Source organism: Rhodoplanes sp. SY1 (genome assembly GCF_046000175.1).
Classification (GTDB): Bacteria; Pseudomonadota; Alphaproteobacteria; order Rhizobiales; family Xanthobacteraceae; genus Rhodoplanes.
In genome coordinates this window covers 1-106,937 of the sequence record NZ_JBEOMB010000038.1, presented here as the reverse complement: position 1 = coordinate 106,937, position 106,937 = coordinate 1, and the positions used below count along the sequence as shown (strand labels likewise).

Below are 106,937 nucleotides of genomic sequence, written 5' to 3'. Positions count from 1 at the left end.
GGCTCGGGGTCCATTTCAGCGGCCCCTGGGCCCCGGTTCTGCGGCACAACAGGCCTGCGGCCTGCAGCGCCTTGTCCGGGGCAGGCGGCGGCATACTGGGATCCTATAAAATCCGATCCGATCACCCGACCGCCGCCGGCTCGGCGGCGAAGAACGGGAACGGCCCCGGCGCGCGCTGCACATAGGCCTGGTGGGTGACGAGGCCGGTGCCCTCGATCCATTTGTGCAGCAGGAAGGCCGGCGGCTCGAGCACGAAGTCGGAGGCCGCGTCCGGCGTCAGCGTCAGCGTCACCTGATGGGCGACCGACGGCGCGATCTGGCAGATGGTGCCGGCCCAGCGCACCGCCACGGGCCGGTGATGATGCCCGGTGATCACCCGCTCGACCTGCGGGTTCGCCGCGACGATCGCGGCGAGATGGTCGGCGCCGTCGAGCAGGCGGATGCGGTCCATGTGGCCGATGCCGCAGACGAACGGCGGATGGTGCACGGCGACGATCGTGGGCACCTCGGGCGCGTCGCCGAGCGCGTCGGCCAGGAACGTGAGCGACTCCGGCTCCAGTCGGCCGGCGCCGTGGCCCTCCCACAGGCTGTCGAGCCCGACGAGCCGCACCGGCCGCGTCTCCACCACGAAGTCGAGCCGGCCCTCCGCCGGCAGGTAGCCCTTCGGCCCGAACGCCGCCCGCATCATGGCGCGGCGGTCGTGATTGCCGGCGATGCAGTAGACCGGCATCGGCAGCCGATCGAAGAGAGCCGTGAGAATCCCGTACTCCTCCGGCATCCCGGCGTCGGTGAGATCGCCCGTGACGATCACGAGGTCCGGCGCCGGCTGCAGCCGCGCGAGCGCGTGGACGGCCTGCTCGGCATAGGCGTTGGTCTCGGAGACACCGTAGGCGAGCACGCCGGCGGGCCGGACATGGAGGTCGGAGATTTGGGCGATCAACATGCGTCGGGTCTCGGGCTGGGGCAGGTGGAATCAGCGCCAGCGCGAGGCCCGGGATGGCCGGCGGCAGCGTGACGATCTCCTCGACGATGCGGGCGAGCCTGCCGCCGCGCCGCACAAGCGCATAGGCTTTCACCAGCCCCCTAGCGAGGCTGCATGACAGCGACGCGACAGGCCGGCGGAGAGCGGCGCGCGACGTCGGTGACGACGTCGGTCGCTCCGTGGTCTCGACCAGCGACGCCTGTGCGTTCAGGCCCAGGCGTGCAGCAGATAGGCGCGGACGAAGTCGAGGACGCCGGGGCCGAGATCGGCCGGGCCGTGGACGGCGACGACCCGGGCAAGCTCCGGGTCCGCCTCGGCGGCGATGTGGGCGCGGGCCGTCTCGCACAGCGCGGCGGCCGGAACACGCGCCTCAAGCCGGCGGATGACGGCGAGCAGCCGCCCGGCCGGCACCAGGGCCCACGGGCCGGCCGTGTAGGCCTCGCTGCCGATGCCGGTCTCCTCCTGCATTTCACGCGCGATGCTGCCGGCGAAGTCGACGATGCCGTCGCGCGCGTCGCTCGGGTCCGGCGTGCCGCAGGGAAAGTAGATCTTGCCCTGGTTCGCCGTGCCCGACGCCATCTCGCCGAGCAGGAAGCCGCCGTCGCGGCCGCGCAGCGCCCCCATGGCGAAGGCGTTGGTCACGCCCGTGTCCGGCCAGCCCCAGTCGCGCCACGCCATGAAGCTCGCATAGTCGGTCTCGAACAGGCGCGCCCGCAGCGTGCCGTCGTCGACGGCCCAGTCGCGCACGAGAAGGATACGGCCGTTCCAGACATGCGGCAGGCGGCGCCGGAGCGCGTCGAAATGCGCGTCGATCTCGGCGCGCCGCGCGGCCGCGAACGGCCAGTCGAACGGCTCCAGCCGGAGGTCTAGGGCTTCGATCGGAATCACGTCGAGGTCGTTCACGGCCGTCCGGTCCTGCGACGCCTTCATCATGAGCTGCCCCCGCGCCCCTCGTGATCAGACGAGGAGGCGCCCCTCGCTCATCACCACAGCGTCGCCGCCGATCGCGGCCGTGACGAGCGCGCCGCCTCGCAACACCAGCGACACCATGATCAGGCTCGGGCGGCCCATCTCGAAACCCTGCTCGATCACCAGCGTGTGGGTGCCGTCGGGAAGCCCGTCGTGGCGCGCCACCGCGCCGGCGAAGGCCGCGACCGCGGCGCCGGTCGCCGGGTCCTCGGCGATGCCGAGGCTCGGGGCGAACATGCGGGCATGGAAGGCACGGCCCGGCACGGCCGTCTCGCGGCTGAACACGAAGGCGGCCGGATGCCCCTGCGTGCCGAAGGCCGCCGCCCAGTGGCGCATGTCGGGCGTCGCGCGGGCGACCGCGTCGCGGCTGGCGAGCGGCACCAGCGTGAAGGCGACGCCGGCCGACCAGTCCGCCGGCGCGAAGCCGTCGAAGCCGATTTCGCCCGCGGCGAGGCCGAGCGCCGCCGCGATCGTCGCGGCGTCGCGCGTGCCGGCGACCGCCTCGGGCAGCCGTGGCAGGTCGAAGCGCGCCGTGCCGCGCTCGTCGTCTCGTGGCGTCACCGTGCAGCGCACCGGGCCGACGCCCTCCTCCACCACGATCTCGCGTGGCGCCGTGCCGCCGTCGAGGCGTGCGAGCAGCACCGCGGTGCCGATCGTCGGATGGCCGGCGAAGGGCAGTTCGCGGGCCGGCGTGAAGATGCGCAGCCGCGCGCGATTCACCGGATCGTCCGGCGGCAGCACGAACACGGTCTCGGACAGCGCGAACTCTTTCGCGATGGCTTGCATCGCGGCGGCGTCGAGCCCGTCGGCGTCGAGCACGACGGCGAGCGGATTGCCGGCGAATTTTTTCGCCGTGAACACGTCGAGGGTGACGAAGCGGCGGGCCATGCCGGTCACACCGGCTCGGGCGTGAAGACGCGCGAGGGTGTCACGAACTCGTCCTGGGCCGCGACCGTGAGGATCTCGCGGGAGCCTGCCGCGACCGTGCGCTTCAACAGCCCGAAGATCGACGAGCCGGCACGCGAGAGCGCCTCGGCGGTCGAGCCGGTCGACATGTAATGGAAGAAGAACAGCGCCGCGATGGCGTCGCCGGCGCCGTTGATCGCGATGTCGAGCTTCTCGGTGCGCAGGCGGAAACGGCCGTCCGGACCCGAGGCGAGCAGATCGATGGCGTCGGCCGGCGTCTCGTCGGTGTGCAGCGAGGTGACCAGGATCACCTTCGGCCCGAGCAGATGGACGATGTCGACCGCCTTCACGGCGTCGGCGAGCGTGCCGGTCGTGCGGTCGGCCAGATACTCGAGCTCGAACTGGTTGGGCGTGATGATGTCGGCGGCCGGCACGGCGCGCGCCCGCATGAACTCGGGGATGCCGGGCCGCACGAAGACGCCGCGGCCGACGTCGCCGATCACCGGGTCGCAGCAGTAGCGCGCCTTGGGGTTGGCGGCCCGCACCTTGCCGACCGCCTCGAGGATCGCCTCGCCGATGTCGGCGCCGCCCATGTAGCCGGACAGCACGCCGTCGCAAGCGGTGAGCGCGCCGCGCTCGGCGATGCCCTCCAGCAATTCGCCAATCATGCCACCGTCGAAGACGCGGCCCTTCCAGGCGCCGTAGCCGGTGTGGTTGGAGAACTGCACCGTGTGGATCGGCCACACCTCGCAGCCGAGCCGCTGCAGCGGGAACACGGCGGAGGCGTTGCCGACATGGCCGTAGGCGACGTGCGACTGGATCGACAGGATGTTCATGGGCATGACGTTGGCGGGGGTGCGTCGGAGCGGTCCGGAACCCCTACAGCCTGCGGCGGCGCGGCGCAAATCCCTTCCCGGCGGGCGCGCTCACGCGCGCTTGCGGGTCGGCACCATCAGGATGGCGAGGCCGACGAGCACCAGGGCCATGCCGGCGAGGCGCAGCGGGCCGAAGGTCTCGCCGAACACGAGGCTCGACGAGATCGCACCGATGAACGGCACCAGCAGCGCGAATGGCGCGATGGTGGCGACGCCGTAGCGGCGCAGCAGCGCGCCCCACGCCGCGAAGGCGATCGTCGTGCCGGCAAAGGCGAGATAGAGCACCGCCACCCAGGCGATCCACGGCGCCGCGACCAGGCTCTGCCCGACCGCGGTCGGGCCTTCGAGCGTGAGCGCCAGCGCCAGGCACGGCAGCGGCGGCACGAGACTCAGCCAGGACATCAGAGCCACCATGTCGTTCTGTCCCGCCTTGCGCAGCAGCAGGTTGCCGACCGCGAAGCTGAGCGGCGAGCCGAGCATCAACAGGAGCGCCCACACGTCGAACTCCTGCCCCACCGTGCCACCGATGCAGGCGAGGCCGGCGGCCGCGACGACGAGCGACACGGTCTGTCGGCTGGTCGGATACTGGTGGTAGATCGCGGCGGCGAGCGCCACCGTGAACATCGACTGGGTCTGCAGGATCACGGCGGCGAGACCGGGCGGCACGCCATGCGTGATGCCGAGAAACAGGAACATGAACTGGCCGACGAACAACGTCAGCCCGATCGCGACGGTCGGGCCGAGCGCGATCCTCGGCCGCGGTACCACCAGGAGCGGCAGCGCCGAGGTCGAGAAGCGCAGCGTCGTGAGCACGAGCGGCGAGAAGCTGTCGAGCCCGAGCTTGGTGAAGACGAAGGCGACGCCCCAGATGCCGGCGACGAGGAGCGCCAGCAGCGTGTGCGGGACGGTGAGACGGGGGGCGTACATTCCGGGGCGTGCCGTCCGGGCCTGCGGTCCGGGCGCTGGCGCACGGACGCTCGGGGGGTGCTCCGGCCGCGGGCCGCAGCCCCTCCACCCGGACGCCGCGCGGCTCGCGCGGCCGCCCCGGTCTCCCCCGTGACGGCGGCGAGGTCAAGTGGACGCCGTCCCGATCTCCGCTCATGCCCGCGGAAGCGGGCATCCAGGGGCGGCATACCGTGGCACCCCTGGGTCCCCGCCTTCGCGGGGACGAGCGGACGAAAACGGCTCACATCGTGCCGGCGGCCTTCTTCACGAAGCGATCGTCGAAGGTGCGCTTCAGGTCGATCTTGGCGGTCTTCATGTCCTCGTCGAACTGCACCAGCATGTCGAGGGCGTTCTGCATGCCCTTCTCCGGGATGATGCCGGTCGTCGAGTACATCGGCTTGGACGCCGTGAAGGCCGCCATGTAGAGGCCGCGGTCGCCGAGGTGGTACTCCTCCGGCACCGTCTTCGCGACGTCCTCGGGGGTCGCGGTCTTGAGCCACTGCAGCGTCTTGTAGAAGGCGTTGACGATGCGCTGCGTGGTCTCCGGGTTCTTCTCGATGAAGTCCGCCTTGAGATAGACGACCGCGGCCGGGTTGTTGCCACCGAGCAGCTTCTCGTTGTCGGCCTCGGTGCGACTGTCGGCCATCACGACCACGTCGCCGTCCTGCACCAGCTTGGTGATGACGGGATCGAGATTGGAGATGGCGTCGAGCTCGCCCTTCTTCATCGCGGCGACGGCCGACATGCCGGCGCCGACTCCGATGATCGACACGTCGGTCGCCTTCAGGCCGTCCTTGGCGAGGAGCGCGTTGAGGAAGAAGTTGGTCGACGAGCCCGGCGCCGTGACGCCGATCTTCATGCCCTTCAGGTCCTTGAACGACTTGACCTGGGCGGCCTTGTCCTTGCGGACGGCGAGCACGATGCCGGGGAAGCGGCCGAGCTCGGCGACGGCGCGGATCTCCTGGCCCTTCGCCTGCATCCGGATCGTGTGCTCGTAGGCGCCGGTGACGACGTCGGCCGAGCCGCCGATCAGCGACTGCAGCGACTTCGCGCCGCCGCCGAAATCCGTGATCGTCACGTCGAGCCCCTGCTCCTTGAAGTAGCCGAGCTTCTCGGCGAGCGTGAGGGGCAGGTAGTAGAGGAGGTTCTTGCCGCCGACGCCGAGCACCACCTTCGGCTTTTCGGGCGCCGACGCTGTCTGGGCGACCGCCGGCGACAGCGGCGCGGCGAGCACGGCGAGCGCCGTCGCGGCGGCGACGGCCAGGGTCTTCAGCTTCATTCAGTCCTCCCGTGGACGTTCGGCGGGCACGTGGGTCCCCGGACCCTTGGCGAGCCCTTGTTGGTCTTCGTCGATATCGGGCGGCGGCGCGGGATTCAACCGGAATCAAAGAGGCTGCCATGTCGTTGTCGGGCGGCGGCACGCGCCGGTTCCCTCTCCCCGCCGCGCGGGGAGAGGGTGGCTCGCCTCGCAGAGGCGAGTCGGGTGAGGGGGCGCTTCCGCACACCGAGACCTCGAGACTCGCGGAGACGCCCCCTCACCCGACGTCCGCGCTGATCGCGCGAACGTCGACCTCTCCCCGCGCGCGGGGAGAGGTGAAGCGCGTCGCAGACACGTGGCGTCGCACACGTGGCGTCACACACGAAAAAGGGCCGCCTTGCGGCGACCCTTCGCAAAAAACAGGTCCAGGCGAGCCTGGTCCAGGTTGGCCCGCGGACGGGTCCGCTCAGTTCTTGCTCTTGTCGACCATGGCGCGCTGCTTGATCCACGGCATCATCTCGCGCAGCTTGGCGCCGACCTCCTCGATCGGGTGCTTCGCCATGTTGGCGCGGATCGCCTTGAACGAGGCCTGGTTGACCTTGTTCTCCAGCATCCAGTCCTTCACGAAGGCGCCCGACTGGATGTCGGCCAGCACCTTCTTCATCTCGGCCTTGGTCTCCGCCGTGATCAGGCGCGGGCCGGACTTGTACTCGCCGTACTCGGCCGTGTTGGAGATCGAGTAGTTCATGGTCGCGATGCCGCCCTCGTAGATGAGGTCGACGATCAGCTTGAGCTCGTGCACGCACTCGAAATAGGCCATCTCGGGCGCGTAGCCGGCCTCGACCAGCGTCTCGAAGCCGGCCTTCATCAGCTCCACGGCGCCGCCGCACAGCACCGCCTGCTCGCCGAACAGGTCGGTCTCGCACTCCTCCTGGAAGGTCGTCTCGATGATGCCGGCGCGGCCGCCGCCGATCGCCGAGGCGTAGGAGAGGCCGATGTCGTGGGCGTTGCCCGACGGATCCTGGTGGATGGCGAGGAGGCAGGGCACGCCGGCGCCGCGCTCGTACTCGGCCCGCACCGTGTGGCCGGGGCCCTTCGGCGCGACCATCAGGACGTCGATGTCCTTCTTGGGATCGATCAGGTTGAAGTGGACGTTGAGGCCGTGCGCGAACATCAGCGCGGCGCCCTCGCGGATGTTTCCGGCGATCTCGGCCGCGTAAATGTCGGCCTGCAGCTCGTCCGGCGTGAGCATCATCATCACGTCGGCCCACTTGGCCGCCTCGGCGACCGTCATCACCGGCAGGCCCATGGCCTCGGCCTTCTTGGCGCTGGCGGAGCCCGGACGCAGGGCGACGGCGACGTTCTTCACGCCGGAGTCGCGCAGGTTGAGCGCATGGGCGTGGCCCTGGCTGCCGAAGCCGACGATCGCGACCTTCTTGGTCTTGATCAGATTGAGGTCGGCGTCGCGATCGTAATAGACACGCATGGGAATTCCCCTTCTCGGCGGGCCGGCCGCCCTGGTCGTTGCGGGTCCGGCAGGCCCCGAGAACCGGGCTGCCGTGGGTGGGTTCTTAAGAGGTACGCGGGACCGGGACAAGCCCGCGAATCGTGGATCAGCTCAGTGGTTGCAGTGGGCTGTCGAGGTCTATCCCGAGCAACGCCGCCAATCGTCCGCGAACCTCGGCGAGCACATCTGGCGGCACCTGACCGATGAGCCGAAATCCTCGGGTGGTGCGATCGAGAACACGGATTTGATCGACCAGCACCGCTCCGCTCACGGCGAGCCCTTTCGGTAGAACGACCTTGGTCGGCCATGGGGTGGTGTTGCGGGTGATCGGACAGACGATCGCCGTCTCGCCGCGGCGGTGGAATTCATGATCGGTCAGCACCACGGCCGGACGGACGCCGCTTTGCTCGCGGCCGCGGGTCGGACGCAGGTCGACCCACACCAGATCCCCGGCCTGGAGTTGGGAGGAGGCCTCGGCTGTAGTCGTCATCGATGATTTCCGCCCCGACGTCCGGTCCCCAATCGACGAGCGGCGGCCGATTCTCCGGACCCAGCCGATCCATCTCGGCCATCATGTCTGCGAGACGGTACCGCGGAATACGCGCCGCCGGCTTCAGCCGCAGCTCGCGGCCCTCGACCACCACGTCGACCTCGCTGCCCTCGGTGAGGCCCGCGGCATCGGCCGCCGCCTTGGGCAGCCGCACCCCGAGGCTGTTGCCCCATTTCGAGACCTTGACCTTCATGGCATCCTCTTCGGATACACAATGTATATCCGGGATCGCGGAAGGTCCACCGCCGCCGCCCGTCACCTCTCCCCGCTGGCGGGGAGAGGTCGACATTCGCGCGCTCAGCGCGGATGTCGGGTGAGGGGGCGTCTCGTGGATACGGACCTTCGGTCCGAGCCACCCTCTCCCCGCGTGCGGGGAGAGGGAAGCAGCGAGCCGGCGCGCCGGTGAGCGCGCCGCCGCCTCACATCCCTTCCGGGCCGCGGGCGATGGCGACGACGCCGGTGCGCGAGACCTCGACGAGGCCCAGCGGCAGCATCAGGCTGACGAACTGGTCGATCTTCTCGGCCCCGCCCGTGATCTCGAACACGAAGCTCTCGATCGTCGCGTCGATGACGCGCGCCTTGAAGGCGTCGGCCAGCCGTAGCGCCTCGACCCGATGGTCGCCCTTGCCGCGCACCTTCACCATCGCGAGTTCGCGCTCGATCGACCGCGCCGACACGGTCATGTCGACGACCCGGTGCACCGGCACCATGCGGTCGAGCTGGTTCTTGATCTGCTCGATCACCATCGGCGTGCCGCGCGTCACCACGGTGATGCGCGACAGGTGCTTCTGGTGCTCGGTCTCGGACACCGTCAGGCTCTCGATGTTGTAGCCGCGGCCGGAGAACAGGCCGATGACGCGGGCGAGGACGCCCGGCTCGTTGTCGACGATGACGGCGAGCGTGTGGGTCTCGATCGCCTGCGCCACATGGGCGGACGGATAGTGCGAGGTGCTGCCGGAGGTCGGCGTGATGGCGTTCATGATGAGAAAATTCCCTGCCCCGAATGACATCCACCCCGCTCCGCCGGAGCGGGGTGCGTGATGATCAGGTCTCAGACCAGCATCTTGCCTTCCTCGGTGATCGCCTCGTCGAGCTTCTCGGCGGCGTCACCCAGGAGCATCTCGTTGTGGGCGCGACCCGACGGGATCATCGGGAAGCAGTTCTCCGACGGGTCGACCACGCAGTCGAAGATCACCGGCTTGTCGACCGCGATCATCTCCTTGATGGCGGCGTCGAGATCGCCCGGCTTCTCGCAGCGCATGCCGACGCCGTGATAGGCCTCGGCGAGCTTGACGAAGTCCGGCAGCGCCTCCGAGTAGCTCTGCGAGTAGCGGCCGCCGTGCAGGAGCTCCTGCCACTGCCGCACCATCCCCATGTAGTGGTTGTTGAGGATGAAGATCTTGATCGGCAGCCGGTACTGCACCGCGGTCGACATCTCCTGCATGGTCATCAGCACCGACGCCTCGCCGGCGATGTCGACGACCAGCGCGCCCGGATGGGCGAGCTGCACGCCGACCGCGGCCGGGATGCCGTAGCCCATGGTGCCCAGCCCGCCCGAGGTCATCCAGCGGTTCGGCTCCTCGAAGCCGTAGAACTGCGCGGCCCACATCTGATGCTGGCCGACCTCGGTCGTGATGTAGGTGTCGCGGTCCTTGGTCAGCTCGTAGAGCCGCTGGATCGCGTATTGCGGCTTGATCACGTCGGTCGAGGCCTTGTAGGCGAGGCTCTTGCGGGCCCGCCACTGCTCGATCCGCTTCCACCAGGTCTTGTGCGCGGCGCCGTGGGCGTCGCCCGGCTGCGCCGTCCACAGCCGCAGCATCTCCTCCAGCACCTCGGTGCAGTCGCCGAGGATCGGCACGTCGACCTTGACGTTCTTGTTGATCGACGACGGGTCGATGTCGACGTGGATCTTGCGCGAGCCGGGCGAGAAGGCGTCGAGCCGGCCGGTGATGCGGTCGTCGAAGCGCGCCCCGATGCAGATCATCAGGTCGCATTCGTGCATCGACAGGTTGGCCTCGTAGGTGCCGTGCATGCCGAGCATCCCGAGCCACTGCGGATCGGAGGCCGGATAGGCGCCGAGCCCCATCAGGGTCGAGGTGATCGGGAAGCCGGTGGCGCGGACGAGCTGGCGCAGGAGCTCGGTCGCCTTGCGGCCCGAGTTGATGACGCCGCCGCCCGTGTAGAACACCGGCCGCCGCGCGGTGCGCATCAGCGACACCGCCTCCTCGATGCGGCGCGGATCGGGCTTCGGCTTCGGCGCGTAGCCGCGATGCGCGAACGCCTTCGGCCGCGAGTAGGTGCCGGTGGCGAACTGGATGTCCTTCGGCACGTCGATGACGACCGGGCCGGGCCGGCCGCTCGCGGCGATGTGGAACGCCTCGTGCAGGACGCGCGGCAGCTCCTCGATGCTCTTCACCAGCGTGTTGTACTTGGTGCAGGGCCGGGTGATGCCGACCGTGTCGCACTCCTGGAAGGCGTCGTTGCCGATCAGGTGGGTCGGCACCTGGCCGGTGATGCAGACGATCGGGATCGAGTCGCACAGCGCGTCGGCGAGGCCCGTGACGGCGTTGGTGGCGCCTGGGCCCGAGGTGACCAGCACGCAGCCGACCTTGCCGGTCGAGCGCGCATAGCCCTCGGCCGCGTGCACGGCGCCCTGCTCGTGGCGCACCAGCACGTGGCGCACCTTGTCCTGGTGGAACAGCGCGTCGTAGATCGGCAGCACCGCGCCGCCCGGATAGCCGAAGATGTGCTCGACCCCCTGGTCGATCAGCGCCTGGATGATCATCTCGGCGCCGGTCATCTCCTTCGTCATGGCTTTCTCCGCCTCGTGTCTCGCCTCGGCCGTCGGCCGGTCTCTCGGGACAAACTGTGGTTCGGGTTCGGTAAGGTTCGGCAGGTCGCCAAGTGAGTCGCTGAGTGCCCTGCCGTCAGGCATGAAAAAAGGGCCGCCAGGGCCCTTGTGTGCAGCACGCCATCCCGGCCGGATCGTTCAGGACGATCCCCGGATGGCGCGCCCGCCTACGATGAGCAGCGAAACAATATTGCGCATGATCGATCTCTTCGCGTCTAAAGTTGCCGGCCTTATAGAGGAGCCCCCTTGCGGGGTCAAGGACGTAACACCGCAAATCCGCGCTTCGTATGACGATTTCGAGTGCGCCCCGCGGCGCCGGCGGCGGCCGGCCCCGCTCCGGCGATCGTGACCGGCCGTGTTCGCGTGCGGCGCCGCGTCGGACTTGCCGAAGTGGCCGCCGACCGTCAGGGTCGCCCCCACCCCCGAGGTTCTGCATGCCCTTTCTGCGTGAGCGCAACGGCCGCTGGTCGGCCCCGAAGATCGTCGCCTTCGTCCTCGTCTGCCTGCCGGCCCTGTGGCTCGCCTGGCTGACCGCCACGGGCGGGCTCGGGCCGCGGCCGTTCAACGAGGCGATCCACCAGACCGGCTCGTGGGCGGTGCGCTTCCTCCTGCTGTCGCTCGCCGTCACGCCGGCCCGGCGTATCTTCGGGGCGCCCAAGCTGATCCTGACGCGGCGGACCATCGGGGTGGCGGCCTTCGCCTATGCGGCCCTTCACCTGACGCTCTACGGCTTCGACCAGAAGCTCGACATCGTGAAGATCGCCAGCGAGATCGCGCTGCGCGTCTATCTCACCATCGGCTTCGTGGCTTTCCTCGGCCTGACCGCGCTGGCCATCACGTCCACGGACGGCATGGTGCGCCGCCTCGGCGGCCCGCGCTGGCAGGCGTTGCACCGCCTCGCCTACCCGATCGCCGTGCTGGCGATCCTGCACTTCCTCATGCAGACCAAGCTCGACGTCACCGAGTCGATCATGATGGCGGGCTTTTTGGCGTGGCTGCTGCTCTACCGGGTCGCCTACCGCACTGTCGGCGACCTCGGCCCGCTGCGGCTCGGACTGCTCGCGATCGCCGCCGCGATCATGACCGCGCTCGGCGAGGCGGCCTGGTACGGCGTCACCACGGGGGTCGACCCCACGCTGGTGCTCGCCGCCAATCTCGACGTGTCGTTCGGCCTGCGTCCGGCCGCCTGGGTGCTGGTCGTCGGCCTCGCGGTGGCGATCCTGGCCGCGCTGCGCGCCGTTATTCCGTTCGGCAAGATCCCGTCTGGAAAGCCGCTGCGCGGCGGAGCAGATCGTCGCGCGCCACTTCCGGCGCGAGCCACGGCCAGTCCGGGAGCTGGTGGCGGAACCAGGTGAACTGGCGCTTGGCGTAGTGGCGGGTGTCGGCCTGGCCTTTTTCAACCGCGGCCTCGCGCGAAAAGGTGCCGGAGAGATACGCCAGCAGGCCCGGTACGCCGTGCGCCCGCATGGCCGGCAGGAGCGGGTCGAGGTGTCGCGCCCCGAGCGCCCGGACCTCCTCCAGGGCGCCCTCCTCCATCATGCGGACGAAGCGCGCGTCGATGCGGGCGTAGAGGGTCGCGCGGTCCGGCGCCAGAAAGGCCGTGAGCACCCGGGCCGGATCGAGCAGCGGCGGATCGGTCTCGCCATGCCAGGCCGACAACGGCCGGCCGGTCGCCAGCAGCACCTCGAGGGCGCGGGCGACCCGCAGCCGGTCGCGCGGCTGCAGGCGGGCCGCCTCGCCGGCGTCCTCCGCGGCGAGCGCCGCATGAAGTCCCTCCGGCCCGAGTTTTTCCAACGTGTCACGGACCTGATCACGGATGTCCGACGGCACCGGCGGCACCCGTGACAGGCCTTTCGTCAGCGCCTTGAAGTAGAGCCCGGTGCCGCCGCAGAAGATCGGCAGGCGCCCCGCCGCCCGCACGTCGGCGAGCACGGTCCGCGCATCGCGCAGATAGTGGCCGACGGAGAAATTCACCGCGGCATCGACGTGGCCGTAGAGGCGATGCGGCACGCGCGCCTCCTCGTCCGGCGTCGGGCGTGCCGTGATGATGCGCAGATCGCCGTAGACCTGCATCGAGTCGGCGTTGACCACCACGCCGCCGAGCGTTTCGGCCAGCGCCAGCGCGAGCGCCGACTTGCCGCTCGCGGTCGGTCCGGCGATCAGGATGGCGTCGAGGTCGGACATTCTTTTCGCGCGGGAGATCGGGCCGGGGAACCATCGAGGCGGTGGGCCGCCCCCTTAGCACAGGCCGGCCCGTCACGCTGCCGCCGCAGAAGGCGAAAAGTCTTCGACCGGACCCGACTGCGCGCGCGAACGCCGCACGGTCGGAACGCCCCCTCCAGCCTCGGGTTGAGATCGGATCACCGCGACCACGAACAGGAGCCCCCGATGCGACCGCGATCGACCGCGACCGCCCTTTTCGCGCTCGCCCTGCTGACGGGCGGACTGCTGTCCGGCGGACCGGCAGCGGCCCAATCATCGAGCGCTGCCGAGCGCCGCATCGACAGCCGCTCCGGGCCGCTGCTGGTGCGCACGGTCGCGGGCGGGCTCGACCACCCGTGGGGCCTCGCCGTGCTGCCCGACGGCCGCATGCTGGTCACCGAGCGGGCCGGCCGGCTGCGCATGGTCTCGCGTGACGGCACCGTCTCGCCGCCCCTGAAGGGCGTGCCGGCCGTGTTCGCCCAGAGCCAGGGCGGCCTGCACGACGTCGCTCTCGATCCGGACTTCGCGAACAACCGCACCGTCTACATCACCTATGCGGAGCCGGGCGACGGCGGCGCCGGCGCCGCGGTGGCGCGCGCCCGGCTCGGCGACGGCGCGCTGGAGGACGTGCGGGTGATCTTCCGCCAGCTCCCGAAGGTCTCGGGCGGCAACCATTTCGGCTCGCGCATCGCCTTCCGGCGCGACGGCACGCTGTTCGTGACGCTCGGTGAGCGCTTCAAGTTCGATCCCGCCCAGGATCTCGGCACCCATCTCGGCAAGGTGGTGCGGATCCGCCCCGACGGCTCGGTGCCGGACGACAACCCCTTCGTGAACCAGAAGAACGTCCGCCCGGAGATCTGGTCCTACGGCCACCGCAACCCGCTCGGCGGCGCCATCCACCCCGACACCGGCGTCCTGTGGACGACCGAGATGGGGCCGCGCGGCGGCGACGAGCTGAACATCCCGCAGGCTGGCAAGAACTACGGCTGGCCGCTGGTGAGCTGGGGCACGCATTACGACGGCCGCCCGATCCCGAACCCGCCGACCCGGCCGGAGTTCGCCGACGCGGTCCGCCACTGGACGCCGGTGATCTCGCCCTCGGGCATGACCTTCTACACGGGCGACCGCATCCCCGGCTGGCGCGGCAGCCTCTTGATCAGCGGCCTGACCGCGCGCGGCCTCGTCCGCCTCACGCTCGACGGCGAGGCCGTGGCGGCCGAGGAGCGCATCCCGCTCGGCACCCGCATCCGCAATGTCCGCCAGGGCCTCGACGGCGAGGTTCTGGTCACCACCGACGAAGACGACGGCCGCATCCTGCGGATCACCCCGGCGGAGTGACCCCGGGGGGATGCCCGGACCGCCGGACGACTGCACGGACCACCTCCCTCGACGCCCTCGGCTTGATGAAAACGTTTTCACCACCGTCCGGTGACCGACTGGCGTCCACCTCCGCAGGGCGGGGCGATGTCACTGGACGGTGCCGGGCCTCCCGGCAGCGCTGTCGTGCCGCATCCTCGTTCGGCGTGAATGCTGAGACTTTTCGGCGCCGAGTCGCGTCCAGGACGGGCCGCCGCAAGAAATTGAGAGGTAATACGGAACTGAGTTGCCGCGCTCGGATTGAATCTCCCGACCGCAAAACCGTCACGAGAATCGGGAATTGATGCGAGATAACGAAGTCGGAATGCCGGAAGTCTGACGTCACCCCCGATGGAGACCACGATGGACCAGCATGCACCTCTCGACCAGGCGGTCGAGACCGTCCCACCCCCGATCGTGCTGGCGCCAGGCGAGGCGCCGCCCAGCGTTCCGGACGACGCCGATCCGGCCCCCGGCGTCTTCACCATCGGGCAATGGGTGCCGACCCCGCCGCCGCGCCGCCGGGCGGCGCCGAACGACCCCGGACGCCCGCTCCCGGTCCCCGGCGCGGACGCGACCGCCGCGGCCGCCACGGCGCCGGCCGGTGTCGATGTCTTCCAGCGGAACACCGCGATGGCGCGGAACATGCTGGTCGTCGGCGCCGAGATGACGACGCACATGAACGCCTGCGCCCGCGCCCATCTCGACATGGTCGCGCGCTCAAACGCCGAACTCCTCGGGGCGGCGCTGCGCGCCTCGACCGACTTCTCGGAGTGGACGCGCCGCTATCTCGATGTGCTGTCGGGCGACCGCATGACCGCCTTCATGCGCCATCGCACCCCTCAGCATCTCGCGCTGCTCCAGGCGGAGGCGTTCCACACCGGCCTCGAGACGATGCTGGGCTGGGCCCGGACGGCGGCCGAGCGGGCCACCGCCGAGCGGCAGGCCAGGGCCGAGCGCCTCGCCGCGGAGCGGGACGCCGCCGCGCGAGCGGCCGCCAAGGCCGGCAGCGCCGCCGCCTGACCCGCGCCGCGGCGGCGCGTCGAAATCCTCGCGTCAGGGCGTCTCGCGCGACAGCCGCGCGAGGCCTTCGGGCGTGGTCACGGTCGGCCTCCAGCCGAGCGCGGCCAGCGCCGAGGCGTCGACCACCAGCGGCTCGGCGAGGCGGCGGAACGTTTCGGTCCGCCCGGTGACGGCGCAGCCGACCCGCAGCAGCGACGCCGGCACGGGCAGAAGCCCGGGGGCGCGGCCGAGCCCATGGCGCAGCGCCGCGATCATCTCGGCGACAGTGAGAACCTCACGGTCGGCGACCACGAAGGCGCGGCACAGCGGCTCGGGATGCGCCAGGACCGCAGCGACGGCGGTGGCGAGGTTCTCCACCGCGAGCAGCGAGCGGCCCGCCGTCACGCCGCCTAGCGGCAGCGGCCACGGCGTCCGGGCGAGGCGCAGGAGCCCGGCCATGTTGCCCCGCACGCCCGGGCCGTAGACCAGGACCGGACGCAGCGCCACCCAGTCGATATCGAGCCCGGCCAAGCCCTCCTCGGCGGCGAGCTTGGAGCGGCCGTAGTCGGATTCGGGTGCCGGCGGGCTCTCCTCGGTGACGACACCCGGCGCACTCGGCCCGGTCTGGGCCCGGATCGAGGAGAGAAAGACGAAACGCTTCACCCCGGCGCGCTGCGCGGCGCGGGCGAGCGCGACCGTCGCCTGCGTGTTCATGGTCCGGTAGTCGTCCGCCGGCGTGCCGGTGAGGCCGGTCTGGCCGGAAAGGTCCGGCGAACCGGGTGTCAGCGCCGCCGAGTGGACGATCGCGTCGACGTCGGCGAGCGCCGCCGCCATGTTCTGCGGCCGCGCGATGTCGCCGATCACGGCGCCGGTGGCGCTCGCCGGCAGCTCGGCCGGCCGCCGCAACAGCGCCCGCACCCGGAACCCCTGCGCCGGCAAGGCCGCGAGCAGATGCCGCCCGATGAATCCGGTCGCCCCGGTCAGCGCGATCAGCGGCGCCATGCAGCCCTCCCGATCCGAAAAGTCCGGCGCACCGACGGTACGGAGGCGCGGTGCAGATTATGTGGCGACCACGACCTCCCGCGTCGTCATGGCCGGGCTCGTCCCGGCCATCCACGCCTTCGCTGTCCGGCCCATCCGAAAGACGTGGATGCCCGCGACGAGCGCGGGCATGACGGGTCCGAGACTGCCGATGCGGTATACGATCTCCGAATGCGCCTGCCCTTGCACCCCCACCCCGCCACGCCCTGCCCGGCCGTCGACGCCATCACGGTCGAGGTCGTCCGCCCCGCGCCCGACCGGCTAATGCTGACCTATGGGATCGCCGGCCGCGTCGACGCGCTCCGCTGGCCGGCGCCGACGGCGCCCGCCCGCGCCGACGGCCTGTGGCGGCACACCTGCTGCGAGGCCTTTTTCCGGGACCACGGCGGCGAGGGCTATCTGGAGTTCAACCTGTCGCCCTCGACCGCCTGGGCCGCCTATCGGTTCGATGCGTATCGCAGCGGCATGCGCGAGGCCGACGACGTCGCGGCGCCGGCGATCGAGATTCGTCGCGATGCAGGCCGAGTCACGCTGCGGGCGACGCTGACGCTCGGACACCTGGCGACGACGTCGGCCGATGCGCCCCTGCGGCTCGGCCTCTCGGCCGTCATCGAGGACACGGACGGGCGCCTCGCCTACTGGGCGCTGGCGCACCCGCCCGGACGACCCGACTTCCATCACGCCGACGGCTTTGCGGCTGCGCTGCCGCCCTGTACAGCATGAGCCGTCGAGGTGTGAGCTGATGAGATTCGGAATCGACCGGCTGCTCGCCGATCCGTCGCTGCGGGCGCCGCTCGCCGGGCGCCGCGTGGCGCTGCTCGCCCATCCGGCGTCGGTGACGCGCGACCTGACGCATTCGCTCGATGCGCTCGCCGTCTGTGGCGACGTGCGGCTGACGGCGGCCTTCGGGCCGCAGCACGGGCTGCGCGGCGACAAGCAGGACAACATGGTGGAGTCGGCCGACTTCACCGATCCGGTGCATGGCATCCCGGTGTTCAGCCTCTACGGCGAGGTGCGACGGCCGACCGACGCCATGATGGACACGTTCGACGTGCTCCTCGTCGACCTGCAGGATCTCGGCTGCCGCATCTACACGTTCGTGACCACGCTGCTCTACGTCCTGGAAGCGGCCGCGCGCCGCCGCAAGGCCGTGTGGGTGCTCGACCGCCCCAACCCGGCCGGCCGCCCGATCGAGGGACTGACGCTGCGCCCCGGCCAGGAGAGTTTTGTGGGCGCCGGTCCTATGCCGATGCGGCATGGGCTCACGCTCGGCGAGATGGGCGCCTGGTTCGTCGCGACGAAAAAGCTCGACGTCGAGTACCGCGTCGTCGCGATGGAGGGCTGGGCCCCCGAGGCCGCACCCGGCTTCGGCTGGCCGCTCGGCGAGCGGGTGTGGGTCAACCCCAGTCCCAACGCCCCGAACCTCGCGATGGCGCGCGCCTATGCCGGCACCGTGATGCTCGAAGGCACGACGCTGTCGGAAGGGCGCGGCACGACCCGCCCGCTGGAGCTGTTCGGCGCCCCCGACATCGACGCCCGCGCCGTGCTGGCCGAGATGGCGCGACTGGCACCGGAGTGGCTCGCCGGCTGTGCGCTTCGCGAAATCTGGTTCGAGCCGACCTTCCACAAGCACGTGGGAAAACTCTGCCACGGCGTTCACGTCCACGCCGAGGCGCCGGTCTACGACCACGCCGCGTTCCGGCCCTGGCGGCTGCAGGCGCTCGCCTTCAAGGCGATCCGAACGCTCTACGGCGACTATCCGCTGTGGCGCGTTTTTCCCTACGAGTACGAGCTCACACGCCTCGCCATCGACGTCATCAATGGCGGCCCGGACCTGCGCATTTGGGTGGACGACCCGGCCACGACGCCGGCCGACCTCGACGCCCTGACCCGGCCCGACGAGGACGCCTGGGCCGAGGCGCGGCGGCCGCACCTGCTCTATTGAAAAGACCAAGCCTCCGTCATTCCGGGGCGACGCGCAGCGTCGAACCCGGAATCCAGCCCAGGCCGTGGAGTTCGCCGCTGGATTCCGGGTTCGCGCCTTCGGCGCGCCCCGGAATGACCCGGATCGAGGCCATTTCGGCCGAACGCCGCACCGAACGGCAACTCTCTCCCTTCCCCCGCGCGTCCGAGGTGCTAAACCGGGGCCGAAAAAACGACCCCCCGTCGGAGAGTTCCCGTGCCCCTGGTCCAGCCCTTCCGTGCCCTCCGCCCCGCGCCGGGTCGTGCCGCCGAGGTTCTGGCGCCCCCCTACGACGTGCTGTCGAGCGACGAGGCTCGCACCCGCGCCGCCGGCAAGCCGTGGAGCTTCCTGCACATCTCCAAGCCGGAGATCGACCTCGATCCGGGCATCGACCCCTACGCGCCCGCCGTCTACGCCAAGGCGCGCGAGAATCTCGACCGGATGATCGAAGAGGGCGTGCTGATCCGCGACGACGTGCCGGGCTATTACGTGTACCGGCTGACCTGGCGCGACCGGGTGCAGACCGGCCTCGCGGTGGCCGCCTCGGTCGCCGACTACGACACCAACCGCATCCGCAAGCACGAGCTGACCACGCCGGCCAAGGAGGACGATCGCGTCCGCCAGATCGACGCCGTCGGCGCCCAGACCGGCCCCGTGATGCTCGCCTATCGGGATTGCGACAGCCTCGACGCGCTGCTCGCCCAGGTCACCCAGACCGAGCGCGCCGTCGACGTCACGGCCGACGACGGCGTGCGCCACGAGATGTGGGTGGTGGACGGACCCGAGACCGTAGCCCAGCTCACCCGAACCATCGACGCGCTGCCGAACCTCTACATCGCCGACGGCCACCATCGCTCGGCGGCGGCCTCGCGGGTCGCCGCCGAGCGCGGCGGGCCGGGGTCGCACGGCCAGTTCCTCGCCGTGATGTTTCCCGACCACCAGATGACGATCCTCGACTACAACCGGCTGATGAAGGATCTCAACGGCCGAACGCCGACGGAGCTGCTCGCCGCGCTCGGCGAACGCTTCGACGTGACGCTCGCCGACGGCCCGGTGCGCCCGGCCGCGAGCCACGAAGTCGGTCTGTTCGTCGACGGCGCCTGGTACGCGCTGACCCTGCATCCCGAGCTGGTGCCGGCCGACGACCCGGTCGGGCGGCTGCCGATCACGCTGCTGACGAAGAACGCGATCGAGCCGCTGTTCGGCATCACCGACCAGCGCCGCGACAAGCGCATCGACTTCGTCGGAGGCGGTCGCGGCGTCGAGGAGCTGGCCCGGCGCGTGCAGGCCGGCGACGCGGCGGCGGCCTTCTCGCTCTACCCGACCCAGATGGTCGACCTGATGGCGGTCGCCGACGCCGGCGAGATCATGCCGCCGAAATCCACCTGGTTCGAGCCCAAGCTCGCCGACGGCATGGTCAGCCACGTGCTGGATTGAGGCGGGCCGCTTTCTCCATGACCCACGTCGCCACCCTGATCGTCGATCCCGCTTCGCCCGACCTCGATGGCGGGACGGCGGCGCTGGCGCGCACCGCGCTGCCGTCGCCCGGGCTGCCCGACTGGCTCGCCCCCGGCATCGCGGTCGACCTGCCGTTCACGCCGCGCGGCGCGCTCGACGAGCGGGCGCTCGCGACACGGCTGCGTGAAATCCTCGCGCCGCGGCCCATCGACGTCGTCGTCCAGCCGCTCGCCGACCGGCGCAAGCGGCTGCTTCTCGCCGACATGGACTCGACCATGATCGGTCAGGAATGCATCGACGAGATCGCCGACATGATCGGCCGCAAGGCTCATGTCGCGGCCATCACCGAGCGGGCGATGCGGGGCGAGATCGCCTTCGAGCCGGCCCTGGTCGAGCGCGTCGCGCTGCTCGCCGGCCTGCCGCTCTCCTTCATCGACGAGGTGATCGAGACCCGCATCACCATCACGCCCGGGGCGCGTGCGCTGGTGCGCACCATGGCGGCGAACGGCGCCCACACCTGCCTCGTCTCCGGCGGCTTCACGCTGTTCACGGCACGGGTCGGCGCGACGATCGGGTTCGCCGAGCATGTCGGCAACATGTTGGAGATCGGCCCCGACAAGCGCCTCACCGGGCGCGTGCTGCCGCCGCTGATCGGCCGCGAGGCGAAGCGCACCACCCTGCACGAGCGCCGTGAAAAGCTGCGCCTCGCCCAGCACGACACCATGGTGGTCGGCGACGGGGCGAACGACCTCGCGATGATCGACGAGGCCGGCCTCGGCGTCGCCTATCACGCCAAGCCCGCCGTCGCGGCCGCCGCCGACGCCCGCATCGACCACGCCGACCTCACGGCGCTGCTCTACGCACAAGGATATCGGGCGAGCGAGTTCGTCGAGGCGTGAGGCGGGGGTCGGCGCCTTGCGTCGCTGGTGGGAGCCGAAGCAGCGTCCCGCTCGTCGGCCGCGTGCCCCGGACAAGGCGCATCGGGCCGCAGGCCTGATGCGCCGCCGAGCCGGGGCCCAGGGGCGGCACGACGGGCCGCACGACGGGCGGCACGACGACCATCTTGCCTGATCGCCCCTGGGTCCCGGTTCGCGGCGCGATGCGCCGCGCCCGGGACACGAGGCTCACGGCACGACGGAGCCTCACTGAATCGCCGAGCGCACGTCCGGCGCGGTGCCGCCGCGGTCGCCGCCGGACAGCGTGCTCGGGAACTCGAAGAACTTGCGCAGCACGCCGGGCGCCACGGCCGAGATCGGGTTGACGCGCAGCACCGGCGCGCCGGGCGTGCCGACCACCTCGTAGGTGACGCCGAGCAGGCCTTCCTTGTCGCCGCCGCCGAGGAACAGGCCGACGATCGGGATCTGGCCGAAGGCGTTGTTGAGCCCGTAGAGCGGCACGAAGGTGCCGCGCATGCGCACCTCGTTGGCGGCGAAGTCGAGCGCGCCCTCGAGCGTCGCGCCGACCATCGGGCCGCGCACCACGCCGTCGCGCAGCGTCAGCCGGCCCGGCGACTTGGAGAACTCGACCCGCATGCGGGAGAACTCGACGCCCGGGTTCTGCATGCCGGGCGCCCCGGACGCGGCGACGCGATCGAGCGAGGCCTCGCCGCGCACCCAGAAGTCCCGGACGTTGAGGACGCCCTCCTTCGGCCGCTGGTCGGGGCTCGGCGGGTCCATGGCGACCCACATCTGGCCGCCGAACATGCGCGGATAGACGTCGGTGAACCGGAACAGCGCGCCGGCGTCCTTGCTGTCGACATAGATCACCTGGCCGCCGCCGCCGACGCGGCCGCGCAGGTCGCCGATCAGCGCCGCGTCGGCCCCGATCTTGGCGGAGAGGTTGAAGGCGTCGATCCTGCCGCCGCGGCGCACGAGCTTCAGGTCGACGGCGCGCAGCGCCTCGCCGTTGAAGCCGGCGAGCGCGCCGATCTTGGCGTCGACGTCGAGATCCATGGTCGGGCTCTGGCGCTTGGGATCGTGGCTCGAGCCGCCCATCACCGACTTGACGAGGCCGCGCCCGTCGAACACGTCGCCCCGGATCGTCACCTTGATCAGGCCGTCGGCGCCGCGCTCCGCCTTGAGGGTCGCCTTGTCGCCGTCGGAGAGGCCGAACACCGGGAACGAGGCGGCCAGGAAGTCGCCGTTCGGATCGATCTCGACGCCACCCTTCACGCCGACGCCGGCGCCGTCGACGCTCAGATCCTCGAAGCGCGCCGCCTTGCCGCGGCCCACATAGGTGAACACCGCCTTGGCCGGCTTGCCGGGCGGCTTGGTCCAGCCCGGCAGCAGATTGTCGATGCGAGCCGGGCCGAGATCGGTCTCGACGAGGAGCCGGTTGTCCTGGTCGGGGTTGGACGCGAGCTTGCCCGTGACCTTCAGCGGGATCGGGCCGGCGACGACGTTGCCGACGTCGAAGCCGAGCTTGTTGCGGGCCGCGTCGTCGAGTGTCGCGGTCAGCCGCAGCTCGGCATCCTCCTCGCCTTTCGCCTTCTTGTACTCGATCGCCGCCGGCACGCCGCCGACCTTGACGTCGCCCTTGACCTGGTAGCCCTGTTGGGTGGCGGCGACCCGCAGCGTCTGCGCCTCGAGCTTCTGGGACAGCGCGAACTTGTCGACGCCGAAATTGGTGACGTCGGCCGCCACCGTGTAGTTGAACGTGCCGGGCGGCGGATCGGACTCGATGCGGGTCGAGACCGTCACCTGCGCGCTCACGGTGCCGCGCACCGTGGCGGGGTCGAGCGGCACGCCGGCGCTCTCGCGGATGTGGTCGAGGGCGAGGAACTCGGCCGCCGCCGGCGCCGGCCCGTCGACCCGCGCCCGCACCTTGGCGGGCGGCTTCGGCCCGTGCGAATCCGGCACCTCGATGAGCCCGTTGGTCACCGTCATGCGGCGGCCCGACGGCAGCTCGGCGACGCCGCGGCCGAGCGCGACGGCGATCTGGCGGCCGCGCACCCGCATCACGAGGTCGGACTCGCGGATCGGCGGCAGCGCCTCCATCAGCTTCACCTGGGTGCCGTTGGTGACGATCTCGATCGAGAGACCGTCGTCCGGCACCGGCGGGCCGCCGGCCCGTAGCGTCGAGAGCGGCGCGTTGGTGGCGATCTCGATGCGGTCGAGCGTACCGCCCGCCATGTTGTCCATCACCCATTCGCGCACCGGCGGGTTCACGAAGGGCGGCCAGATGCGCTTGAACGAGGTGGCCGACATGTTGCGGGCCGCCATGCCGACGACGAGGCGCGGATCGCCGGTCGCGAGATCGACGAAGCCCGACATCGCGACGTTGACGTCGCCGCCGCCGGCCTCGCCGTGCTGGATGTCGAGGCGGCGGGCCGCCGGATCGAAGCGGCCGCGGATCAGGACGCGGTTGACCAGCAGCGGGTTCTCGCCGTCGGCGGCCGAGCCGAGCACGACGCTGCCGCCGCGCAACGCGAGCTGCCACGGCTTGCCGGCCGCGGCCGGCGGCTCGGCCTGGCCGATCAGCGTCATGCGGGTGGAGCCGGAGACCAGCTGGAACGGCGTCACGATCATGCCGCGCGCGGCATCCCACTCCAGGCTCGCCTCCATGCGATCGACCGTGACGCGGTTCAGCGCGTCGCCGATCTCGCCGATCATGCCGGGGCCGGCGAGCAGGCGGCCGCTGGCGAAGCTCGGCACGCCGTCGGCGCCGATCTCCGCCTTGAGGCTCGCGGAGATGGGCAGGTCGGACTCGACGCCGCCGTCGAGCCGCAGCGCCATCAGGATGTCGCGTACCGAGACCTTGCGGGCCTCGACCCGCACGGCGCGCGTCCCCTGCGGCGTCGTCTTGACGGCGCCGACCACGACCCAGGGCTTGTCCGGATCCTGCGAGCCGAGCGTGACCGCCAGCTCGCCGGGCTGCGGCCGGGTCATGCTGACGTGGATGTTCTCGAAGCGCGACTGGCGGCCGCTGCGCTGGTCGTCGACGACCAGGTTGCCACTCTTGAGGCCGACCTCGGTGAGGGCACCGCCGTCCAGCCCGAGCTTGCCGAGGCTGTCGATCCAGGCGAGCACGGCCGCGAAGCTCTCGGCGGTGCCGCGCTGCGGCTCAGCCGATCCGTTGACGTCGGCGGCGATGCCGCCGGTCGGCGGCTCGGCCTTCAGCCCGACCGGGGTCGAGCCGGCGGCGGCGAGCACCGGCGAGGTGGCGATCGGCCGCTTGTCGGCGCCGGCGAACACCGTGACCTTGCCGTCGGTCTCGACCCGCAGCGCGATCTCGGCGCCGACCAGGCTGATGCTCTCGGCGCGCGGCCGGCCGGACAGCAGCGTCCCGGCCGTGAAGCCGGCCTCCGCCTTCGGCGCGGTGGCGACCACGGCGCCGTCCTGATCCTTGACGACGATGTCGCGGATGCGGACCGCCATGCGGCGGCCCTCGTCGAGCTCGATGACGGTGCCGCCGACCTCGACCTGGTAATTGTTCCCGAGGTTCTCGGCGATCGCCGCGGTGAGCCACGGGGTGGCGATGTCGAGCGGGATCGGCCCCATCGTCAGCCGCCACCACAGGCCGCCGCAGAGGAGGCCGACGAGCAGCACCGGAACCCCGGTGGCGAACAGGCAGACCCGGGTGGCGCGCCGGCTGCACGTGTAGACGACGGCCCGGCGGGCATGCCAGGCGGCGCCGCGCAGATCGAAGGCGAGAAGGTGGCGCAGCGCCGCTTCGGCGGCGAGCTTGGCCGAGCTCGTCGCGCCCATCCCGAAGGCGGCGCAGCCGGCCACGAAGCGGCGGCCGAGCGGCTGCGGGCCGGGACGATCGCAGCGCGTCGGCGCGCTTCCGGTAGGCGGGCGGACCGTGGACGACGCGGCGCCGCTCGAAGCGGCGTGAATGGAATCGGCAGGAGCAGACCGAGAAGAAGCAGGCTGGGAATAAGCAGACTGAGAAGGTGCAGACTGAGAAGGTGCAGACTGAGCGGGGGACAAATCTGCGGTCCGGTCGGCCCGGTCGCCGCACACGCGGGCCCGGGCGGCCTCCGCACACTTGTGCAGATGCAGGCTCGCCTCCAGGCTGCGCAAGGCAGCGAGTTTCGGACTCAGATCCCTGTCCGCCATGCGTTCTGGACGGCCCCGCTCCCTACCCGCACAATGCCCCTTCGCGGTTCCGGCGAGGCGGACGCGACGCCCGACACATCGGTCGCTCAGTCAGGGACTTATTCCAGATAACCCCAAGCGCCAAAGAGCGCTTCGAAAGCGTCGAAAGGAAGGCATATGCCCGTGAAGCTGCGCGAAGGCGATCCCGCTCCCGACTTCCGGCTGCCGCGCGACGGCGGCGGCGAGGTGTCGCTTTCCGACTTCGCCGGCCGCAAGCTGGTGTTGTACTTCTACCCCAAGGCCGACACCCCCGGCTGTACCCGCGAGGCACAGGCCTTCTCGGCCGCCAAGGCCGCCTTCGCCAAGGCGAAGACCGACATCCTCGGCGTCTCGGCCGACCCGGTTAAGAAGCAGGACGCCTTCGTGAAGAAGCACGCCCTCACGATCCCGCTCGCCTCCGACGAGACTCACGCGATGCTGGAGGCCTACGGGGTGTGGGGCGAGAAGTCCATGTACGGCAAAACCTTCATGGGAATCACCCGGACCACGGTCCTGATCGGCCCGGACGGCCGGATCGCCCGCCTCTGGCCCTCCGTGAAGGTCGACGGCCATGCGGACGAGGTGCTGGCGGCGGCGAAGGCGCTCTAGCCCGACCGGAGCAGACCCGAGCGGTATCGGCGCGATTCGCGGGCATCGAAAATTCCGCGATATCGCCGTGATTCGTTTGGGAATTCTTTACCATGCAGGGGGACATTCGAGGCTCGTCCGGGCCGGCACCAAAGCCGGCCCGCAGGGAGCGTGAATGTCTCATCGGGCCCAACACGATCACGGCCAGCGTGACCGGTCGATTCACGACCGCGCCCCGGCCGAGCGTCCCCGGGAGGCGCACGAGCGCGCCGCGCATCATCCCACGGCACACGCCGCGACGCCGCGCCACACCGAGCAGAATCATCGCCACGCCGAGGTCTATGCCGAGCTGATCGCCGCCCATCGCGGCGCGCACCATGAGCATCCGGCGAGCGCCGGCCACCGCCGCGGGCGGCCCGACTGGTCGCATCCGGCCGAGGAGCCGACCCACCACCACCCGGCGTCGGCCGCGCCGCCGCCCGCGCGGCCGCATCCGCATCAAGCTCCGCAGCAGCATCAGGCTTCGCCTCGGCATCAGGCTCCGCATCCGGCGCCCCGTGCCGCCGCGACCACCCGGTCCGGCCGGCCGGCCCATGCGGCCGCGGCGCCGAAGCGGCAGCCCTTCACGTTCGGCTACGGCCGCCGGCAGGTGAGGCTCGGCCCGGTCGCCTTCTGGACCGTGGTCGGCACGCTGACCATCATGGCCGGCTGGTCGGTGGTGACGGCCACCTACTTCGCCTTCCACGACGACGTCGTCGCCCGCATGGTGGCGCGCCAGGCCGAGATCGAGGCCGCCTACGAGGATCGCATCGCCGAGATGCGCTCGCAGGTCGACCGGGTGACGACCCGCCAGCTCCTCGACCAGGAGCAGTTCGAGCAGAAGCTCGAGCAGGTGATCCGCCGCCAGAGCGTGATCGAGAGCCGTGCCGGCGCCCTGGGCGGCATCGGCAATGCCGGGGCCGCGGCCGGGTCCGACGTGACGGGTTCGATTCGGGCGCCCGGCCGCGGCCTCCCGGCCGAGCCGGCGACGCCCAAGGCTTCGCCGATCAGCGACACCGTGATCTTCAAGACCCCTCCGGACCGTCAGGCGCGGCTCGAATCCCGCCAGCCGCCGATGGCGCTCGCGGCGGCGGCGAGCCGCAACGTCCTGCCCGGCATCGAAGGCAAGATCGCCCGCCTGCACGGCGCGCTCGATCGCCTGGAGGGCAAACAGACCGCCTCGCTCGCCTCGCTGGAGGAGACCTACGAGACGAAGGCGAAGCGCATCCGCGGCGTGCTCGCCGATCTCGGGCTGGAACGCGCGGTGCCCGGCGGACGCGCCGAGCGCGACGTCGGCGGGCCGTTCGTGCCGTACCGGCTCGCCTCGGTGCAGCCGGTGTTCGAGCGCCAGGTGCAGCGCGTCCGCCTCGCCCGCGAGCAGGCCGAGCGGCTGACCCGGACGCTCGCGACGATCCCGATCCGCAAGCCGGTCGCCGGCGACGTCGACTTCTCCTCCACGTTCGGCGTGCGTCTCGACCCGTTCCTCGGCCGCCCCGCCATGCACACCGGCCTCGACTTCCGCGGCGGCGTCGGCGAGCCGATCCGCGCCACCGCCAACGGCACCGTGGTGTCGGCCGCCTGGAACGGCGGCTACGGCAAGATGGTCGAGATCGAGCACGGCAACGGGCTCACGACGCGCTATGCGCACATGTCCGAGATCCTCGTCCGCCAGGGCCAGAGCGTGAAGATCGGCCAGGTCATCGGCCGCCTCGGCTCGACCGGCCGCTCGACCGGCCCGCATCTGCACTACGAGACGCGGGTCTCCGGCGAGGCGGTCGATCCCCAGAAATTCCTGCGCGCCGGCCTGCGCATCGGCGCGCTGTGAGCGGCGCAGCGCCTGTCGCCTGACTCCACCCTCATGGTGAGGAGCGCGACGCAGTCGCGCGTCTCGAACCATGTGGCCGAGGCAGCGGCCGTCCTCGCCCGTCGAGACGCCGCCTTCGGCGGCCCTCAGGGTGAGGACGGAGAGGACGTCACCCCACACTCCGCTCATTTCCGCGGAAGCAGGAATCCAGGGCCACTCGTCGTGCCGCCCCTGGGTCCCCGCCTTCGCGGGGACGAGCCGGCTGCGGAACGCGCGAACTGATCACTTCGCCGGCGGCACCGGCGCCGGCGGCGGCACCGTGCCGGGCGGCAGGATGATCAGCGGCGCGCCTTCGGGCGGCACGATGGCGTATTGCAGGACCACGGGCGCGACCTTGCCGCGGGCCTGGCGCGGCAGCGTCATCCGGCCCCGCACGGTGGCGCCCGGGAAGGTCTTCATCCACTCCGGCACCAGCCCTTCGCCCTGCGGCTCCCACACGATCACGACGCCGCGCCGCTTCACGTCGGCCATGTCGATCCACGGGCTCAGCTCCGGCTTGCCGTGGACGATGACGTGCGGCCGGGTCGGCCCGTAGACCGCGACATTGTTGGCGGCGAACTCGGTGCCGGTGACATAGGCGAGCGGCTGGCCGGTCTTCTCGAAGAAGTCGCGGGTGACGATATCGGCGAGCCGCCGGCCGGGGAACTGCGTCGCCTTCGGCCGGTCGCGCAGCAGCGGCTCGACCTCCTCGGTCAGCACATAGGCGAGCGGCATGATCACCAGCACGGCGACGACGCCGAGCGCGAAGCGGATCAGCCGGACGTCCTCGAACACCACGCCGCGCCAGGCGACCACGGCGAGCGGCAGCACGCTCCACAGCGGATAGCCCCACATGGCGACCGGCAGGCGGCCGAGCAGGATCGCGACCAGCGTCGTGACGGCGAACGGCCCGAGCGCCATCCAGGCGAGGAAACGGCGGTCGAAGGCACCGGGGCTGATCACGTTCGGATCGACGTCGCCCAGCGTGAGCGGCCTCTGGGCGCCGGCGTCGGGGCGCAGTGGATAGAGCAGCGCGAGCAGCGCCAGCGTCGGCAGCAGGAAGCCGAGCTGCCCGAACGTCCATTGCAGCGGATACCAGGCGAACTGCCACCACTGCGCCGCGGTCTTGGCGCGCACGTCGACATAGCGGAACGGCAGGAAGTCGCTCTCCACCAGCGCCCAGGCATTCGGCGCGATGACCAGCGCGAAGGCGAGCGCCATCAGATAAGGACCGGGCGTCTTCCAGGCTTTTCGCGCGTCGCGGTCGACCAGCAGGAACAGGCCGAGCGTCGCGGCGAGCGCGAAGGCGGCGTATTTGGACCAGAAGGACAGAGCGAGAAACACGCCCGCCAGCGCCCAGCTGATCAGCCGCGCGCGCGTCTCGTCGCGCGTGAGGGCGCGGTGGAAGAGCAGCATGGTCAGCGCCCAGAACGGGAGCTGGCACTGGTCGTGCGCGAACTTGATCACCGAAAAATTGAAGAAGTGCAGGCCTTCCAGCGCCAGCACGGCGACGAGCGCCGGAAAGCCGCCGACGATGTCCTTCCCGAGCCGCCACACGGCCCACATCGCCACGGCGGACGCGAGCGGGCCGAGCACGTAGATCATCCGCACGTCGCCGGTGAGCTGATGGAGCCCGGCGGCGATCCACCACGGCAGCGGCGGATGCTTCCAGTAGACGAGCTGCCACTCCTTGCCGAGCGCCAGATCCTCGGCGAGGTCGAGCTGAAGGTTGGCGTTGAGCAACGCCGGCATCAGCGTCCACACCAGCACATGGCCGACCAGGACGACCAGCAGCACCTCGAACGGCTCGCGCCGCGCGTAGTCGACGAGGCCGGCGAGGCCGGTGCGCTTGCTCATGGGGAACTCCAGACACCGACGCCAGTCTTCACCTCTCCCCGCACGCGGGGAGAGGTCGGATTGCGCGCCGCAGGCGCGGAATCCGGGTGAGGGGGCGTGTCGTGGATACGGAGGCGCCCCCTCATCCGACTCGCCGCTTCGCGGCGAGCCACCTTCTCCCCGCGAGCGGGGAAAAGGAAAGACGGCGCCGTTCTGTGGACCACGACGCCCCTCATCCCACCGCCCGAATGATCCGCGCCGTCTTGTCGACGATCTCGCCGATCTCGTCCTCGGTCACGATCAGCGACGGCGACAGGGCGATGGTGTCGCCGGAGACGCGCACGATGGCGTCCTGGCGGAAGAAGCCCTCGTCCATGGCGGCGTAGCCGCGTCGGCCCGGCCCGTCCGGATGCGGGGCGAGGTCGATGCCGGCCGCGAGGCCGACGGTGCGGATGTCGAGCACGTTGGGCAGGCCCTTCAGGCTCATCACGGCGTCGGCGAATTTTCCTTCCAGCGCGGCGCTGCGAGCGAACAGATCCTCGTCGCGGTAGAGATCGAGGGTCGCGAGGCCGGCCGCGCAGGCGAGCGGATGCGCCGAGTAGGTGTAGCCGTGAAACAGCTCCACGGCGTGCTCGGGACCGGTCATGAACGCATCGTAGATCCCCCGGCGCACGATCACGCCGCCCATCGGCACGGTGCCGGACGTGACGCCCTTGGCGAACGTGATCATGTCGGGCACCACGCCGTAACGCTCCGCCGCGAAGCACGGCCCGAGCCGCCCGAAGCCGGTGATCACCTCGTCGAAGATCAACAGGAGGCCGTGCTTGTCGCAGATCTGGCGCAGCCGCTGGAGATAGCCTTTTGGGGCCGGCAGCACGCCGGTCGAGCCCGCCATCGGCTCGACGATCACGGCCGCGATGGTCGAGGCGTCGTGCAGGCCGACGAGGCGTTCAAGCTCGTCGGCGAGATGCGCGCCCCACTCCGGCTCGCCCTTGGTGAAGGCCTGTTTTTCGCGATTGTAGGTCGTCGGCAAATGGTCGACGCCGGCCAGCAGCGTGCCGAACATCCTTCGGTTGGGCACGATGCCGCCGACCGAGATGCCGCCGAAGCCGACGCCGTGATAGCCGCGCTCGCGGCCGATCAGCCGCGTCCGCGCGCCCTGCCCCCGGATGTTGTGATAGGCGAGCGCGATCTTGAGCGCGGTGTCGACCGCCTCCGAGCCCGAGTTGCAGAAGAACACGTGGTCGAGGTCGGCCGGCGCCAGCGCGGCGATGCGCGACGCCAGCTCGAAGGCGCCCGGATGGCCGTGCTGGAACGCCGTGACATAGTCCAGCTCGCCCGCCTGGCGCTGGATCGCCGCGACGATGGGCTCGCGGTTGTGGCCGGCGTTGCAGCACCACATCCCAGCGATGGCGTCGATCAGGGTCCGCCCGTCGACGGTCGTCACCCGCATGCCCTTGGCCCGCACCACCAGCCGCGGCGATTGCTTGAAGGCGCGGTTGGCCGTGAACGGCATCCAGTAGGGCGCAAGATCGTTGGGCACGCCCGCGGCGGCGCTCGCGGGGGTGTTCGGGGCGACCGGCATGGCCAAAAGCTCCTTCGACGGCCCGGGCGGACCCGGTCCGCCCGGCGGCGCGGACCCTAGCCGGATTTGCCGGCCAGCGGAACGGCTTGCCGGGGGCGGCCCCGTGGGCTATCGACGGCCGGCCCGACCTCGCGGGTGCGCTCCGGTCACATTCCCCGGCGGCGTCATGGCCGGGCTTGACCCGGCCATCCATCACCCTGAAAAGAAGCGTCTTTTCGAAGATGGATACGCGGGTCGTGCCCGCGTATGACGGGGGACGTGGCAGCGGATTGCCTCGCCCGATGCGCGATCGATCGCGGGAAGAGTTTGGACATGGCCACCGACAAGAAGAGCAAGCTCAAGGCGCGGCTGCCGCGCGGCCTCGCCGACCGCGGCCCCGGCGACATCGCCGCCACGCAGACGATGATCGACAAGATCCGGGCCGTGTACGAGCTGTACGGCTTCGAGCCGGTCGAGACCCCGGCGATCGAATACACGGACGCGCTCGGCAAATTCCTGCCCGACCAGGACCGGCCGAACGAGGGCGTGTTCTCGTTCCAGGACGACGACGAGCAGTGGCTGAGCCTGCGCTACGACCTCACCGCGCCGCTCGCCCGCCACGTCGCCGAGAATTTTCAGAACATCGCCCTGCCCTACCGCTCCTACCGGTTCGGCTGGGTGTTCCGCAACGAGAAGCCCGGCCCCGGCCGCTTCCGCCAGTTCATGCAGTTCGACGCCGACACGGTGGGCTCCGCCTCGCCGGCCGCCGACGCCGAGATCTGCATGATGGCCGCCGACACGATGGAGGCGCTGGGCATCCCGCGCGGCTCCTATGTGGTGAAGGTGAACAACCGTAAGGTTTTGGATGGCGTGCTGGAGGCGATCGGCCTCGGCGGTGACGAGAACGCCGGACGCCGGCTTACGGTGCTGCGGGCGATCGATAAGCTGGATCGGCTCGGGATCGACGGCGTACGTCAGCTTCTCGGCGAGGGCCGTAAGGACGAGAGCGGCGATTTCACCAAGGGGGCTGGATTAGCGGACGGCGACATCAATCAGGTGCTGAAAACACTCGACACCGTCTTCGCGGGCCGCGCAAGCAGATCACTTACGCCTCCAGAAGATTCTCACCTACTTCACATAGATGTCGCTGAAGAAGGTTCTCATCAGGGCTGGATCGATAACTTAGAGACTGTCGACAAACTCAAATCCGGTTTCGAGCACGCATTGTGCCGCGAAGGCCTTAAGGAATTGGAGTCGATCGCCGAGCTTTGCCAATCTGCCGGGTACGGTTCGAGAAGGATACGAATAGATACATCCGTGGTCCGTGGCCTGGAGTACTACACCGGCCCCGTCTTCGAGGTGGAGCTGCTGCTCGACACCAAGGACGAGAAGGGACGGCCGGTGCGGTTCGGCTCGGTCGGCGGCGGCGGGCGGTATGACGGGCTGGTGTCGCGCTTCCGCGGCGAGCCGGTGCCGGCGACCGGCTTCTCCATCGGCGTGTCGCGCCTGCAGGCCGCGCTGCAGCTCATTGGAAAAATCGATGCGACGCCGGCGCCAGGTCCCGTGGTCGTCACGGTGTTCGACAAGAGTCGCCTCGCCGATTACCAAAAAATGGTCGCGACGCTGCGCGCCGCCGGGATCAGGTCGGAACTCTATCTCGGCAATCCGAAGAACATGGGCAACCAGCTCAAGTACGCGGATCGGCGCAAGAGCCCCTGCGTGGTGATCCAGGGCTCCGACGAGAAGGACAACCCGGCCGGCCCGCACGTGATCATCAAGGATCTGCTGCTCGGCGCCGAGCTGTCGAAGCTCGACAAGGACCGCGAGGACTACCTGCAGCGCCAAGCCGAGGCCCAGGCGCTGGTGCCCCAGGACGATCTCGTCGAAGCGGTGCGCAAGGTGCTCCAGCGCCACGGCGTGACGTGGAAGTAATCTGCGGCGCGGCCGCAATCTCGTGAGCCGTCATGGCCGGCCTTGTGCCGGCCATCCACGCGCTTGCAGCGTCGCCGGCCCCCGAAGACGTGGATGGCCGGGACGAGCCCGGCCATGACGAGGCATGAGTCGCTCGTAGGGTGGGCAAAGCCGCGAAGCGGCGTGCCCACGCGGTCGATGTCGCCGGAGCCGGACGGCGTGGGCACGACGCGCCTGCGGCGCGCCTTTGCCCACCCTACGAAGCGCGCCAGACTCAGCGTCTGAGCTGAAACGCGAACAGCGACGCGATCATGATGGCGGCGCCGAGCGCCTGGACCGGGGAGAAGACCTCGCCCAGAAAGGCGGCGCTGAGCAGCGTCGCGAGCAGCGGCTCCAGGTTCATGGTCAGCGCCGTGCGGAACGGGCCGATGCGCGTCGTCGAGATGAAGATCACGGCGACGCCCGTGGTGGTCGTCACGCCGAGCAGGACGATCCACAGCCAGCCGATCGTCACGACCGGCGGCACGAAGTGGAGCGTCACCAGCGAGCCGCCGCAGAACAGCGCGGCGGTCGCGATGGCCGAGTACCAGGTGGAGAGCCGCGCGTCGGCCTTCATCAGGCGCTGGCGGCTGACGATCAGCACGGCAACCCGGCAGGCCATCGCCACCATGGTGCAGAGAAGCCCGGCGATCGACAGGTCGGACGGCGAGGCGCCGATCATCAGCGCGAGCCCGGCGAACGCCGTCACGGCCGCGAGCCCGCCGCGCCAGCCGAGCTTGTCGAGCCCGAGCGCGGCGCCGACCATGCCGGTGACCAGCGGGTAGCTGAAATAGACCAGGATCGCCATCGGCACGGTCAAGAGCTCGATGGCCTTGAAGATGAAGAAGATGATGCCGGCGTAGAGGACGCCCATGCCGTAGGCGGTGCGGCGCTCGTCGCGGGTCAGCGGCACCGGCGTCGGCCCGAGCGCGATCCACAGCGCGGTGAGGCCGATGCCGAGGATCGAGCGCGTCGTCGCCAGCGTGATCACGTCGGAGCCGGCCATCAGGCCGAGCTTGGTGAGCACGTCGGCGCCGGCGAACGCCACCGCGGCGGTGAGGCCCGGGCCGTACTCGTAGAGTTTTCGGCCGATGGTCGATGAGGGGGAGTTCACGGAACCTCGCGACGTCGCCATCCCCGGAGGGATTTTGCTTGCTCCGTCATTCCGGGGCGCGCCGGAGGCGCGACCCCGGAATCCAGTTCCGGACTCTTCAGTCGTGGCTGGATTCCGGGTTCGGCGCTGCGCGCCGCCCCGGAATGACCGATAGCGCATCGCCCGAAGGGCGGGCGCGGGCTACTTCTGGCACACCGGGCAGAAGAAGGTCGAGCGTCCCGACTGCACGATGCGGCGGATCCGCCCCGCGCAACCTTGCGTCGCGCAGGCCTCGCCCTCGCGGTCGTAGACCCGGAAGCGGTGCTGGAACAGGCCGAGCGTGCCGTCGGTCTGGCGGTGGTCGCGCAGCGACGAGCCGCCGGCCTCGATCGCGTCGGCCAGCACCGCCTTGATCGCCTCGACGAGCGCGACGAGCCGCGGCGTCGGCACGCCGCCGCGGGCGACGAGGGTTCCGGCCTTCCGCCGCGGCGACAGGTGGGCGAGGTGCAGGGCCTCGCAGACGTAAATGTTGCCGAGCCCGGCCACCACGGTCTGGTCGAGCAGCGCCGCCTTGAGGGGCGCCGCCTTGCCGGCGAGCGCCAGGGCCAGCCGGGCGGCGTCGAAGCCGGGGTCGAGCGGCTCCGGCCCGACCTCGCGCATCAGCGGGTGCTCGGCGAGTTCCGCCGCCGGCACGAGCAGCATCAGCCCGAAACGGCGCGGATCGTTGAAGACCAGGCGCGCGCCCGACGACATGGAGAACACCAAGTGGTCGTGCGCGAGGTTTTCGGAGCGCGCGTGGTAGTAGGCGCCGGGCGCGAGCTTGGCGCCCTCCTGGCTCGCGCCCTCCTGGCCGGCGCCGGCCGGCAGCTCCACACGGAACGAGCCCGACATGCCGAGATGCATCAGAAGCACGTCGCCGGTCGACAGGTCCGCGAGCAGGTATTTGGCGCGTCGGCGCAATGCATGGACGGTCGCGCCCTCCAGCCGCCCGCGAAAGTCGTTGGGGAACGGCCGGCGCAGGTCCGGCCGCCGCACCTCGACGGCGACGAACCGCGCCCCCTCCATGGCCGGCGCCAGCCCGCGCCGGACGGTCTCGACCTCGGGCAGCTCAGGCATCGGGCGGCTCGTCGGGCGGGCCGGAGGTCGCGAGCGCGGCGCCGAAACCTCCGCTCATCCCCGCGAAGGCGGGGATTGTGCGGAATGCGACGGTCGTCCCGGGGCGGCGCTTCAGCGCCGAGCCCGGGACCCATAACCCCTGTCTGTCGTGAGCCACCGACGCCGGGCGTATGGATCCCGGGCTCGCGGACCTGCGGTCCGCGCCCCGGGATGACGAGCTATCAAAGGGAACATAACGGGACAGCGGGGACATGACCCGAGAGATAGCGCCCCCGGTCGACGCGCGCCAGAACGCGTTCCGATCGAGTCGGACCGCGTTCCGGTTCTTCCGGTCGCATTTTTCCCCGGCGAACCGGGGTCCACTTCGCCGGAAAATGCTCTATGGTCCGCCGCGAAAACGCCAGAGCCCGTGACCGACATCATGCCGACCGATCATTCGCAAGACAGTCCTTCGCAAGACACCCATTTCGGATTCCGCACCGTTCCGCTGGCCGAGAAGCAGGCCCTGGTGGACGACGTGTTCCACACCGTGGCGCGCCGCTACGACCTGATGAACGACCTGATGTCGGCCGGACTGCATCGCGCCTGGAAGGACGTGCTGGTCACCGGCGTCAACCCGCCGAAGAGCGACCGGCCGTTCCACCTGCTCGACGTTGCCGGCGGCACCGGCGACATCTCGTTCCGCACCGTCGCGGCGGGCGGTGCCGGCACGCGGGCCACCGTCTGCGACATCAACACCGACATGCTGGAGGTCGGCCGCGAGCGGGCGTTCCAGCGCGGCGTCGACGACGTCGTCGAGTTCGTCGAGGGCAACGCGGAAAACCTGCCGTTCCCGGACAAGAGCTTCGACGCCTACACGATCGCCTTCGGCATCCGCAACGTGCCGCGCATCGAATTGGCCCTGAAGGAGGCCTACCGGGTGCTCAAGCCGGGCAGCCGCTTCCAGTGCCTCGAATTCTCGACCGTCGACATCCCCGGCCTCGACCGGCTCTACGACCTCTACTCGTTCAACGTCATCCCGCGCATCGGCAGCATGGTGGCCGGGGACGCCGACGCCTACCAGTATCTGGTCGAATCCATTCGAAAGTTCCCGAAGCCTCAGGCCTTCGCCCGGATGATCGCCGAGGCCGGCTTCCGCCGCGTCGACGTCCGCATGATGTCCGGCGGCATCGTGGCGCTGCATTCCGGCTGGCGGCTGTGAGGCTTCCGGCGCCCGCGATGTGCTCCGCTTCACCTCTCCCCCGCGGGGAGAGGTCGACGCGCGCAGCGCGGCGGGTGAGGGGGTGCCGACCTCACCGACGCGCCGGTCCCCCCTCACCCGGAGCTCGCGCCTTCGGCGCGAACCCCGACCTCTCCCCACAGGGGAGAGGTGACAACCGGCGCCGTGCCTCGAGCATCCGGCCATGACCCCGCGCGGGTCGCGTTCGACGGTTTGTAAATGATCCCTCCCTTCTCCCATCTGATCCGCCTCGCCCGCGCCGGCTTCGTGCTGGCCCGCGAGGGCGTCTTCGCGCTCGTCGATCCCGAGCCCCTGCCCGGCGCGGCGCAGATCGGCATCAAGCTCGCCCGCCTCTTGGAGCGGCCGACCAGCGCGTCCGGCGCGGCGCGGCTCTCCACGGCGCTGGGCAAGCTCGGGCCGAGCTACGTCAAGCTCGGCCAGTTCCTGGCGACCCGGCCGGACGTCGTCGGCCAGGCGATCGCGACCGATCTCGAGAAGCTCCAGGACAAGATGCCGCCGTTCCCGCAGGACCAGGCGGAGGCGGCGATCGAGCGGGCGCTGGGACGGCCCGTGCACACGATGTTCGCGACCTTCGGCCCGCCGCTCGCGGCCGCCTCGGTGGCGCAGGTGCATCGCGCCGAGATCGACACGCCCGACGGCCGGCGCTCGGTCGCCGTAAAAGTGCTGCGGCCCGGCATCGAGAAGGACCTGCGCGCCGACATCCAGGCCTTCTTCTTCGCGGCGCGGCTCGCCGAGAAATTCTCCGCCGAGGCGCGGCGATTGCGGCTCGAGCAGGTGGTGGCCACCCTCGCCCGCTCCGTCACGGTCGAGATGGATCTGCGCCTGGAGGCGGCCGCCGCCTCCGAGATGGCCGACAACATCAAGGACGACGCCGACTTCCGGGTGCCGCAGGTCGAGTGGGACCTGACCGCCCACAACGTGCTGACCACCGAATGGATCGACGGCACGCCGCTGTCCGACCGCGCGGCGCTGGAGCGTCGCGGCCTCGAGCTGCCGAAGCTCGGCCGCACCGTCATCCAGAGCTTCCTGCGCCACGCGGTGCGCGACGGCTTCTTCCACGCCGACATGCATCCGGGGAATCTTTTCGTCGACGAGGCCGGACGGCTCGTCGCGGTCGACTTCGGCATCATGGGCCGGCTCACCGAGAACGAGCGGCGGTTCCTGGCCGAGATCCTCTACGGCTTCATCAGCCGCGACTACCGGCGCGCCGCCGAGGTGCATTTCGAGGCCGGCTACGTGCCGGCGAGCCAGTCGATCGACGAGTTCACCCAGGCGATCCGGGCGATCGGCGAGCCGATCCACAACCGCAGCGCCGAAGACATCTCGATGGCGAAGCTGCTCACCTTGCTGTTCGAGGTGACGGCGCTGTTCGACATGAAGACGCGGCCCGAGCTGCTGCTCCTGCAGAAGACCATGGTGGTGGTCGAGGGCGTCGGCCGCATGCTCGACCCCAAGCTCGACATGTGGCGGACCGCCGAGCCGGTGGTGCGGGCCTGGCTGGAGCGTCACCTCGGGCCGGCCGGCCGGGTCGAGGGCGCGGTCGAGGGCGTCGGCGAGGTCGGCCGCTTCCTCGGCGCGATGCCGACGCTGTTGTCGCGCGCCGCGCGCCTCTCGGCCCAGATCGACGTCGCCACCCGCGATGGGCTGCTGCTCGCCCCCGAGACGGTCGCCGGCATCGGGGAGGCCGAGGCCCGCCGCAACCGCGGCACCACGGTCGCCCTGTGGGTCATCGCCGTTCTGCTGCTGTTGAACCTGATGCGGTGACGGCGGCGATTTTGATCGGCGTGCGGCGAGTGCTACGGTCGCGCCGCACACCGACGTCCGTCATGCCCGGCCTCGTGCCGGGCATCCACGATGCGGCGCAGGCCGCAAACGACGTGGATGACCGGGACGAGCCCGGCCATGACGATGGAGAGCTTCTCACAATCGGCGACTCCCGATCCTCATGACCCTCGCCTCCAAAAGAATCCTCCTCGTCATCAGCGGCGGCATCGCCGCCTACAAGGCGCTCGACCTGATCCGCCGGTTTCGCGAGCGCGGCGCTTCGGTGCGGGTGGTGATGACCCGCTCGGCGACCGAGTTCGTCACGCCGCTGTCGGCCGGGGCGCTCGCCGGCGAGCCGGCCTACACGGATCTGTTCGACGCCAAGACCGAGTTCGACGTCGGCCACATCCGGCTCGCGCGCGAATGCGACCTCGTGGTCGTCGCGCCGGCGACCGCCAACTTTTTGGCCAAGATGGCCGGCGGCCATGCCGACGACCTCGCCTCCACGGTGCTGCTCGCCACCGACAGGCCGATTCTGGTCGCCCCCGCCATGAACCCGGTGATGTGGGCCGCGAAGGCGACCCGGCGCAACGTCGCCCAGCTCGTCGCCGACGGGGTCGCGATGGTCGGCCCCAATGCCGGCGAGATGGCGGAGAAGAACGAGGCCGGCGTCGGCCGCATGGCGGAACCGCTGGAGATCGTCGCCGCTGCCGAGCGGCTGCTCGCCGCGGGCGATCCCACGAGCCGGCCGCTCGCGGGCAAGAGGCTGCTCGTCACCTCCGGGCCGACCCACGAGCCGATCGACCCGGTGCGCTACATCGCCAACCGCTCGTCCGGCAAGCAGGGCCACGCCATCGCGGCCGCGGCCGCGGCGGCCGGCGCCGCCGTGACACTGATCTCCGGCCCGGTGACGCTCGCCGATCCGCCCGGCGTGACCGTGGTGCATGTCGAGAGCGCGCGAGACATGCTGGCCGCCGTCGAGGCGGCTCTTCCGGTCGATGCCGCCGTGTTCGCGGCCGCCGTCGCCGACTGGCGCGTGGCGAGCGCCGGCACCCAGAAGATCAAGAAGGGCGCGGCCGGCACGCCGCAGCTCGCGCTGGTCGAGAACCCCGACATCCTCAAGACAATCGCGACCCGCACGAGCGGTCGCCCGCCCCTCGTCGTCGGCTTCGCGGCCGAGACCGAGAATGTCCTCGTGAACGCACGTGACAAGCTCGCCCGTAAGGGCTGCGACTGGATCGTCGCCAACGACGTCTCGGCCGACAGCGGCATCGCCGGCGGCGTGATGGGCGGCGACCGCAACAGCGTCCATCTGGTGACGAGAGACGGCGTCGACTCGTGGCCCGTGCAGTCGAAGGACGCGGTCGCGCGCGCGCTGGTGATGCGCATCGCCGCCGCCCTGAAGGATCCCGCATGAGCATTCGAGAGCTTCGCGTCGTGCGGCTGCCGCACGGCGCCGACCTGCCGCTGCCCGCCTATCAGAGCGAGGCCGCGGCCGGCCTCGATCTCCTCGCCGCCGTGCCGGCCGACGCGCCCGTGACGATCGCGCCGGGAGGCCGTGCCCTGATCCCGACCGGGCTCGTCATCGCGCTGCCGCCGGGCACCGAAGGCCAGGTGCGGCCGCGCTCCGGCCTCGCCGCCCGTCACGGCGTCACGGTGCTCAACACGCCGGGCACGATCGACGCCGACTATCGCGGCGAGGTGCAGGTGATCCTCGTTAATTTCGGCGAGGCGCCGTTCGAGGTCGTGCGCGGCAGCCGCATCGCCCAGCTGGTGATCGCGCCCGTCTTACATGTCGATGTTCGCTTGTCCGAGACGCTGGACGAGACGGCGCGCGGCGCCGGCGGCTTCGGCTCGACCGGCATCCACGGCCCGCGCTGAAAAATTCGTCGGCGATCCGACCTAGAGCGGTTTCCGCTGAAGGCGACCCACACTCCGCTCATGCCCGCGGAGGCGGGCATCCAGCGCCGCACGTCGAGCGGCCCCTGGGTTCCCGCCTTCGCGGGGACGAGCGGCAGGCGGGGTCGATTCATCACAATCGAAAGCCGCTCGAGCGGCGATCGGTGACGATCGGGTGATGACTTGGGTGTCACCCGACGAACCAGCATGGCGGATTTTCACCCCGCCACCCCCACGTTCACTCTCTGGACTCTTCCGGCGCGACTCGGGTTGAGGCACATTGATCTGCGATTCGCGACGCCGCCTCCGAGCGGCCCGTCGCGGGGCGGCGGCGGAGTGTCTTCCGACGCCGGGGGGTTAAGTTTCCGCGTCCCAAAAAACCGAGCATGCCGCACGCCTTCTCGGGCGCGCGCGGTGCATTGACGAGTCGATCGGGCCGGTCCGGCCGATGCGGATCGGAACCGAAGGGGTGAGAAGGCGATGGGGGACGAGGGCGCGACGAGAAGCCGAGGCCGTCGTCCGCTGCGCCGGCGCGGCCCCGCTGTCGTCCTGCTCGTCGGTTCGATCGATATCCTTCGCCCGGCGACGTCGATGTCCGCGATCGCGATCGCGGCCCTGCTCCTCGGCGCGGATCACGCCGCCGCCGGGCTGCTCGACGGCGCGCCGCTCGCCGCGGCGACGCGGCTCGGCGCCCAGGAGCTGGCGACGCTCGTGCTGCTGATCGGCGTCGTCGCCTTCGCGGTCGTCACCGCGATCGCGCTTCTGCGGACGCGCGGCCGCGCCGCCGCCGAGCAGCAGGTCGCCCGCGCCACCATCGCCGGACTCCATTCCGACATCGATCGCCTCGCCGCGCTGCTGATGTCGGAGCCGCAGGTGCTCGTCGTCTGGACCGCCGGCTTCGGCGAGCCGGAGGTGATCGGCGAGGTCTCGTTCATCGCCCCGACGCTCGCCCCGCACGACATCCTCGCCTACGACCAGTGGCTGAGCCCCGAGCTCGCCCGGGCGCTCGGCGACGCGATCGAGCGGCTGCGCGTCAAGGGCGAGGCCTTCGCGCTGCTTCTCACCACGATCCAGGGCCGCCATGTCGAGGCGGAAGGCCGTCCGATCGGCGGCTTCGCCGTGATGAAGCTGCGCAACGTCACCGGCATCAAGCGTGACCTCGCCGAGTCGAGCGTCCGTTGCCAGAAGCTGCAGAACGAGGCGGACGCCCTGCGCAGCCTGGTCGAGATGCTGCCGGCGCCGGTGTGGATGCGCGACACCGCCGGCCAGCTGGTGCTGGTCAACGCCGCCTATGCCCGCGCCGTCGAGACGAGCGACCCGGCGACCGCGGTCGCCCGCCATGTCGAGCTGCTCGGCCGCGCCGAGCGCGAGACGATCGCCCGCACGCTCGACACCGGCAGCGGCTATGCGGGCCGCGTCACCGCGATCATGGCCGGCGCCCGCCGCAGCCTCGACGTGCTGGAGCTGCCGGTCGCGCAGGGGCGCGTCGGCGTCGCCATCGACGCCACCGAAGCCGAGCGGCTGCGCAGCGAGCTCGATCACGTCAAGGCCGGCCACCGCCGCACCTTCGACCACCTCGCCACCGGTGTCGCCGTGTTCGGCGCCGACCGTCGCCTGTCCTTCTACAACGCGGCGTACCGGACGCTGTGGGATCTCGAGCCCGACTACCTCGCCGAGGCGCCGAGCGACTCGGCCGTGCTCGACCGCCTGCGGGCGGCGCGCCGGCTGCCCGAGCAGCAGGACTTCCGCCTGTGGAAGACCAACCTGCACCGGGCCTACACCTCGACCGAGAGCGAGACCCACGAGTGGCATCTGCCGGACCGCCGCACCCTGCGCGTGGTCACCACGCCGAACCCGGAAGGCGGCGTCACCTATCTGTTCACCGACATCACCGAGCGGCTCGAGCTCGAGCGTCGCGCCGACGCGCTGACCCGGGTCCAGGGCGAGACGCTCGACAACCTCGCCGAGGCGGTCTCGGTCTACGGCAGCGACGGCCGCCTGCGGCTGTTCAACCCGGCCTTCGCGACCAGCTGGAAGCTCGCGCCCGACCTGCTCGCCAGCCGTCCGCATGTCGAGAGCGTGATCGAGATGTGCCGGCCGCTCTATCGCGACGAGGCGACCTGGCAGCGGCTGCGCGCCGCCGTCACCGGCCTCGACAAGCGCGACGCCACGAGCGGCCGGATCGAGCGCAGCGACGGCTGCGTGATGGACTTCGCCACCGTGCCGCTGCCGGACGGCGCGACGCTCGTCACGTTCCACGACGTGACCGACTCGGTGAACGTCGAGCGCGCCCTGCTCGAGCGCAACGAGGCGCTGGTCGCCGCCGACGAGCTGAAGCTCGACTTCGTCCACCACGTCTCCTACGAGCTGCGCTCGCCGCTCACAAACATCATCGGCTTCGCCCACTTCCTCGGCGACCAGTCGACCGGCCCGCTCAACGACAAGCAGTCCGAGTATCTCGGCTACATCACGGTCTCGACCAACGCGCTGCTCGCCATCATCAACAACATCCTCGACCTCGCGACGATCGACGCCGGCGCCATGACGCTCAATCTCGGCGAGGTCGACATCCGCGCCACCATGGAGGCGGCGGCCGAGGGCGTGCAGGACCGCGTGGTGCAGAACGACCTGGTGCTGGAGCTGCGCGCCCAGCCCGGCATCGGCGGCTTCACGGCGGACGGACGGCGGCTGCGCCAGGTGCTGTTCAACCTGCTCTCCAACGCGATCGGCTTCTCGCCGCCCGGCGGCCGCGTCGTGCTGGGCGCCGAGCGCACCGCGGAGGCCGTGGTGTTCTCGGTGATGGACGAGGGCCCCGGCATCCCGCCGGAGCTGACCGACAAGGTGTTCGACTGGTTCGAGAGCGACCCGCGCGGCTCCGACCACCGCGGTGCCGGCCTCGGCCTGTCGATTGTCCGCTCCTTCGTCGAGCTGCACGGCGGCACGGTGCGAATCGACAGCGCGATTGGACAGGGCACCACGGTGATGTGTATTTTCCCTCTCGTGACCACGGCGGCTCGTAGCGCCGCCGAGTGAGCGTCCCGAGCGAGAGCCGGGGCGGCCAGTCCCCGGAAGAGACCGACACCCGTCCATGGAACCCGTCCGGCCCGGCAGCACGCCGATCACGCTGACCCTGGCCGACGAGGAGGCGACCCGCCGGTTCGCCGCCGACCTCGCCACCACGCTCGATCCCGGCGACGTGGTGATGCTCTCGGGCGACCTCGGCGCTGGCAAGACGACGCTCGCCCGCGCCCTCATCCGCCATCTCGCCGACGATCCCGAGCTCGACGTCCCGAGCCCGACCTTCACGCTCGTCCAGAGCTACGAGATGGCGCGCTTCACCCTGATGCATGCCGACTTCTACCGGCTGCAGAGCGAGGACGACCTCGCCGAGCTGGGCCTCGCCGAGATTCCGTCCGACGCCGTGGTGCTGATCGAGTGGCCCGACCGGGCGCCCGGCCTGGTCGCCGAGGACCGGCTGGAGATCGAGCTGCGGCTGCGGCCGGACCAGGGCGAGGACACCCGCATCGCCCATGTCGCCGGGCACGGCCGGCTCTCCGGCCGGGTCGAGCGCATCCTGCATCTGCGGCGCTTCCTGGAGAAGGCCGGCGTCGCCGACGCACGGCGCGAGCGCCTCGCCGGCGACGCCTCGGCGCGCTCCTACGAGCGGGTGCAGCTCGCCGACCGCACCATTCTCCTGATGAACGCGCCGCGCCGCCCGGACGGCCCGCCGATCCGCAACGGCCGCAGCTACAGCGCCATCGCCCACCTGTCCGAGGACGTGAAGGCCTTCGTGGCCGTGGCGGACGCGCTGCGCACGCTCGGCTTCTCGGCCCCCGAGGTCTATGCCGCCGACCTCGCCGAAGGCTTCATCCTGGTCGAGGACTTGGGCGACGAGACGGTCGTGGCCGGCGACCCGCCCGCCCCGATCGAGGAGCGCTACCGGGCCGCCGTCGACCTCCTGGTCGCCCTGCACGGCCACATGCTGCTGCCGGCCGAGCTGCCGGTGACGCCGCAGCTCACCTATCGGCTGCCCGACTACGACCTCGACGCCTTCCTGATCGAGATCGAGCTGTTGCTCGACTGGTATCTGCCGCGGCTCACCGCCGTGCCGTCGACCCCGGCGCGCAGCGCCTTCCTGTCGTTCTGGCGCGACGCGCTCAAGCCCGTGCTGGCGCAGCCGCCGACCTGGGTGCTGCGCGACTTCCACTCGCCCAACCTGATCTGGCTGCCGGAGCGGAGCGGGATCGCGCGGGTCGGCGTCATCGACTTCCAGGACGCCGTGATGGGGCCGGCCGCCTACGACCTCGCCTCGCTCCTGCAGGACGCCCGCGTCACCGTGCCGGAGGAGCTGGAGATCGAGCTTCTCGGCCGCTACGCCAAGGCGCGCCGGGCCAACGAGCCGGCCTTCGACGTCGGCCAGTTCGCCCAGATCTACGCCACCGTCGCGGCGCAGCGGGCGACCAAGATCCTCGGCATCTTCGCGCGCCTGGAGAAGCGCGACGGCAAGCCCCAGTATCTGCGCCACATGCCGCGCGTGATGACCTACCTGCAGCGGGCGCTGGCGCATCCCTCACTCGCCCCGCTCAAGGCGTGGTACGGCGCCTATGTGCCGCCGCCGCCGGGCGGCGCCGGCTGACGCGCGCCCGGCCCGCCCCGGCGCATGGTAAGGGCTTGGAAAGTCTGCGGCATTATAGTCGGCCTCCGGTGAGCTAGCGGACCGGGACGGATGAACACCGAGCGCAAGGCGGGCGACCGCGTCGAGTTCGAGCACGGCTACGCCGCGCGCATCATGGGAATCGACGGCACCTGGCAGCGCGAGGTGCTGCTGGAGGACGTCTCCGACACCGAGGCCAAGCTCACCGTCTTCGGCTCGACCGAGGAGATCAACCTGGACGAGTTCTTCCTGGTCCTCTCCAACTGGGGCCATGCCCACCGGCGCTGCGAGCGGGTGTGGCTGAACGGCGACCAGATCGGCGTGCGCTTCCTCAAGAACGTCCAAAAAGCCCGCCGCGAGCGCAAGCGCCCGAAATTCGAGATGTGAACCGCCCTCCTCCGGGTCGAGACCAAGCCCACGGGGCGGGTCCGGGTCATCGGCTCGCCATGCCGTGGCGCCACGCTCGGCGCACCCTGGGCATGCGGTCGCAGCGATTCGGTTGCTGTTGAGCCCGCCGCCAGAATCGTGTGCAAGAGGAGGCCCCCGAGAGGTCGCCGATGTCCGTTCCTGTCGCTTCCGCTTCCCCCTCCGCATCCCCCCGCACCGCCATGGTCCTGGCCGCCGGTCTCGGCACCCGCATGCGGCCGCTCACCGACACGCTGCCGAAGCCGCTGGTGCCGGTGGGCGGCAAGCCCCTGCTCGACCACGTGCTCGACCGTCTCGACGGCGCCGGGGTCGAGACCGTGGTGGTCAACGTGCATTTCTTCGCCGGCCAGATCGAGGAGCACCTCGCCGGGCGCACTCGCCCCCGCATCGTCGTCTCCGACGAGCGCGACACGCTGCTCGGCACCGGCGGCGGCATCGTCCGGGCGCTGCCGCAGCTCGGCGACGCGCCGTTCTTCCTCGTGAATGCCGACACGCTGTGGATCGACGGGGTGCGAACGAATCTCGACTGGCTCGCCCGCATGTTCGATCCGGCCCGGATGGACGCGCTCCTGCTCCTCGCCGCCACCTCGACCAGCGTCGGCTATGCCGGACGCGGCGACTACCTGATGACGGCCGACGGCCGCCTCAAGCGGCGCGCCGAGCGCGAGGTGGTGCCGTTCGTCTATTCGGGTGTCTCGCTGCTGTCGCCGGCGCTGTTCGCCGACGCCCCGTCCGGCGCCTTTCCGCTCACCACGCTGTTCGACCGCGCCGAGGAGGCCGGCCGCCTGTACGGCCTGCGGCTCGAAGGCGTGTGGATGCATGTCGGCACGCCCGAGGCGATCGCCGCCGCCGAGCGCGCGATTCTGGTGAGCGCCGCCTAGAGCGATTTCTGTCGAGACCAACCGGCACCACATCCGCTCGTCCCCGCGAAGGCGGGGACCCAGGAGCGTCACGGCACGCGGTCCCTGGATCCCCGCCTTCGCGGGGATGAGCGGAGCGTGGGTCGACTTCGGTGGAAAGCACTCTAGCCGCCGTCCGCGGCCCCCCCGTCCGGCGCCGCGCCGGTCGCGGGCTTGCCGCGCGATGCCAGCGCCTCGCCGACCGCGACCTTCAGCTCGGCGAGCGTGAACGGCTTGGTGATCACGTCGTGGATCAGCGCCTCGAGCCCGTGGGCGCGCTCGCGCTGGTCCGCATAGGCGGTCATCAGGAGGATGATCAGATCCGGATAGTCGCGCGCCGCCGAGAGGGCGAGCGCGATGCCGTCCATCAGCGGCATGCGGATGTCGGTCAACAGCAGATCGAAACGACCCTCCTCGCGGCCGAGCACGTCGAGCGCCTCGGCGCCGTCGGCGGCCGCGATCACGTCGTGTCCCTCCTGGGTGAGGCCGCGCACCACCAGGGTCCGGAGCGTGTCCTCGTCTTCGGCGATCAGGATTCGGGCCACCGGGTCCTCGTGCTCACAATCGATTCGGCAGTATCGAAGCGCGACGGCGTGTCGTCGAGTCGTCGCGCCTCTCGGTGTCGGGCGCACCGGCCGGGCGACAGGGCCCGGCCGCCGCGGCGGTCGGCGGGGGTCAGAGGTCGCGCCGGTTGAAGAACCGCACGAACACCTCGCGGCTGTCGGCCGGCGGCGAGGCGAGACGGGTGCGGAACGGCTGCGATTCGCCCGGCGCCAGGCTCGGCTTCTGGGGCAGCGCCGTCCAGGTGTGGGTCTCGGCGCCGTGCTGGTCCCGCATGGCGAAGCGCAGGCGCGGCACGTCGATGCGCACCTTCGAGACGTTGACGACGACACCCTCGACGATCACCACCGGCACCTTGTCGGAGACGTCGGCCTGGACCTTGACGGCGTCGAAGGCCAGCCCGCGCAGATTGACGGGCAGGCCGATCGCGGCGAACAGGCCGCCGGTCTGCGGCAGGGCGCGCACCACGTCGGCCCGCCAGCCCAGGATGGCGCCGATCACCACCAGGAGGGCGAGCGACACGGTCGCCCAGGTCGGCTTCGGGATCGCGAAGCGCCGCTTGCCCTGCGGCTTCGCCCGCTCGCGGGCGATGCGGCGCGCCTCGGCCGCCTCGAACTCGGCATCCCAGTCGCGCGTCGGTCCCTCCGGCAGGGTGAAGGGGTCGGTCTCGGGCACCACCGAGGGCGCATCCTCGACGGCGGCGGCCGAAAACCCGTCTGGCTCCGGCTCGGCCGCGGCGGCCGGCTTCGGCGGCATCAGATCGTCGGGCCAGCCGTCGTCCTCGGGCTCCGCCGAGGCGGCGGATGCCGGTGGCGCATCAAAGCCGGTCGGGGCGGTTCCGCCGCCCCAGCCGGGTTCCCCCGCCGATGCGGTGGCGAAGGCGGAGGCGGCCGCCGCGGCGGCGCGCTCGGTCTCGCGGCGGGCCGCCTCGCGGCGGAACGCCGCCTCCTCGGCCCGGACCGCATCCTCGGCCGTCGCGGTCCATTCGGTCCGGCACTCGGCGCAACGCACCGCCCGGCCGCGCCCGACGGACGCCTCCGGAACCTCGTACCAAGCCTCGCAGCGCGGGCAGACGATCTTCATGACGCCGACACTTCGCAGTCCCGTTCCCCCGCATTATCGCCCGCGTTTCGTTAATGATCCGGAAACCAAAGTGGTGGTGCTGTCGAGAACGGCCCATCGGCCGTCGGCGGGAGCCGGACGCGGGCCGTGGACGGCGACCGCGTTCCGCCGGTGCGGACGTGCCGGCGGCCGCGGCTTCGAGTAAAAGGGTGCGAATCGTCGTGTGCCGCCGCCGGTCCGCGGCGGCCCGAGGGTCCCGATCACCCGGGACGGAGCGGAGAACGGCTTGGTTCGGTTCGAGAATGTGGGGCTGCGTTACGGTCTGGGTCCGGAGGTTCTCCGCGACCTCACGTTCCGCATCGAGCCGCACTCGTTCCAGTTCCTCACCGGCCCGTCGGGCGCCGGCAAGACCTCGCTCCTGCGGCTCCTGTTCCTGTCGCTCAAGCCGACCCGCGGCCTGATCACCCTGTTCGACCACGACGTCGCCACGCTCGACAAGGATTCGCTCGCCGTGCTGCGGCGGCGGATCGGCATCGTGTTCCAGGACTTCCGCCTGCTCGACCACATGACGACCTACGAGAACGTGGCGCTGCCGCTGCGGGTGCTCGGTCGCGAGGAGGAGAGCTATCGCCACGAGGTCGAGGAACTGCTGCACTGGGTCGGCCTCGGCCACCGCATGACGTCGCTGCCGCCGATCCTGTCGGGCGGCGAGAAGCAGCGCGCCGCCATCGCGCGCGCCGTGATCGCACGGCCGCAGCTCCTGCTCGCCGACGAGCCGACCGGCAATGTCGATCCCAATCTCGCCAAGCGGCTGCTGCGCCTGTTCATCGAGCTCAACAAGTCGGGCACCTCGGTGGTGATCGCCACCCACGACATCGGCCTGATGGACCAGTACGACGCGCGCCGGCTGGTGCTGCACGAGGGTCGGATCCATGTCTACGACTGACTACGGACGCGACCACGATCACCCGCACGACCCTCACGACGACGGCCATGCGCCGGCCGCGCGGCCGTCGCGCCTGGCGGCGCTCGCCGGCCTCCTGCGCCGCAAGCCGCGCGAGACGCCGATCGTGCCGCGCAGCTCGATCTCCGCCACGGCGCTGACCGCCGTGGTCGCCATCATGACGTTCCTGGCGTCGCTGACCACCGGCGCCGTGGTGCTGGTGAAGGGCGCCGCCTCCGATTGGCAGGCCGACGTTTCCCGCGAGGTGACGATCCAGGTGCGGCCGATGGCCGGGCGCGACCTCGAGGTCGACGTCGTGCGGGCCGTCGAGATCGCCCGCGCCGCGCCGGGCGTCACCGCCGTGCGGGCGCAGGACAAGGCCGAATCGGCGCGCCTGCTCGAGCCCTGGCTCGGCTCCGGCCTGTCGCTCGACAGCCTGCCGGTGCCGCGCCTGATCGTCGTCGAGACGGCGTCCGGGCGGCCGCCCGATCTCGCCGCCCTCAAGGCGCGGCTCGCCGCCGAGGTCGCCGGCGCGACGCTCGACGACCATCGCGGCTTCACCCGCCGGCTGCGCGCCATGGCCGACACCGTGGTGGCGATCGGGCTCGCCATCCTGGCCCTGGTGACGGCCGCGACCGTGCTGTCGGTCGCCTTCGCGACCCGCGGCGCCATGGCGACCAACCGGCCGACCGTCGAGGTGCTGCACTTCATCGGCGCCAAGGACGCCTATGTGGCCGGCCAGTTCATGCGGCACTTCCTGTTCCTCGGCCTGCAGGGCGGGGCGATCGGCGGCGGCGCCGCGGTGCTGCTGTTCCTGGTCCTCGGGCTGATCGGCGGCCGGCTGTTCGGGCTCGGCGGCGCCGACGCGGCCGCTATGTTCGGCGGCCTGTCGCTCGGGGTCGGCGGCTACCTGGTGCTGCTCGTCCAGGTCGTGCTGGTCGGCATCGTGACCGCGTTCACGTCGCGCCGGGTGGTGGCCGCGACCCTCCGGCAGGTGCGCTGAGGGCGTCCCCGCCCCGTTGAGCCCTTGGCCGGCCACCGGGAACGCCTTCCCGGCGCCGAATTTGACGATATTGTCGTCGTCGGGACGTGAGTTCATGGCAGTCGAGGACGGACGATCGGCGCGCGACCGCGCGGGCGGCGCCCCCCCGGGGCGGCCCGGCCGCGTCGATGCGCGCCCGCCCGCCACCGCCGCGGCGCCACGCCCTGCCCGTCATACGCTGCGCCGTCTGCTGCTCGCCCTGGTCGGGCTGGGCGGGCTCGCCGTCGTCGCCTTCCTGGCCGGCTTCGTCGCCTTCGCGGACCGGGTGCCGCGCCGCGAGGTGGCGCTCGCCGGCACGGCCGACGGCATCGTGGCGCTCACCGGCGGCGCCTCGCGCGTCGTCGACGCGGTCGAGCTGCTCGCCTCCGGGCGCGGCCGGCGGCTGTTGATCACCGGGGTCCACCGCACCACCAACTCGAACGAGCTGGCCCGCAACGTTCCCGATTTCGAGCGCCTTTTCGCCTGCTGCATCGACCTCGACCACGAGGCGCGCAACACCATCGGCAACGCCGTCGAGACGCGGCGCTGGACCAACGACCGCGGCGTCCGCTCGCTGGTCGTCGTCACCTCGAGCTACCACATGCCGCGCGCCATGGCCGAGCTCGGCCACCGGCTTCCGGGGGTCGCGCTGATCCCCTATCCGGTGGTGACGCCGGCGCGGGCGGAGCCGTGGTGGGCGAGCGCCGCCAATGCCCGGCTTCTCATGACCGAGTACGTGAAGTACATCGTGGCGCTGGCGCGCATCCGGATCGAGCCCGTGGTCGATCTCACCGACGTCGCCCAGCGCCGGCCTCGGCCGCCGGCAGCCGTTCCGCCGGGACCCGCAACGTGATCGTCGTCCGCTCCGTCCTGTTCACGGTCGCCTTCTACGCCACCACGGTCGCGTTCCTGCTGGCGGCGCTGCCGGCCCTGCTGCTGCCGCATCGTGCCATGGTGACGATGGCGAAGGCGTGGGGCCGCACCAGCGTGTGGCTCCTGCGGGCCGTCTGCGGCATCGCGGTCGAGTGGCGCGGCCTGGAGAAGATGCCGCCCGGCGCCCTGCTGGTCGCGGCCAAGCACCAGTCGGCCTGGGAGACCTTCGCGCTCCTGCCGCTGTTCGACGACCCGAGCTTCATCATCAAGCGCGAGCTGACCTTCATCCCGCTCTACGGCTGGTACGCCCGCAAGGCCGGCATGATCCCGGTCGACCGCACCGCCGGCCGCGCCGCGCTGGTCGAGATGAGCCGCGCCGCCCGCGCGCTGCTCGACCACGGTCGCCAGATCCTGATCTTCCCCGAGGGCACCCGCAGCGCGCCCGGCGCGCCGCCCGACTACAAGCCGGGCATCGCGCTGCTCTACGGCGAGCTGGGGGTCGCCTGCCTGCCGATCGCCCTGAACTCCGGCCTGCACTGGCCGCGGCGGAGCTTTCTGAGACCGCCCGGGACCATCCTGGTCGAGGTGCTCGACCCGATCCCGCCCGGGCTGCCCCGGCGGGCTTTTCTGCAGCGGCTGCAGGAGACGATCGAGCCGGCGACGGCCCGGCTGGTCGCCGAAGGACAGGGCCGGCTCGGGTCGGCACCGCCGGCCGCATCGCCCGCTCAGCCCGACGGCGTGTCGGCCGGCCGGTCGTGAGCGGGGCGCGCCTCGGGCGCGCTCAGCCGGCGGGCGATGGCGTGCAGGCCGGCGTCGCGGCAGCCCTGCGCCTCCAGCTCGCGCACCGTGGCGATGACGTAGTCGCGGTTCGGTCCCGACTGGCCGTGCCCCTGGCGGACCAGATGGAGCTGCTGCTCGAGGTCGAGCCGGCCGGCGTATTGCGGGTGGCTGCGGTCGACCACATAGACCAGCGCCCGCACCCGCTGTTCCGCCACGCGGGGCGCCTCGCCCGTTCCGCCGCCCCCTGCCCGGCCCGGCGTGTCGCCCGGCGCGCCGTCGAGGAGAACGACCGGCCGCAGCGTCTCCAGATAGACGTGGGTGACCTGCTCGCGCGCCCGCAGATAGGCGATCGTCTCGGCCCGGTGCGCGGCCGCGACCCGGAAGGCGATGCCCCGGCAGGTGCCGCCGCGGTCGAGCCCGAGGACGAGGCCGGGCTTCTCCGGGGTGCCGCGATGCACGAAGGAGTACACGCACAGCGCCCGATGCAGGCCGTTGAGCCGCGCCGGCACGCGCGCGACGAACGGGAATCCGGGCCGCCACATCAGCGAGCCGTAGCCGAAGACCCACAGGTCGCCGTCGCCGTGATCGATGCCTTTCGGGTCGATGTCGGTGGTCGTGGGCACGCTCGTTCCCGCTGGCGCCGGCGCGGCGCGACCCGGAAGCGACGCTTCGGACGGGTTGACACCAGACTGCCACAAGGCTCGCCTAACAGCCCCTCCGGCCCGCGGCAAGCCCGTCGCGGCGTCGCGCCCCGGGCCGGGCCGCGAAAAGCGCGAAAGGATCAACCGTGAGGTCGGTCGAAGACGAGGTTCCGCCGGCGCGCCGCAAGCGCCGGCCCTGGCTGATCGCGCTGCCGCTGGTCCTGGTGGCCGTGATCGCCGCCGGCTGGACGGCGTTCTGGTTCCAGGCCGCCTCCGTCACCCGCACCGTGCTGGCCGGCTGGCAGGAGAACGAGGCCGCGCTCGGCCGCGACTACACATGCGCGAGCCAGGACGTCGGCGGCTTCCCGTTCCGCTTCGAGTTCCGCTGCACCGACCCGGTCGCCGCGCTGCGCTCGGCGACGCCGCCGGCCACGCTCGCCGCCAAGGCCGCGACCGTGGTGGCACAGATCTGGGAGCCCACCCTGATCGTCGGCGAGGCGACCGGCCCGCTGAAGATCGGCGAGGTCGGGGCGGCGCCCGTGCTGGCGATCGACTGGTCGCTCGCCCAGGCGAGCCTGCGCGGCCTGCCGACCGATCCGGAACGGCTGTCGGTGGTGCTCGACCGGCCGATCGCGACGTCGCTCGACGGCACCCGCGAGGGCCTGGTCGGCCAGGCCGTGCGCGCCGCCTTCCACGCCCGGATCGCCGGCGGCTCGGCCCGGCAGAACCCGGTGCTCGATCTCGCGCTGTCGCTCGACGAGGCGAGCGCCCCGGTGCTCGGACGCGCCGGGGTGGTGCCGCTCGACATCGATGCGGTCGGGGTGCTGCGCGGCCTTCCGTCGCTCAAGCCGCGGCCGCTCAAGGAGACGCTGCGCACCCTGCAGGCGGCCGGCGGGCGGCTGGAGATCACCCGCGCCCGCCTGCAGCAGGGCGACATCGTGGCGACCGGCACGGGCACGCTCGGCCTGTCGCCGCGCGGTGCGCTCGACGGCGAGCTGCAGCTCGTCGTCGTCAATGCCGACAAGCTCCTGCCGCTCTTCGGTGTCGACCAGCTGGTCAACCAGCTGCTGCCGCAGGCGACCCGCGAGAAGCTCGCGCCCGGGCTCGACAAGCTGCTTCCGGGACTGGGAAACGTGCTGCGCGGCCCGGCCGGTGGCGGCGGCGTCTCGGCCGAGGCCCTGGGACCGGCGACCGAGCTCGAGGGCAAGCGCGCCGTGAAGGTGCCACTGCGATTCGCCGACGGCGCCGTGCTGCTCGGCCCGTTCAAGGTCGGGCAACTGCCGCCCCTGTACTGAAGCTGGTAGTCGCCGAACCGCAGAGGTGGTGGCCGCGCCGCGGCGCGGCTCTCGCCTCACGCCGCGGAGGCGACCCGCAGGCGCTCGTCGCCGTTCAGGAGCCGGGCGATCGCCTTCCAGAAATCCGCGACCGCGCCCGGGTCGTGCCAGTGCACGCCGGCGTCGGGCTTCGCGGCGCACGGCTCGACGCTCCACCTGGCACCGGTCCAGTCGGTCCCCGGCGCGCATTGCGCCACGACCGCAGCGACCATCGTGCGGGTGACCGCGGTGGTCGGGCCCCGCCACACGGTGCCGTGGTCGGCGGTGGGAACACCGACCGTGACCCAGAAGCGACCGTCGCCCGCCGGCGTCACCGCGAGCAACACGGCGCCGACTCCCGTTTCGGTGCTTCCGACGATCGCGTGACCATCACGCAGCGACGACATCATAAGCGAGAAAATATCCACCTGACCTCCTCTCCCGTTCGAATCGAAACCGAGACCCCACGACGATTCAGGGCGACGACATTCGATGGCGATGTCGACCGTCGTCGACCTCGCCGACCTATCGCTCACGCATTCGACAGTCCCATGACGGCCGCACCCGCGGCGCGGCCGCATCGCTGAAATCAGGACTGTTGCTCCGGCACGAATCCGATGCCGGCCGACCCTGGCGCAGTCCCTTGCAACCGAGCCGATGGTGAAATCGTAACGTGATCCCGGAAGCGGCCATAAGCAGCACAACTACGGACGCAGCGGCGCGGGCCGTCTCCTCTCGTCCTCCAGGCATCGCCCGGACACAGCACGGAAGCCCTTGAAACCAAGCCGGTTCTTCGCAGTGCACCAGATCCCGAGATACGCCGTCGCCATGCGACTACGACCATGGTCTGTCGGGCAAATCACTTACGTGCGATTGCCGAGGACGCGCCGATCACGTCGCTTCGCGACGGCCTCTCTCATGCGAGGCGGCGCACCGACGTGACCGTTCCGCCGCCGCTCGCTGCAATGCGGGCGATGACGTCGGCGACCGGCTCGCTCGCCACCGCCATGTGGTGCGCGTTGGCGTGCAGGAGCGTCGCCGGGTCGCGCACCAGCCCCACATGCCCTTTCCAGAAGACGAGGTCGCCGCGGCGCAGCGCACCCGGCTCTGGTGGCCCGTCGAGCGGGCGGCCGAGCGCCGTCTCCTGCATGTCGGTGTCGCGCGGGCAGACGATGCCGCAGGCCGTGAGCGCGACCTGCACGAGACCGGAGCAATCGAGACCCGCGACCGTCTTGCCGCCCCACAGGTACGGCGCCCCGATGAACGTTTCCGCGACCGCGACCGGATCGGTCTGCAGGCTCTCCACCGGCGCCAGATGCACGAGCGGCACGAAGCCACCGACCGCCGTCACGGCGAAGGCGCCGTCGGTGCGCACGACCGCGACGCGGCTGCCGAACGGCAGCGAGTCGAGCGGCGGACGCCGCACCGAGGGCGCCGGCAGGAGGTGGGTGCGCAGCGCCGTCACCCGGTGCGTCGGCGACGGTCCGGGGGGGCCGAGGGCGGCGGCCGGCATGTAGCCGACATAGCCGTCGGCCGCGAGCTGGCCCCAGGCGAAGCCGTCCTCGCCGAGCTCGTAGACGGTGACGCGCTCCCCCGCCAAGGCCTCGGTGAGCATCTCGGCGTCGGCCGCCGGCGCCTTTCGCAACGGCGCGCGGCCCGCCACGATCTCGTGGACGCGGCCCTCGACGAACCGCGCTGCCGCGACCTGCCCGTCCAGATGCTTCGCCGCGAGGTCGGGCCGCGCCGGCGTGAGGCGCGGATCGAACGGCGGTTTCGACGGCGTTTGCGCCCGCGCCACGACGGGCGCCAATGCGACAATGGGAAGGAGCGTCAGCAGATCGCGACGGTTCATGAGGCGGACAATTCGTAGGGTGGGCAAAGCGAAGCGTGCCCACCGTTCATCACCGCGTGGGCACGGCGCGTTCGCGCCTTTGCCCACCCTACAAGGGCTGGGTCCCCGCCTTCGCGGGGACGAGCGGATCGACGGCCGCCGAGATCGCGGCGCGCATTCGCCATCAGCCCCGCGGCGGGCGGCGACGCTCGGCGAACCAGGCCCGGTAGTCGGCCATCTTGGCGCGCTGCGAGGACGACGCCCGGCCCTTGCAGGTCGCGGCCTCCTGGCTGCCCTCGGGGGCGCCCCAGCGCAGCTCGGCGCAGTCGTTGACGTTGTAGGCCATCTCCAGCGCCTTCACGCGGTCGACGACGTCCTTGACCGTGAGGGTCCATTGCGAGCCGTCGGTGCGCGGATAGCTGAAAGTCCGCGCCGAGAGCTCGGCCGCCAGCACGCTCTCCAGCTCGGCCTTCACGTCGGCGACGCTCTTGCCGGCCGGCATGGCATAGCGCTCCGGCCGCCGCGCCACGCGGTCCGGATAGCCGCGCACCACGTCGATGGCGATCAAGAGGCGCAGGTCGCGCGACGGCGTCGCGAAGTCCTCCCACGCGCCGGTCGTCTCGAAGATCGCGGCGCCGTCCGGCATGTCGGCGGACTTGCCCGTGATCTGATACTTGCGGCCGTTCTCGACCGAGGTGACGCGCGCCCGCACCTGCTCGTCGAGCGCTTGGATCGCCTCCTTCATGGCCCGCAGCGGATCGAGCTGCGACGGCGAGATCACGTCCTCCATGCGGTCGTAGAAGGCCTCGACCGACATCTTCCCTTGGTCGAGCGAGACGTCGCCGTAGCTCGGGTTCTTGGCGATCTCGCGGTTGGTCAGCCGGCGCATGCCGCCGCCTTCCTGCACCACCGGGCGGAAGCGCTTGAAGCCGGGGCCGCCGAGCGCGGGATCGTCGGCGAACAGGAAGTTGCCGCGCCAGAAGCGCTTGATCGCGACGGTGCCGTCCGGCTGCGCGTCGACGGCGAGCATCACGCCGGCGGCGTCGCCGGTCTGCGGCACCCGCTTGGCGATGACCAGCAAGTGGCCGTAGGGGTCGGCATAGATGGTGCCGGGCCGCAGCGTCTCCTCGGAGAGCGCCACCGGATAATAGTCGGTGTTGTCGTCGGCGAGCGCGGTGCGGCCGGAGCCGGAATGCACGCCGTCGCCGATCGACCACTTCAGGTAATGCGCGAAGCCGGGGACGAGGCCGGCCGGCCGCGGCGGCGGCGACCACGGCTTCGGCGCCGGCTTGACGCCGGGGGCCGGCGTCACCGGCGCGGGCGGCGCAGCCGCCTGCTGGCGCAGCATGCCGAACAGCCCGGGCGACGGCGGCGGCACGGCCGGATCGGCCGAGGCGACGAGTTCCTCCGGGGGCGGCGCGGCGCGCGGCTCCTCGCGCTGGATGTTCCACCAGGCCGGGCAGCGCGGCGCCTGGCCACCGCCGCCGCGCGTGCACTTCGCGTAGCCGTAGGGCAGCCCCATCTTGAAGGCGAAGTAGGCGCGCAGGAAGTACGGAAGGTCGGCGCAATCGGGCCGGATGACGAGGTTCGCCTGGTCCTCGGCGAGGCCGAGGTGATTGAACAGGAGATTGCGCGAGCGGTCGCGCAGCACCTCGTGCAGGGCCTTCCAGGACGGCGGCGGCGCGTCGAGCGGGGCGTCGAACAGCCGCTCGACCCAGGCCGAGAACAGGTTCTCGTTGGCCCGCGTCCAGCTCGCCTTGACCGGCCATACGCTGCCGGCTTGCGTCTTCGGACGCGGCGGCTCGGTCGGCCTGACGGCGATCTCGCGGGAGATGGTGGCGCAGTCGGCCGTCGCAGCGTCCCGGGCGGTGCCGTCGCGGGTCAGCGTCACCTGCCAGGTGCCGGCGGCGGGCTGCGGCACCTCGGCGACCCAGAAGTACGGCGGGCCGCCGCGGCGGTCGCGCGACCGTGCCGCGACCGTGCCGTTCGGCGCCGTGAGGGTCAGCTCGCCGTCGAGCGGCTTTTCCGAGGTGAACAGGACGCGCAGCGGCGCGCCCTTCCACGGCGCCACCGGAGACGGCAGCACGGCGACGCCGGCGGCCTCGTCGCAAGCCGACGCTCCTTGCGCCCGCGCGGCGGGAGCCGAGAGGATCAGTGCGGAGGTGACGATCAGCGCAGAGGTGGCGATCAGCGAGAACATCGACGTGACGGCAGCGAGCCGGGTCGTGACGGCAGCGAGCCGAGGCGTGACGGCAGCGAGCCGACGGGCCGAAACCATGGAATTCCCCCTGTTTCCATGAGCGCGCGGCGGCAGAATACTGTGAAACCTATGGCTGAACGATGGCGGATTCTTCGGCCGGGCGGGCCCGAACCGTCATCCTCCGCTGATTACCGCAGCGCGGCCGCCTTCACCGCAGCCGCACGCCCTTTGTCGTGAAGCGTTGCGTCTTGCCGCCCGCGCTGCCGGGGCGGATCGGGCGGCGGGTGCCGGCCGCCTTGCCAGTGCCGGGGGGCTGGTGAGCCGGGACGAGCTGGTCCGGCCGCGACCCGATCAGGTCGCTGCGCCCCATCTCCTTCAGCGCCTCGCGCAGAAGCGGCCAGTTGTCGGGGTCGTGATAGCGCAGGAATGCCTTGTGCAGGCGCCGCTGGCGCAGCCCGGTGATCGCCGCGACCTTTTCCGACGCGCCGCGCCGCACGCCGCGCAGCGGGTTGACGCCCGAGTGGTACATGGCGGTCGCGGTCGCCATCGGCGACGGCAGGAAGGTCTGCACCTGGTCGGCGCGATAGCGATTCTTCTTGAGCCAGAGCGCGAGGTTCATCATGTCCTCGTCGGTCGTGCCCGGATGCGCCGCGATGAAATACGGGATCAGGAAGTACTGCTTGCCGGCCTTTTTCGCGGCCGCGTCGAACATCTCCTTGAAGCGGTCGTAGGCGCCGATGCCCGGCTTCATCATCTTGTCGAGCGGGCCGCGCTCGGTGTGCTCGGGCGCGATCTTGAGATAGCCGCCGACGTGATGGCTCACGAGCTCCTGGATGTAGTCGGGGCTCGTCACCGCGAGGTCGTAGCGCACCCCCGAGGCGACCATCACCTTCTTGACGCCCTTCACCTCGCGCACCTTGCGATAGAGCCTGATCAGCTCGTCGTGCGACGTGTTCAGGTTCGGGCAGATGTCGGGGAACACGCAGGACGGCTTGCGGCACGACGCCTCGATCGCCGGATCCTTGCAGGCCATGCGGTACATGTTGGCGGTCGGCCCGCCGATGTCGGAGATCACGCCGGTGAAGCCCGGCGTCCGGTCGCGGATGCGCTCGATCTCCTGCAAGATCGAGCCCTCCGAGCGGCTCTGGATCACGCGCCCTTCGTGCTCGGTGATCGAGCAGAACGTGCAGCCACCGAAGCAGCCGCGCATGATCGTCACCGAGAATTTTATCATATCCCAGGCCGGGATTTTGGCGTCGCCGTAGGAGGGATGCGGCGCCCGCGCATAGGGCAGGCCGTAGACGGCGTCCATCTCCTCGGTCGTCAGCGGGATCGGCGGCGGGTTGAGCCACAGATCGCGGTCGCCGTGGCGCTGGACGAGCGGGCGCGCATTGCCGGGATTGCTCTCCCGGTGCAGCACCCGCGACGCCCGCGCGTAAGCCTCCTTGTCCTGCTCGACCTGCTCGCAGCTCGGCAACCTGATCACGACGTCGCCGCGCACCTGGCGGGCGCCCTCGTCGGCGGCGTCGAGATCGTCGGCGTGAAGTTCGGTGGTGGTCTCGGGCACGCGGCGGAACAGCGCGACGCCGCGGATGTCGTCGAGCTCGCGCGGCGCCTCGCCCGCAGCGATGCGATGAGCGACTTCGACGACGGCGCGCTCGGCATTGCCGTAGAGCAGCAGATCGGCCTTGGCGTCGGCCAGCACCGAGCGGCGCACCTTGTCGGACCAGTAGTCGTAATGCGCGATGCGGCGCAGCGACGCCTCGATGCCGCCGAGAATGATCGGCACGTCCTTGAAGGCCTCGCGGCAGCGCTGCGCATAGACGAGCGTGCAGCGGTCCGGGCGCTTGCCACCCTCGCCGCCCGGCGTGTAGGCGTCATCGTGGCGCAGCCGACGGTCCGCCGTGTAGCGATTGACCATCGAGTCCATGTTGCCGCCGGTGACGCCGAAGAACACGCGCGGCCTGCCCAGCGCCTTGAACGGCTCGGCCGACTGCCAGTCCGGCTGCGCGATGATGCCGACCCGAAACCCCTGCGCCTCGAGCAGGCGCCCGATGATCGCCATCCCGAAGCTGGGATGGTCGACATAGGCGTCGCCCGTCACCAGCACGATGTCGCACGCGTCCCAGCCGAGCCGGTCCATCTCGGCCCGGCTCATCGGCAGGAACGGCGCCGGCCGGCGCTCTGTCCGATGGCGCGGCCAGGAGAACAGCGGCTTCGCCGAGAGCAGCGGTTGCGCCCTCGGGATCGCGGCGCCCTCGATGTTCGCTCTCTGGATCGGTTCGGCTGAAACGGGGGTGTTCATGAGGCCGAGGCTTAACGGCCCGGGCCGCCGAGTTCAACCGGCCGGCCGCCGCTTGACGCGATTGTGTCGCGGCAGCCGCGCGCCGCACGCGCGTGGCCCCCATGGAGCACCGCGGAATGCGGGACCACGAGCCGGCCCGCCAGCCGGCCGAAGCCCTCCCGCATTCCGCTTCGCTCCATGCGGGCTACGGCTGCGCGTGAGCTCCGACCGAACGAACGGCCCGATCAGATCACGCCCACCAGCCACAGCACCAGGACGAGGCTGAGCGGCACGCCCAGCCACCACAACAGAATCGGCATATCAGGCCTCCGGGGTTTGGTTTCACCCGGTCAACCGCGACCGCCCGTCCCCGTTCCGACCGTCCGGACGGTATTCTTGCGACGCTCCGCCTCGGCCGCCGCGCCCGCGGCGCCGATGTCAGCCCGGCAGCGCCCGTACCGCGATGCCGACGCAGACGATCAGCATCATCACCGGCAGGGCCCAGCGGATTTGCCAGCGCAGCTCCAGGCAGGCGGCGTGGAAGCGGCGGGTCGGGTCGGCGCAGGCGGCGGTGAGCCCGACCTCGATCATCAGCACCAGCACCAGATAGAGATAGCCGAGCGAGATCATCTGGGCGACCGGCGTGTTGAGCGAGATCGCCCCCGGAAAGCTCGACTCGAACGTGAAGCTCAGCGCCGCGAGGCCGAGCAGCGAGGAGAAGATCATCGTGCCCTTGTCCTTCTCCTGCTCGCGCAGCGCCGGCGACCAGAGGACGAACAGCGACACCGAGAGCACCGCGAACAGGGGCACGAAGATGCGCAGGATGTAGCGGTCGGACTGGCGGACCAGCTCCACGGTGGCGGCGAGCCGCGAGTAGCTGCGGGCGTTCCAGCCCATCGTCTCCTCGTTGGCGAAGCGAAGCCGCCCCGGTCGCCACACCACCAGCGAGGACTCCTCGACCCCCGACAGCAGGCGGTCCGTCTCGGTCGTGATCAGGATCGCCTCCTGCTTGGCGTAGCGCGGCAGCGAGAGCGACAAAGCGAGATTCTGGCGATCGAACGGGAAGGCGTCCATGTTCATGCGGAACCGGAAGTCGGCCTCGAACCGCTCGATCAGCACGACTTCGCCGGCCGCTGAAGTCGCGACCGCGACGGTGCGCGAGTCGCGCCCGCCGATCTGGTTGTCGACGACGAGTCCGGGCGTCCAGATCGAGGCCAGAAAGGCGTCGGCCTCGCCGGCGATCCGGTCGATCCGCCCCGAGCCGACCGCGATCGCGTCGAAGGCGAGCCGCGGATCGGTCCAGCGCTGGGTGATCTCGACGAAGAAGCGCCCTTCCCCGGCCGTCTCCTTCACCTCGAGCACGTTGAGGACGCGCAGCGCGACCCGCACCCGCACCGGCAGCTCGACGCCGGCCGGCAGCGCCGTGCGATCCTCCGCGGCCGCCGCGCCGCCGGGCGTGATCAGCACCGCCGACAGGAGCGCGAGCAGCGCGAACGCCGGCGCGACGGCACGCGCCGGCGCGAAAAGGCGCCGCCTCACGGCCGCCTCCGCGACGTGAGGGCGATGCGCAGCAGCACGGCGAAGACGATCCAGGCGAGAATGCCGCCGCACAGCGCGGCGACGACGAGCTCGGTGCGCAGCCGGCCGCGGTCGTTCGGGATCTCCTCCAGCGCGATCGTCATGCCGACCAGCCGGCCCGAGAAGTCGACCAGCGGCTGCGACACCACGCTGAACGGCCGCCCTTCGATCTCCCGGGTCGTCACCTCGACGTCGCGCAGCGCCCGCATGCGGGTGCTCTTCAGGAGCGCAGCGAAGCGGTCGTCGTCGGTGGAGAGCGCCAGGACGAGATCGCCGAACCGCGGCAGCTTGGGATCGAGCGCGACGCCGACCATGGCGGGCGCGATCACCACGGCGACGTCGGCATTGGTCGACGCCTTGACCAGATCGAGGATCGGCCGCAGGTCGAGCCCGACCTCCATGGTGCCGACCAGGGACTTCTCGTGCTCGACGATCGCGATGCCGCGCACGCCCAGCCCGGCGATGCCGATCTCGACGCCGGCCTGGGCGCGACGACCGCGGTTCGCCGCGACCACCATCGGGCGGAAGCCGGAGATGTCGTCGTCGAACGTCTCCAGCCGGTGCATGCGGAGCAGATAACGAAGATCGGTCGTGTGGAAGCCGTAGATCTGCACGCCGGCCTGCCGGCTGAGATACTCGTAAGGCCCCTGCGAAAGCGCCTGCAGGCGGGCGCGGTCGCGCCGCGCCAAGGCCTCGCCGACGTTCGGCCGGCGCGCCGACGCCTCGGCGAGCGACAGCGCGAATTTTCCGGCATTGTCGAAGGCCCCCGTGACGGCGCCGGCGACGAGGCGCATGCGGGTGTCGCGGTCGCGCTCGGCGATGGCATCCTGGGCACGCAGCTGAAGCAGCACCATGCCGCCGAGCACGATCGTGATCACGAGCGCGACGGCGGGCGCGACGAGGCGGACGGCACGCGAGGACCGCGCGCGCGACGGCGCGGCGGCCTCCGCGACCGGCGAAGCTGAGAGTTCGGATGACATCGATGGACGGGACGCTCGAGGGGAGGTCGGGGGTGTGCGGACGCGCGAAGCGGCATCCACGATGCGAACGCGCGAAGGTCAGTGGCGCGAAGGTCAGTCACGGCATGAGGCGGGGGCCCTCGGCGGTGGCATGATGCTGCCGCAGCTTCTAGCCACCCGAAGCAAGCCACGCAAGCCGTCGCGGCACACGTGGCGCGTGCATGTCGCACGTCTGTTCGGCGCGCGTGGTGACCCGCACGCTGGCCCCCTCATGGTGAGGAGCGCTCCGGCGCGCTGTTGCGCCGCGAGCGCGTCTCGAACCATGTGGCCCGATGGCGAGGCCCTCCCCGCCCTTCGAGACGCACCATCGAAGTCTGCTCCCGCAGACATCGATGGTGCTCCTCACGGTGAGGAACGGATTGGATGCTCGCGCGACTTCAGGGCGATCAGAGGCTCCCGCCGGCGAGCAGCGAGCCGGTCGAGGAGCCCATCGCGTCGACCATGCTCTGGATGCTGCTCACGGTCCGGTAGTTCTTCAGGACGTTGTCGGTGAAGCTTTCGCTGAAGCCGAGCAGCGCCTTCTCCTCGGCGCTCATCGACGAATACTGCCGGATCAGCGCGACGCTGCGGGCCGCCGGATCGCCGCCCGAGCCGGTGAAGGCGGAGAGGAGCGTGGTGCGCGTGCGCTGCTCGAGCGCCTTGCGGGCGGCACGCGCTTCGGACACCGTGAACTGGCCGCCGGCGTTCTGGGCGACCACGGCGAGGGTGCGGTTGTCGAAGGACTCGAAGTCGACCATCCGGCCGGTGCGCGTGCCGTCGAACACCAGCTCGGTGCCGGCGTCGCGGGCGCGGCCGGCCTGGGCGTCGAGCGCGGCGCGGGCGCGGGCCGCGAGCGTGTCGGCCGTCGCGGTCTTGGCGGGCGACGTCGTGCCGGGCGCGGGGGCGTCCAGCATGGCGCGGACGGGATCGTTCTGGTTGCCGGTGTCGGGCGCCTTGCCGAAGGCGGCACGCGCCGCGGCCAGCCCCTCGGTGACCGCCTCGCGCCGTGCCACCCAGCCCGTCGTCGCGCGCTCCTCCGGGCTCGCGGCGTCCAGATAGCCGGCGGCGGCGGCGTAGAGGCTCGCATAGTCGCCGGTGTGGCGGGCGATCACCGCATGCGGGGCGAGCGCATCCTCGAAGCGCGCCTGCAGCACCGAGGCGGCAGCCTTCGTCTCGTCGTCCGTGAACAGGTCGCCGGTGCCGGCCGCGACGACCGCGAGCGTCGCCCGGTCCTGCGCCGTGAAGTCGACCGCCACCTGCCCGTCGACCAGGGCCGCGCCGATGCCGAGCGACTTGTATTGCTGATCGAGCCAGGCGCGCGCCGCCTGGGCACGGGCGAGCGCAGAGCCGCCGGCGGCGCTCGTTCCGGCGGCCGTCATGGCGGCCAGAAGCGCCTTGGCCTCGTCCGACAGCGTCAGCACGGTGGCCGAGCCGCCGGACTGGCTCGACGTGGCGGTCGTTCCGGTGCCGCTCGATGCGGTGGATTGGGTCGGCGCGGTGCCGGCCTTCTGCCCGTAGGAGCCCGTCGTGTAGCTCGACAGCGCGCTCGTCAGACCGGTCACAGCCGACATGGGAGCCTCGGCAGAATTGTTTCTAAAGAAACAATTAAGCCGGCATGGTTAACGAAGCGTAAAGGGCGGCCCGCGTCCTACGGCATCGCCTCGTCTCTAGGTGTCATTCCGGGGCGGCGCGCAGCGCCGAACCCGGAATCCAGTCGAGGACAAAGAGCTTGCCGCTGGATTCCGGGTTCGCAGCTTCGCTGCGCCCCGGAATGACCGAGAGCCGACCAATTCGATGCCGTATCAGCTCGCGCGCGGCTGCCGCTTGCCCCCCCGCGGATCAGATCCGATAGCTCGCCAGATTGTCGGCGATGCGCTCCGCGAGCGTGCGCCCGTTTTCGCGCGGCGTCAGAGTCTGGCCGGTTAGCCGGTAAAAAATCTGCTGATAACGAGCCGACAGCTCGGCGACGAGCGCGGCCGGCGCCTCGGGGATCACGGCGTCCTTGTAAGGATCGCAGTGGTCGACGAACCAGCGCCTCAGAAATTCCTTGTCGAAGTAGTCGGGCTCCTGGCCAGCGGCGAAGCGCGCCTCGTAGGTGTCGGCCATCCACCAGCGCGACGAGTCGGGCGTGTGGATCTCGTCGATCAGCGTGAGCTTTCCCTCGGCGTCGAGCCCCATCTCGTATTTGGTGTCGACCAGGATCAGGCCGCGGGCGAGCGCCGTCTCCTGGCCGCGCCGGAACAGCCTTTCGGCGACCTCCTCGACCTGCTCGAGCAGATCCTTCGAGAGGAGCCCGCGCTCCAGCACCTGCGCCGGCGTGATGGTCTCGTCGTGGGTGTCCTCCTTGGTGGAGGGCGTGAACACGGGTCGCGGCAGCCGCGCGTTCTTAGCGATCCCGTCCGGCAACGTGAAAGACCCGAAGTCGCGCCGGCCGGCCTGATAATGCGTCCAGATCGACGTCGAGGTGACGCCGGTCAGATAGCCGCGCATCACGATCTCGATCTTCAGCGGCGTGCAGCGCTTCGCCACCGTGACGTTCGGATCGGGTAGCGCGATCACGTGGTTCGGCACGATGTCGCGCGTCTCGTCGCACCAGAAGGCGGCGGTGCGGTTCAGCACCTCGCCCTTGCCCGGGATGTGCGCGACGATGCGGTCGAACGACGAGTGGCGATCGGTCGTCACCAGCACCAGACGCTCCGGCTGGACATAGATGTCCCGCACCTTGCCCTCGATGCGCTTTCCCAGATCCTGGAAGTCGGTATGGCGGAGGGTTTCGAGGTCGGTCGTGGCCGCGGGTGTGATGTCGGTCGGCGCGGCTGCCCCGGCGGCTCCAGATGTCATCTCGTCTCTCCCGCGCCGGCCTGTCCGTCCGACTGTTCTCCGGCGAACTAGCACGAGTCCGGGTCGGCTTCCGCGGTTTTTTCGATCGGCCGCCAGAGTCGGACCGGCCTGGCGTGCCCTCGCCCGACGGACGGCGCTCAGCTTCGGCCGACGTGGCGGAGCACATCGCCGGGGCCGGGCTGTACTCCGGTGTCGCGCAGCCACGCCTCGGCCAGCCCCCTGAACTCTCCGGGCGTCAGCCCGAACCGGCGGCGAAAGGCGCGCACGAAGGTCGAGTCGCCGCTGAACCGGAGATCGAGCGCGAGATCGATCAGTCGCCGGTTCCGCGACGCCGGCGCGGCGAGCCGCCGCAAGGCGAGGTTGAGCCGCTGCTCCTGCACAAAGCGCGCGAGCCCGCCCTCCGCCTCGAACAGGCGGTAGAGGCCGGCCCGGGACATCTGAAACCGGCGGCACAGGTCCTCGGCAGTGAGCGGCTCGATCTCCAGGTTGGCTTCGATGTGACGCTTGATCATCGCCAGCAACAGGCGACGGTCCGCCCGCTCGACGTCACCGTCCACCTCGGCCGCGCTGCCGACGGCCCCGGCGACGATGTCGGCCATCGCCTCGACCGCCACCCGGCTCTCCGGCGACGGGCTGTCCCGCAGAGCCGACAGCTGGCTGCCCAGGAGCTGCGCGGCGCGACCGCCGCCGGGCAGCAGCGACGCCGTCGCCGAATCCGGATGCGCCAGGCGAGGCGCCATCACGCTGCGCGGGACGATGATCGACACGAGGCGGGTCGCGGCGCCCCCGTCCCCACTCAGAACCGTCCGGTTCGGCTGCGCCATGTCGATCAGGCACACGTCGCCGCGGCCGAGCGTCGCCTGGCGCCGGCCGGACGTGAAATGCATGCCGCCCTGCAGACACAACGTGATCTGAAAATGATCGATGCCGCCGCGGGCGATGTGCGCAGGCGTGCGATCGTATGCGAGCGTCGTCGAGACGCTCTCGACGAGAAGCCCGTTGCCGATCGCCGCCGTCACGGACGCGACCTGGAACGCGTCCGGCGCGCCGAGGGGCGCGACATTGCAGATGTCCGCCGTCGCCGCCCGCATCGCCTCCAGGGCGGACGCGCCACGGCCGGGATCGCTGGTCGATCGCTCGCTCATCGAACCTCGTGCGCGTCGCGGCGCGCTGAGCCCGACGCCGCCTGGACCTGCCGCTCGGATATGGGTCGAGCGGCCAGCTTATCATGTCCGACCGAGGACCCTATGTGTCTCGCCGGCAACAACGGCCGTTTGAATTCGTCCCTGAGACGCTGGGCACATCGCGCCCCTGCCGGTCCGCTACCGTTCGCTCCTCGGGACACGCCTGGAGGATTGCGGCTTGCGCAACGGCATCGCGCCTTTCGTCGCTGAGTTCGGACTCCTGGGCGGTCCGATTGCGGCGCGTGATCTGCGGATCGCGGCGGTCCGGACCGGCCCACGGCGGCCGCGGCGCCGGTCCCGCCGCCGGATGACGATCGTCCTGGTGCCGCTGGGCTGCCTCGCGCTGGCGACGCCGGCAGGCGCCGGCATCGACAGTTACGGCCTGCTCACGGGCATCAACTCGAGCCCAGGCGCCGCGGTCGCGTTCTCGACGCTGACCAACACCACCATCGGCTCGGTGATCACGGTCGGAAACTATCCGCGGAATGCCGTGTTCTCGCCGGACGGCCGCTACGCCTATGTGGTGAGCACCGGGAGCGACACGGTCACGGTCCTGGACGTGGCGGCAGGAACGATCGCCACGACTGTCGCGGTGGGCTCTCAACCGGAAGGGATCGCGATCAGCCCGGATGGCCGATACGTCTATGCCACTGCCTTGAACGGCAATTCGGTTTCCGTGATCTCCACGGCCACCAACCAGGTCGTCGGGTCCCCGATCCCGATCGCCTCCGCATTGGCAATCGCCGTCTCGCCGGACGGCAACACACTCTATGTGACGAACTTCTATGACGGCACCTTGTCGGTCGTCGATGCGACGAGCAGGACGGTCGTCGGCACGGTTGCCGTGGGCGTCACCCCGACCGCCGTCACCGTGTCGCCGGACGGCAGCAAGATCTACGTCGCGAACGGGATCAACGGCCCCAACCCGGCCGTCTGGGTGATCGACGCAGCGACCCGGGCCGTGCTGACCACCATTCCGCTCGGCTTTGCCGGCAGTTCCATCGCCGTGTCCCCGGACGGCACCCGCGTCTACGTGACGGACCAAGGCGACACGCTGTATGTCATCGACGCGGCGACCAATGCGGTCGTCACGACCGTCACGACCCCCTACAGCTCCATCGGCGTCTCGATCACTCCGGACGGCTCGCGGATCTATGTGTCCAGCGCCAATGGCGCCTACGTCGTCGACGCGGCGACCAACACCATCATCGGCAGCGTGAGCACGCCGTTCAATGACAACACCAATTTCGGCACCGGCTGGATCGGCCCCAATCTGATTGTCGCCGCCGGCGGTGCCGTGTCGGCCGGCAGCGACGGGGCACTGACGACGCTCGGCTTCGATCAATACGTCAATTTCAACGGAGGCACGCTGCAGCTCACCGGGACGTTCAGCACGGCGAAGACGATCTCGCTCTTGGCGCTCGGCGGCGTCATCGACACCAACGGCTTCGACCTGACGCTCTCCGGCACCATCATCAACAACGGCATGCTGACCAAGGCCGGCGCCGGCATCCTGACGCTGATCGGCGCCAACACCTACACGGGCGGCACCCTGGTGACGGGCGGCCTGATCAACTTCAGCGCGGCCAACAATTTCGGCACCGGCCTGATCACGCTGAACGGTGGCGGCCTGCAATGGGCGACCGGCACCACGGCCGACATCTCGTCGCGTCTCACCGCGATCGGCACCAACGGCGGCATCTTCGACACCAACGGCAACATCGTGAGCTTCGCGTCCGGCCTCACGGGCGCCGGCAGCGTCACCAAGACCGGCGCCGGCACGCTCGCGCTCGGCGCCGTAAACACCTACTCGGGCGGCACGCTGATCAACGGCGGCACCCTGGCGCTCACCGGGAGCGGCAGCATCGCGGCGTCGAGCGGCGTGAACATCGCGACGGGCGCCACCTTCGACATCTCCGCCACCACGACCGGCGCCACCATCAAGACGCTGGCCGGCGCCACCGGCAGCACGGTCGCGCTCGGCGCCAAGACGCTGACGCTGTCGAACGCCTCGTCCACCTTCGCCGGGTCGCTCACCGGCACGGGCGGACTGACCATCGCGGGCGGCGTCCAGACGCTCACGGGCGCCAGCACCTACACGGGCGCCACCACGGTCGACGGCGGTGTCCTCTATCTCGGGTCCGGCGGCGCCATCGCGGGCTCGGCCACCACGGTGAACACCGGCGGCCTGCTGGCCGGCACCGGCACCGCGGGCAGCGTCTCCGTGAACGCCGGCGGCGTCTTCGCGCCAGGCACCGGCGCACCCGGAACGGCCATGACGGTCGCCGGCGATCTCGCCTTCACGCCGGGCGCGGTCTATCGGGTCGCCATCGACCCGACCGCCGCGTCGCAGGCGGTCGTCACCGGCACGGCGACGCTGGCCGGCACCGTGCAGGCCTATTTCGCCGCCGGCAGCTACGTGACCAAGCGGTACACGATCCTCACGGCCGGCAGCCGCAGCGGCACGTTCGACGGTCTGGCGACCAGCAATCTTCCGGCCGGTTTCATCGCGTCGCTGGATTATTCGGCACCGAACAGCGTGGCGCTCGATCTCAGGCTCGGGCTCGACGGCGCCACCGGCCTGCCGCGCAACCCGGCGGCCGTCGCCGGCGCGATCAGCCGCCACTTCAACGCGGGCGGCGCGCTGCCGCCCGGTTTCGTCTCGGTGGTCGGGCTCACCGGCCAGCCGCTCGCCAATGCGCTGACCCAGCTTTCGGGCGAGGCCGCGACCGGCGCCCCGCAGGGCGCGTTCCAGATGATGACGGCCTTCCTGGGCCTGATGACGGACCCGTTCGTCGACGGGCGCACCACGCCCATCCCGGGCGGGATCGGGGGGAGCGGCGCCGCGCTCGGCTACGCCGCCGCCGACGCGCCGCGGCCCGGTGCCGCCGGCGCCCTGGAGAGGGCCGTCCGGGCACCGTCCGCCGCGTCGGCCGCGCCGCGCTGGAGCATCTGGGGCTCGGCTTATGGCGGCTCCGGCCGGCTCGCGGGCGACGCCGTGGTCGGCAGCCACGATGTCTCGGTGCGGGCCGCCGGCGTCGCGGCGGGCGGCGACTGGCGGGCGACGCCGTTCACCACGCTGGGCTTCGCGCTCGGCGGCGGCGGCACCGGCTGGAACCTGACGCAAGGGCTCGGCAGCGGCAGCAGCGACGCCTTCCAGGCCGGCGTCTACGGCACGACGACGGTCGGCCCGGCCTATCTGGCCGCGTCGCTCGCCTTCGCCGAGCACTGGATCACCACCGATCGGCGAGCACTCGGCGCCGCCCTGACGACCCGATACGAGGCACAGAGTTACGGCGGCCGCGCCGAGGCCGGCTGGCGGCTCGCCGCACCGCTCGCCGACGTCACGCCCTATGCGGCCCTCCAGGCCCAGGCCTTCGCGACGCCCGCCGTCCGCGAAAGCGACCCGAGCGGCGCCGGCTTCGGCCTCGCCTACGACGACCGGACCACGACGGCGCTGCGCACCGAGATCGGCACGCGGCTCGAGAAGGTGGTCGCGATCCGATCCGACGCCGCGCTGGCGCTGCGCGGCCGGGTCGCCTGGGCGCACGACCGGACGAGCGACCCGACCGTCGCGGCGACGTTCCAGGCGCTTCCCGGCGCGGGCTTCACGGTCGAAGGCGCGACGCCGGCGCGCGATCTCGCCTTGGTCTCGGCCGGGGCCGAGCTGCGCTTCGCCAACGGCGTCGCACTCATGGCGAAGGTCGACGGCGAGGTCGCGGCCCACAGCCACACCGTCGCGGGCACGGCCGGCCTCCGATACGCATGGTGACGGCTGGAGTGCGAGCCGTGACGCTCGACGGCGGCGTTACTCCCCGTCCGCCATGTAGGGGCGCGGCAGGGGCGGCAGCTTGCGCTGGTGCGGGCGGCCGAAGTCGGGCGCGTCGGAGTCCTGGCCGATCTGGACGATGCCGCGGCGGATCGCGCGGGTGCGGGTGAACAGATCGAACAGCGTGTCGCCGTCGCCGCGCCGGATGGCGCGGGTGAGCGTCGCCAGATCCTCGCCGAAGGTGCCGAGCATCTCCAGCACGGCGTCGCGGTTGGCGAGGAAGATGTCGCGCCACATGGTCGGGTCGGACGCCGCGATGCGGGTGAAGTCGCGAAACCCGCCGGCCGAGAACTTCAAGACCTCGGAGCGCGTCACCTGGCCGAGCTCGTCGGCCGTGCCGACGATCGTGTAGGCGATCAGATGCGGCAGGTGACTGGTGATGGCGAGCACGAGGTCGTGGTGCTCGGGCGTCATCGTCTCGACATTGGCGCCGATGGCGCTCCAGAAGGTGGCGAGCTTGTCGGTCGCGGCCGGATCCGTGCCCTCGGGCGGCGTGAGGATGCACCAGCGGTCGATGAACAGCTCGGGAAAGCCCGCGTCGGGCCCCGAGTTCTCGGTGCCGGCGACCGGATGGGCCGGGACGAAATGAACATGTCCCGGCAGATGCGGGGCGACGTCCTTGACGACGGCCGCCTTCACCGAGCCGACGTCGGAGATGATGGCGCCGGGCGCGAGGCGCGGGGCGATCTCGGCCGCCACGGCGCCGCACTGGCCGACCGGGATGCAGAGGATCACGAGGTCGGCGCCGTCGACGGCCGCGGCGTTGGTGTCGACCACGCGGTCGGCGATGCCGAGCTCGGCGACGCGCGCCCGCGTCGGGCCGGAGCGCGCCGTCGCCACGATGCTGCGCACGACCCCCTGGGCGCGCGCCGCCCGCGCGATGGAGGAGCCGATCAGCCCGACGCCGATCAGCGCCATGCGATTGAACAGGGGTTGGGTCATGTCCGAGCCGTCTTTGGTGTCACGTCCGACGCCGCTCCGAGCGGGGCTCGCGCGATCGGCGTCCGTCGCCTCTCCCCGCCGCACGGGGAGAGGTCGGACTTCGCGCGCCGTCGCGCGAAGTCCGGGTGAGGGGGCGTTGCCGTATCCACGAGACGCCCCCTCACCCCGACCCTCTCCCCGCTGGCGGGGAGAGGGAGAGCGGGCGCCGAGCTCTGGACCGAAAGCAGCCCGCGAAGGTGAGCCGCGCGCCGGACCATAGCCGAGTGCGCAGCGATTCTGTATGGGACGAGGTGCAGGGGCGCGATGCCCTGCGCGACCTCGACGAGGCTTCGATGCGATTCGACCGGCTGTGGCGCGACGCGCTGATCGCGACGCTCGATCCAAAACGGCCCGGGCTGGGGCTGATCGCGCGCGGCGCGATCGGCGCGAAGGACGGCCGCATCGCCTATGTCGGCGCCGAGGCGGATCTGCCGGCCGGCGCGGACGCCGCCGAGACGATCCGGCTCGACGGGCGGCTGGTCACGCCCGGCCTGATCGACTGCCACACTCATCTGGTCTACGGCGGCTCGCGTGCGAAAGAGTTCGAGATGCGGCTCGCCGGCGCCACCTACGAGGAGATCTCGCGCGCCGGCGGCGGCATCGCCTCGACCGTGAAGGCGACGCGCGCGGCGAGCGAGGACACGCTCGTCGCCAGCGCCCGCGCCCGGCTCGATCGCCTGCTCGCCGAGGGCGTCACAACGGTGGAGATCAAGTCGGGCTACGGGCTCGATGACGAAACAGAGACCCGCATGCTGCGCGCCGCCCGTCGGCTGGGCACCGAGGCGGACGTGCGGGTCGTCACCACGTATCTCGGCGCGCACGCGACACCGCCGGGCGAGCCCGACAAGGACGCCTATGTCGAGAGAGTCTGCGCCCTGATCCCGAGCTTGGCGCGCGAAAAACTCGCCGATGCCGTGGACGCCTTCTGCGAGGGCATCGCCTTCTCGCCGGAGCAGACTCGTCGCGTGTTCGCCGCCGCGAGGGCGGCCGGCCTGCCGATGAAGCTGCACGCCGACCAGCTCTCGAACCTGCACGGCGCCAAGCTCGCCGCCGACCATGGCGCGCTGTCGGCGGATCATCTCGAATACACGGATGCGGAGGGCGCCGCCGCGATGGCGAAGGCCGGCACCGTGGCGGTGCTGCTGCCCGGCGCCTTCTACGTGCTGCGCGAGACGCAGAAACCGCCGATCGCGGCGTTCCGCGAGCATGGCACCCGCATGGCGCTCGCCACCGACTGTAATCCCGGCACCTCGCCTGTCACGTCGCTGCTCCTGATCATGAACATGGGCGCGACGCTGTTCCGCCTCACCGTCGACGAGGCGATCGCCGGCGTCACCCGCGAAGCCGCCCACGCGCTCGGCCTCGCGTCGGATATCGGCACGCTGGAGACCGGCAAGTCCTGCGACCTCGCGATTTTCGACGTCGACAGCCCGGCCGAGCTCGTCTACCGCATCGGCGCCGCGCCGCTGTTCTCGCGCGTGTGGCGCGGGGCGTGATGGCGGCCGTGCCGTATCGCGTGCCGCAACCCGACGAGCGGCAATCTCACCGCCCGTCATGGCCGGGCTCGTCCCGGCCATCCACGTCTTGGCGACGGCTGAAAGACGTGGATGCCCGGCACGAGGCCGGGCATGACGCCCGAGAGTGTGACCGGCCCCGCGGTTCCTCTCGCCAGCCTGTGCAAGGACATCTCTCATGACCCGCATCGACAACGCCCGCGTCATTCGCGCCCCCCACGGCAGCACGCTTTCGGCCAAGAGCTGGCTCACCGAGGCGCCGCTGCGGATGCTGATGAACAACCTCGATCCCGACGTCGCCGAGAAGCCGACCGAGCTGGTCGTCTACGGCGGCATCGGCCGCGCGGCGCGCAACTGGGAGAGCTTCGACCGCATCGTCGCCGCGCTGAAGACGCTCGAAGCTGATCAGACGCTGCTGGTGCAGTCCGGCAAGCCGGTCGCGGTGCTGCCGACGCATGCGGACGCGCCGCGCGTGCTGATCGCCAACTCCAATCTGGTGCCGCACTGGGGCACCTGGGAGCACTTCAACGAGCTCGATCGCAAGGGCCTGATGATGTACGGCCAGATGACGGCCGGCTCGTGGATCTATATCGGCTCGCAGGGCATCGTGCAGGGCACCTACGAGACCTTCGCCGAGATGGGCCGCCGGCACTACGGCGGCGACCTGAGAGGCCGCTGGATTCTCACCGCCGGCCTCGGCGGCATGGGCGGCGCGCAGCCGCTCGCCGCCGTGATGGCCGGCGCCTCCTGCTTGGTCGTCGAATGCCAGCCGAGCCGCATCGAGATGCGGCTGCGCACCGGCTATCTCGACGTCAAGGCGGACAGCCTGGACGAGGCTCTCGCGATCATCGAAAAGTCCTGCGCCGAGAGGAAGCCGCTGTCGGTCGGCGTGCTCGGCAACGCCGCCGAGATCTTTCCCGAGCTGTTCCGCCGCGGCGTGCGGCCGGACGGCGTCACCGACCAGACCTCGGCGCACGACCCGGTCAACGGCTACCTGCCCAAGGGCTGGACGCTCGCCGAGTGGGAGGCGAAGCGCGACAGCGACCCGAAGGCCGTCGCGGCCGCCGCAAAGCGCTCGATGGTCGATCACGTCAAGGCGATGCTCGACTTCCACCGCGCCGGCGTGCCGACCGTCGACTATGGCAACAACATCCGCCAGATGGCGCAGGACGAAGGCCTCGCCGACGCCTTCGCGTTCCCGGGCTTCGTGCCGGCCTATATCCGGCCGATGTTCTGCCGCGGCATCGGCCCGTTCCGCTGGGCCGCGCTCTCCGGCGACCCCGCCGACATCCTTCGCGCGGACGAGGCGGTCAAGGAGCTGCTGCCCGACGACAAGCACCTGCACAACTGGATCGACATGGCGCAGAAGCGCATCAAGTTCCAGGGGCTGCCGGCGCGCATCTGCTGGCTCGGGCTCGGCGACCGCCACCGCGTCGGCCTCGCCTTCAACGAGCTGGTCGCCAAGGGCGAGATCAGCGCGCCGATCGTGATCGGACGTGATCACTTGGACTCGGGCAGCGTCGCGAGCCCGAACCGCGAGACCGAGGCGATGATAGACGGCTCCGACGCGGTGTCGGACTGGCCGCTCCTCAACGCGCTGGTCAACTGCGCGAGCGGCGCCACCTGGGTGTCGCTGCATCACGGCGGCGGCGTCGGCATCGGCTACTCGCAGCACTCGGGCATGGTGATCGTCGCCGACGGCACGCCGGACGCCGCGCGAAGGCTCGCCCGTGTGCTGTGGAACGACCCGGCCACCGGCGTGATCCGCCACGCCGACGCCGGCTACGAGATCGCGCAGCAATGCGCCCGCGACAAGGGCCTGATCATGCCGAGCCTGGGGTAGGCTCCAAGCTGGAGCGGCTTTCGGGCTCGATGTATCGAACCCGACGTCCGCTCGTCCCCGCGAAGGCGGGGACCCAGGGGCCGCACGACGTGTGGCTCTGGATTCCCGCCTTCGCGGGAATGAGCGGAGTGTGGGTCGACGTCCGCGGAAGCCACTCTAAGTCTGGCTTATCGACCAAGTGGTCATTCCGGGGCGGCGCGCAGCGCCGAACCCGGAATCCAGCCGAGCGTTCGGAGTGTGTCGCTGGATTCCGGGTTCGCGCCTTCGGCGCGCCCCGGAATGACAGCAAGCAACCAGTCCCCTACCCCTGCAGCCCCTCGAACGTCAGCGCGAGCAGCGGCGCGTGCTGCTGGGCACCATAAACATCGCTGTCACCGATCGCTCCGGAGGCGAGCGGGCGCTTCAGTGTGATCTTGATCGCATTGGCCGGATCGAAGGCGACGATCGAGATCACGTCGGCTTCGTCGACACCGTAGAGCGTGGCGATGCGGGCGGCGTCGAGCGCGCCGCTCTGGCGCACGCGCTGGTACCAGGCCGCGTCGCGGAACATGATGTCGAGGGTCAGCTCGAACGGGCCGGCGTTCTTCGAGCGGATCACGCCGGCGATGTCGACGAGACGCACCGTGCTCATGACGCGGCTCCCACGGTCGCCGGTGCGCCGATCTCCTCGATGCGCACCGGGAAGAGCGCGCAGGGGTCGTCGATGCCGGTCAGGAGATGATAGACGCTGAAGCGGAAGACCTCGCCGGCCTGCATGTCGGAGGGCGAGTACGGGAGGGCGAGGTTGCCGGCGGTCGAGACGCGGCCCGGATAGCCCCAGTGCAGCAGGCTCGCGCGGGCGAAGCTGACGATCGTGTCGGCGATCTCCTGGCTCGCCGCGACCGCCTCGATCACGAGGCCGATCTCGTGCGGAGTCGCGTTGTCGCGCAGCGGCTCGTGGGCGCCCATCACACCGTCGCGGCCATACTGCCGGAACAACAAACGGTAATCGTCCGCCGACAGCGTGCGTGAAAAGTTATCGGCGACCCGGGCCCGCACCGCGTCCAGGATCGCGTCGATCTGGGCGATGAAGGAGGGATCACGCACGCCGGCGATCGACACGGTGCGGAAGCCGGCGAGCGCCGCGCCCTCGATCTTCAGCGTGTAGGCGCCGCGGATCATCCGGCTGCCGGCGACCCGCACGGTGCGCTCGTCCTCCTGGACGAAGGTCGTCGCGGTAAGGTCGAGCACGCCGCCCGGTCCGGGCAGCCGGTAGGGATCGCTCTTTTCGTAGAGCGTGTGGGCCGCGACCGAGACGACGGTGCAGCGCCGCTCGGGCGCCATCGGCTCGACCAGGAAGTGATCACGTCGCAGCGTGCCCAGCATGCAGTCGCCGCCGGAGCCCGGCACCGCGGCGATGGCGGCGCATTCGAGGATTTTTCCCAGATGCACGGCGAGGCCGGCGTCGAAGCCCTGCATCAGCGGCAAGGCCGCGAACACGGCGGGATCATAGGCGCGGCCGGCGACGATCACGTCGGCGCCCTGCGCGAGCGCCGCCATCAGCGGCTCGGGCCCCATCTGGGCGACGAGATGCGTCGAGGCGCGCACGTCCTCGGCGCTCGCCTCCGGCCCCGGCGGCAGCGGCACCAGCGCGCCACGCGCCTGCGCGGCGAGCAGCGCCTCCCGGTCGATGTCGGCCGGGATCGCGGCGAGGCGGAACGCCAAGCCCTCCTCGGCCGCGATCTCGCGCACGATGGCGAGCGTCCAGTCGAGATGCGGCCGCGCCCCGCAGCCGCCCGCCGTGCCGACGATCACCGGGATGCTTCGCGCCCGCCCGGCGATCAGCATCAATCGCAGGTCGCGCTTCACGGCGGCCCGATCGGTGAACGGCACGCCGGCACCGAGATAGTACGGTCCCGGGTCGGACGAGCCGGCATCGACCGCGATCACGTGCGGATCCCGCGCCAGCCCGGCCGCGAAGGAGCTTTCGGGGAAGCCGTAACCGAGGATCGCCGTGGTCGAGAGGATTCGAAGCTCGTCGGGAGCGGGTCTCATGGGCACTGGTCTCGTGCGTGTGAACCGGCCGATCCTAGAGCATGAAGCGGGGGCGGTGAATCGGCCGGCAACGAAGTGGGCTCCCTCCTCACACCCGCCGCGACCTGCGGATCAGCAGCACCGCGAGGTTGAAGCCGATCGCGACGGCGAGCGCCGTCGCGAGGCCCGGCCACACGCCGAGGCGCGGCACGGCGAGATGGATGGTCAGACAGGCCGACGAGAAGCCGATCAGGCCGAGCAGCGCGTTGGCGAGGACGGCGGCGCTCGCCGGTCCGCCGAGGCGCGACTGCAGGATGATCACGAAGCTGAGGAGCACCACCGGAAACGCCGAGAGCAGCCCCGTGAAGGCGGAGCCGAGCCAGGAGCTGGCCGTCACGACGAAGCCGACCAGGGTCGCAACCATCACGGCGCGGGCCGGGATGTCGTACCAGCGCCGCCGCGCCATCGGCATCTTGGCATGGCGGAAGCGCGCGGCCGCCACCACGCAGACGATCAGCACGGCATACGTGGCGATCATGGCCGGCACAGTCGTCCACGCCACCGCCTGGACGACGAGCGCCGCCACGAACCACCCCGACAGCGCCGCGACCGCGCTCGCGAGGATTCCGTGGCGCTGCGCCGCGTGGACATAGACGAGCGCGAAGGCGCCGTTGGCGATGTTGGCGACGAAGCTCGCGAGCCCCGCCGCCGCGATGAAATCGGCGTCGTGGGCGAGCGCGAGAAACACATAGGCCGGTCCGGTCGAGGTCGGCAGCGTCGCGATCATGGCGCCGAGCACGGGGCCGGCGCGCTCGGCCGCGAGCGTCGCGACGACGACGATCAGGGCCGTGATCGCCATCTTGCTGGCGAGCGGCAGCAGCAACGCGAGATCTGGGGACAAGGACAATTTACAGGGCCGCCGGGACAGAGGCGTTGTGGCAGGGCGCGAGGAGCCCGCCCGCGATGGATTCAAAGCGGCGGCAACGACCCACGTCCCTCCTCATGGTGAGGAGCGATCCGAAGGGTCGCGTCTCGAACCATGAGGCCCGATCTCGGAGGCCGCCCTCGCCCTTCGAGACGCTCGCTGCGCGAGCGCCTCAGGGTGAGGGCGGACGTGATGCCGCCGCCGACGGCGCGCCCTCACGCCCGGTCGAGGCGCACCGTGACCTGCGGGCCGTTCTTGATGGTCTGGTAGACGACGCAGTAGCGCTCGGTCAACTTCAGGAGCTGATCGAGCTGCTCCTGCGGCGCGTCGGTGGCGACCGTGAAGGTGAGCCGGATCGCCGCGAAGCCGACCGGCGCGTCCTTGGCGACGCCGAGCGTGCCGCGGAAATCGAGATCGCCCTCCGCCGTCACGGTGCCGCTCGCGAGCGGGATCGCGAGCGCCGTCGCCACCGCCTTCAGGGTGACGCCCGCGCAGGCGACCAGCGCCTCCAGCAGCATGTCGCCCGAGCACAGCTCGAGCCCGCTGCCGCCGGTCGCCGGATGCAGGCCGGCGACCGCCAGCGCCCGGCCGGTCTCGACCTTGCAGGCGATGCTGGTGTCGTCGAGCGCCCCCTTGGCCTTCAGGGTGATCAGCGCGGTCGTCGGATCGGCCTTGTAGCGCTCCTTGATCGGAGCCTGCAGGGCGCGCAGCGCGGTCGCATCCATGGCGTCTCGTCCCTCGGGGGTGATCGGGGGCCGCACGTTACAGGCCGCGAAGGCCCACGCAAGGGGATCCGCGGCCCGTGCCTAAACCTCTGCGGGCAAATCGAATTGACGGAGCCTCCACATTCCGTCACCCTCTCCGAGACCGGCTCGCGTGGTTCCCGTGGCGTGCGGATGCGCGTGCATGGGCGCGCGCTTGGTCCGTGCCAGTGCGTAGCCCGTTCGATGCCGTGCCCGAGTCCCGAGTGATGACAGTGCATCGCGCGAACGCCGACCCGCCCGCCCCGGTGCGCGCCGCCGAGCCGCCGCAGGTCGGCCGCGACCCGGCGCAGGCGACCGCCACAGCCGCGACAAACAAATCCGTAGAAGATGCGGCCGGCGAGCGCGCCGATGCCACCGCCCCCGAACCCGGACGAGTCGAGATCATTTCCAGCAACTGCCAGTTCCTCGCCGAGGGCGGCGAAATGGGTGCGCTCATGCGGGCGCACGACTGGACACGATCGCCGCTCGGCGCCCCCGAGCAGTGGCCTGACGCGCTCAAGATGGCGGTCAGCATCTGCCTCGCCTCGCGGTTCCCCATGGTGATCTGGTGGGGCCCCGACCTGGTGATGCTCTATAACGACGCCTACCGGCCGATCCTCGGGCTGACCAAGCATCCGGCGAGCCTCGGCCGCTCCGGCCGCGGCATCTGGCCGGAGACCTGGAGCATCATCGGGCCGCAGCTGGAGAGCGTGCTCGCCGGCGAGGCGACCTGGTCGCAGGACGTCTTCCTGCCGCTCGACCGCAACAACTATCTGGAAGAAGCCTATTTCACCTACTCCTACAGCCCGATCAAGCATGCCGACGGCACCATCGGCGGCGTCTTCACGGCTGTCACCGAGACGACCGAGCGGGTGCTCGGCGAGCGTCGCCTGAAGATCCTGCGCGAGCTCGCGGCCCAGACGGCCGACGCCCGCACCGTGGAGCACGCCTGCAAATGCGCCCTCGCGGTATTGGGCGCCGACAATCCGGACGTGCCGCTCGCCCTCCTCTACCTGCAGGACGAGGACCGCGGGGTCGCCCGCGCGGTCGGCGCCACCCGGGTGCCGACGGACCGGTTCGCGGCCGAGATCGGCCCGGAGGACGACGACCCGTGGAGCGTCGCCCGGGTGATCCGCACCGGCGAGGCGGCCCTGATCGACTATCTGCCGTTCCGGTTCGGCTCGCTCACCGGCACGGCCTGGCCGGAGCCGGTGAAGCGCGCCCTGGTGCTGCCGGTGCCGCGACTCGGCGCCGCCGGCGCGACCTGCGGCGCCATGGTGATCGGCATCAATCCGCGGCGCGCCTTCGACGACGACTATCGCGGCTTCCTCGACCTCGTCGTCGGGCATCTCGCGAGCGCCCTCTCCAACGCCCGCGCCAGCGAGGAGGAGCGCCGCCGCACCGACGAGCTCGCCCGCCTGGAGGCGCGCTTCCGCGACCTCGCCGATTCGGCCCCCGTGATGATCTGGGTGTGCGAGCCGTCCGGCCGCGCCACCTGGTTCAACCGGCCGTGGCTCGCCTTCACGGGGCGCGGTCTCGACGCCTCGCTCGGCGACGGCTGGCTCGCCGACGTTCATCCCGACGACCGGACCCGCTGCGAGAGCGTCTACGGCGCCGCCTTCGCCCAGCGCGAGCCGTTCCGCTTCGAGTTCCGGCTGCGCCGTCGCGACGGCGAGTGGTGCCAGGTCGACGACACCGGCGTGCCGCATTACGCCGCCGACGGCGCCTTTCTGGGATTCATCGGATCCTGCGTCGACGTCAGTGCGGCGCGGCGCTTCGAGGCGGCGCTGCGCAAGAGCCGCGAGGAGCTGCTCCGCCTCAACGAGACGCTGGAGACGCGGGTCGCCGAACGCACCGAGGATCTCGCCGCCGCCAACCGCCAGCTCCTCGCCCAGATCGAGGAGCGCGAGCAGGTCGAGGCGACGTTGCGCCAGATGCAGCGGCTCGACGCCGTCGGCCAGCTCACCTCGGGCGTCGCCCACGACTTCAACAATCTGCTCACCGTCATCCTCGGCAACGCCAGCTATCTCGAGCGGCTGTGGGCCGAGGCCGACGATCCCAAGCTGATGCGGCGCGTCACCCACATCCGCATCGCGGCGGAGCGCGGCGCCAAGCTGATCGCCCAGCTGCTCGCCTTCTCGCGTCGCCAGCGGCTCGAGCCGCGCGCCCTCGACCTCAACGAGACGGTGACGCGCATGCGCGAGCTGCTCGGCACCACGATGGGCGGCGGCATCGAGATCGAGACCGTGCTGGCGGACGAGCCGTGGTCGGCGCTGGTCGATCCGACTCAGCTCGAGCTCGTCATCCTCAACCTCGCCATCAACGCGCGCGACGCCATGCTGGTCGGCGGCCGGCTCACGGTGCGCACCACCAACGTGACGCGCGACGACCCGACCCGGCCCGAGCATCCCGGCCCCGGCGACTATGTCGAGGTGGCGGTGAGCGACACCGGCACCGGCATGTCGGAGGAGGTGCAGGCCAAGGCGTTCGAGCCGTTCTTCACCACCAAGACGGTCGGCAAGGGATCGGGGCTCGGCCTGTCGCAGGTGCTCGGCTTCGCCAAGCAGTCGGGCGGCGGCGTCGCCATCGAGACCGAGCCGGGTCACGGCACCACGGTGCGGGTGTTCTTCCCGCGCGCCCCGTCGGCCGAGGAGGCGGAGACCACCGGCGCGCCGGAGAAGCCGACCGGCAAGCGCCTGTCCGCCTGCGTGCTGGTGGTCGACGACGACGACGACGTCCGCCACGTCACCGCGACCATGCTGGAGACGCTCGGCCACCGCGTCGTCGAGGCGGGCAGCGGCGGCGCCGCGCTCGAGCGGCTCGCCTCCCGCGACGACATCGAACTCGCGCTGATCGACTTCGCCATGCCGGGGATGAGCGGCCTCGACCTCGCCCGTGAGGCGCGCCTGCGTCGCCCGGCGCTGCCGATCCTGTTCATCACCGGCTATGCCGACTCCACCGTACTGGCCGGCGTCCGCCACGAGCACATCCTGCGCAAGCCGTTCCTGGAGCCGGAGCTCGACCGCCGCATCCGCGCCGCCCTCGCCAACACGCGCGCCGGCACGGTCGACGCCCTGATGTCGCCGCAGCGATAAAAGCGCTCCCGGTCGAAACAAGCTCCTCCCGCTCCGCTCGTCCCCACAGGCACGGCCCCAGGGGCGGCTCGACGTGCGGGCCTGGATACCCGCCGTCGCGGGCATGCGCGGAGCACGGAGCGGCTCCCATGGATATCGCTAGAGCGGCTTTCGGGCGTGATGAATCGGACCCGATCTCCGCTCGTCCCCGCGAAGGCGGGGACCCAGGGGCCGCACGACGTGTGGCTCTGGATTCCCGCCTTCGCGGGAATGAGCGGAGTGTGGGTCAGCGTCAGCGGAAGCCACTCTAGCTCCGTCGGGTGATACGGCAGGGTGTCGCAGGACGTGATCACGTCGGCGATCCGGAACGTAACGTCTGGAAATCCAGGAGAGATCGCCGTCTCCCGTCGCACGGTGCGACATCGCGGACACGGGCCAGGGGCTGGCGAAGCACCGGGACAGTTCTACCTCTTGGGCCAGGATCGACAGACGGGGAGCGCATCGTGCGAGACCGAGCAGCCTGACGCGAGACGCGATACGCGCCCGCATGGACTGCGATCGAGACCCGTCTTCGACGCGCGTCCCGGCGGCCCGACTTGGACATTCTCCGCTTGGACGTTCCGAGCCGAACCGAACGAGACCCCGATGCCTTCCCCGACTGCTCTCACCGGGCGCGCCCTCGCGGCCGCCCTGTCGATCACGCTCGCCCTGTCGCCGGCACTCGCCGCCGACGGTGCGTCCACCGGGTCGGCGGCGGCCGCCGCCGAAGCCGCCGCGGCGGCCGCGCGCGACCGCGAGGGCATCGCCCTGACGCTCGACGAGCGCGAGATCCGCACCGCCGGCATCGGCACCACGGCGATCACCCAGGAGACCGGCAACTTCGACCTCTCGCTGCCCGGCACGGTGGCGATCCCGCCGCAGCAGCTGCGGGTCGTCGCCGCCCCGGCCGGCGGCCTGGTCGAGACCGTGCTGGTCGCCGCCGACGAGAACGTCACGGCCGGCCAGCCGATCGTCAAGCTGCGCTCGCCCGACCTCGTCGAGGCGCAACGTCAGTATCTCGCCGCGCTCTCCGACGAGGCGCTGGCGAGCGACCGGCTGCGCCGCACACGCCTCCTGTGGGAGGGCCGGGTGACTCCGGAACGCGAGCTGCGCGTCGCCGAGACCGAGGCGGCGCACGCCAAGTCGCGGCTCGACGAGCGCTCGCAGATCCTCGGCCTGATGGAGATGTCGGAGGCCGAGATCGAGGCGCTGCGCACCACCCGCAAGATCGCCAGCGCCGTCACGGTGCATGCGCCGATCTCCGGCACCATCGTCGCGCGCAACGCCAATCCGGGTCAGCGCGTCGAGCCGGCGGCGGCGCTCCTGTCCATCGCGGCGCTCGATCCCTTGTGGCTGAACCTGCAGGTGCCGGCCGCCCGCCTGCCGGCCGTCACGGTCGGATCGCGGGTGTTCCTGCCCGCCTACGGGGTCGAGGGCCGCATCATCCGGATCGGCCGCACCGTCGACGCCGCCACCCAGTCGGCCGTGGCGGTCGCCGAGATCGATGCCGCCGGCGGGACCGTGCGGCCCGGGCTCGCCGTCGCCGCGACGATCCGCATCGGCCAGAACGGCCTGCCGCAATGGTCGGTGCCGTCGACCGCGGTGGTGCGCCATCGCGACCGCGCCTGGGTGTTCGTGCGCGAGCCGACCGGCTTCCGCGCCATGCCCGTGCAGGTCGTCGCCGAGTCGACGGCGACCGCGTCGATCCGCGGCCGGCTGTCACCCGGCGCCCAGGTGGCCGACCGCGGCGTGGTCGCGCTGCTCGCCGAGCTCGCCGCCGCCGACCAGGACTGATCCGATGCTCTCGTCTCTCGTCGACGTCGCACTGCGTCAGCGCCTCATCGTCTTCATCGGCGCGATCGCGCTCGCCGTGTGGGGCGCGCTCGCCTATCAGCGTCTCTCCATCGACGCCTTCCCGGACGTCGCGCCCGTGCAGGTGCTGGTCTCGATGAAGGCGCCCGGCCTCACGCCCGAGGAGCTGGAGAGCCGCGTCACCACGCCGATCGAGCTCGCCGCGCGCGGCATCCCCAATCTGGTGCGCATGCGCTCGACCACCCGCTACTCGGTCGCGCTCCTCACCTTCGAGTTCGCCGACGGCACCGACATCTTCTGGGCCCGCGCCCAGGTCAACGAGCGCCTGCAGGAGGTGCGCAGCCAGCTTCCGGCCGACGCCGACGGCGGTCTCGCCCCGATCGTCACGCCGCTCGCCGAGATGGTGATGTTCACGATCGAGTCCGACACGCTGAGCGCCCAGGAGAAGCGCTCGCTGCTCGACTGGACGATCCGGCCCGCGCTGCGCGGCCTGCCCGGCGTCGCCGACGTCAACGTGCTGGGTGGCTACGTGCGCACCTTCGAGGTGATCCCCTCCGCCTCCGCCATGGCGGCGCGCGGCATCACCACGCAGATGCTGGAGGAGGCGATCGAGGACAACAACAGGAACGACGGCGCCGGCCGCATCCGCAACGGCGAGGAGGCGCTGCTGGTGCGCTCGGAGGGGCGCATCCGCACCCTGGAGGACGTGCGCAACACCATCGTCACGGTGCGGGGCGGCTCGATCGTGCGGGTCGGCGACGTCGCCGACGTGCGCTTCGGCGCGCTCGCCCGCAACGGCGTGGTGACGGCCGACGCCGGCGGCGAGACCGTGTGGGGCATGGTGCTCGGCCTGCGCGGCGCCAACGCCCGCACCGTCGTCGACGGCGTCAAGACGCGACTCGCGACGCTCGCGCCGCAGCTCCCCGAGGGCACCCGCGTCGTCATCTTCTACGACCGCAGCGAGCTGATCGGCAAGGCGGTGTGGACCGTGCAGAAGGTGCTGCTCGAGGCGATCGCGCTCGTCGTCGTGATGCTGCTCCTGTTCCTCGGCAACCTGCGCTCGGCGCTGGTCGTGTCGCTGATCCTGCCGCTCGCCGTGCTCGCCACCTTCGCGGTGATGCGCCAGCTCGGCTGGTCGGCCAACATCATGTCGCTCGGCGGGCTCGCGATCGCGATCGGCCTGCTGGTCGACTGCGCCGTCGTGGTGGTCGAGAACGTCGAGCACCGGCTCTCGACGGTCGAGAAGCCCGACCTCGCGACCAGGCTGCGCCTCACGTTGGAAGCGACCCGCGAGGTCGCGGTGCCGCTGGTGTCGGGCGTCGCCATCATCATCGTGGTGTTCATGCCGCTGCTCGCCCTGCAGGGCCTGGAGGGCCGGCTGTTCAGCCCGGTGGCGCTGACCATCGTGGTGGCGCTGGTCGCAGCCCTGCTGCTGTCGCTGACCATCGTGCCGGCGCTGTCGGCGCATCTGCTGCGCGCCGGCGCCCATGCCGACCCGTGGCTGGTGCGCAAGCTGCACGCCGTCTACGACCCGCTGCTCGCCTACGTGATGCGTCGGCCCGCCGTGGTGTTCGCGGCCGTGGCGCTCGGCATCGTCGCGGTCGCCGTGGTGTTCCCCCGCATAGGCGGCACCTTCATGCCGGTGATGGACGAGGGCACCCCGGTCGTCACCATCCGCAAGTTCCCCACCATCTCGGTCGACGAGGCGGCGCAGACGGATCTGCGCATCCAGGAGGCCCTGATGAAGGAGATCCCGGAGATCAAGGGCATCATGGCGCGGGCCGGCGCCGACGAGCTCGGCATCGACCCGGTCGGCCTCAACGAGACCGACATGTTCATGACGCTGGCCCCGAAGGACACCTGGCGCGGCCCCGACACGCGCTGGTTCCTGGGCGAGCTGCGGCGCGTGCTCGACACCATCCCGGGCATCGACTACGCGCTCACCCAGCCGATCGACATGCGGGTCCAGGAGATGATCATCGGGGCGCGCGGCGACGTCGTCGTCAAGGTGTTCGGCGACGACATCGCCACCCTCAACGTCGTCGCCCGCGACGTCGCCGCGGCGATCCGCGGCGTGCCCGGCGCCATCGACGTGTTCGCGCTGCGCAACGCCGGGATGCGCTACTTCACCGTGTCGGTGGACCGCGAGCGGGCCGGCCGCTTCGGCCTCAACGCGCAGGAGGTGCAGGAATCGCTTCGCGTGTGGGTCGACGGGCGCCGGCTCGGCCTCGTGCTGGAGGGCCAGGTGCGCACGCCGCTCGTGGTGCGCGGCGAGGAGCGGCTGCGCGCCTCGGCGGCCGACCTCGCCCGGGTGCCGATCGTGCTGCCCGGCGGCGGCACGGTCGAGCTGGCGCAGGTCGCCACAATCAATGTCGACGATGGGCCGATCCAGGTGATCCGCGAGGACGGCCAGCGCTTCGCCACCGTGCTCTCGAACGTGCGCGGCCGCGACCTGGTCGGATTCGTTGACGACGCCAAGGCGGCCGTCGCCGCCAAGGTCGAGCTGCCGAAGGGCTACAGCCTCGTCTGGGGCGGGCAGTTCGAGAATCAGCAGCGCGCCTCGGTGCGCCTGATGATCGTTGTGCCGATCGCGCTCGCCGGCATCTTCCTGCTGCTGTACCTGACGTTCGGCTCGCTGCGGCAGTCCATCCTGGTGTTCTGCAACGTGCCCTTCGCCACCATCGGCGGCGTGATCGCCCTGTGGGGCTCGGGCGAGTTCCTCTCGGTGCCGTCGTCGGTCGGCTTCATCGCCTTGATGGGCATCGCCGTGCTCAACGGCGTGGTGCTGGTCTCCTACATCAACGAGGTCTGCGCCCGCGGCGACCTGCCGTTCCGCGAGGCCGTGATGGAGGGCGCGCGGCGCCGCCTGCGACCCGTGATGCTGACCGCCTCGATCGCGGCGCTCGGCCTCGTGCCGTTCCTGTTCGCCACCGGGCCGGGCGCCGAGATCCAGCGGCCGCTCGCCATCGTGGTGATCGGGGGCCTGATCACGGCGACGGCCCTGACCCTGCTCATGCTGCCGATCCTCTACGACCGCTTCGCCCTGCCGCGTGCCGAGCGCCGCCGCCTCGCCGCGGCGGAGGCCGAGGCGTCGGCGGATACCCCGCCCGCGGCGACGCCCACTCCGGCCGCCCCGGTCGCCGCCGCCGACCACGCCGCTCCGGCGCCGGCCTCCGGCAAGGCCGCACCGGCCGACGCGCTGGTGACGTGACGCACGGCCGCGGCCCGATCTGCTATGGTCCCCGGGATTCGAACCCCGGGGATTCTGCGTGCACATGCCGGACCGCGATCGCCTCGTCGCCTGCCTGCCGAAATGCGAGCTGCACATCCACATCGAGGGCTCGCTCGAGCCCGAGATGGTTTTTGCACTCGCGCGCCGGAACAACATCCGTTTGCCCTGGGACTCGGTCGAGGCGCTGCGGCGCGCCTATGCGTTCGGCTCGCTGCAGGACTTTCTCGACGTCTACTATGTCGGCATGTCGGTCCTGGTCACCGAGCAGGATTTTTACGACCTCGCCCTCGCCTATCTGAAGCGCGCCCATGCCGACAATGTCGTGCATGTCGAGATGTTCTTCGATCCGCAGGGCCACACCAGCCGCGGCATCGCGTTCGACACCGTGGTGACCGGCCTCTCGCGCGCCTGCGCCGATGCGCGTGAAGAGCTCGGCATCCAGGCGAGCCTGATCATGTGCTTCCTGCGCCATCTCGACGAGGACAACGCGCAGCGCACGCTCGACGCCGCGCTGGGGCATCGCGATCGCATCGTCGGGGTCGGGCTCGACTCCTCCGAGAAAGGGAATCCGCCCGAGAAGTTCGCGCGCGTGTTCGCCCGCGCCCGTGACGCCGGCTTCTCGCTGTTCGCCCATGCCGGCGAGGAGGGGCCGCCCGACTATGTCTGGCAGGCGCTCGACGTGCTCGGCGTCGCCCGCGTCGACCACGGCAACCGCGCGCTGGAGGACGACGTGCTGGTGTCGCGGCTCGCCCGCGACCGAGTGCCGTTGACCGTCTGCCCGCTCTCCAATCTCCGCCTGCGCGTCGTCGACGACCTCGCCCACCATCCGCTCCGACACATGATGGAGAAGGGCCTCGCCGTCACGGTGAACTCCGACGACCCGGCCTATTTCGGCGGCTACGTGAACGACAATTTTTCGGCGATCGCCCGCGCCCTCGACCTTTCCGCGGCCGACATCGTGGCGCTCGCCCGGGCGAGCTTCATGGCCGCCATGATGAGCGAGGCCGAGCGCGCGGCCGCGCTCGCGCGCTTCGAGGCGGCGGTGCGGGAGACGGGGGTGCGTTAGGCGGGTTCGGATCGTGCCGTTCGTGTCCCGGGCGCGGCGCAACGCGGCGTGACCCGGGACCCAGGGCGATCAGGCGAGGCGCCTACCATCCCGCCCCTGGGCCCCGGCTCTGCGGCGCATCAGGCCTGCGGCCTGACGCGCCTTGTCCGGGGCACGCGGCCTCGCCGTTCTCACTTCTTCCCGAATGCATCCCGGAAGGAATCGAACTTGCCGCCGGTCGGACGGGCCGCCTCGGCGTCCTTCTTTTGCGGCTCGCAGGGGACGATACCCTTGTCGACGATCTGCTGGGTGCGATTGTCGACCGTGTATTCGCGGCAGTTTCCGAAATAGTCGGCCTTCACCATCATGCGGCCGTAGCGGCGGACCTCGGCCTCGGGCGGGCCGGAGGGGCCGAGCAGGCGCTCGGTGAGCGGGACGTAGCCGAGCTGGCGGGCGCCGACCTCCCAGCCGACCAGGGTGACGACCACCAGCCCCACCGCATAGGCGGAGACGGCGAGAAGCCCGCGTCGGGCATGGTGGGTGCTGGTCATGGCCTTGTCCGGGACTCTAGCCCCGACCGGGTTAATCGGCATTTACGGCTAAGCCTCGATCTGTCGGGGTCGGTCGCTTTCCGCAATGCAGCACGGACGCCGGCACGCCATCGGGCTGATACGGGCGACGGTGCCCCGACCAGGCGCGTCGCGCCACCGGGCGCGGCCGGCGCCACGAAACGACTTGCGAACCGAAAGCTGGTATAAGCAGCCTGCGTCGCGCGGTTCGCCCGGTCGGGTGGCCCGTCGCCGGATGCGCCGGCCCGCGGGGGCCGGACCTCGTTCCTGGTGAAAGCCGCTCGATCCGGGTCCGCGACGCGCGATTCCGGTGCGGGCAAGGTCTGGAAGGACGCCGTGACTGCACTGGTTCGATCTGTCGTGACGGCCTCCGCCGTCGCCCTCCCCCTCGTGCTTTCGGCCTGCGGCGAGCAGAATCAATACGTCGCGCCGCCGCCCCCAAAAGTCTCGGTGGCGAAGCCCGTGCAGCAGCCGGTGACGCGCTTCCTGGACGCGACCGGCTCGACGGCGGCCGTCAACTCGGCCGACCTGGTCGCCCGCGTGAACGGCTTCGTCCAGGGCATCAGCTACAACGACGGCGACTACGTGAAGCAGGGCACGCTCCTCTTCACCATCGAGCCCGAGCCCTACAAGGTGAAGGTCGAGCAGGCCAAAGCGGCCGAGCTCGGCGCCGAGGCGACGCTCAAGCAGCAGCAGATCGTCTACGACCGCCAGGTCGATCTCGTCGCCAAGCAGGCGAGCCCGCAGTCGCTGCTAGACCAGGCGACCGCCCAGCGCGACACCGCCCAGGCCAATCTCGACCAGTCCAAGGCCAACACCATGCTGGCCGTCATCAACGACGGCTACACCCGCGTCACCGCGCCGTTCGACGGCGTCGTCACGGCCCGCCAGGTGTCGCTCGGCCAGTATGTCGGCGCCAACGGCCAGCCGACCACGCTCGCCACCATCGTGCAGCTCGAGCCGATCTGGGTGAACTTCACCATCAGCGAGACCGACGTGCAGCGCATCCGCGACGAGATGGCTCGCCGCGGCCTCACCCGCGACGACATCAAGAAGGTGCCGATCGAGATCGCCACCCAGACCGAGACCGGCTACCCGCATGTCGGCACGCTCGACTACGTGGCGCCGAACGTGACCACCTCGACCGGCACGCTGCAGGCCCGCGCCGTGCTGGCCAACAAGGACCGCAGCCTGCTGCCCGGCTATTTCGTGCGGGTGCGGATCCCGATCGAGCGCATCCCGTCCGGCCTCCTGGTGCCCGACACGGCGATCGGCAGCGACCAGGGCGGCCGCTACGTGCTGGTGGTCGCCGCCGACGGCACGGTCGAGCAGCGCAAGGTCCAGGTCGGACCGCAGATCGGCGAGTTGCGGGTCATCGAGTCCGGCCTGACGGCGGACGACCGCATCGTCGTCGCCGGCGCGCTGCGCGCCGTGCCGGGCCAGAAGGTCGACCCGCAGCTCACCACGATCTCGGCGCCGCCGCCGGTGACGCTGCCGGACGCGCCGCCGGCGCCGCCGCCGCTGCCCAACACGCTGCCGCCCGCCCCGACCGTGACGGCGCCGAAGCTGCCGGCCGCACCGGACGTGCAGCCGCAGCCCGTGCCCGGCGGCCTGCCGCGCCCCAAGACCATGCAGTGATCCGGGCGGGCCACGCATGATCTCGAAATTCTTCATCGAGCGGCCGGTTCTCGCGAACGTCCTGGCCATCCTGATGATCGTGATCGGCGCCGTCGCGCTGCTGCGACTGCCGGTCTCGCAATATCCCGACGTGGTGCCGCCGACCGTCTCGGTGACGACCAGCTATCCGGGCGCCAGCGCCCGCACCGTGATCGACACCGTGGCCCTGCCGATCGAGCAGCAGGTCAACGGCGTCCAGGGCATGATCTACATGCAGTCCTACGCGGGGTCGGACGGCAGCTACAGCCTGATCGTGACCTTCGAGATCGGCACCGACCTCGACATGGCGCAGGTGCTGGTCCAGAACCGCGTCGCCACCGCGCTGTCGCAGCTGCCGACCTCGGTCCAGGTGCAGGGCGTCACCGTCCAGAAGAAGATGACGTCGATCCTGCAGATCGTCACGCTCACCTCGCCGGACAACCGCTACGACAGCCTCTACCTCGCCAACTACGCCACCATCCGGCTGCACGACGAGATCGCGCGCCTGCCCGGCGTCGGCAACGTCAACGTGTTCGGCGCCGGCCAGTACTCGATGCGGGTGTGGCTCGATCCCAACCGCATGCAGGCGCGCTCGCTCACCACCCAGGACGTGGTGCAAGCGCTGCAGGGGCAGAACCAGCAGGTGACGGCCGGCCAGATCGGCATGCCGCCGGCCCCCAAGGCGCAGAACTTCCAGTACACGCTCGACGTGCTCGGCCGCCTCGACGATCCCGACCAGTTCGCCGCCATCATCGTCAAGACCGGCGACAACGGCAACGTGACGCGGGTTCGCGACATCGGCCGGGTCGAGCTCGGCGCCCAGACCTACAGCCAGATCTTCACCCAGGACGGCCAGCCCTCGGCCGGCATCGCGATCTACCAGTCGCCGGGCGCCAACGCGCTCGACGTCGCGAGCCGCGTCGACGCCAAGATGAAGGCGCTCGCCAAGGACTTCCCGCCGGGGCTGGTCTACGGCATCCCGTTCGACACCACCCTGTTCGTCACCGCCTCGATCAACGAGGTCTACAAGACCCTGTACGAGGCGGCGATCCTGGTGCTGATCGTCATCCTGCTCTTCCTGCAGGACTGGCGCGCCATGCTGGTGCCGGCGACGACCGTGCCGGTGACCATCATCGGCGCGTTCGCCGGCATGGCGGCGCTCGGCTTCACCGTGAACCTCTCGACCCTGTTCGCCATCGTGCTGGCGATCGGCATCGTGGTCGACGACGCCATCGTCGTGGTGGAAGGCGCCGCCCACAACATCGAGAAGGGCATGAGCGGCCACGACGCCGCGATCAGCGCGATGCGGATCCTGCTCGGACCCATCATCGGCATCACGCTGGTGCTGATGGCCGTGTTCCTGCCGGCCGCCTTCCTGCCCGGCCTGACGGGGCGCATGTATGCGCAGTTCGCCCTCGTCATCGCCGCGACGGCGCTTCTGTCGGCCATCAACGCCCTGACTCTGAAGCCGACCCAGGCCGCGACCTGGCTGCGCGCCCCGGTGCCGCCGGAGGAGCGCAATGCCTTCTTCCGCGGCTTCAACGCCGTCTACGGCAAGGCCGAGCATCTCTACACCGCCCTGATCAGCCGCATGGTGGCGAAGGCCGCCGTCATGGCGATCCTGGCGCTGGTGATCATCGGCGGCGCCTTCTGGGGCTTCACGCGGGTGGCGACCGGCTTCCTGCCGATCGAGGACCAGGGCTATCTGGTGGCGAGCGTCCAGCTCCCCGACGGCGCTTCGCTGACCCGCACCCAGGCCGTGCTCGACAAGGTCAGCGCGATCGCCGGCAAGACGCCGGGCGTCAAGCAGGTGATCACGATCGCCGGCGTGTCGGTGCTCGACAACTCCGCCTCGCTCGCCAATGCGGGCGTCGCCTACGTCATGCTCGACGACTGGGACAAGCGCGGCAAGGCCGAGGGCCTGCGCCCGCTGCTGATCGGGCTCAACACCACGCTCGGCGAGATCCAGGAGGCGAAGATCCTGGTGGTGCCGCCACCGCCCATCCAGGGCGTCGGCAATGCCGGCGGCGTCACCATGCAGATCGAGCTGCGCGACGGCAGCTTCGACCTGCCCAAGCTGCAGGGCATGGTGGACAGTTTCGTCGCCAACGCCTCGACCCAGTCGCAGATCCAGCGGGTGATCTCGACCTTCCGGTCGAGCGCGCCGCAGTACCGGGTCGAGGTCGACCGGGTGAAGACCGAGACCCTGCAGGTGTCGCTCGATCAGGTGTTCCAGACGCTCGCCGGCTATCTCGGCTCCACCTACGTGGACCAGTTCAACAAGTTCGGCCGCGTCTTCCAGGTCTATGTCCAGGCCGACTCCGACTTCCGCCAGCGGCTCGACGACGTGCGCAACCTGACGGTCCGCAACGTGAAGGGCGACATGATCCCGCTCGGCACGCTGATGACCATCACGCCGACCGTCGGGGCGCCGCTGATCAGCCTGTACAACCTCTACCCGTCCGCCACCGTCGTGGCGCTGCCGGCGGCCGGCGTGTCGACCGGCCAGACCATGCGGCTGATGGAAGAGATCGCGGCCCGCACCCTGCCACCCGGCGCCGGCATCGAATGGACGGCGATGTCGTACCAGGAGAAGATCGTCGGCAACCAGATGTTCGTCGTCTTCGCGCTGTCGATCCTGCTGGTCTATCTGGTGCTGGCCGGCCAGTACGAGAGCTGGTGGGCGCCGATCTCGGTGGTGCTCGCCGTGCCGCTGTCGCTGCTCGGCCCGGTCTCGGTGCTCAACGCCCTCAAGGTCGACAACAACCTCTACGTCCAGATCGGCCTCGTGCTGCTGATCGCGCTCTCCGCCAAGAACGCCATCCTGATCGTCGAGTTCGCCCGCGAGACGCGGGCGGCCGGCAAGAGCATCGTCGACTCCGCCATCGAAGGGGCGCGCGAACGATTCCGGCCGATCCTGATGACGTCCTTCGCCTTCATACTCGGTGTCGCGCCGCTGGTGGTGGCGACCGGCGCCGGCGCCTCGGCGCGGGCCTCGATCGGCATCACGGTGTTCTCCGGCATGATCGCCTCGACCTGCCTGGCCGTGCTGTTCGTGCCGTCGTTCTTCGTGCTGATGCAACGCTTCGAGGAGCACCTCCTGGCCCGCAAGGCGAAGAAGGCGGGAGCGAAGAAGGGCGAAGCCACGGCGGCGCCGGCGGAGTGAGCGTTTCGCAGACGAAGTCCGAGAGCTGCGGCTGAAGCCTGAGACCGGGGCTCACCCCCCTCCCCAACCCTCCCCCACAAGGGGGGAGGGAGCCGGCTGCGGCCCGCGGCCGAGCCTCCGCTGACGATCGAGGTCGAGTCTCCTGGACAGCTTCTCCGCGAACCTCTCGGCAGACTCCGGCGTCACGGCTCCTGCGTTCCCTCCCCCCTTGTGGGGGAGGGACAGGGAGGGGGGTGAGCCCGGAACACCGCCCTATCTGTCATGAATTCCAACAGAGCAATCCCGCTCACCCCGGCAGCCCCGAAGCGGCCGCGGCGGCATCGCCCTGGGCGGCGGTGCCGGGGCCGGCGGCGATGAACTGATCACGGGCGAGCTCGGCGAAGCGGCCGCCCTTCGCCATCAGCTCGTCGAAGGTGCCCTGCTCGATCACCCGTCCGTGCTCGAACATGAGAATGCGGTCGGCGCGCCGCACCGTCGCGAGCCGGTGGGCGATCACGAAGGTCGTGCGCCCCTTCATCACCTCGTCGAGCGCCGCCATCAGCCGGGTCTCGGTGCGCGCGTCGAGCGCCGAGGTCGGCTCGTCGAGGATCAGGATCGGCGGCTCCTTGAGGAGCGCGCGGGCGATCGAGAGCCGCTGGCGCTCGCCGCCCGACAGGCTGCGGCCGCGCTCGCCGACACGGGCGTCGAAGCCCTCCGGCGTGCGGGCGATGAACTCCATCGCCTGCGCCCGCTCGGCGGCGAGCCTCAGCTCGGCCTCGGTCGCATCCGGCTTGCCGATGCGCAGGTTCTCGGCGATCGAGCGGTTGAACATCAGCCCTTCCTGGAAGACGACGCCGATGTTCCGCCGCAGGCCCGCGAGCTTCATCGTCTTGATGTCGATGCCGTCGATGCGGATCGTGCCCGACTGCGGGTCGAAAGCGCGGTGCAAAAGCGCCAGCGCCGTCGTCTTGCCGGCGCCCGTGGTGCCGACGAACGCGATCGTCTCGCCCGGCTTCGCCGTCACGGTGAGATCGGCGACGGCGGGCCGCTTGCCGTCGTAGGAGAACGACACGCCGTCGAACTCGACCAGCCCCGACAGGCGGCCCGGATCGATCGCGCCCGCACGGTCGCGGATCGCCGGCTCGGCGTCGAACACCTCGAAGAACTCGGCGAGCCGCGGCGCCTCGGCGAAGACCCGGTTGACGAACCACACGGCGTCCTGCAGCCGCGCGATCAGCATGGTGGCGAAGCCCATGAAGGTGACGATCTCGCCGACCGAAGCGAGGCCGTGGATGTTGAGCCAGGTGCCGAGCAGCACGATCGCCAGCATGGTGAGGGTCGTCGACGCCCGCGTCAGCACCGCCACCACGGCCCACCAGGACAGCACCGGAATCTGCGCCGCGAGCAGCCGGTCGATGACGGTCTTCAGCCCCGTCACCTCGGCGTCGACGCGGGCGAAGGAATGCACCAGCGCGACGTTGCCGAGCGTGTCCGAGGCGCGCTCGGCGAGCTCCGAATAGTTGCTCTCGACGAGGCGCTGAAGCGTCTCGGTCTTGCGCATCACGAAGGCGGTGAGCACCGCGAAGACGACGCACAGCACGACGAGCAGCAGCGCGAGCCGCCAGTTGAGGACCAGGGCGAGCGGCAGCAGCACGAAGAACGACACGAAGGCCGCGAGATTGTCGCGGAAGAAGGCGAGCCACAGGCCCCACAGCGCGTCGGTGCCCTGCAGCATCACCTTCATCAGCCGGCCCGAATGGGTCGAGCCGTGAAAGGCGAGCGGTTGCTCGAGCACGCGCTCGAAATAGTCGGCCAGCACGGCCTGGCGCTGCTGATGGGCGAGCCGGTCGGCATAGAGCGCGGTCAGCGTGCCGCAGACGATGCTGAACAGGCCGAAGGCGGCCCACGCCGCCAGGAGCCCGGTCAGCGTCGACCAGGAGAAGCCGGCGCCGGGCGCGGCCGCCTTCGACAGCGTGTCGACGACGCGGCCGAACAGCACCGGCTCGGCGAACTGGGCGGCGGCGAGCGCCAGGTTGGCGAGCGCCAGCGTCCAGGCGAGGCGCTTCACCGGCGCGAGCAGCGCCAGCGCACGCAGATAGAGACGGAACACGCTCATGCGGACCTGTCGTGGAATCGGGCGACGGTGGCCCGTTATAGCAGGTCCTTTCGGGCCGGAACGTGGTGGGTGGCGCCGCGTGGTCCGCTCGTCCCCGCGAAGGCGGGGACCCAGGGGCGGCACGGCGCGCCGCCGCTCATGCCCGCCTTCGCGGGGATGAGCGGAGTATGAGAGCCGCCGCCGCACGCGCCCCTCGCCGCAGCGCAAGATGGCGTCACCGCAATGCACAGTCGTTGGGCAAATTCGCGAGCTGCCTTCGCAAACGGCGAAATCAGCATGACCGAGATTGGCATTCCCGCCCGTCGCGGCCGGTTCGTAGCATGTGATCACGTCGGCCGGACCGCACGGCCCAAGGACAAAGGCGCATCGCGTGGACGCACTCGGCTATCGCAAGAAGATCGGCATCGTCGTGCCTTCGACCAACACGGTGGTCGGTCCGGAATGCGAGGCGCTGCGGCCACGCGGCGTCACCAACCATGTCGGTCGCCTCACGCTGGAGAACAAGCCGATCGAGGCGAGCGACGCCGGCTTCCTGGCGCATGTCCAGCGCATGCGCGACGGCATCTTCCCGGCGATCGACCAGGTGATGACCTGCGCGCCCGACCACGTGATCATGGCTGTCGCGATAGAAGCGTTCACCGGCGGCGTTTCCGGTGCCGCGGCCTTGCAGAACGACTTGGAAAAGCGCGCCGGCGTCGGCGTCTCGATGGGCTCGACCGCGGCGACGGCGGCGCTCACGGCCTTCGGGGCGAAGCGCATCGCCGTCCTCACCCCGCACCAGCCGAAGGGCGACGAGACGGTCGCGGGCTATCTGACCGAGGCCGGCTTCGACGTCGTGCGCATCGTCGGCCTGCGCTGCGCCTCGCCCTTCGCCATCGCGCAGGTGCAGCCCGACACGCTGCGCAAGGTGCTGCGCGAGATCGACGGCGACGACATCGACGCCATCCTGCAGGTCGGCACGAACCTTGCGAACGGCACCGTCGCGGCCGAGGCGGAGCGCTGGCTCGGCAAGCCGGTGCTGGCCATGAACGTCGTCACCTACTGGGACGCGCTGCGCCGCAGCGGCATCGACGATCGGCTCTACGGCTTCGGCCGGGTGCTGGAAGAGTTCTGAGGGGTTGCGGATGATGCAGGATCGCGTCGTCGTCGTCGGAGCAGGGCCGACCGGGCTGACGGCGGCGCTGTTCCTGGCGCGCGCCGGCGTGCCGGTGACGGTGCTTGGAGGCGCGCCACGAGATCTACGAGGATCCGCGCGCCGCGACGTTCCACCCGCCGACGCTGGAGATGTATGCCGACACCGGCGTCACGGCCGAGCTGCATGCCCGCGGCATCCTCTGCCCGCAATGGCAGTTCCGCGGCCGCGACGAGGGGCTGGTCGCCGAGTTCGACCTCGGCTTGCTCGCCGACGTGACGCCCTACCCGTACCGGCTCCAGTGCGAGCAGCACAAGCTGGTCGCCATCCTGACCGACCGGCTCGCCTCGTTTCGCGACGTCGACATCCGCTACGGCGTGCCGGCCGCGACCGTGACGCAGGACGCCTCTGGCGCCGACGTGATCCTGGAGAACGGCGAGGCGGTGCGCGGCGCCTATGTGATCGGCGCCGACGGCGGCCGCAGCGTGGTGCGCAAGTCGCAGGAGATCGACTTCGAGGGCTTCACGTATCAGGAGCGGTTCCTGGTCGTCACCACGACCTTCGACTTCGCCCGGCGCGGCTTCGCCTATTCCTGCTACGTGTCGGATCCGCGCGAGTGGTGCGCCCTGTTCAAGGTGCCGGGCGAGGGTCCGCCAGGCCTGTGGCGCGTCGTCTTCCCCACGCCGCCCGAGGCGGCGGCCGAGGATCTCTTGGATCACGTCGGTGCCGAAGCCAGGGTGCGCGGCTTTCTCGTCACCGACGAGCCCATAAAGATCGTCCACACCAATCTCTACACGGTCCACCAGCGGGTCGCGGCGACCTACCGGCGCGGTCGCGTGCTGCTCTCCGGCGATGCCGCCCATGTCAACAATCCGCTCGGCGGCATGGGCATGAACTTCGGCATCCACGACGCCGTCAGCCTCGCCGGCACGCTGGTGCGCGTGCTCGGCGGCGCGCCCGACGATCTGCTCGATCGCTACGACCGGCAGCGCCGCCATGTCGCCAACGCGTTCCTGCAGGCGATGACCATCCAGAACAAGCGCGTGCTCGAGGAGAAGAATCCGGCGGTGCGCGAGGAGCGCCTGCGCGAGCTGCGCGACACCGCCGCGGACCCCGCCAAGGCCCGCCCGTTTCTCATGCGAACGGCGATGATCGAGGGGCTGCGGGCCGCAGCCGCCGTCGACTGAACGCCGTCGCGCCCCAAGGGACGACACCCCCTTCGAGGAGGACTTTCACGAGGGTCGATCGCAACTGACGGGACCGGGACCCGCCGCGCGCGAGAGCACAAGGTCGGAGCGGAGCGAGACATGACGACACGACGTGCGCTGCTGAAGTCGCTGGCGGCCGGGGCCATGGTGGCCGGGGCCGGAACCATGGGCCTGCCGCTGTCGGCACGGGCGAGCGGCTGGCCGGACCGGCCGGTCCGCATCCTGGTGCCGTTCGCGGCCGGCGGAAACACCGACGGCATCGCCCGTCTGCTCGCCGCCCATCTGAGCGATCGGCTCGGCCAGCAGTTCGTGGTCGAGAACCGCACCGGCGCCGGCGGCACCATCGCGGCCGAGGCGACGGCGCGCTCGCCCGCCGACGGCTACACCCTGATGGTCGCGGCCGTCGCCCAGATGGCCGTGTTCCCGGCGATCAAGAAGACCAACTACGACCCGCTGACCGATTTCGCCGCCGTCAGCAACGTCGCCAGCAACCCGTTCTGCCTCGTCGTCCACCCGTCCTTCCCGGCCACGACGCTGCCCGAGCTCGTCGCCTATGTGAAGGAGCGCCCCGGCAAGGTCGTCTACGCGTCCGGCGGCAACGGCAGCATCAGCCATCTCACCATGGCGCTGTTCGTCAAGCGGGCCGGCCTCGAGATGATGCACACGCCCTATCGGGGCGGCGCCCCGGCCGTCGCCGACGTGATCGCCGGCCACGTGCCGATGTATTTCGGCAATCTCTCGGAGGCGCTGCCGCATGCCGGCGGGGCGCTGCGGCCGATCGCCGTGTCGGGCGCCACCCGGGCCGCCAAGTTGCCCGCCGTGCCGACCGTCGCCGAGCAGGGCTATCCGGGCTTCAAGACCGACACCTGGAACGGCCTGACCGCGCCGGCCGGCACGCCGAAGGAGATCGTCGACCTGCTCGCCCGCGAGGTGAAGGCGGCCCTGAAGGAGAAGAAGACGCTGGAGCAGCTCGACAGCTTCGGGGTCGACCCGATCGGCTCCACGCCGGACGAGTTCAAGGCGACCATCGCGGCCGACCTCGCCCTGTGGCGCGAGGCCGTCAAGGACGCCAACGTCTCGCTGTAGGCGTCCTCGCGCGGACCCGCGGTCGCGTCGCTCCGCGCGGCCGCGCCGGGGCCTTCGAAAGCGCAACCGAAACGAGGGTTTCCGAGGCCCGGCGGGCGTGCTTTGAATACGCCCCCATGAGGACACCCGGCGAGCCCGAGACCGCATCCGCGCCGAACGAGTCGTCGTCGCGCGCCGCCGCGGCGGCGCGGCTCGTGCCGGCGGGTCTCGCGGCTCTCGGCGTCTATGTCGCGCTGGAGTGGCTCGGCTTCATCCACGAGGTGAAAGGCCTGCCGGCCACACCCTGGAATCCCGGTCTCGGCGTGGTGTTCGCGCTCGTCGCCCTGGACGGCCCGCTGGCCGCCGCGGTGCTGTTCGCCGGCATCGTGCTGGCCGAGATCCTGGTCGTCGACACGGTGCTGTCCTGGCCGCTGGTGCTCGCCGTCGCGGCGATCGAGACTGGCTGCTACGCGGCCGCCGGCCTGCTGGCGCTGCGCGCCTTCCGCATCGACCCGCGGCTCGGCCATCTGCGCGACGTGCTCCTGCTGCTCGCCGCCGGGCTCGCCGGCGCCTGCATCGTCGCCGTGCTGCTCACCGTGCTGCTGATCGCCTTCGGCGATCTCGGGCTGCGCGACGTGCTCGCCGCCACGGTGCCGCTGCTGGTCGGCGACATCATCGGCATCGCCGTGATCACGCCGCTGGTGCTCCGCCTCGCCGCCGCCTGGCGGGCGGGCGAGCTGGCGTTCGCCCCGGCGCTCGCGCTCGAAGCGGCCTCGACCGCCGCCGTGATCGGCGCCTGCCTATGGCTGGTCACGGCGAGCCCGGGCCCGGAAGGCTTCAAGTATTTCCATCTGCTCGCGCTGCCCGTCGTGACGGCGGCGGTGCGGCACGGGCTCGACGGCGCCTGCCTGGCGCTCGCCGGCGTGCAGCTCGGGCTGGTCGCGCTCCTGCATCTGCACGGCCACGACATCCGCGCCTTCACCGAGTATCAGGCCCTGATGCTGGTGCTCACCGCCACCGGCCTCGTGGTCGGCGTGGTGGTGAGCGAGCGGCGCGCGGCCGAGCGCCTCGCCCGCGCCGCCGAACGCCGCGCCAAGGCGCGCGAGGCCGAGGCCGCGCAGGCCGGGCGCTTCCACCTGGTCTCCAGCATGGCCTCGGCGCTCGCCCACGAGATCACCCAGCCGATGACGGCGGCGCGCGCGCTGGCCCGCGCCGCCCAGCACATCCTGCAGACGCCGGGCGGCGACCTCGCCCGCGCCGAGACGAATCTCGCCACCGTGATCGCCCAGATCGACCATGCCGGCGCCGTCATCCGTCGCACCCGCGACCTCCTGCGCCGCGGCGCGCCGGTGCGCGATCCGATCGCGATCGCCACCCTCGTCGACGACGTCCTGGCCATCGCGGCCGCCGACCCGCACGCCCATGGCGTGGCCTTCGTCACCGACGTTCCGGCCGGCCTGCCGGACGTGACGGGCGATCGCGTCCAGCTCCAGCAGGTGCTTCTCAACCTGGTGCGCAACGCCGTCGAGGCGATCGCAGCGGCCCGCGTGCCGAACGGCCGGGTGTCGATCGCCGCGGCGCGCCCGGCCGCGACGTCCGGCGACGCACCGCCCGACGCTGCGCTGCCCGGCATCGAGATCACGGTGTCCGACAACGGCCCCGGCGTCTCCGACGATCTCGTCGAGACGTTGTTCGAGCCGCTCGTCACCTCGAAGCCGGAGGGGCTCGGTCTCGGGCTCGCCATGTGCGCGGCGATCGTCGAGCAGCACGGCGGCCGCATCGCGCTCGTCTCGGGCGCCCCCGGCGCGACCACGTTCCGCGTCACTCTGCCGATCGAAGGATCCGCGTCCCGCCCATGATTCGCACATGACCCGCACCGCCACCATCTTCGTGATCGACGACCAGGAGTCCGTCCGCCACTCGCTCGGCGAGCTGCTCGGCGTGTTCGGCTTCGCGGTCGAGACCTTCGCGTCCGCCGACGAGTTCCTGGCGACGCTCGAGCCCGGCCGCATCGGCGTCATCGTCGCCGACGTGAAGATGCCCGGCACCGACGGCATCGCGCTGGTGCGCGAGCTCGCGCGGCGGGCGATCCGTCTGCCGGTCGTCCTGATCTCGGGCCACGCCGACGTCGCCATGGCGGTCGCCGCCATCAAGGCCGGGGCCGACGACTTCATCGAGAAGCCGATCGACGACACCGCGCTGGTCGCCGCCATCAACCGGGCGCTCGCCCGCACCTTCGAGGAGTTCGCGGCGCAACGGGCCAAGGAATCGCTCGCCGTCCGGTTCGGCCGGCTGACCCCGCGCCAGGTCGAGATCTTCGATCTCGTGGTGGAGGGCTACACCAGTCACGCCATCGCGGCGAAGCTCGCCATCAGCACCCGCACGGTCGAGAGCTACCGGGCCGAGATCATGGACAAGATGGAGGCCGAGAGCGTCGCCGTGCTGGTCCGCCAGGCGATCCGTCTCGGCCGGCTGGCGCCGTGAGCGGCGTTGCTTGCGAACGATCGAGTGCGGCGTCATTCCGGGGCGCCGCGTAGCGGCGAACCCGGAATCCAGCGGCAGGTTCCGAGCTCGCGGCTGGATTCCGGGTCCGGTGCTGCGCACCGGCCCGGAATGACGGGGCCCGTAGATCTACGCCCCCGGCGATGCGGATTTTCGCCGGTCGAAGGGCTGCCTAACTCTATATGCACGGTGGCGCCTGCCGTCCTTGGGGCGCCCCTCTCGCGTCACGAGGAGGGCCCGATGTCGCTTCTCCATCCATCCTACGATCACGCTCCGCTCCGCCGCGAAGGCTCCGGTCCGCACATGTTCGGGGTCTACTCGCTCGCCGCGGTGCTGCTCGTCGTGCTGGCCGCCCGTCTGGTGCCGAGCACGCTGGCGCTGCCGGCGCTCAGCCTCGCCGCGCTCGCCGCCGCCGGGCTGTTCGCGCTCGTCGCGACGCTGCGGAACGAGCCGCGCAGCGGCGGCGTTACGAGCTGGGATGTGGCCGGCGTGCTCGCCCTGGTGGGCTTCTCGGCCGCCATGCTGAGCGAGGCCGAGCATGTCGTGTCGGCCTTCGGCCACACGCTGGTCGCGATGGCGCACTGACGTGGGCTTTGGTGATGGATCGTCGGATGATCTCTCGGTCGTTCCGGGCCGGCGCGCAGCGCCGAACCCTGGCTCCAGCCGAGACGTTGTGAGATTTCCGCTCGAGTCCGGGTTTGCGGCTCGGCCGCGCCCGGAATGACGGCGTGCTGATCGTGTAAGTTGGTAAGAGTCTACGGGCGTCGATCCGGTTGCGGATCGCGTCCCGGCCGGTCCGGGCCCCTCTGGCAGCGTCCTGCTGCGATGTCGGACTGGAAGTCCCTTGGGAGTGGCCCGGTGCTGTTCGTCCTGTTCTTCGGCGCAGATCCGCGTCGCGGTGAGCCGTTCTCGCCGCGGCGTAGCTGTGCTCCGACGGCGTTGCTTCAGGTCCTCTCCCGCCCGAAACCGGGCGCCCCGCGCGGGCGCATCAGCAGCAGGAGAGAGTTTGGATGTGGGAGACCCTCAGCACCGAGTTCCTGACGAGCAGCGCGCTCACCGCGCTGGCCCAGGTCGTGATGATCGACCTGGTGCTGGCCGGCGACAACGCCATCGTCATCGGCCTCGCCGCCGCCGGCCTTCCGCGTGAGCAGCGGGCGCGCGCCATCCTGCTCGGCATCGGCGCGGCGACGCTGCTGCGCATCGGCTTCGCGGCGGTCACGACCCAGCTCCTGCAGATCGTCGGGCTCTTGCTGGCCGGCGGCCTCCTCCTCCTGTGGGTGTCCTGGAAGATGTGGCGCGAGCTTCGCGCCCAGCACGTCGTGGCGAGCGACGCCTCCGGGCGCGTGGACGACGTCCGCATCAATTCCGACGGCACGCTGACCGCGGTGACGCGGCAAAAGACCTTCGCCCAGGCGGCCTGGCAGATCGTCGTCGCCGACATCTCGATGTCGCTCGACAACGTGCTGGCGGTCGCCGGCGCGGCGCGCGAGCATCCCTGGGTGCTGGTCTTCGGCCTCGGCCTGTCGATCGCCCTGATGGGCATCGCGGCGAACTACATCGCCGCGCTGCTGCAGCGGCATCGCTGGGTGGCCTATGTGGGCCTCGCCGTGATCCTCTACGTGTCGCTGGAGATGATCTGGCGCGGCGGCCACGAGGTCTGGCCGATCGTCGGCACGTATCTCGGCATGTCGCCGGCGGCGGGCTGACGCCGTCACTCCGCGACGGCCCGCTCCGGTGCGCGCCCGGCGACGGCCCGGGCGCGCGGCTGGCCCGCCCACCAGGCGTCGAGCGCGTCCGCGTCGGCCGCGACCGTGACGGACAGCGGCCCGGCGAAGGCCGACCAGGCGGCGGCGAGCGCCGGGGCCACCGCGGTGACGACCGGCAGGTCCGCCGCGATGGCGTCCTGGAACGCCTCCACGAGGCCGTGCCGGTCGACCTCCACCTTGCCGAACTTGGACAGGATCACGAGGTCGGCGCCGGCCGCGATCGCCGCCTGCACGAGGCCGCAGGCTTCGGCGAGGCCGCCCGGATCGAGATTGCAGGCGGTCGACTCGCGGCCGAGATTCTGGCTGATCGAGATGCGGCGGCCGTCGCCGAGATCGCGCAGGAACAGTCCCCCGCAGGGGCCGTCGCCGCAGTCGGCCTCCTCGACGACGCCGATCACCCGGACACCCTCGGCGATGCGCCGCCGCGCGAAGGCGGCCATCACGGCCTGGATCTCCGCCCCGCTGGCGCCCGACAGCGCCGCGACCGGGGCCGGCGGCTCGTTCGCCGCGCCGTTCCGGGCCGTCCCGCCGGACTCCGGGAGGTCGCTCGTCATGCCCGCCATCCTGTCACCGGCCCTGACATCGACCCATCCTATATCGCACGAGGAACAGCTTCAAGGCATCGCCCCGGTGTCGGCCGGCCCCCGGCCTCACATCCGCGGCGGCCGCCGCGGCCCCGGCCGGCCGGGCTTCGGCGATCCCGGGCCGCGGGCGCCGTCGACGAACAGGCGAATTCCGCGCCGCAGCCGCTCGAGCTTCTTGGGTGTCATGCGGCCGTCCTCGAGGCCGAGCACGACGAAGCGGCGCGGTCCGAGAACCGTCGCCTGCAGAAAGTGCTGGGCCGCGAACACGCAGTCGTCGAGGGCGAGCTCACCGCGGGCGACCGCCTGCTCGAGGATCTTGCAGACCGCCCCGATCGAGCGGGCGCCGGCGAAGTCGTAGAGGATCCGGGCGAGTTCCGGGAACCGCCCGACCTGGGCCGTGACCATGCGGTCGAGCGCGACCGCTTCGGGTGTTGTGCTGATCCGCAGAAGCTCGATCGCCACCCGCTCGAGCAGCTGCTCGATCGGCGCGCCGTTCGCCGGGACCGCATCCAGGCTGGGAAAGTTCCGCTCCGCCAGGCGGATCACCACGGCGGCGAACAGATCGGCCTTGCTGCCGAACTGGGCGTAGAAGGCGCGCTTCGAGACCCGCGCCTTGGCGACCACGGTGTCGATGCCGGTACGCTCGTAGCCGATGCCGAGGAACAGCGTGGTGGCGACGTCGATGATGCGGTCGGTCGCCTTGCTCGACGGGGCCGGCTCCGCAGGAGCGACCACGCGGTCCCGCGCGGGGGCGGACCTCTTGGATGGCGACATCACACCGGCTCACGGTTCGAGACAGGCCGTTCCTTTAAAGGAGTGGCGCCACGATGCAAGACGGCGGGTTAGGTTAATACCCTAACCCGTACTAGCGGGGGTCGGCAGTCCCGCCTCGGTCAGCGCCCGGCGCTGACGCTCCGCCACCTGGGCGACCGAGAAATGCTCGATCGCCTCGTTGAACAGCCGGTGATAGTTCAGCCGGGAATCGAGATGCAGGAAGACACCGCCGAGCCCGATGGCGGCGCGGTCCATGAACACGAACTCCTGCGGGATCGTCACCGGCCCCTTCTCCTTGAGGGCGCGATGCACCGTGAAGGCCTCGCGGCGGCCGTACTCGGAGGGCTTCACGCCGTCCGCGATGGTGCGCACGCGATCCTCCATCACGGGCCCGAAGATGAACCGCGCCCAGATGTTGAGGATGTCGATCAGCTCCTTGGTGAGCCCGCGGAAGCCCCACGCCTCGTAGGCTTTGACGATCAGCTCGCGGTCGTTCGCCAGCAGGCCGTGATAGAGGTCGACGACGCCCGCGACGAAGCGCGGCGGGAAGATGCGGATGCAGCCGTAGTCGAGCAGGTTGATGCCGGCCGGCACGCCGTCGGCCAGGAACGCCGTGTAGTTGCCGAGATGCGGGTCGCCGTGGATGACGCCGAAACGGCTGAACGGCAGCCACCAGGCGCGATAGAGCGCCTCGGCGAGGCGGTTGCGGCTCTCGATGTCGGCGGTCTTGTAGGCGAGCAGGCGCTGGCCCTCGAGCCAGTCGAGGGTGAGGAGCCGCTTGGTCGACAGCGCCGGCCAGACGCCCGGCACCTTCACGGTCGGCACGTCGGCCAGGACGGTCTGGTAGAGCCGGACGTGCTTCGCCTCGCGCTCGTAGTCGAGCTCCTCGCGCACCCGCGCCGCGATCTCCTTGGCGATCTCGCTGGTGTCGATCGCTGCGTCCATGCGCCGGTGCAGGGCGAACAGCCAGCCGAGCTGCTGGAGATCCGCCTCCACGGCCGACTGCATGTCGGGATACTGGAGCTTGCAGGCGAGGCGCGCGCCGTCGTGCGCGGTCGCCCGGTGGACCTGGCCGAGCGAGGCGGCCGCCGCCGGCTTGTGCTCGAAGTCGGCGAACCGCTCCTGCCAGTCCGGCCCGAGCTCGGCCTGCATGCGGCGCTTGACGAAGGCCCAGCCCATCGGCGGCGCCTCGCTCTGCAGCTTGGCGAGCTCCTCGGCGTATTCGGGCGGCAGCAGGTCCGGCACCGTGGCCATCAGCTGCGCCACCTTCATGATCGGCCCCTTGAGGCTGCCGAGCGCGGCGGCGAGATCGGCCGCGCCGGTCTCGCGATCGTGGCTGCCGCTCAGAAGGCGCGTCGCCGCGAGCCGCGCCGCGACGCCGCCGACATTGGCGCCGACCCGGGCGTAACGCCGGGCCCGGGCGGAGAAACGGTTCTTTTCGAGATCGTTGGTCTTGTCGAGATCGCTCATGACACCCATTCGGCCGGAGTGTCCGATATAGGGAGGCCGACAGGCAAGCGCCACCGGAAGCCCGCGACAGTGTGAACGCGGGGTCACGTGGTTGATCGTGGGCAAACCGGATCGTTTGAACAACGCGGTGGTCATTCCGGGGCAGCGCACTCGGGTCGGCGCTTCGCGCCGCCCGAGCACAGGCTCCGCGCCGAACCCGGAATGACCGCAAACTGATCGAGCGGAAATGGGCTCAGGCGGCGCGCTCGCGCTCCGCGGCGGCCGTGGGCCGATCGAGCCAGGCAACGACCGCCGGCCACGTCTCGGCGAGCGTCCGCCGGCCCATGAACAGGCCGAGATGGGTCGCGGGCGCCTCCAACGTGGCGAGATCGGCCGGTGCGGTGCCGAGCGCCTTTGCCGCGGCGAGCACCGGGGCGGTGCCGACCACGCTGTCGTCGCGCCCGGCGAGCAGCAGCACGGGCAGGCGCACCGACGCGAGGTCGATGCGCCGGCCGAGCGCCGTGAAGGCGCCGCGCACCAGCCGGTTCTCCTTGTAGAGCCACTCGACGGTCTGAAGATAGAACGGCCCCGGCAGGTCGACGGTCCAGTCGTACCACTCGCAGAACCGCCGCAGCAGCGGCTCCTCGTCGGGCTCGGGCGCGAGGCCCGGATTCGGCGCCGGAAGCTGCAGCTCGTGGCAGATCGCCTCCGGCGTGGTCGGCGCCGTGCCCCACAGGCCGAGCATGAGCTGGCCGAGCAGCCGGCCGTCGCCGAACCGTAAAAGCTCGGCGAACTGCGACAGGGGCGTCGCCGCGGCGACACGCGCCAGCCCGGAGTCGCCGGCGGCGAGATCGAGCGGCGCGCCGGCGACCACCAGCCGCCGCACCTTGTTCGGGAACCGCGCCGCGAACAGGAGCGCCATCCAGCCACCCTGGCAGACCCCGATCAGGTCGACCGGCCGGTCGAAGCCGTCGATCGCGACGGCGAGGTCGGCGAGCAGCGTGTCGATGGTGAACAGCCGCATGCTCGGCGTCGCGGAGCGCCAGGCGACGAGGTGCAGGTCGCGCCGGCCGCAGGCGAGCAGCGTCTCGATCAGGCTGTGGCCGGGGGCGAAGTCGGCGACCGTCGCGCCGTGCAGCGCATAGGGCCCGCAGACGACGGTCGGCGGCGGCGCGGGTCCGGCGGCGGCCGGCGGCGCCACGGAAAAGTCGAGCAATGTCAGCGACGGCAGCGTCAGCGCCGTGCGATGCGGGGTGGTCCAGGACGGGCGGGCGAGCGGTGGGCGCAGACCCTCGTCGGTCGCCGCCCGGCGGGCGATCTCGTGCAGGAAGGCGACGGTCGCCTCGCTGGCCGACACGGCCGCCAGCATCGGCCACAGCAGCGCGGAGGGGAATGACGGACCCGGCATGGACGTCCCCCTGTTACCGACGGCCCCGCCGGGATCGCGCAGCGAACCTGCCGCGACCGCGACACCGTGACAGACAGGGACGTGGGGGTCCGAACCGCGGCCACCAAGTCCGGGGCACGCGCAAAAAGGGTACGCCTTCCCGGCGCGCGCGACAAGGACGCTGGCGCCCTGGACGGTCGAGACCGGCGCGGAGGGGTCGCCCACCGGACCATTCGCCCCCGGATGGGGCCCGCGTTCGCCCGGATGCCTTGGCCCGCCGAACCGGTTATGCTCGATCCGTGTTCAGGAGCGGAGACCGCATGCCCTACATCATCACCGGACACGACACCGCCGGCGCCCTCACCCTCAAGCGCGAGACCCCGGCCGCCGCCATCAAGAAGGCGGACGAGCTGATGGGCGAAGGCGTCACCGAGGTCGAGATCACCGACCAGGACGGCCGCCACTACAGCGTCGCCGAATTCGCCGAGCGCCACACCGCGCAGGCGTGAAGGGCAGCGTCCCGCCGACGGGCCAGAGTGCTCGAATAACGCTGGCTCGGCACCCCCTCAC

The 106,937-nt window shown here is 71.0% G+C and carries 81 protein-coding genes and 3 pseudogenes; 41 read left to right on the top strand and 43 right to left on the bottom strand.

What is annotated here, in order from left to right:
• Nucleotides 1-121 precede the first annotated feature (121 nt).
• From ABTU92_RS11390 to ABTU92_RS11335, 12 genes and pseudogenes are all read right to left on the bottom strand, one after another.
• A complete protein-coding gene (locus tag ABTU92_RS11390) occupies nt 122-943 on the bottom strand; it encodes a phosphodiesterase (protein ID WP_408090627.1) in 822 nt (273 codons plus the stop codon).
• A 31-nt stretch (nt 944-974) separates the two neighbouring features.
• A pseudogene (locus ABTU92_RS11385) lies at nt 975-1,076 on the bottom strand (ABC transporter permease); the annotation flags it as partial.
• Between the two features lie 113 nt (nt 1,077-1,189).
• On the bottom strand, nt 1,190-1,915 hold the full coding sequence (locus ABTU92_RS11380; RefSeq protein WP_408090625.1) for an NUDIX hydrolase: 726 nt from the start codon (nt 1,913-1,915) through the stop codon (nt 1,190-1,192).
• A 24-nt stretch (nt 1,916-1,939) separates the two neighbouring features.
• On the bottom strand, nt 1,940-2,839 hold the full coding sequence (locus ABTU92_RS11375; protein WP_408090623.1) for a PhzF family phenazine biosynthesis protein: 900 nt from the start codon (nt 2,837-2,839) through the stop codon (nt 1,940-1,942).
• Nucleotides 2,840-2,844: 5 nt separating this feature from the next.
• Entirely contained in the window at nt 2,845-3,693 is an 849-nt protein-coding gene (gene pdxY / locus ABTU92_RS11370; protein ID WP_408090621.1) for a pyridoxal kinase PdxY, read from the bottom strand.
• A 90-nt stretch (nt 3,694-3,783) separates the two neighbouring features.
• A complete protein-coding gene (locus ABTU92_RS11365; protein ID WP_408090619.1) occupies nt 3,784-4,659 on the bottom strand; it encodes an EamA family transporter in 876 nt (291 codons plus the stop codon).
• A 259-nt stretch (nt 4,660-4,918) separates the two neighbouring features.
• On the bottom strand, nt 4,919-5,956 hold the full coding sequence (locus ABTU92_RS11360; protein WP_408090617.1) for an ABC transporter substrate-binding protein: 1,038 nt from the start codon (nt 5,954-5,956) through the stop codon (nt 4,919-4,921).
• 445 nt (nt 5,957-6,401) lie between these two features.
• The gene (gene ilvC / locus ABTU92_RS11355) at nt 6,402-7,421 is read right to left on the bottom strand and encodes a ketol-acid reductoisomerase (RefSeq protein WP_408090615.1); all 1,020 of its coding nucleotides are present in this window, start codon (nt 7,419-7,421) and stop codon (nt 6,402-6,404) included.
• A 127-nt stretch (nt 7,422-7,548) separates the two neighbouring features.
• Nucleotides 7,549-7,884 carry a type II toxin-antitoxin system PemK/MazF family toxin gene (locus ABTU92_RS11350; RefSeq protein ID WP_408090635.1) on the bottom strand — a complete coding sequence of 112 codons (336 nt, stop codon included), beginning with the start codon at nt 7,882-7,884 and terminating at the stop codon, nt 7,549-7,551.
• Nucleotides 7,808-8,185, bottom strand: a complete 378-nt coding sequence (locus ABTU92_RS11345; protein ID WP_408090613.1) for an AbrB/MazE/SpoVT family DNA-binding domain-containing protein — start codon at nt 8,183-8,185, stop codon at nt 7,808-7,810. The genes ABTU92_RS11350 and ABTU92_RS11345 overlap by 77 nt, the downstream gene beginning before the upstream one ends.
• A gap of 226 nt (nt 8,186-8,411) precedes the next feature.
• Nucleotides 8,412-8,972: an acetolactate synthase small subunit gene (ilvN, locus tag ABTU92_RS11340; RefSeq protein WP_111358366.1), complete on the bottom strand. Its 561-nt coding sequence runs from the start codon at nt 8,970-8,972 to the stop codon at nt 8,412-8,414.
• 71 nt (nt 8,973-9,043) lie between these two features.
• Nucleotides 9,044-10,804 carry an acetolactate synthase 3 large subunit gene (locus tag ABTU92_RS11335; protein WP_408090611.1) on the bottom strand — a complete coding sequence of 587 codons (1,761 nt, stop codon included), beginning with the start codon at nt 10,802-10,804 and terminating at the stop codon, nt 9,044-9,046.
• 473 nt (nt 10,805-11,277) lie between these two features.
• Here ABTU92_RS11335 and ABTU92_RS11330 point away from each other — a divergent pair, with 473 nt between their 5' ends.
• The gene (locus ABTU92_RS11330; RefSeq protein WP_408090609.1) at nt 11,278-12,198 is read left to right on the top strand and encodes a sulfite oxidase heme-binding subunit YedZ; all 921 of its coding nucleotides are present in this window, start codon (nt 11,278-11,280) and stop codon (nt 12,196-12,198) included.
• Here the strand turns inward: ABTU92_RS11330 and miaA are convergent.
• A complete protein-coding gene (gene miaA, locus ABTU92_RS11325) occupies nt 12,083-13,027 on the bottom strand; it encodes a tRNA (adenosine(37)-N6)-dimethylallyltransferase MiaA (RefSeq protein WP_408090607.1) in 945 nt (314 codons plus the stop codon). The two genes, ABTU92_RS11330 and miaA, sit on opposite strands and share 116 nt — an antisense overlap.
• A 204-nt stretch (nt 13,028-13,231) precedes the next feature.
• On the opposite strand from miaA, the gene ABTU92_RS11320 reads away from it, so the two are divergent.
• Nucleotides 13,232-14,383, top strand: a complete 1,152-nt coding sequence (locus ABTU92_RS11320; RefSeq protein ID WP_408090605.1) for a PQQ-dependent sugar dehydrogenase — start codon at nt 13,232-13,234, stop codon at nt 14,381-14,383.
• A 381-nt stretch (nt 14,384-14,764) separates the two neighbouring features.
• Entirely contained in the window at nt 14,765-15,424 is a 660-nt protein-coding gene (locus ABTU92_RS11315; protein WP_408090603.1) for a hypothetical protein, read from the top strand.
• A 33-nt stretch (nt 15,425-15,457) separates the two neighbouring features.
• Here the strand turns inward: ABTU92_RS11315 and ABTU92_RS11310 are convergent, their stop codons facing one another.
• A complete protein-coding gene (locus ABTU92_RS11310; protein WP_408090601.1) occupies nt 15,458-16,405 on the bottom strand; it encodes an NAD-dependent epimerase/dehydratase family protein in 948 nt (315 codons plus the stop codon).
• A gap of 210 nt (nt 16,406-16,615) precedes the next feature.
• Here ABTU92_RS11310 and ABTU92_RS11305 point away from each other — a divergent pair, with 210 nt between their 5' ends.
• Nucleotides 16,616-17,167, top strand: coding sequence for a DOMON-like domain-containing protein (locus ABTU92_RS11305; protein ID WP_408090599.1), 552 nt, complete (start codon nt 16,616-16,618; stop codon nt 17,165-17,167).
• A 19-nt stretch (nt 17,168-17,186) separates the two neighbouring features.
• Nucleotides 17,187-18,389, top strand: coding sequence for an exo-beta-N-acetylmuramidase NamZ domain-containing protein (locus ABTU92_RS11300; protein WP_408090597.1), 1,203 nt, complete (start codon nt 17,187-17,189; stop codon nt 18,387-18,389).
• Between the two features lie 16 nt (nt 18,390-18,405).
• Here the strand turns inward: ABTU92_RS11300 and ABTU92_RS11295 are convergent, their stop codons facing one another.
• Nucleotides 18,406-18,540 carry a hypothetical protein gene (locus tag ABTU92_RS11295; protein WP_408090595.1) on the bottom strand — a complete coding sequence of 45 codons (135 nt, stop codon included), beginning with the start codon at nt 18,538-18,540 and terminating at the stop codon, nt 18,406-18,408.
• A gap of 83 nt (nt 18,541-18,623) precedes the next feature.
• Between ABTU92_RS11295 and ABTU92_RS11290 the strand changes: the two genes are divergently transcribed.
• Entirely contained in the window at nt 18,624-19,844 is a 1,221-nt protein-coding gene (locus tag ABTU92_RS11290) for a DUF1015 domain-containing protein (RefSeq protein WP_408090593.1), read from the top strand.
• Nucleotides 19,845-19,861: 17 nt separating this feature from the next.
• Entirely contained in the window at nt 19,862-20,764 is a 903-nt protein-coding gene (serB, locus tag ABTU92_RS11285; RefSeq protein ID WP_408090591.1) for a phosphoserine phosphatase SerB, read from the top strand.
• 243 nt (nt 20,765-21,007) lie between these two features.
• On the opposite strand, the gene ABTU92_RS11280 is transcribed toward serB, so the two are convergent.
• The gene (locus tag ABTU92_RS11280) at nt 21,008-24,595 is read right to left on the bottom strand and encodes a DUF3971 domain-containing protein (protein ID WP_408090589.1); all 3,588 of its coding nucleotides are present in this window, start codon (nt 24,593-24,595) and stop codon (nt 21,008-21,010) included.
• A gap of 456 nt (nt 24,596-25,051) precedes the next feature.
• On the opposite strand from ABTU92_RS11280, the pseudogene bcp reads away from it, so the two are divergent.
• Nucleotides 25,052-25,552: pseudogene (gene bcp / locus ABTU92_RS11275) on the top strand (thioredoxin-dependent thiol peroxidase); the annotation flags it as partial.
• 628 nt (nt 25,553-26,180) lie between these two features.
• Nucleotides 26,181-27,395, top strand: a complete 1,215-nt coding sequence (locus ABTU92_RS11270; protein ID WP_408090633.1) for a M23 family metallopeptidase — start codon at nt 26,181-26,183, stop codon at nt 27,393-27,395.
• 261 nt (nt 27,396-27,656) lie between these two features.
• Here the strand turns inward: ABTU92_RS11270 and ABTU92_RS11265 are convergent, their stop codons facing one another.
• Entirely contained in the window at nt 27,657-29,270 is a 1,614-nt protein-coding gene (locus ABTU92_RS11265) for a glycosyltransferase family 39 protein (RefSeq protein ID WP_408090587.1), read from the bottom strand.
• 211 nt (nt 29,271-29,481) lie between these two features.
• A complete protein-coding gene (locus tag ABTU92_RS11260; RefSeq protein WP_408090585.1) occupies nt 29,482-30,834 on the bottom strand; it encodes an aspartate aminotransferase family protein in 1,353 nt (450 codons plus the stop codon).
• A gap of 312 nt (nt 30,835-31,146) precedes the next feature.
• Between ABTU92_RS11260 and hisS the strand changes: the two genes are divergently transcribed.
• Nucleotides 31,147-32,745 (top strand): histidine--tRNA ligase, encoded by a 1,599-nt coding sequence (hisS, locus tag ABTU92_RS11255; protein ID WP_408090583.1) that lies wholly within the window; start codon nt 31,147-31,149, stop codon nt 32,743-32,745.
• A gap of 253 nt (nt 32,746-32,998) precedes the next feature.
• On the opposite strand, the gene ABTU92_RS11250 is transcribed toward hisS, so the two are convergent.
• Complete coding sequence (locus tag ABTU92_RS11250; protein ID WP_408090581.1) at nt 32,999-33,877, bottom strand: DMT family transporter; 879 nt, start codon at nt 33,875-33,877, stop codon at nt 32,999-33,001.
• Between the two features lie 180 nt (nt 33,878-34,057).
• The gene (gene mutM / locus ABTU92_RS11245; RefSeq protein WP_408090579.1) at nt 34,058-34,972 is read right to left on the bottom strand and encodes a bifunctional DNA-formamidopyrimidine glycosylase/DNA-(apurinic or apyrimidinic site) lyase; all 915 of its coding nucleotides are present in this window, start codon (nt 34,970-34,972) and stop codon (nt 34,058-34,060) included.
• Nucleotides 34,973-35,393: 421 nt separating this feature from the next.
• Between mutM and ubiE the strand changes: the two genes are divergently transcribed.
• The 8 genes from ubiE to ABTU92_RS11205 all read left to right on the top strand — a co-directional run bounded on the left by ubiE (nt 35,394) and on the right by ABTU92_RS11205 (nt 45,836).
• On the top strand, nt 35,394-36,173 hold the full coding sequence (gene ubiE / locus ABTU92_RS11240; protein ID WP_408090577.1) for a bifunctional demethylmenaquinone methyltransferase/2-methoxy-6-polyprenyl-1,4-benzoquinol methylase UbiE: 780 nt from the start codon (nt 35,394-35,396) through the stop codon (nt 36,171-36,173).
• 237 nt (nt 36,174-36,410) lie between these two features.
• Nucleotides 36,411-37,976, top strand: coding sequence for a 2-polyprenylphenol 6-hydroxylase (ubiB, locus tag ABTU92_RS11235; RefSeq protein ID WP_408090575.1), 1,566 nt, complete (start codon nt 36,411-36,413; stop codon nt 37,974-37,976).
• Between the two features lie 181 nt (nt 37,977-38,157).
• Nucleotides 38,158-39,393, top strand: coding sequence for a bifunctional phosphopantothenoylcysteine decarboxylase/phosphopantothenate--cysteine ligase CoaBC (gene coaBC / locus ABTU92_RS11230; protein ID WP_408090573.1), 1,236 nt, complete (start codon nt 38,158-38,160; stop codon nt 39,391-39,393).
• Nucleotides 39,390-39,857 carry a dUTP diphosphatase gene (dut, locus tag ABTU92_RS11225; protein ID WP_408090571.1) on the top strand — a complete coding sequence of 156 codons (468 nt, stop codon included), beginning with the start codon at nt 39,390-39,392 and terminating at the stop codon, nt 39,855-39,857. Before coaBC ends, dut begins: the two co-directional genes overlap by 4 nt.
• A gap of 609 nt (nt 39,858-40,466) precedes the next feature.
• Nucleotides 40,467-42,908, top strand: coding sequence for a PAS-domain containing protein (locus ABTU92_RS11220; RefSeq protein ID WP_408090569.1), 2,442 nt, complete (start codon nt 40,467-40,469; stop codon nt 42,906-42,908).
• Nucleotides 42,909-42,963: 55 nt separating this feature from the next.
• Nucleotides 42,964-44,511 carry a tRNA (adenosine(37)-N6)-threonylcarbamoyltransferase complex ATPase subunit type 1 TsaE gene (tsaE, locus tag ABTU92_RS11215; RefSeq protein ID WP_408090567.1) on the top strand — a complete coding sequence of 516 codons (1,548 nt, stop codon included), beginning with the start codon at nt 42,964-42,966 and terminating at the stop codon, nt 44,509-44,511.
• A 90-nt stretch (nt 44,512-44,601) separates the two neighbouring features.
• Nucleotides 44,602-44,916 (top strand): PilZ domain-containing protein, encoded by a 315-nt coding sequence (locus ABTU92_RS11210; RefSeq protein WP_111357700.1) that lies wholly within the window; start codon nt 44,602-44,604, stop codon nt 44,914-44,916.
• 170 nt (nt 44,917-45,086) lie between these two features.
• The gene (locus tag ABTU92_RS11205) at nt 45,087-45,836 is read left to right on the top strand and encodes a nucleotidyltransferase family protein (protein ID WP_408090565.1); all 750 of its coding nucleotides are present in this window, start codon (nt 45,087-45,089) and stop codon (nt 45,834-45,836) included.
• A 143-nt stretch (nt 45,837-45,979) separates the two neighbouring features.
• Here the strand turns inward: ABTU92_RS11205 and ABTU92_RS11200 are convergent, their stop codons facing one another.
• Together ABTU92_RS11200 and ABTU92_RS11195 are read right to left on the bottom strand one after the other, a co-directional pair.
• The gene (locus ABTU92_RS11200; protein ID WP_408090563.1) at nt 45,980-46,399 is read right to left on the bottom strand and encodes a response regulator; all 420 of its coding nucleotides are present in this window, start codon (nt 46,397-46,399) and stop codon (nt 45,980-45,982) included.
• Between the two features lie 130 nt (nt 46,400-46,529).
• Nucleotides 46,530-47,498, bottom strand: coding sequence for an MJ0042-type zinc finger domain-containing protein (locus ABTU92_RS11195; protein WP_408090561.1), 969 nt, complete (start codon nt 47,496-47,498; stop codon nt 46,530-46,532).
• A 265-nt stretch (nt 47,499-47,763) separates the two neighbouring features.
• Here ABTU92_RS11195 and ftsE point away from each other — a divergent pair, with 265 nt between their 5' ends.
• From ftsE to ABTU92_RS11175, 4 genes are all read left to right on the top strand, one after another.
• Nucleotides 47,764-48,423 (top strand): cell division ATP-binding protein FtsE, encoded by a 660-nt coding sequence (gene ftsE, locus ABTU92_RS11190; RefSeq protein WP_111360503.1) that lies wholly within the window; start codon nt 47,764-47,766, stop codon nt 48,421-48,423.
• Nucleotides 48,410-49,423 (top strand): cell division protein FtsX, encoded by a 1,014-nt coding sequence (locus ABTU92_RS11185; RefSeq protein ID WP_408090559.1) that lies wholly within the window; start codon nt 48,410-48,412, stop codon nt 49,421-49,423. Before ftsE ends, ABTU92_RS11185 begins: the two co-directional genes overlap by 14 nt.
• Before the next feature lie 94 nt (nt 49,424-49,517).
• Nucleotides 49,518-50,294 (top strand): YdcF family protein, encoded by a 777-nt coding sequence (locus tag ABTU92_RS11180; RefSeq protein ID WP_408090557.1) that lies wholly within the window; start codon nt 49,518-49,520, stop codon nt 50,292-50,294.
• Complete coding sequence (locus ABTU92_RS11175; protein WP_408090555.1) at nt 50,291-51,073, top strand: lysophospholipid acyltransferase family protein; 783 nt, start codon at nt 50,291-50,293, stop codon at nt 51,071-51,073. Before ABTU92_RS11180 ends, ABTU92_RS11175 begins: the two co-directional genes overlap by 4 nt.
• On the opposite strand, the gene ABTU92_RS11170 is transcribed toward ABTU92_RS11175, so the two are convergent.
• Nucleotides 51,040-51,717 carry a gamma-glutamylcyclotransferase gene (locus tag ABTU92_RS11170; protein WP_408090553.1) on the bottom strand — a complete coding sequence of 226 codons (678 nt, stop codon included), beginning with the start codon at nt 51,715-51,717 and terminating at the stop codon, nt 51,040-51,042. The genes ABTU92_RS11175 and ABTU92_RS11170 overlap by 34 nt on opposite strands.
• Nucleotides 51,718-51,881: 164 nt before the next feature.
• Here ABTU92_RS11170 and ABTU92_RS11165 point away from each other — a divergent pair, with 164 nt between their 5' ends.
• The gene (locus ABTU92_RS11165; protein WP_408090551.1) at nt 51,882-53,030 is read left to right on the top strand and encodes a DUF2125 domain-containing protein; all 1,149 of its coding nucleotides are present in this window, start codon (nt 51,882-51,884) and stop codon (nt 53,028-53,030) included.
• Between the two features lie 56 nt (nt 53,031-53,086).
• Here ABTU92_RS11165 and ABTU92_RS11160 read toward each other — a convergent pair whose 3' ends face one another.
• The 9 genes from ABTU92_RS11160 to ABTU92_RS11120 all read right to left on the bottom strand — a co-directional run bounded on the left by ABTU92_RS11160 (nt 53,087) and on the right by ABTU92_RS11120 (nt 65,925).
• Nucleotides 53,087-53,458: a hypothetical protein gene (locus tag ABTU92_RS11160; RefSeq protein WP_408090549.1), complete on the bottom strand. Its 372-nt coding sequence runs from the start codon at nt 53,456-53,458 to the stop codon at nt 53,087-53,089.
• A gap of 506 nt (nt 53,459-53,964) precedes the next feature.
• Nucleotides 53,965-54,900, bottom strand: coding sequence for an NlpC/P60 family protein (locus ABTU92_RS11155; RefSeq protein WP_408090547.1), 936 nt, complete (start codon nt 54,898-54,900; stop codon nt 53,965-53,967).
• Between the two features lie 163 nt (nt 54,901-55,063).
• Nucleotides 55,064-57,079 (bottom strand): hypothetical protein, encoded by a 2,016-nt coding sequence (locus ABTU92_RS11150; protein ID WP_408090631.1) that lies wholly within the window; start codon nt 57,077-57,079, stop codon nt 55,064-55,066.
• Nucleotides 57,080-57,287: 208 nt separating this feature from the next.
• Nucleotides 57,288-59,384, bottom strand: coding sequence for a YgiQ family radical SAM protein (locus ABTU92_RS11145; protein ID WP_408090545.1), 2,097 nt, complete (start codon nt 59,382-59,384; stop codon nt 57,288-57,290).
• Nucleotides 59,385-59,801: 417 nt separating this feature from the next.
• The gene (locus ABTU92_RS11140) at nt 59,802-60,902 is read right to left on the bottom strand and encodes a neurotransmitter-gated ion-channel ligand-binding protein (protein ID WP_408090543.1); all 1,101 of its coding nucleotides are present in this window, start codon (nt 60,900-60,902) and stop codon (nt 59,802-59,804) included.
• The gene (locus ABTU92_RS11135) at nt 60,899-61,921 is read right to left on the bottom strand and encodes a cache domain-containing protein (RefSeq protein ID WP_408090541.1); all 1,023 of its coding nucleotides are present in this window, start codon (nt 61,919-61,921) and stop codon (nt 60,899-60,901) included. The genes ABTU92_RS11140 and ABTU92_RS11135 overlap by 4 nt, the downstream gene beginning before the upstream one ends.
• Nucleotides 61,922-62,346: 425 nt before the next feature.
• Nucleotides 62,347-63,510, bottom strand: coding sequence for a hypothetical protein (locus ABTU92_RS11130; RefSeq protein WP_408090539.1), 1,164 nt, complete (start codon nt 63,508-63,510; stop codon nt 62,347-62,349).
• A gap of 268 nt (nt 63,511-63,778) precedes the next feature.
• Nucleotides 63,779-64,780, bottom strand: a complete 1,002-nt coding sequence (locus ABTU92_RS11125; protein ID WP_408090537.1) for a phosphoribosylaminoimidazolesuccinocarboxamide synthase — start codon at nt 64,778-64,780, stop codon at nt 63,779-63,781.
• A gap of 137 nt (nt 64,781-64,917) precedes the next feature.
• A complete protein-coding gene (locus ABTU92_RS11120) occupies nt 64,918-65,925 on the bottom strand; it encodes a helix-turn-helix domain-containing protein (RefSeq protein WP_408090535.1) in 1,008 nt (335 codons plus the stop codon).
• Between the two features lie 346 nt (nt 65,926-66,271).
• Here ABTU92_RS11120 and ABTU92_RS11115 point away from each other — a divergent pair, with 346 nt between their 5' ends.
• Complete coding sequence (locus tag ABTU92_RS11115; protein WP_408090533.1) at nt 66,272-69,736, top strand: autotransporter domain-containing protein; 3,465 nt, start codon at nt 66,272-66,274, stop codon at nt 69,734-69,736.
• 36 nt (nt 69,737-69,772) lie between these two features.
• Here the strand turns inward: ABTU92_RS11115 and ABTU92_RS11110 are convergent, their stop codons facing one another.
• Entirely contained in the window at nt 69,773-70,735 is a 963-nt protein-coding gene (locus ABTU92_RS11110) for a prephenate/arogenate dehydrogenase family protein (protein ID WP_408090531.1), read from the bottom strand.
• Nucleotides 70,736-71,067: 332 nt separating this feature from the next.
• On the opposite strand from ABTU92_RS11110, the gene hutI reads away from it, so the two are divergent.
• Both hutI and hutU read left to right on the top strand, forming a co-directional pair.
• Nucleotides 71,068-72,270, top strand: coding sequence for an imidazolonepropionase (hutI, locus tag ABTU92_RS11105; protein ID WP_408090629.1), 1,203 nt, complete (start codon nt 71,068-71,070; stop codon nt 72,268-72,270).
• A 196-nt stretch (nt 72,271-72,466) separates the two neighbouring features.
• Nucleotides 72,467-74,131 carry a urocanate hydratase gene (gene hutU, locus ABTU92_RS11100; protein ID WP_408090530.1) on the top strand — a complete coding sequence of 555 codons (1,665 nt, stop codon included), beginning with the start codon at nt 72,467-72,469 and terminating at the stop codon, nt 74,129-74,131.
• Nucleotides 74,132-74,432: 301 nt separating this feature from the next.
• Here the strand turns inward: hutU and ABTU92_RS11095 are convergent, their stop codons facing one another.
• From ABTU92_RS11095 to ABTU92_RS11080, 4 genes are all read right to left on the bottom strand, one after another.
• Complete coding sequence (locus ABTU92_RS11095; protein WP_408090529.1) at nt 74,433-74,762, bottom strand: DUF4387 domain-containing protein; 330 nt, start codon at nt 74,760-74,762, stop codon at nt 74,433-74,435.
• Nucleotides 74,759-76,165, bottom strand: coding sequence for an acyclic terpene utilization AtuA family protein (locus ABTU92_RS11090; protein ID WP_408090528.1), 1,407 nt, complete (start codon nt 76,163-76,165; stop codon nt 74,759-74,761). The genes ABTU92_RS11095 and ABTU92_RS11090 overlap by 4 nt, the downstream gene beginning before the upstream one ends.
• 88 nt (nt 76,166-76,253) lie before the next feature.
• Nucleotides 76,254-77,045: a hypothetical protein gene (locus ABTU92_RS11085; RefSeq protein WP_408090526.1), complete on the bottom strand. Its 792-nt coding sequence runs from the start codon at nt 77,043-77,045 to the stop codon at nt 76,254-76,256.
• A 239-nt stretch (nt 77,046-77,284) separates the two neighbouring features.
• Nucleotides 77,285-77,794 carry an OsmC family protein gene (locus ABTU92_RS11080; RefSeq protein ID WP_408090524.1) on the bottom strand — a complete coding sequence of 170 codons (510 nt, stop codon included), beginning with the start codon at nt 77,792-77,794 and terminating at the stop codon, nt 77,285-77,287.
• 245 nt (nt 77,795-78,039) lie between these two features.
• Between ABTU92_RS11080 and ABTU92_RS11075 the strand changes: the two genes are divergently transcribed.
• The 4 genes from ABTU92_RS11075 (at nt 78,040) to ABTU92_RS11060 (ending at nt 87,035) form a co-directional block, all read left to right on the top strand.
• Nucleotides 78,040-80,907, top strand: a complete 2,868-nt coding sequence (locus ABTU92_RS11075; protein WP_408090522.1) for an ATP-binding protein — start codon at nt 78,040-78,042, stop codon at nt 80,905-80,907.
• Between the two features lie 624 nt (nt 80,908-81,531).
• The gene (locus ABTU92_RS11070) at nt 81,532-82,719 is read left to right on the top strand and encodes an efflux RND transporter periplasmic adaptor subunit (protein WP_408090520.1); all 1,188 of its coding nucleotides are present in this window, start codon (nt 81,532-81,534) and stop codon (nt 82,717-82,719) included.
• Nucleotides 82,720-82,723: 4 nt separating this feature from the next.
• Entirely contained in the window at nt 82,724-85,948 is a 3,225-nt protein-coding gene (locus ABTU92_RS11065; protein ID WP_408090518.1) for an efflux RND transporter permease subunit, read from the top strand.
• Between the two features lie 64 nt (nt 85,949-86,012).
• Nucleotides 86,013-87,035 carry an adenosine deaminase gene (locus tag ABTU92_RS11060; protein ID WP_408090516.1) on the top strand — a complete coding sequence of 341 codons (1,023 nt, stop codon included), beginning with the start codon at nt 86,013-86,015 and terminating at the stop codon, nt 87,033-87,035.
• A gap of 170 nt (nt 87,036-87,205) precedes the next feature.
• Here ABTU92_RS11060 and ABTU92_RS11055 read toward each other — a convergent pair whose 3' ends face one another.
• On the bottom strand, nt 87,206-87,565 hold the full coding sequence (locus ABTU92_RS11055; RefSeq protein ID WP_408090514.1) for a hypothetical protein: 360 nt from the start codon (nt 87,563-87,565) through the stop codon (nt 87,206-87,208).
• A 378-nt stretch (nt 87,566-87,943) separates the two neighbouring features.
• Here ABTU92_RS11055 and ABTU92_RS11050 point away from each other — a divergent pair, with 378 nt between their 5' ends.
• Together ABTU92_RS11050 and ABTU92_RS11045 are read left to right on the top strand one after the other, a co-directional pair.
• Nucleotides 87,944-89,221 (top strand): efflux RND transporter periplasmic adaptor subunit, encoded by a 1,278-nt coding sequence (locus ABTU92_RS11050; RefSeq protein ID WP_408090512.1) that lies wholly within the window; start codon nt 87,944-87,946, stop codon nt 89,219-89,221.
• 16 nt (nt 89,222-89,237) lie between these two features.
• The gene (locus tag ABTU92_RS11045; protein WP_408090510.1) at nt 89,238-92,405 is read left to right on the top strand and encodes an efflux RND transporter permease subunit; all 3,168 of its coding nucleotides are present in this window, start codon (nt 89,238-89,240) and stop codon (nt 92,403-92,405) included.
• A gap of 286 nt (nt 92,406-92,691) precedes the next feature.
• Here the strand turns inward: ABTU92_RS11045 and ABTU92_RS11040 are convergent, their stop codons facing one another.
• The gene (locus tag ABTU92_RS11040; RefSeq protein WP_408090508.1) at nt 92,692-94,500 is read right to left on the bottom strand and encodes a glucan ABC transporter ATP-binding protein/ permease; all 1,809 of its coding nucleotides are present in this window, start codon (nt 94,498-94,500) and stop codon (nt 92,692-92,694) included.
• A 370-nt stretch (nt 94,501-94,870) separates the two neighbouring features.
• Between ABTU92_RS11040 and ABTU92_RS11035 the strand changes: the two genes are divergently transcribed.
• The 8 genes and pseudogenes from ABTU92_RS11035 to ABTU92_RS11000 all read left to right on the top strand — a co-directional run bounded on the left by ABTU92_RS11035 (nt 94,871) and on the right by ABTU92_RS11000 (nt 102,113).
• Complete coding sequence (locus ABTU92_RS11035; RefSeq protein WP_408090506.1) at nt 94,871-95,614, top strand: Asp/Glu racemase; 744 nt, start codon at nt 94,871-94,873, stop codon at nt 95,612-95,614.
• A 10-nt stretch (nt 95,615-95,624) separates the two neighbouring features.
• Nucleotides 95,625-95,711 (top strand): annotated as a pseudogene (locus ABTU92_RS11030) (FAD-dependent monooxygenase); the annotation flags it as partial.
• A gap of 7 nt (nt 95,712-95,718) precedes the next feature.
• Nucleotides 95,719-96,819, top strand: coding sequence for an FAD-dependent oxidoreductase (locus tag ABTU92_RS11025; protein ID WP_408090504.1), 1,101 nt, complete (start codon nt 95,719-95,721; stop codon nt 96,817-96,819).
• Between the two features lie 120 nt (nt 96,820-96,939).
• Nucleotides 96,940-97,926 (top strand): Bug family tripartite tricarboxylate transporter substrate binding protein, encoded by a 987-nt coding sequence (locus ABTU92_RS11020; protein WP_408090502.1) that lies wholly within the window; start codon nt 96,940-96,942, stop codon nt 97,924-97,926.
• 116 nt (nt 97,927-98,042) lie between these two features.
• Nucleotides 98,043-99,764, top strand: a complete 1,722-nt coding sequence (locus tag ABTU92_RS11015) for an ATP-binding protein (protein WP_408090500.1) — start codon at nt 98,043-98,045, stop codon at nt 99,762-99,764.
• A 7-nt stretch (nt 99,765-99,771) separates the two neighbouring features.
• A complete protein-coding gene (locus ABTU92_RS11010) occupies nt 99,772-100,389 on the top strand; it encodes a response regulator transcription factor (protein ID WP_408090498.1) in 618 nt (205 codons plus the stop codon).
• 258 nt (nt 100,390-100,647) lie between these two features.
• Nucleotides 100,648-100,992, top strand: a complete 345-nt coding sequence (locus ABTU92_RS11005) for a hypothetical protein (protein WP_408090496.1) — start codon at nt 100,648-100,650, stop codon at nt 100,990-100,992.
• 425 nt (nt 100,993-101,417) lie between these two features.
• Nucleotides 101,418-102,113 carry a TerC family protein gene (locus ABTU92_RS11000; RefSeq protein WP_408090494.1) on the top strand — a complete coding sequence of 232 codons (696 nt, stop codon included), beginning with the start codon at nt 101,418-101,420 and terminating at the stop codon, nt 102,111-102,113.
• 5 nt (nt 102,114-102,118) lie between these two features.
• On the opposite strand, the gene ABTU92_RS10995 is transcribed toward ABTU92_RS11000, so the two are convergent.
• From ABTU92_RS10995 to ABTU92_RS10980, 4 genes are all read right to left on the bottom strand, one after another.
• On the bottom strand, nt 102,119-102,727 hold the full coding sequence (locus tag ABTU92_RS10995; protein WP_408090492.1) for a DUF2478 domain-containing protein: 609 nt from the start codon (nt 102,725-102,727) through the stop codon (nt 102,119-102,121).
• 96 nt (nt 102,728-102,823) lie between these two features.
• Nucleotides 102,824-103,492: a TetR/AcrR family transcriptional regulator gene (locus ABTU92_RS10990; protein WP_408090490.1), complete on the bottom strand. Its 669-nt coding sequence runs from the start codon at nt 103,490-103,492 to the stop codon at nt 102,824-102,826.
• A 120-nt stretch (nt 103,493-103,612) separates the two neighbouring features.
• Complete coding sequence (locus ABTU92_RS10985; protein ID WP_408090488.1) at nt 103,613-105,001, bottom strand: ABC1 kinase family protein; 1,389 nt, start codon at nt 104,999-105,001, stop codon at nt 103,613-103,615.
• Between the two features lie 232 nt (nt 105,002-105,233).
• The gene (locus tag ABTU92_RS10980) at nt 105,234-106,388 is read right to left on the bottom strand and encodes an alpha/beta fold hydrolase (protein ID WP_408090486.1); all 1,155 of its coding nucleotides are present in this window, start codon (nt 106,386-106,388) and stop codon (nt 105,234-105,236) included.
• A gap of 299 nt (nt 106,389-106,687) precedes the next feature.
• Here ABTU92_RS10980 and ABTU92_RS10975 point away from each other — a divergent pair, with 299 nt between their 5' ends.
• Nucleotides 106,688-106,876, top strand: coding sequence for a hypothetical protein (locus tag ABTU92_RS10975; protein WP_408090484.1), 189 nt, complete (start codon nt 106,688-106,690; stop codon nt 106,874-106,876).
• The last annotated feature ends 61 nt before the right edge of the window (nt 106,877-106,937 follow it).

Coding starts and splice junctions, on each gene's coding strand:
- ABTU92_RS11005 (WP_408090496.1), top strand. CDS start 100,648: ATGTCGCTTCTCCATCCATCCTACGATCACGCTCCGCTCCGCCGCGAA.
- ABTU92_RS11160 (WP_408090549.1), bottom strand. CDS start 53,458: ATGATGTCGTCGCTGCGTGATGGTCACGCGATCGTCGGAAGCACCGAA.
- ABTU92_RS11145 (WP_408090545.1), bottom strand. CDS start 59,384: ATGAACACCCCCGTTTCAGCCGAACCGATCCAGAGAGCGAACATCGAG.
- ABTU92_RS11265 (WP_408090587.1), bottom strand. CDS start 29,270: ATGAGCAAGCGCACCGGCCTCGCCGGCCTCGTCGACTACGCGCGGCGC.
- ABTU92_RS11180 (WP_408090557.1), top strand. CDS start 49,518: ATGGCAGTCGAGGACGGACGATCGGCGCGCGACCGCGCGGGCGGCGCC.
- ABTU92_RS11365 (WP_408090619.1), bottom strand. CDS start 4,659: ATGTACGCCCCCCGTCTCACCGTCCCGCACACGCTGCTGGCGCTCCTC.
- ABTU92_RS11020 (WP_408090502.1), top strand. CDS start 96,940: ATGACGACACGACGTGCGCTGCTGAAGTCGCTGGCGGCCGGGGCCATG.
- ubiE (WP_408090577.1), top strand. CDS start 35,394: ATGCCGACCGATCATTCGCAAGACAGTCCTTCGCAAGACACCCATTTC.
- ABTU92_RS11075 (WP_408090522.1), top strand. CDS start 78,040: ATGACAGTGCATCGCGCGAACGCCGACCCGCCCGCCCCGGTGCGCGCC.
- ABTU92_RS11260 (WP_408090585.1), bottom strand. CDS start 30,834: ATGCCGGTCGCCCCGAACACCCCCGCGAGCGCCGCCGCGGGCGTGCCC.
- ABTU92_RS11345 (WP_408090613.1), bottom strand. CDS start 8,185: ATGAAGGTCAAGGTCTCGAAATGGGGCAACAGCCTCGGGGTGCGGCTG.
- ABTU92_RS11045 (WP_408090510.1), top strand. CDS start 89,238: ATGATCTCGAAATTCTTCATCGAGCGGCCGGTTCTCGCGAACGTCCTG.
- ABTU92_RS11130 (WP_408090539.1), bottom strand. CDS start 63,510: ATGTCGGCTGTGACCGGTCTGACGAGCGCGCTGTCGAGCTACACGACG.
- pdxY (WP_408090621.1), bottom strand. CDS start 3,693: ATGAACATCCTGTCGATCCAGTCGCACGTCGCCTACGGCCATGTCGGC.
- miaA (WP_408090607.1), bottom strand. CDS start 13,027: ATGTCCGACCTCGACGCCATCCTGATCGCCGGACCGACCGCGAGCGGC.
- ABTU92_RS11310 (WP_408090601.1), bottom strand. CDS start 16,405: ATGGCGCCGCTGATCGCGCTGACCGGGGCGACCGGATTCATCGGGCGG.
- ABTU92_RS11205 (WP_408090565.1), top strand. CDS start 45,087: ATGTCCGTTCCTGTCGCTTCCGCTTCCCCCTCCGCATCCCCCCGCACC.
- ABTU92_RS11135 (WP_408090541.1), bottom strand. CDS start 61,921: ATGTCATCCGAACTCTCAGCTTCGCCGGTCGCGGAGGCCGCCGCGCCG.
- ABTU92_RS11040 (WP_408090508.1), bottom strand. CDS start 94,500: ATGAGCGTGTTCCGTCTCTATCTGCGTGCGCTGGCGCTGCTCGCGCCG.
- ABTU92_RS11210 (WP_111357700.1), top strand. CDS start 44,602: ATGAACACCGAGCGCAAGGCGGGCGACCGCGTCGAGTTCGAGCACGGC.
- ABTU92_RS10975 (WP_408090484.1), top strand. CDS start 106,688: ATGCCCTACATCATCACCGGACACGACACCGCCGGCGCCCTCACCCTC.
- ABTU92_RS11080 (WP_408090524.1), bottom strand. CDS start 77,794: ATGGATGCGACCGCGCTGCGCGCCCTGCAGGCTCCGATCAAGGAGCGC.
- ABTU92_RS11360 (WP_408090617.1), bottom strand. CDS start 5,956: ATGAAGCTGAAGACCCTGGCCGTCGCCGCCGCGACGGCGCTCGCCGTG.
- coaBC (WP_408090573.1), top strand. CDS start 38,158: ATGACCCTCGCCTCCAAAAGAATCCTCCTCGTCATCAGCGGCGGCATC.
- ABTU92_RS11320 (WP_408090605.1), top strand. CDS start 13,232: ATGCGACCGCGATCGACCGCGACCGCCCTTTTCGCGCTCGCCCTGCTG.
- serB (WP_408090591.1), top strand. CDS start 19,862: ATGACCCACGTCGCCACCCTGATCGTCGATCCCGCTTCGCCCGACCTC.
- ABTU92_RS11095 (WP_408090529.1), bottom strand. CDS start 74,762: ATGAGCACGGTGCGTCTCGTCGACATCGCCGGCGTGATCCGCTCGAAG.
- ABTU92_RS11015 (WP_408090500.1), top strand. CDS start 98,043: ATGAGGACACCCGGCGAGCCCGAGACCGCATCCGCGCCGAACGAGTCG.
- ilvC (WP_408090615.1), bottom strand. CDS start 7,421: ATGCGTGTCTATTACGATCGCGACGCCGACCTCAATCTGATCAAGACC.
- ABTU92_RS10980 (WP_408090486.1), bottom strand. CDS start 106,388: ATGCCGGGTCCGTCATTCCCCTCCGCGCTGCTGTGGCCGATGCTGGCG.
- ABTU92_RS11335 (WP_408090611.1), bottom strand. CDS start 10,804: ATGACGAAGGAGATGACCGGCGCCGAGATGATCATCCAGGCGCTGATC.
- ABTU92_RS11390 (WP_408090627.1), bottom strand. CDS start 943: ATGTTGATCGCCCAAATCTCCGACCTCCATGTCCGGCCCGCCGGCGTG.
- ABTU92_RS10985 (WP_408090488.1), bottom strand. CDS start 105,001: ATGAGCGATCTCGACAAGACCAACGATCTCGAAAAGAACCGTTTCTCC.
- ABTU92_RS11150 (WP_408090631.1), bottom strand. CDS start 57,079: ATGTTCTCGCTGATCGCCACCTCTGCGCTGATCGTCACCTCCGCACTG.
- tsaE (WP_408090567.1), top strand. CDS start 42,964: ATGGAACCCGTCCGGCCCGGCAGCACGCCGATCACGCTGACCCTGGCC.
- hutI (WP_408090629.1), top strand. CDS start 71,068: ATGCGATTCGACCGGCTGTGGCGCGACGCGCTGATCGCGACGCTCGAT.
- ubiB (WP_408090575.1), top strand. CDS start 36,411: ATGATCCCTCCCTTCTCCCATCTGATCCGCCTCGCCCGCGCCGGCTTC.
- ABTU92_RS11155 (WP_408090547.1), bottom strand. CDS start 54,900: ATGAACCGTCGCGATCTGCTGACGCTCCTTCCCATTGTCGCATTGGCG.
- ABTU92_RS11380 (WP_408090625.1), bottom strand. CDS start 1,915: ATGATGAAGGCGTCGCAGGACCGGACGGCCGTGAACGACCTCGACGTG.
- ABTU92_RS10995 (WP_408090492.1), bottom strand. CDS start 102,727: ATGACGAGCGACCTCCCGGAGTCCGGCGGGACGGCCCGGAACGGCGCG.
- ABTU92_RS11090 (WP_408090528.1), bottom strand. CDS start 76,165: ATGAGACCCGCTCCCGACGAGCTTCGAATCCTCTCGACCACGGCGATC.
- dut (WP_408090571.1), top strand. CDS start 39,390: ATGAGCATTCGAGAGCTTCGCGTCGTGCGGCTGCCGCACGGCGCCGAC.
- ABTU92_RS11330 (WP_408090609.1), top strand. CDS start 11,278: ATGCCCTTTCTGCGTGAGCGCAACGGCCGCTGGTCGGCCCCGAAGATC.
- ABTU92_RS11115 (WP_408090533.1), top strand. CDS start 66,272: ATGACGATCGTCCTGGTGCCGCTGGGCTGCCTCGCGCTGGCGACGCCG.
- ABTU92_RS11220 (WP_408090569.1), top strand. CDS start 40,467: ATGTCCGCGATCGCGATCGCGGCCCTGCTCCTCGGCGCGGATCACGCC.
- ABTU92_RS11065 (WP_408090518.1), top strand. CDS start 82,724: ATGCTCTCGTCTCTCGTCGACGTCGCACTGCGTCAGCGCCTCATCGTC.
- ABTU92_RS11125 (WP_408090537.1), bottom strand. CDS start 64,780: ATGACATCTGGAGCCGCCGGGGCAGCCGCGCCGACCGACATCACACCC.
- ABTU92_RS11055 (WP_408090514.1), bottom strand. CDS start 87,565: ATGACCAGCACCCACCATGCCCGACGCGGGCTTCTCGCCGTCTCCGCC.
- ABTU92_RS11300 (WP_408090597.1), top strand. CDS start 17,187: ATGAGATTCGGAATCGACCGGCTGCTCGCCGATCCGTCGCTGCGGGCG.
- mutM (WP_408090579.1), bottom strand. CDS start 34,972: ATGCCTGAGCTGCCCGAGGTCGAGACCGTCCGGCGCGGGCTGGCGCCG.
- ABTU92_RS11060 (WP_408090516.1), top strand. CDS start 86,013: ATGCCGGACCGCGATCGCCTCGTCGCCTGCCTGCCGAAATGCGAGCTG.
- ABTU92_RS11070 (WP_408090520.1), top strand. CDS start 81,532: ATGCCTTCCCCGACTGCTCTCACCGGGCGCGCCCTCGCGGCCGCCCTG.
- ABTU92_RS11000 (WP_408090494.1), top strand. CDS start 101,418: ATGTGGGAGACCCTCAGCACCGAGTTCCTGACGAGCAGCGCGCTCACC.
- ilvN (WP_111358366.1), bottom strand. CDS start 8,972: ATGAACGCCATCACGCCGACCTCCGGCAGCACCTCGCACTATCCGTCC.
- hutU (WP_408090530.1), top strand. CDS start 72,467: ATGACCCGCATCGACAACGCCCGCGTCATTCGCGCCCCCCACGGCAGC.
- ABTU92_RS11195 (WP_408090561.1), bottom strand. CDS start 47,498: ATGAAGATCGTCTGCCCGCGCTGCGAGGCTTGGTACGAGGTTCCGGAG.
- ABTU92_RS11305 (WP_408090599.1), top strand. CDS start 16,616: ATGCGCCTGCCCTTGCACCCCCACCCCGCCACGCCCTGCCCGGCCGTC.
- ABTU92_RS11120 (WP_408090535.1), bottom strand. CDS start 65,925: ATGAGCGAGCGATCGACCAGCGATCCCGGCCGTGGCGCGTCCGCCCTG.
- hisS (WP_408090583.1), top strand. CDS start 31,147: ATGGCCACCGACAAGAAGAGCAAGCTCAAGGCGCGGCTGCCGCGCGGC.
- ABTU92_RS11315 (WP_408090603.1), top strand. CDS start 14,765: ATGGACCAGCATGCACCTCTCGACCAGGCGGTCGAGACCGTCCCACCC.
- ABTU92_RS11375 (WP_408090623.1), bottom strand. CDS start 2,839: ATGGCCCGCCGCTTCGTCACCCTCGACGTGTTCACGGCGAAAAAATTC.
- ABTU92_RS11185 (WP_408090559.1), top strand. CDS start 48,410: ATGTCTACGACTGACTACGGACGCGACCACGATCACCCGCACGACCCT.
- ABTU92_RS11110 (WP_408090531.1), bottom strand. CDS start 70,735: ATGACCCAACCCCTGTTCAATCGCATGGCGCTGATCGGCGTCGGGCTG.
- ABTU92_RS11010 (WP_408090498.1), top strand. CDS start 99,772: ATGACCCGCACCGCCACCATCTTCGTGATCGACGACCAGGAGTCCGTC.